The organism is Sphingopyxis fribergensis (genome assembly GCF_000803645.1).
GTDB classification, from domain to species: domain Bacteria; phylum Pseudomonadota; class Alphaproteobacteria; order Sphingomonadales; family Sphingomonadaceae; genus Sphingopyxis; species Sphingopyxis fribergensis.
The window spans coordinates 3,951,324-4,060,342 of the sequence record NZ_CP009122.1; the positions used below are offsets into that span (position 1 = coordinate 3,951,324).

At 65.0% G+C, this 109,019-nt stretch carries 119 protein-coding genes, 1 tRNA gene and 1 riboswitch (2 of these 121 cut by a window edge); of the genes, 62 read left to right on the forward strand and 58 right to left on the reverse strand.

Annotation, left to right across the window (positions count from 1 at the left end; translation table 11 throughout):
• Window positions 1–527, reverse strand: the 5' portion of a protein-coding gene (locus tag SKP52_RS18410) for a helix-turn-helix domain-containing protein (protein ID WP_039577226.1). Its footprint begins 334 nt before the window's first position; the window shows 527 of its 861 coding nt (coding positions 1–527); its start codon is at window positions 525–527; its stop codon lies beyond the left edge, outside the window.
• Between the two features lie 122 nt (window positions 528–649).
• Between SKP52_RS18410 and SKP52_RS18415 the strand changes: the two genes are divergently transcribed.
• From SKP52_RS18415 to SKP52_RS18425, 3 genes are all read left to right on the forward strand, one after another.
• Window positions 650–1,423, forward strand: coding sequence for an SDR family oxidoreductase (locus tag SKP52_RS18415; protein ID WP_039577230.1), 774 nt, complete (start codon window positions 650–652; stop codon window positions 1,421–1,423).
• 138 nt (window positions 1,424–1,561) lie between these two features.
• Complete coding sequence (locus SKP52_RS18420) at window positions 1,562–2,755, forward strand: low temperature requirement protein A (RefSeq protein WP_039577232.1); 1,194 nt, start codon at window positions 1,562–1,564, stop codon at window positions 2,753–2,755.
• A gap of 115 nt (window positions 2,756–2,870) precedes the next feature.
• On the forward strand, window positions 2,871–4,622 hold the full coding sequence (locus SKP52_RS18425; protein ID WP_039577235.1) for a chloride channel protein: 1,752 nt from the start codon (window positions 2,871–2,873) through the stop codon (window positions 4,620–4,622).
• A 16-nt stretch (window positions 4,623–4,638) separates the two neighbouring features.
• Here the strand turns inward: SKP52_RS18425 and SKP52_RS18430 are convergent, their stop codons facing one another.
• From SKP52_RS18430 to SKP52_RS18455, 6 genes are all read right to left on the reverse strand, one after another.
• Entirely contained in the window at window positions 4,639–5,133 is a 495-nt protein-coding gene (locus SKP52_RS18430) for a pseudouridine synthase (RefSeq protein ID WP_267128066.1), read from the reverse strand.
• A gap of 56 nt (window positions 5,134–5,189) precedes the next feature.
• Window positions 5,190–6,803: an NAD(P)/FAD-dependent oxidoreductase gene (locus SKP52_RS18435; RefSeq protein WP_039577242.1), complete on the reverse strand. Its 1,614-nt coding sequence runs from the start codon at window positions 6,801–6,803 to the stop codon at window positions 5,190–5,192.
• Between the two features lie 89 nt (window positions 6,804–6,892).
• The gene (typA, locus tag SKP52_RS18440; protein ID WP_039577244.1) at window positions 6,893–8,725 is read right to left on the reverse strand and encodes a translational GTPase TypA; all 1,833 of its coding nucleotides are present in this window, start codon (window positions 8,723–8,725) and stop codon (window positions 6,893–6,895) included.
• 104 nt (window positions 8,726–8,829) lie between these two features.
• Window positions 8,830–9,615, reverse strand: a complete 786-nt coding sequence (locus tag SKP52_RS24775; protein WP_148309187.1) for a hypothetical protein — start codon at window positions 9,613–9,615, stop codon at window positions 8,830–8,832.
• A gap of 104 nt (window positions 9,616–9,719) precedes the next feature.
• Window positions 9,720–10,640 (reverse strand): tetratricopeptide repeat protein, encoded by a 921-nt coding sequence (locus SKP52_RS24780; protein WP_052208526.1) that lies wholly within the window; start codon window positions 10,638–10,640, stop codon window positions 9,720–9,722.
• Between the two features lie 75 nt (window positions 10,641–10,715).
• On the reverse strand, window positions 10,716–11,366 hold the full coding sequence (locus SKP52_RS18455) for a 5'-methylthioadenosine/S-adenosylhomocysteine nucleosidase family protein (RefSeq protein ID WP_039577247.1): 651 nt from the start codon (window positions 11,364–11,366) through the stop codon (window positions 10,716–10,718).
• Between the two features lie 209 nt (window positions 11,367–11,575).
• Here SKP52_RS18455 and SKP52_RS18460 point away from each other — a divergent pair, with 209 nt between their 5' ends.
• The 5 genes from SKP52_RS18460 to SKP52_RS18480 all read left to right on the forward strand — a co-directional run bounded on the left by SKP52_RS18460 (window position 11,576) and on the right by SKP52_RS18480 (window position 17,021).
• Complete coding sequence (locus SKP52_RS18460; protein ID WP_039577251.1) at window positions 11,576–12,544, forward strand: bile acid:sodium symporter family protein; 969 nt, start codon at window positions 11,576–11,578, stop codon at window positions 12,542–12,544.
• A gap of 64 nt (window positions 12,545–12,608) precedes the next feature.
• Window positions 12,609–13,820, forward strand: coding sequence for a toxic anion resistance protein (locus tag SKP52_RS18465; RefSeq protein WP_039577254.1), 1,212 nt, complete (start codon window positions 12,609–12,611; stop codon window positions 13,818–13,820).
• 14 nt (window positions 13,821–13,834) lie between these two features.
• On the forward strand, window positions 13,835–14,548 hold the full coding sequence (locus SKP52_RS18470; RefSeq protein WP_228383699.1) for a hypothetical protein: 714 nt from the start codon (window positions 13,835–13,837) through the stop codon (window positions 14,546–14,548).
• A gap of 55 nt (window positions 14,549–14,603) precedes the next feature.
• Window positions 14,604–15,230, forward strand: coding sequence for a YqiJ family protein (locus SKP52_RS18475; protein WP_039577259.1), 627 nt, complete (start codon window positions 14,604–14,606; stop codon window positions 15,228–15,230).
• Between the two features lie 63 nt (window positions 15,231–15,293).
• Window positions 15,294–17,021, forward strand: coding sequence for a flotillin family protein (locus SKP52_RS18480; RefSeq protein WP_081997430.1), 1,728 nt, complete (start codon window positions 15,294–15,296; stop codon window positions 17,019–17,021).
• A 23-nt stretch (window positions 17,022–17,044) separates the two neighbouring features.
• Here the strand turns inward: SKP52_RS18480 and SKP52_RS18485 are convergent, their stop codons facing one another.
• The 5 genes from SKP52_RS18485 to SKP52_RS18505 all read right to left on the reverse strand — a co-directional run bounded on the left by SKP52_RS18485 (window position 17,045) and on the right by SKP52_RS18505 (window position 20,115).
• Window positions 17,045–17,368, reverse strand: coding sequence for a hypothetical protein (locus tag SKP52_RS18485; RefSeq protein WP_039577261.1), 324 nt, complete (start codon window positions 17,366–17,368; stop codon window positions 17,045–17,047).
• Window positions 17,365–17,820 (reverse strand): RNA polymerase sigma factor, encoded by a 456-nt coding sequence (locus SKP52_RS18490; protein ID WP_052208527.1) that lies wholly within the window; start codon window positions 17,818–17,820, stop codon window positions 17,365–17,367. Before SKP52_RS18490 ends, SKP52_RS18485 begins: the two co-directional genes overlap by 4 nt.
• 76 nt (window positions 17,821–17,896) lie before the next feature.
• On the reverse strand, window positions 17,897–18,487 hold the full coding sequence (locus SKP52_RS18495; protein WP_148309188.1) for a hypothetical protein: 591 nt from the start codon (window positions 18,485–18,487) through the stop codon (window positions 17,897–17,899).
• Between the two features lie 425 nt (window positions 18,488–18,912).
• Window positions 18,913–19,104: a hypothetical protein gene (locus SKP52_RS18500; RefSeq protein ID WP_039577270.1), complete on the reverse strand. Its 192-nt coding sequence runs from the start codon at window positions 19,102–19,104 to the stop codon at window positions 18,913–18,915.
• Window positions 19,105–19,221: 117 nt separating this feature from the next.
• On the reverse strand, window positions 19,222–20,115 hold the full coding sequence (locus SKP52_RS18505; protein WP_052208529.1) for a MurR/RpiR family transcriptional regulator: 894 nt from the start codon (window positions 20,113–20,115) through the stop codon (window positions 19,222–19,224).
• A 282-nt stretch (window positions 20,116–20,397) separates the two neighbouring features.
• Between SKP52_RS18505 and SKP52_RS18510 the strand changes: the two genes are divergently transcribed.
• From SKP52_RS18510 to SKP52_RS18530, 5 genes are all read left to right on the forward strand, one after another.
• Window positions 20,398–22,545: a TonB-dependent receptor plug domain-containing protein gene (locus SKP52_RS18510; protein ID WP_081997432.1), complete on the forward strand. Its 2,148-nt coding sequence runs from the start codon at window positions 20,398–20,400 to the stop codon at window positions 22,543–22,545.
• 87 nt (window positions 22,546–22,632) lie between these two features.
• Window positions 22,633–23,568: a phosphate/phosphite/phosphonate ABC transporter substrate-binding protein gene (locus tag SKP52_RS18515; protein WP_039577275.1), complete on the forward strand. Its 936-nt coding sequence runs from the start codon at window positions 22,633–22,635 to the stop codon at window positions 23,566–23,568.
• Window positions 23,568–24,290: a phosphonate ABC transporter ATP-binding protein gene (locus SKP52_RS18520; protein WP_052208531.1), complete on the forward strand. Its 723-nt coding sequence runs from the start codon at window positions 23,568–23,570 to the stop codon at window positions 24,288–24,290. The genes SKP52_RS18515 and SKP52_RS18520 overlap by 1 nt, the downstream gene beginning before the upstream one ends.
• On the forward strand, window positions 24,287–25,282 hold the full coding sequence (phnE, locus tag SKP52_RS18525) for a phosphonate ABC transporter, permease protein PhnE (RefSeq protein ID WP_039577279.1): 996 nt from the start codon (window positions 24,287–24,289) through the stop codon (window positions 25,280–25,282). Before SKP52_RS18520 ends, phnE begins: the two co-directional genes overlap by 4 nt.
• 34 nt (window positions 25,283–25,316) lie before the next feature.
• On the forward strand, window positions 25,317–27,425 hold the full coding sequence (locus tag SKP52_RS18530; protein WP_039577282.1) for a phosphocholine-specific phospholipase C: 2,109 nt from the start codon (window positions 25,317–25,319) through the stop codon (window positions 27,423–27,425).
• 77 nt (window positions 27,426–27,502) lie between these two features.
• Here SKP52_RS18530 and SKP52_RS18535 read toward each other — a convergent pair.
• A tRNA-Gln gene (locus SKP52_RS18535) sits at window positions 27,503–27,576 on the reverse strand.
• A gap of 154 nt (window positions 27,577–27,730) precedes the next feature.
• Here SKP52_RS18535 and SKP52_RS18540 point away from each other — a divergent pair.
• Both SKP52_RS18540 and SKP52_RS18545 read left to right on the forward strand, forming a co-directional pair.
• On the forward strand, window positions 27,731–29,026 hold the full coding sequence (locus SKP52_RS18540) for an FAD-dependent oxidoreductase (RefSeq protein ID WP_039577285.1): 1,296 nt from the start codon (window positions 27,731–27,733) through the stop codon (window positions 29,024–29,026).
• On the forward strand, window positions 29,023–29,436 hold the full coding sequence (locus SKP52_RS18545; protein ID WP_081997433.1) for a DoxX family protein: 414 nt from the start codon (window positions 29,023–29,025) through the stop codon (window positions 29,434–29,436). Before SKP52_RS18540 ends, SKP52_RS18545 begins: the two co-directional genes overlap by 4 nt.
• Before the next feature lie 92 nt (window positions 29,437–29,528).
• Here the strand turns inward: SKP52_RS18545 and SKP52_RS18550 are convergent, their stop codons facing one another.
• Window positions 29,529–30,785 carry a dipeptidase gene (locus SKP52_RS18550; RefSeq protein WP_039581635.1) on the reverse strand — a complete coding sequence of 419 codons (1,257 nt, stop codon included), beginning with the start codon at window positions 30,783–30,785 and terminating at the stop codon, window positions 29,529–29,531.
• 78 nt (window positions 30,786–30,863) lie between these two features.
• Here SKP52_RS18550 and SKP52_RS18555 point away from each other — a divergent pair, with 78 nt between their 5' ends.
• The 4 genes from SKP52_RS18555 to SKP52_RS18570 are packed head-to-tail and all read left to right on the forward strand — an operon-like array spanning window position 30,864 to window position 34,764.
• Window positions 30,864–32,039, forward strand: a complete 1,176-nt coding sequence (locus tag SKP52_RS18555; RefSeq protein ID WP_039577288.1) for an acyl-CoA dehydrogenase family protein — start codon at window positions 30,864–30,866, stop codon at window positions 32,037–32,039.
• The gene (locus SKP52_RS18560) at window positions 32,036–33,265 is read left to right on the forward strand and encodes a hypothetical protein (protein WP_052208534.1); all 1,230 of its coding nucleotides are present in this window, start codon (window positions 32,036–32,038) and stop codon (window positions 33,263–33,265) included. Before SKP52_RS18555 ends, SKP52_RS18560 begins: the two co-directional genes overlap by 4 nt.
• A gap of 51 nt (window positions 33,266–33,316) precedes the next feature.
• On the forward strand, window positions 33,317–34,522 hold the full coding sequence (locus SKP52_RS18565) for a M20 metallopeptidase family protein (protein WP_039577291.1): 1,206 nt from the start codon (window positions 33,317–33,319) through the stop codon (window positions 34,520–34,522).
• The gene (locus SKP52_RS18570) at window positions 34,519–34,764 is read left to right on the forward strand and encodes a GlsB/YeaQ/YmgE family stress response membrane protein (RefSeq protein ID WP_039577294.1); all 246 of its coding nucleotides are present in this window, start codon (window positions 34,519–34,521) and stop codon (window positions 34,762–34,764) included. Before SKP52_RS18565 ends, SKP52_RS18570 begins: the two co-directional genes overlap by 4 nt.
• Here the strand turns inward: SKP52_RS18570 and nadB are convergent.
• Complete coding sequence (gene nadB / locus SKP52_RS18575; RefSeq protein WP_039577298.1) at window positions 34,761–36,335, reverse strand: L-aspartate oxidase; 1,575 nt, start codon at window positions 36,333–36,335, stop codon at window positions 34,761–34,763. The genes SKP52_RS18570 and nadB overlap by 4 nt on opposite strands.
• Window positions 36,336–36,608: 273 nt before the next feature.
• Here nadB and SKP52_RS18580 point away from each other — a divergent pair, with 273 nt between their 5' ends.
• Window positions 36,609–37,379 (forward strand): alpha/beta hydrolase family esterase, encoded by a 771-nt coding sequence (locus tag SKP52_RS18580; protein ID WP_148309189.1) that lies wholly within the window; start codon window positions 36,609–36,611, stop codon window positions 37,377–37,379.
• 3 nt (window positions 37,380–37,382) lie between these two features.
• On the opposite strand, the gene SKP52_RS18585 is transcribed toward SKP52_RS18580, so the two are convergent.
• Complete coding sequence (locus tag SKP52_RS18585) at window positions 37,383–38,303, reverse strand: ABC transporter ATP-binding protein (RefSeq protein ID WP_039581639.1); 921 nt, start codon at window positions 38,301–38,303, stop codon at window positions 37,383–37,385.
• Window positions 38,304–38,405: 102 nt separating this feature from the next.
• Here SKP52_RS18585 and SKP52_RS18590 point away from each other — a divergent pair, with 102 nt between their 5' ends.
• From SKP52_RS18590 to SKP52_RS18650, 13 genes are all read left to right on the forward strand, one after another.
• The gene (locus SKP52_RS18590) at window positions 38,406–38,966 is read left to right on the forward strand and encodes a DUF4402 domain-containing protein (protein WP_228383700.1); all 561 of its coding nucleotides are present in this window, start codon (window positions 38,406–38,408) and stop codon (window positions 38,964–38,966) included.
• A 135-nt stretch (window positions 38,967–39,101) separates the two neighbouring features.
• Window positions 39,102–39,299 (forward strand): zinc-finger domain-containing protein, encoded by a 198-nt coding sequence (locus SKP52_RS18595; RefSeq protein WP_039577308.1) that lies wholly within the window; start codon window positions 39,102–39,104, stop codon window positions 39,297–39,299.
• A gap of 129 nt (window positions 39,300–39,428) precedes the next feature.
• Window positions 39,429–39,947, forward strand: a complete 519-nt coding sequence (locus SKP52_RS18600) for a DUF4402 domain-containing protein (protein WP_052208536.1) — start codon at window positions 39,429–39,431, stop codon at window positions 39,945–39,947.
• 234 nt (window positions 39,948–40,181) lie between these two features.
• Window positions 40,182–41,624, forward strand: coding sequence for a metalloprotease TldD (gene tldD, locus SKP52_RS18605; protein ID WP_039577311.1), 1,443 nt, complete (start codon window positions 40,182–40,184; stop codon window positions 41,622–41,624).
• Window positions 41,625–41,847: 223 nt separating this feature from the next.
• Window positions 41,848–43,065, forward strand: a complete 1,218-nt coding sequence (locus SKP52_RS18610; RefSeq protein ID WP_039577314.1) for a hypothetical protein — start codon at window positions 41,848–41,850, stop codon at window positions 43,063–43,065.
• An 80-nt stretch (window positions 43,066–43,145) separates the two neighbouring features.
• On the forward strand, window positions 43,146–43,547 hold the full coding sequence (locus SKP52_RS18615; RefSeq protein ID WP_039577317.1) for a hypothetical protein: 402 nt from the start codon (window positions 43,146–43,148) through the stop codon (window positions 43,545–43,547).
• Window positions 43,548–43,685: 138 nt separating this feature from the next.
• Complete coding sequence (locus tag SKP52_RS18620) at window positions 43,686–44,255, forward strand: DUF924 family protein (protein WP_039577319.1); 570 nt, start codon at window positions 43,686–43,688, stop codon at window positions 44,253–44,255.
• Window positions 44,256–44,283: 28 nt separating this feature from the next.
• Window positions 44,284–44,847 carry a pyridoxamine 5'-phosphate oxidase family protein gene (locus tag SKP52_RS18625; protein WP_039577321.1) on the forward strand — a complete coding sequence of 188 codons (564 nt, stop codon included), beginning with the start codon at window positions 44,284–44,286 and terminating at the stop codon, window positions 44,845–44,847.
• Window positions 44,847–45,077: a putative signal transducing protein gene (locus tag SKP52_RS18630; RefSeq protein ID WP_039577324.1), complete on the forward strand. Its 231-nt coding sequence runs from the start codon at window positions 44,847–44,849 to the stop codon at window positions 45,075–45,077. Before SKP52_RS18625 ends, SKP52_RS18630 begins: the two co-directional genes overlap by 1 nt.
• Before the next feature lie 18 nt (window positions 45,078–45,095).
• Window positions 45,096–45,794, forward strand: coding sequence for an endonuclease/exonuclease/phosphatase family protein (locus SKP52_RS18635; RefSeq protein ID WP_039577328.1), 699 nt, complete (start codon window positions 45,096–45,098; stop codon window positions 45,792–45,794).
• A 164-nt stretch (window positions 45,795–45,958) separates the two neighbouring features.
• On the forward strand, window positions 45,959–46,297 hold the full coding sequence (locus SKP52_RS18640) for a P-II family nitrogen regulator (protein WP_037513494.1): 339 nt from the start codon (window positions 45,959–45,961) through the stop codon (window positions 46,295–46,297).
• 17 nt (window positions 46,298–46,314) lie between these two features.
• Window positions 46,315–47,679 (forward strand): ammonium transporter, encoded by a 1,365-nt coding sequence (locus SKP52_RS18645; protein WP_039577333.1) that lies wholly within the window; start codon window positions 46,315–46,317, stop codon window positions 47,677–47,679.
• A gap of 249 nt (window positions 47,680–47,928) precedes the next feature.
• On the forward strand, window positions 47,929–50,319 hold the full coding sequence (locus SKP52_RS18650; protein WP_039577338.1) for a TonB-dependent receptor: 2,391 nt from the start codon (window positions 47,929–47,931) through the stop codon (window positions 50,317–50,319).
• Window positions 50,320–50,548: 229 nt separating this feature from the next.
• Here the strand turns inward: SKP52_RS18650 and SKP52_RS18655 are convergent, their stop codons facing one another.
• Both SKP52_RS18655 and SKP52_RS18660 read right to left on the reverse strand, forming a co-directional pair.
• A complete protein-coding gene (locus SKP52_RS18655) occupies window positions 50,549–51,028 on the reverse strand; it encodes a hypothetical protein (protein WP_039577340.1) in 480 nt (159 codons plus the stop codon).
• Complete coding sequence (locus SKP52_RS18660; RefSeq protein ID WP_039581642.1) at window positions 51,025–51,399, reverse strand: VOC family protein; 375 nt, start codon at window positions 51,397–51,399, stop codon at window positions 51,025–51,027. The genes SKP52_RS18655 and SKP52_RS18660 overlap by 4 nt, the downstream gene beginning before the upstream one ends.
• Before the next feature lie 95 nt (window positions 51,400–51,494).
• Here SKP52_RS18660 and SKP52_RS24785 point away from each other — a divergent pair, with 95 nt between their 5' ends.
• A complete protein-coding gene (locus SKP52_RS24785; protein WP_052208540.1) occupies window positions 51,495–52,037 on the forward strand; it encodes a winged helix-turn-helix transcriptional regulator in 543 nt (180 codons plus the stop codon).
• Here SKP52_RS24785 and SKP52_RS18670 read toward each other — a convergent pair.
• The 7 genes from SKP52_RS18670 to SKP52_RS18700 form a co-directional block, all read right to left on the reverse strand.
• Window positions 52,034–53,620 (reverse strand): GMC family oxidoreductase, encoded by a 1,587-nt coding sequence (locus SKP52_RS18670; protein ID WP_039577342.1) that lies wholly within the window; start codon window positions 53,618–53,620, stop codon window positions 52,034–52,036. The two genes, SKP52_RS24785 and SKP52_RS18670, sit on opposite strands and share 4 nt — an antisense overlap.
• 184 nt (window positions 53,621–53,804) lie before the next feature.
• Entirely contained in the window at window positions 53,805–54,719 is a 915-nt protein-coding gene (locus SKP52_RS18675; protein WP_039577345.1) for a sterol desaturase family protein, read from the reverse strand.
• Window positions 54,712–55,116, reverse strand: a complete 405-nt coding sequence (locus tag SKP52_RS18680) for a hypothetical protein (RefSeq protein ID WP_039577348.1) — start codon at window positions 55,114–55,116, stop codon at window positions 54,712–54,714. Before SKP52_RS18680 ends, SKP52_RS18675 begins: the two co-directional genes overlap by 8 nt.
• Window positions 55,113–55,547, reverse strand: a complete 435-nt coding sequence (locus SKP52_RS18685; protein WP_039577351.1) for a TIGR01244 family sulfur transferase — start codon at window positions 55,545–55,547, stop codon at window positions 55,113–55,115. The genes SKP52_RS18680 and SKP52_RS18685 overlap by 4 nt, the downstream gene beginning before the upstream one ends.
• A gap of 235 nt (window positions 55,548–55,782) precedes the next feature.
• Window positions 55,783–57,561, reverse strand: a complete 1,779-nt coding sequence (recQ, locus tag SKP52_RS18690; RefSeq protein ID WP_039577353.1) for a DNA helicase RecQ — start codon at window positions 57,559–57,561, stop codon at window positions 55,783–55,785.
• A gap of 128 nt (window positions 57,562–57,689) precedes the next feature.
• Entirely contained in the window at window positions 57,690–59,327 is a 1,638-nt protein-coding gene (ybaL, locus tag SKP52_RS18695; protein ID WP_039577356.1) for a YbaL family putative K(+) efflux transporter, read from the reverse strand.
• 158 nt (window positions 59,328–59,485) lie between these two features.
• Window positions 59,486–60,250 carry an SDR family oxidoreductase gene (locus SKP52_RS18700; protein ID WP_039577359.1) on the reverse strand — a complete coding sequence of 255 codons (765 nt, stop codon included), beginning with the start codon at window positions 60,248–60,250 and terminating at the stop codon, window positions 59,486–59,488.
• A 118-nt stretch (window positions 60,251–60,368) separates the two neighbouring features.
• On the opposite strand from SKP52_RS18700, the gene SKP52_RS18705 reads away from it, so the two are divergent.
• The 4 genes from SKP52_RS18705 to SKP52_RS26265 are packed head-to-tail and all read left to right on the forward strand — an operon-like array spanning window position 60,369 to window position 63,154.
• Window positions 60,369–61,325, forward strand: a complete 957-nt coding sequence (locus tag SKP52_RS18705; protein WP_052208544.1) for a LysR family transcriptional regulator — start codon at window positions 60,369–60,371, stop codon at window positions 61,323–61,325.
• Between the two features lie 25 nt (window positions 61,326–61,350).
• Window positions 61,351–62,208 carry a TIGR04255 family protein gene (locus tag SKP52_RS18710; RefSeq protein WP_039577361.1) on the forward strand — a complete coding sequence of 286 codons (858 nt, stop codon included), beginning with the start codon at window positions 61,351–61,353 and terminating at the stop codon, window positions 62,206–62,208.
• A 7-nt stretch (window positions 62,209–62,215) separates the two neighbouring features.
• Window positions 62,216–62,719 (forward strand): hypothetical protein, encoded by a 504-nt coding sequence (locus SKP52_RS18715; RefSeq protein ID WP_148309190.1) that lies wholly within the window; start codon window positions 62,216–62,218, stop codon window positions 62,717–62,719.
• 15 nt (window positions 62,720–62,734) lie between these two features.
• A complete protein-coding gene (locus SKP52_RS26265) occupies window positions 62,735–63,154 on the forward strand; it encodes a hypothetical protein (protein ID WP_148309191.1) in 420 nt (139 codons plus the stop codon).
• Between the two features lie 5 nt (window positions 63,155–63,159).
• Here the strand turns inward: SKP52_RS26265 and SKP52_RS18720 are convergent, their stop codons facing one another.
• The 4 genes from SKP52_RS18720 to SKP52_RS18735 form a co-directional block, all read right to left on the reverse strand.
• Entirely contained in the window at window positions 63,160–64,974 is a 1,815-nt protein-coding gene (locus SKP52_RS18720; protein ID WP_039577367.1) for an ABCB family ABC transporter ATP-binding protein/permease, read from the reverse strand.
• Between the two features lie 294 nt (window positions 64,975–65,268).
• On the reverse strand, window positions 65,269–65,820 hold the full coding sequence (locus SKP52_RS18725) for an LptA/OstA family protein (RefSeq protein WP_148309280.1): 552 nt from the start codon (window positions 65,818–65,820) through the stop codon (window positions 65,269–65,271).
• A 23-nt stretch (window positions 65,821–65,843) separates the two neighbouring features.
• Complete coding sequence (gene lptC, locus SKP52_RS18730) at window positions 65,844–66,482, reverse strand: LPS export ABC transporter periplasmic protein LptC (protein ID WP_039577370.1); 639 nt, start codon at window positions 66,480–66,482, stop codon at window positions 65,844–65,846.
• Window positions 66,483–66,499: 17 nt separating this feature from the next.
• Window positions 66,500–67,117: a ribonuclease D gene (locus tag SKP52_RS18735; protein WP_039577373.1), complete on the reverse strand. Its 618-nt coding sequence runs from the start codon at window positions 67,115–67,117 to the stop codon at window positions 66,500–66,502.
• A gap of 261 nt (window positions 67,118–67,378) precedes the next feature.
• Here SKP52_RS18735 and SKP52_RS27380 point away from each other — a divergent pair, with 261 nt between their 5' ends.
• A complete protein-coding gene (locus SKP52_RS27380) occupies window positions 67,379–68,167 on the forward strand; it encodes a cold-shock protein (protein ID WP_039577375.1) in 789 nt (262 codons plus the stop codon).
• Between the two features lie 222 nt (window positions 68,168–68,389).
• Here SKP52_RS27380 and SKP52_RS18745 read toward each other — a convergent pair whose 3' ends face one another.
• From SKP52_RS18745 to SKP52_RS18760, 4 genes are all read right to left on the reverse strand, one after another.
• A complete protein-coding gene (locus tag SKP52_RS18745; protein WP_039577378.1) occupies window positions 68,390–68,851 on the reverse strand; it encodes a Dps family protein in 462 nt (153 codons plus the stop codon).
• A 114-nt stretch (window positions 68,852–68,965) separates the two neighbouring features.
• Window positions 68,966–69,532 (reverse strand): TMEM165/GDT1 family protein, encoded by a 567-nt coding sequence (locus SKP52_RS18750; RefSeq protein WP_039577380.1) that lies wholly within the window; start codon window positions 69,530–69,532, stop codon window positions 68,966–68,968.
• 31 nt (window positions 69,533–69,563) lie between these two features.
• Window positions 69,564–69,893 (reverse strand): hypothetical protein, encoded by a 330-nt coding sequence (locus tag SKP52_RS18755; protein ID WP_039577383.1) that lies wholly within the window; start codon window positions 69,891–69,893, stop codon window positions 69,564–69,566.
• An 89-nt stretch (window positions 69,894–69,982) separates the two neighbouring features.
• A complete protein-coding gene (locus SKP52_RS18760; RefSeq protein ID WP_039577385.1) occupies window positions 69,983–70,627 on the reverse strand; it encodes a GGDEF domain-containing protein in 645 nt (214 codons plus the stop codon).
• Window positions 70,628–70,824: 197 nt separating this feature from the next.
• Here SKP52_RS18760 and purE point away from each other — a divergent pair, with 197 nt between their 5' ends.
• From purE to SKP52_RS18800, 8 genes are all read left to right on the forward strand, one after another.
• On the forward strand, window positions 70,825–71,322 hold the full coding sequence (gene purE / locus SKP52_RS18765) for a 5-(carboxyamino)imidazole ribonucleotide mutase (protein ID WP_039577388.1): 498 nt from the start codon (window positions 70,825–70,827) through the stop codon (window positions 71,320–71,322).
• Between the two features lie 4 nt (window positions 71,323–71,326).
• Window positions 71,327–72,400 (forward strand): 5-(carboxyamino)imidazole ribonucleotide synthase, encoded by a 1,074-nt coding sequence (locus SKP52_RS18770; RefSeq protein WP_039577392.1) that lies wholly within the window; start codon window positions 71,327–71,329, stop codon window positions 72,398–72,400.
• The gene (locus SKP52_RS18775) at window positions 72,397–72,888 is read left to right on the forward strand and encodes a dihydrofolate reductase (RefSeq protein WP_039577395.1); all 492 of its coding nucleotides are present in this window, start codon (window positions 72,397–72,399) and stop codon (window positions 72,886–72,888) included. The genes SKP52_RS18770 and SKP52_RS18775 overlap by 4 nt, the downstream gene beginning before the upstream one ends.
• Window positions 72,889–72,891: 3 nt before the next feature.
• Window positions 72,892–74,088 (forward strand): dipeptidase, encoded by a 1,197-nt coding sequence (locus SKP52_RS18780; RefSeq protein WP_039577397.1) that lies wholly within the window; start codon window positions 72,892–72,894, stop codon window positions 74,086–74,088.
• Window positions 74,085–75,026 (forward strand): bifunctional riboflavin kinase/FAD synthetase, encoded by a 942-nt coding sequence (locus SKP52_RS18785; RefSeq protein ID WP_052208549.1) that lies wholly within the window; start codon window positions 74,085–74,087, stop codon window positions 75,024–75,026. The genes SKP52_RS18780 and SKP52_RS18785 overlap by 4 nt, the downstream gene beginning before the upstream one ends.
• Window positions 75,027–75,219: 193 nt before the next feature.
• Entirely contained in the window at window positions 75,220–78,345 is a 3,126-nt protein-coding gene (locus SKP52_RS18790) for an isoleucine--tRNA ligase (RefSeq protein WP_039577400.1), read from the forward strand.
• Window positions 78,342–78,863, forward strand: coding sequence for a signal peptidase II (gene lspA / locus SKP52_RS18795; protein ID WP_039577403.1), 522 nt, complete (start codon window positions 78,342–78,344; stop codon window positions 78,861–78,863). Before SKP52_RS18790 ends, lspA begins: the two co-directional genes overlap by 4 nt.
• A 26-nt stretch (window positions 78,864–78,889) precedes the next feature.
• Complete coding sequence (locus SKP52_RS18800; RefSeq protein ID WP_039581651.1) at window positions 78,890–79,309, forward strand: DUF3035 domain-containing protein; 420 nt, start codon at window positions 78,890–78,892, stop codon at window positions 79,307–79,309.
• Between the two features lie 56 nt (window positions 79,310–79,365).
• On the opposite strand, the gene SKP52_RS18805 is transcribed toward SKP52_RS18800, so the two are convergent.
• From SKP52_RS18805 to SKP52_RS18815, 3 genes are all read right to left on the reverse strand, one after another.
• The gene (locus SKP52_RS18805; protein ID WP_039577407.1) at window positions 79,366–80,034 is read right to left on the reverse strand and encodes a hypothetical protein; all 669 of its coding nucleotides are present in this window, start codon (window positions 80,032–80,034) and stop codon (window positions 79,366–79,368) included.
• Window positions 80,035–80,164: 130 nt separating this feature from the next.
• Entirely contained in the window at window positions 80,165–82,093 is a 1,929-nt protein-coding gene (gene dxs / locus SKP52_RS18810; RefSeq protein ID WP_039577410.1) for a 1-deoxy-D-xylulose-5-phosphate synthase, read from the reverse strand.
• 46 nt (window positions 82,094–82,139) lie between these two features.
• Window positions 82,140–82,370, reverse strand: a complete 231-nt coding sequence (locus SKP52_RS18815; protein ID WP_039577414.1) for a hypothetical protein — start codon at window positions 82,368–82,370, stop codon at window positions 82,140–82,142.
• A 182-nt stretch (window positions 82,371–82,552) separates the two neighbouring features.
• Here SKP52_RS18815 and SKP52_RS18820 point away from each other — a divergent pair, with 182 nt between their 5' ends.
• From SKP52_RS18820 to SKP52_RS18835, 4 genes are all read left to right on the forward strand, one after another.
• Complete coding sequence (locus SKP52_RS18820; protein ID WP_052208551.1) at window positions 82,553–83,578, forward strand: MipA/OmpV family protein; 1,026 nt, start codon at window positions 82,553–82,555, stop codon at window positions 83,576–83,578.
• A 235-nt stretch (window positions 83,579–83,813) separates the two neighbouring features.
• On the forward strand, window positions 83,814–84,146 hold the full coding sequence (locus SKP52_RS18825) for a DUF962 domain-containing protein (protein ID WP_039577417.1): 333 nt from the start codon (window positions 83,814–83,816) through the stop codon (window positions 84,144–84,146).
• A gap of 195 nt (window positions 84,147–84,341) precedes the next feature.
• Window positions 84,342–84,545 (forward strand): DUF2061 domain-containing protein, encoded by a 204-nt coding sequence (locus SKP52_RS18830; RefSeq protein ID WP_039577420.1) that lies wholly within the window; start codon window positions 84,342–84,344, stop codon window positions 84,543–84,545.
• 60 nt (window positions 84,546–84,605) lie between these two features.
• Window positions 84,606–85,034, forward strand: coding sequence for an OsmC family protein (locus tag SKP52_RS18835; RefSeq protein ID WP_039577424.1), 429 nt, complete (start codon window positions 84,606–84,608; stop codon window positions 85,032–85,034).
• Here SKP52_RS18835 and SKP52_RS18840 read toward each other — a convergent pair.
• From SKP52_RS18840 to SKP52_RS18850, 3 genes are all read right to left on the reverse strand, one after another.
• Window positions 85,031–85,615: a hypothetical protein gene (locus SKP52_RS18840; RefSeq protein ID WP_039577427.1), complete on the reverse strand. Its 585-nt coding sequence runs from the start codon at window positions 85,613–85,615 to the stop codon at window positions 85,031–85,033. The genes SKP52_RS18835 and SKP52_RS18840 overlap by 4 nt on opposite strands.
• Window positions 85,616–85,678: 63 nt before the next feature.
• Window positions 85,679–86,137: a nuclear transport factor 2 family protein gene (locus SKP52_RS18845; RefSeq protein WP_081997439.1), complete on the reverse strand. Its 459-nt coding sequence runs from the start codon at window positions 86,135–86,137 to the stop codon at window positions 85,679–85,681.
• 31 nt (window positions 86,138–86,168) lie between these two features.
• Window positions 86,169–87,023, reverse strand: coding sequence for a hypothetical protein (locus SKP52_RS18850; protein ID WP_052208553.1), 855 nt, complete (start codon window positions 87,021–87,023; stop codon window positions 86,169–86,171).
• A 203-nt stretch (window positions 87,024–87,226) separates the two neighbouring features.
• On the opposite strand from SKP52_RS18850, the gene SKP52_RS18855 reads away from it, so the two are divergent.
• The 3 genes from SKP52_RS18855 to SKP52_RS18865 are packed head-to-tail and all read left to right on the forward strand — an operon-like array spanning window position 87,227 to window position 88,997.
• Window positions 87,227–88,105 (forward strand): arylamine N-acetyltransferase family protein, encoded by an 879-nt coding sequence (locus SKP52_RS18855; protein WP_081997440.1) that lies wholly within the window; start codon window positions 87,227–87,229, stop codon window positions 88,103–88,105.
• Window positions 88,106–88,162: 57 nt separating this feature from the next.
• Entirely contained in the window at window positions 88,163–88,588 is a 426-nt protein-coding gene (locus SKP52_RS18860; protein ID WP_039577432.1) for a DUF1801 domain-containing protein, read from the forward strand.
• A gap of 10 nt (window positions 88,589–88,598) precedes the next feature.
• A complete protein-coding gene (locus SKP52_RS18865) occupies window positions 88,599–88,997 on the forward strand; it encodes a DUF1801 domain-containing protein (protein ID WP_039577435.1) in 399 nt (132 codons plus the stop codon).
• Here SKP52_RS18865 and SKP52_RS18870 read toward each other — a convergent pair.
• The 5 genes from SKP52_RS18870 to SKP52_RS18890 all read right to left on the reverse strand — a co-directional run bounded on the left by SKP52_RS18870 (window position 88,994) and on the right by SKP52_RS18890 (window position 92,000).
• Window positions 88,994–89,815 (reverse strand): ThuA domain-containing protein, encoded by an 822-nt coding sequence (locus SKP52_RS18870; RefSeq protein ID WP_039577438.1) that lies wholly within the window; start codon window positions 89,813–89,815, stop codon window positions 88,994–88,996. The two genes, SKP52_RS18865 and SKP52_RS18870, sit on opposite strands and share 4 nt — an antisense overlap.
• 28 nt (window positions 89,816–89,843) lie before the next feature.
• Window positions 89,844–90,266, reverse strand: coding sequence for an NAD(+)--rifampin ADP-ribosyltransferase (gene arr, locus SKP52_RS18875; RefSeq protein WP_052208555.1), 423 nt, complete (start codon window positions 90,264–90,266; stop codon window positions 89,844–89,846).
• The gene (locus SKP52_RS18880; RefSeq protein ID WP_039577440.1) at window positions 90,263–90,571 is read right to left on the reverse strand and encodes a hypothetical protein; all 309 of its coding nucleotides are present in this window, start codon (window positions 90,569–90,571) and stop codon (window positions 90,263–90,265) included. Before SKP52_RS18880 ends, arr begins: the two co-directional genes overlap by 4 nt.
• A 79-nt stretch (window positions 90,572–90,650) precedes the next feature.
• Complete coding sequence (locus SKP52_RS18885; RefSeq protein WP_407695036.1) at window positions 90,651–91,130, reverse strand: glycine zipper 2TM domain-containing protein; 480 nt, start codon at window positions 91,128–91,130, stop codon at window positions 90,651–90,653.
• Window positions 91,131–91,475: 345 nt separating this feature from the next.
• A complete protein-coding gene (locus SKP52_RS18890; RefSeq protein ID WP_160292443.1) occupies window positions 91,476–92,000 on the reverse strand; it encodes a 2'-5' RNA ligase family protein in 525 nt (174 codons plus the stop codon).
• 171 nt (window positions 92,001–92,171) lie between these two features.
• Here SKP52_RS18890 and SKP52_RS18895 point away from each other — a divergent pair, with 171 nt between their 5' ends.
• On the forward strand, window positions 92,172–93,323 hold the full coding sequence (locus SKP52_RS18895) for a Fic family protein (protein WP_039577446.1): 1,152 nt from the start codon (window positions 92,172–92,174) through the stop codon (window positions 93,321–93,323).
• A 30-nt stretch (window positions 93,324–93,353) separates the two neighbouring features.
• Here SKP52_RS18895 and SKP52_RS25590 read toward each other — a convergent pair whose 3' ends face one another.
• The 3 genes from SKP52_RS25590 to thiC all read right to left on the reverse strand — a co-directional run bounded on the left by SKP52_RS25590 (window position 93,354) and on the right by thiC (window position 97,022).
• Window positions 93,354–94,106, reverse strand: a complete 753-nt coding sequence (locus SKP52_RS25590; protein ID WP_081997442.1) for a DNA-processing protein DprA — start codon at window positions 94,104–94,106, stop codon at window positions 93,354–93,356.
• A complete protein-coding gene (locus SKP52_RS18905; RefSeq protein ID WP_148309192.1) occupies window positions 94,103–94,936 on the reverse strand; it encodes a hypothetical protein in 834 nt (277 codons plus the stop codon). Before SKP52_RS18905 ends, SKP52_RS25590 begins: the two co-directional genes overlap by 4 nt.
• A 175-nt stretch (window positions 94,937–95,111) precedes the next feature.
• A complete protein-coding gene (gene thiC / locus SKP52_RS18910) occupies window positions 95,112–97,022 on the reverse strand; it encodes a phosphomethylpyrimidine synthase ThiC (RefSeq protein ID WP_039577452.1) in 1,911 nt (636 codons plus the stop codon).
• Between the two features lie 55 nt (window positions 97,023–97,077).
• A riboswitch (TPP riboswitch) is annotated at window positions 97,078–97,189 on the reverse strand.
• Window positions 97,190–97,267: 78 nt separating this feature from the next.
• Between thiC and SKP52_RS18915 the strand changes: the two genes are divergently transcribed.
• From SKP52_RS18915 to SKP52_RS18925, 3 genes are all read left to right on the forward strand, one after another.
• Window positions 97,268–97,708, forward strand: a complete 441-nt coding sequence (locus SKP52_RS18915) for a DUF6265 family protein (RefSeq protein WP_052208561.1) — start codon at window positions 97,268–97,270, stop codon at window positions 97,706–97,708.
• On the forward strand, window positions 97,708–98,400 hold the full coding sequence (locus SKP52_RS18920; protein WP_039581665.1) for a helix-turn-helix transcriptional regulator: 693 nt from the start codon (window positions 97,708–97,710) through the stop codon (window positions 98,398–98,400). Before SKP52_RS18915 ends, SKP52_RS18920 begins: the two co-directional genes overlap by 1 nt.
• Before the next feature lie 72 nt (window positions 98,401–98,472).
• The gene (locus tag SKP52_RS18925) at window positions 98,473–98,877 is read left to right on the forward strand and encodes a GFA family protein (RefSeq protein WP_039577455.1); all 405 of its coding nucleotides are present in this window, start codon (window positions 98,473–98,475) and stop codon (window positions 98,875–98,877) included.
• On the opposite strand, the gene SKP52_RS18930 is transcribed toward SKP52_RS18925, so the two are convergent.
• From SKP52_RS18930 to SKP52_RS18945, 4 genes are read right to left on the reverse strand one after another with little or no spacing between them, the layout of a single operon-like run.
• Window positions 98,878–99,330, reverse strand: coding sequence for a DMT family transporter (locus SKP52_RS18930; protein WP_039577458.1), 453 nt, complete (start codon window positions 99,328–99,330; stop codon window positions 98,878–98,880).
• Window positions 99,327–99,548 carry a 2-hydroxymuconate tautomerase family protein gene (locus SKP52_RS18935; RefSeq protein ID WP_039577461.1) on the reverse strand — a complete coding sequence of 74 codons (222 nt, stop codon included), beginning with the start codon at window positions 99,546–99,548 and terminating at the stop codon, window positions 99,327–99,329. Before SKP52_RS18935 ends, SKP52_RS18930 begins: the two co-directional genes overlap by 4 nt.
• Window positions 99,549–99,558: 10 nt before the next feature.
• Window positions 99,559–99,984: a VOC family protein gene (locus SKP52_RS18940; RefSeq protein ID WP_039577464.1), complete on the reverse strand. Its 426-nt coding sequence runs from the start codon at window positions 99,982–99,984 to the stop codon at window positions 99,559–99,561.
• Window positions 99,981–100,607, reverse strand: coding sequence for a pyridoxamine 5'-phosphate oxidase family protein (locus SKP52_RS18945; protein ID WP_052208563.1), 627 nt, complete (start codon window positions 100,605–100,607; stop codon window positions 99,981–99,983). Before SKP52_RS18945 ends, SKP52_RS18940 begins: the two co-directional genes overlap by 4 nt.
• A 143-nt stretch (window positions 100,608–100,750) precedes the next feature.
• Here SKP52_RS18945 and SKP52_RS18950 point away from each other — a divergent pair, with 143 nt between their 5' ends.
• A complete protein-coding gene (locus SKP52_RS18950; protein WP_039577470.1) occupies window positions 100,751–101,641 on the forward strand; it encodes a LysR family transcriptional regulator in 891 nt (296 codons plus the stop codon).
• A 163-nt stretch (window positions 101,642–101,804) separates the two neighbouring features.
• Window positions 101,805–102,026 (forward strand): hypothetical protein, encoded by a 222-nt coding sequence (locus SKP52_RS18955; protein ID WP_039577473.1) that lies wholly within the window; start codon window positions 101,805–101,807, stop codon window positions 102,024–102,026.
• Between the two features lie 253 nt (window positions 102,027–102,279).
• Here SKP52_RS18955 and SKP52_RS18960 read toward each other — a convergent pair whose 3' ends face one another.
• The 7 genes from SKP52_RS18960 to SKP52_RS18985 form a co-directional block, all read right to left on the reverse strand.
• A complete protein-coding gene (locus tag SKP52_RS18960) occupies window positions 102,280–102,465 on the reverse strand; it encodes a hypothetical protein (protein ID WP_039577475.1) in 186 nt (61 codons plus the stop codon).
• Window positions 102,466–102,617: 152 nt separating this feature from the next.
• Window positions 102,618–103,082: a YaiI/YqxD family protein gene (locus SKP52_RS18965; protein ID WP_039577477.1), complete on the reverse strand. Its 465-nt coding sequence runs from the start codon at window positions 103,080–103,082 to the stop codon at window positions 102,618–102,620.
• A gap of 13 nt (window positions 103,083–103,095) precedes the next feature.
• Window positions 103,096–103,377 (reverse strand): DUF427 domain-containing protein, encoded by a 282-nt coding sequence (locus SKP52_RS18970; RefSeq protein ID WP_039577479.1) that lies wholly within the window; start codon window positions 103,375–103,377, stop codon window positions 103,096–103,098.
• A 21-nt stretch (window positions 103,378–103,398) separates the two neighbouring features.
• Window positions 103,399–103,530, reverse strand: coding sequence for a hypothetical protein (locus SKP52_RS27280; protein WP_267127974.1), 132 nt, complete (start codon window positions 103,528–103,530; stop codon window positions 103,399–103,401).
• 78 nt (window positions 103,531–103,608) lie between these two features.
• On the reverse strand, window positions 103,609–104,367 hold the full coding sequence (locus SKP52_RS18975) for a sulfite exporter TauE/SafE family protein (protein WP_052208565.1): 759 nt from the start codon (window positions 104,365–104,367) through the stop codon (window positions 103,609–103,611).
• Complete coding sequence (gene ung / locus SKP52_RS18980) at window positions 104,364–105,092, reverse strand: uracil-DNA glycosylase (RefSeq protein ID WP_039577481.1); 729 nt, start codon at window positions 105,090–105,092, stop codon at window positions 104,364–104,366. Before ung ends, SKP52_RS18975 begins: the two co-directional genes overlap by 4 nt.
• Before the next feature lie 204 nt (window positions 105,093–105,296).
• Complete coding sequence (locus tag SKP52_RS18985) at window positions 105,297–108,368, reverse strand: TonB-dependent receptor plug domain-containing protein (protein WP_052208567.1); 3,072 nt, start codon at window positions 108,366–108,368, stop codon at window positions 105,297–105,299.
• 160 nt (window positions 108,369–108,528) lie between these two features.
• Between SKP52_RS18985 and SKP52_RS18990 the strand changes: the two genes are divergently transcribed.
• Window positions 108,529–108,858 (forward strand): phosphoribosyl-ATP diphosphatase, encoded by a 330-nt coding sequence (locus SKP52_RS18990; protein WP_039577483.1) that lies wholly within the window; start codon window positions 108,529–108,531, stop codon window positions 108,856–108,858.
• Window positions 108,859–108,869: 11 nt separating this feature from the next.
• A protein-coding gene (locus SKP52_RS18995) for a histidine triad nucleotide-binding protein (protein WP_039577485.1) crosses the window boundary here: on the forward strand, window positions 108,870–109,019 show its 5' portion. The gene runs 228 nt beyond the window's last position; only the first 150 of its 378 coding nucleotides appear in the window; the start codon lies at window positions 108,870–108,872; its stop codon lies off the right edge, out of view.

Sequence of the window (109,019 nt, forward strand, 5' to 3'; positions counted from 1 at the left end):
ATGGGCCTCGGGTCGCGACGCCCATATTGATGGAATAAATGCCGTTCGAGCGCGTCGCCCACCTCGTGCGATGCCATCCGCGCCAGATCGTCGTCGACGAGCGGCATCAGGTCGAAAAGCCGCGCCGCCGCACCAAAGAGAAATTCGTCGCGATGGCAAACCCGCGCGGCGAGCGGCGCGTCGGCCAGCAGCGCGGTGGGCACGGCGAACTCGACGAACTCCGCCCGCTCCCCCTGCGCGAGCGCGGCATAGCGGCAGGCAGCGGGGACTATCCACACGTCGCCGCGCGACGGCAGCACCGGCCCCGACGGCCCGACCGAAAATTCGCACTCCATCCGGTCGAGCCGGCCGCCGAGATGGACGACGATGACATGATGATCTTCCTCGAACGCCCAATCGGTCGGCGCGTCCAGATTTTCGGTGGCCGCGAGCACGCCGAGCTGGCCGATCCGCGCCTGATGCCGCGCGACGACGTCGCGCCCCGATCGCGGCCTGATGCCATCCCAGACGGTTGCGGCTTCGGTCAATCACCCACCTTGCGAGCCCCCACGACTCGCCCAAGACAATATTCGAAAATTGCGCCGGAATTTGAAAGCGGACAAGGCGAAAGCGCCTTAGCCTTGGATAATCAACGACCAAGGAGACCAATATGACCGATCACAGCATCAAGGGTAAGACCGTCCTCATCGCCGGGGGCGGCAAGAATCTCGGCGGGCTGATCGCACGCGACCTCGCCGCGCAGGGCGCCAGGGCGATCGCGATCCACTACAACAGCGCCGCCGCGGCCGCCGAAACCGCGGAAACGCTCGCCGCGATCCGCGCCGCGGGCGCCGAAGCCGTCGCCTTCCAGGCCGACCTCACCACGGCCGGCGCGATGGAGAAGCTCTTCGCCGACACGATCGCCGCGATCGGTCGTCCCGACATCGCGATCAACACCGTCGGCAAGGTACTGAAAAAGCCCTTCACCGACATCAGCGAAGCCGAATATGACGAGATGACCGCGGTCAATTCGAAGACCGCCTTCTTCTTCCTGAAAGAGGCGGGCAAACATGTGAACGACAATGGCAAGGTGTGCACGCTCGTCACCTCCTTGCTCGGCGCCTACACACCCTTCTACGCCGCTTATGCAGGCACCAAGGCGCCGGTCGAACATTTCACCCGCGCCGCGTCAAAGGAGTTCGGAGAACGCGGAATCTCGGTGACCGCGATCGGCCCCGGCCCGATGGACACCCCCTTCTTCTATCCCGCCGAAGGCGATGATGCGCAGGCCTATCACAAATCCGCCGCCGCGCTCTCCGCCTTCACCAAGACCGGGCTCACCGACATCGCCGACATCGTCCCGTGGATCCGGATGCTGGTGTCGGACGGCTGGTGGATGACCGGCCAGACGATCCTCGTCAACGGCGGCTACACAACCAAATGACCCCTCCCCCGGCGGCCGTCCCTCCGGCCGCCGGACCTATCCCATGGGCCATCTTCCCCTGCCGCCGGGGCAGGGATATTCAGGCCGCAATCCATTCTTGAAGGGGAATTTCATGCACGCCAGGCCGGTCACCGCGCAATGACGGCGAAGCACCCCGGCGCCGCGCGCCGCCCGATGCTCCGCGACCGCGACGGCCATCATGCGCGCGTCACCTTCGAAGAGCTGTTCTTCGATCTTGTCTATGTCTTCGCGGTCACCCAGCTCAGCCACACGTTGCTCCACCACCTCAGCCTTGTCGGCGCGCTCGAAACGCTGATCCTCTGGTTCGCGGTCTGGCTCGGCTGGCAATATACCTGCTGGGTCACCAACTGGTTCGACCCCGAAAACCCCCGCCTGCGCAGTTTCCTGTTCGTGCTGATGCTGCTCGCGCTCGTGATGTCCGCCGCGATCCCCGACGCATTCGGCGACAAGGCGCTCGTCTTCGCCGGATGCTATGTGGCGATCCAGCTCGGGCGCACGCTGTTCGTGATCTTTGCGCTCGACCCCACCACGGCGCTTGCTGCCAATTATCGGCGCATGGCGGCGTGGTTCACCGTCTCGGGTTGCTTCTGGATCGGCGGCGCCCTCGTCGGGCACGAGATGCGGCTCGCGCTCTGGGGGATCGCGGTTCTCCTCGAATATATCGCGCCGATGACCGGCTTCGCCTTTCCCGGGCTCGGACGATCGCTCACAAGCGAATGGACGATCGAAGGCGGTCACTTGGCCGAGCGCTGCCAACTCTTCGTCATTCTCGCGCTCGGCGAGACGTTGATCGCGACCGGCGCGACGCTGGCGAAGGGTGAGGCATGGAGCAGTCCGATCCTCTCGGCACTCGGCGCGACCTTCCTCGGCACGCTTGCGCTCTGGTGGCTCTATTTCGGCACCTCGAGCAAGGATGCGACGACAAAGATCAGCGCGTCCGACGACCCCGGCCGCATCGGCGCCTGGTTCAACTATGTCCACGCGATCCTCGTCGCGGGAATCATCGTCTGCGCGGTCGGCAACGATCTCGCGATGGCGCATCCGGCCGGCCATGCCAGCCTGCCGCAGGTGCTCGTCATCGCCGCCGGTCCGATCCTCTATCTAGCGGGCAGCGCCATCTATCGCCGCGTCGTCTATGGGCGCATCCCGGTGTCACACCTCGCCGGGATCGTCGCGGCGCTGGCGCTCGCTCCGATCGGCCTCAATGCAAACCTGCTCACCATGGGCTGGCTCACAACGCTGCTCCTCGCCACGGTCGCGATCTGGGAAAGCCGGACGCCGCGTGCGGTGCCGGCGATCGAGAGGCACTGATCCCCCCGCCGCGCGCAGATGCCTATAGCAATTGCCCTGTTGCGGTGCGTCAGATGTTCCCGGTCAGTCGCCTAAAGGCTTGACCCGGCACGCGCACGGGTCTTGGGAAGCGCGCATGTCGCGCTCGCGCAAATCGCTCGTCCTCTTCGCCGCGCGCGCACGGCGGCGGCTGCGCGAGAGCGAGGCGGCGTTCATCCTGCTCGCGGCGCTCGCCGGGGTTGGCGCGGGGCTGCTCACCAATGTTCAGCAATATCTCGCGCATGGCATCCAGCGCCTGCTCTATGGCGTCTCGCTCAACCGGCTGAGCGCGCTCGGGTCGATCCACCATCCGTGGAAGCTGCTCGCGCTGCCGCTCGGCGGCTTGCTGCTCGTTGCGCTCGCGCGCTGGCAGCGCAGCCGCCGCCGCATGCCGGTCGACGTCGTCGAGGCGAACGCGCTCCACGGCGGCCGCATCCCTGCCGCCGACAATCTGATCATCGCGGCGCAGACGATCGTCTCGAACGGCGCGGGCGCCTCGGTCGGGCTCGAGGCCGCTTATGCCCAGATGGGCGGCGGGCTCGCCTCGCAGATCGGCCAGTGGCTCGCGCTGCGCCGCAACGATTTGCGCACGCTGGTCGGCGCGGGCGCGGGCGGCGCGATCGGCGCGGCATTCGGAGCGCCGCTGACGGGCGCTTTCTATGCCTTCGAGATCGTGCTCGGCAATTACACCCCCGCCGCGGTCGCCCCGGTGATCGCCGCCGCGCTTGCCGCGGTGTCGGTCAGCCGCCTGCTCGGCGCCGATCCCTATCTGATCGCGACGAGCGCCGATCGCGGCTTCGACCTCGCCGCCTATCTGCTCTTCGCGCTGCTTGGGGTCGCGGCGGCGCTGCTCGGCATCTTCATCATGCGGCTCGTGACCTATGCCGAGCGGCGGGTACAGGCCTGGCGCACGGTCAGCGACTGGGGGCCGCTGATCGGCGGGCTCCTGCTGATCCCGCTTGCGCTCCTCTCGCCGCAGACGCTCTCGGCGGGGCACGGCGCGCTCCATCTCAACCTCATCCTCCACCCGGCCCTGCTCTTCCTCGTCACCGTGCTGCTGCTCAAGATTGCCGCGTCAGTGATCTCCCTGAGCTTCGGCTTTCGCGGCGGCCTCTTCTTCGCCTCGCTGTTCCTCGGCTCGCTCGCGGGGCAGATTTTCGCCGCGCTCGTCAATATGAGCCCGCTCGGCGTGACGCTCGATCCCAATGACGCCGCGCTGGTCGGCATGGCCGCGCTCAGCGTTTCGATCGTCGGCGGGCCGATGACGCTCGCGATCCTGATGCTCGAGACGACGCATGATTTCGCGCTGATGGGGGTGGTGCTCACCGCAACGCTGATTTCGAGCGCGGTGACGCGCGAGCTTTTCGGCTACAGCTTCTCGACCTGGCGCCTGCACCTCCGCGGTTCGACGATCCGCAGCCCGCGCGATATCGGGCGCATCGTTACGCTCACAGCGGGGCGGATCATGCGCACCGACTGGACCAGCGTTCCTGCGGCGATGACCGTCGGCGACTTCCGAACGCGCATCGCACTCGGTTCGACGAGCAAGGCGATCCTCACCGACGGCGAGGGCCATTATGGCGGCATCGTCGCGACCGCCGCCGCCTATCATCCCGACCTCGACCTCGCCGCCCCGGTCGCCAGCCTGGCAACGCAGCAGGACACGCACCTCCAGACCGCGACGGGGATCGAGCCGATGCTGCGCCACTTCGACACCGCCTCGGCCGATGAGCTCGCGGTCGTCGACGACAGGGGCCGGGTCGTCGGCGTCGTCAGCGAACGCCACGCCCGCCGCCGCTATTTCGAGGAGCTCGAGGCCGCGCAGCGCGAGATGTTCGGAGAGCGGTGAGCCCAGCAGGCGTTGCTCACTTCGCCGCGCGCCATTCCCCCGGCGCCAGATCGCCCAATTCCCAACTGCCGATCCGCCGGCGCACCAGCCGCAACGTCGGATAGCCGACCGCGGCGGTCATGCGGCGGACCTGGCGGTTGCGGCCTTCGGTGATCGTCAGTTCGAGCCATGAGTCGGGGACGCTCTTGCGGTAGCGCACCGGCGGGTCACGGTCCCAGAGCTGGGGCGGGTCGATTAGGCACACGGTCGCGGGGCGCGTCATGCCGTCGTTCAGCATCACCCCGGCGCGGAGGCGATCGAGGCTCGCGGCATCGGGCTCGCCCTCGACCTGCGCCAGATAGGTTTTGGGCGTCTTGTGCTTCGGCGACGAAATCCGCGCCTGCAACGCGCCGTCGTCGGTCAGGATCAGCAGCCCCTCGCTATCGCGGTCGAGCCGCCCGGCGGGATAGATGCCGGGGACGTCGATATAGTCGGACAGCGTCGCGCGCGGACCGTCGGCGGGCGCCGTCATGCCTTTGTCGGTGAACTGGCTGAGCACGCCCCACGGCTTGTTGAACAGGATCAGCGTCACGGCATCAGGCTCCGCGCGACCGCCTCGGCGACCTTGATGCCGTCGACCGCCGCCGAAAGGATTCCACCGGCATAGCCCGCACCCTCGCCCGCCGGAAAAAGCCCCGCGGTGTTCAGGCTCTGAAAATCGTCGCCGCGGGTAAAGCGCACGGGCGAGGATGTGCGCGTCTCGACCCCCGTCATCACTACATCGGGATGGTCGTATCCCGCGATCTGGCGCCCGAACACCGGGATCGCCTCACGCATCGCCTCGACCGCGAAATCGGGCAGGCACGCCGCGAGGTCGGTCGGGGTGACGCCGGGGCGATAGGAGGGGACGACGCTGCCCAGCGCGGTCGACGGGCGCCCCGCGAGGAAATCGCCGACACGCTGCGCGGGCGCTTTATAGTTCGATCCGCCCGCGACAAAGGCGAGCGATTCCCAGTGGCGCTGGAAGGCGAGGCCCGCGAGCGGATCGCCGGGATAGTCGCGTTCGGGGTCGATCGCGACGACGAACCCCGAATTGGCGTTGCGCTCGTTGCGCGAATATTGGCTCATGCCGTTCGTGGCGACGCGCCCTTCCTCCGACGTTGCGGCGACGACGGTGCCGCCGGGGCACATGCAGAAGCTATAGACCGTCCGCCCATTCTTGCAGTGGTGCGAGATATGATATTCGGCGGCGCCGAGGATCGGGTTGCCCGCGTTGGCGCCAAAGCGCGAGGTGTCGATCCACGATTGCGGATGCTCGATGCGCACGCCGATCGAAAAGGGCTTCGCCTCGACATGCACCCCCGCCGCGTGGAGCATCGCAAAGGTGTCGCGTGCGCTGTGGCCGACAGCCAGTACGACGCGGTCGGCCTCGATATACTCGCCATTGGCAAGGTGCACGCCCTGGACGCGGCGCTCTCCTGCGCCGTCGACACTGATATCGAGCCCGTCAACCTTGTGCTGCCAGCGATATTCGCCGCCCAGCCCCTCGATCGTCGCGCGCAGGCTTTCGACCATCGTCACCAGCCGGAAGGTGCCGATATGCGGATGCGCCTCGGTCAGGATTTCGGGCGGTGCGCCCGCCTTGACGAATTCGGTCAGCACCTTGCGGTCGAGGTGCCGCGGGTCCTTGATCCGGCTGTAGAGCTTGCCGTCGGAAAAGGTGCCCGCGCCGCCCTCGCCGAACTGGACGTTCGATTCGGGGTGGAGCACGCCGCGCCGCCACAGGTCCCACGTGTCCTTGGTACGCTCGCGGACGACCTTGCCGCGGTCGAGGATGATCGGACGGAAGCCCATCTGCGCGAGGATCAGCCCGACGAACAGCCCGCACGGCCCCGCGCCGACGACCACCGGCCGTTTAATTCCCGTGGGCGCCTGCGTGATGAATTTATAGGCGGTGTTCGGGGTCGGCTGGACGTTGCGGTCCTTGCGAAAGCGCGCCAGCACCGTGCCCTCGTCCTTCACATTGACGTCGACCGAATAGATCAGCTTGATGTTGCTCTTGTCGCGCGCATCGTGCGCGCGCCGCGCGACGACATGGCGGATCAGCTCGCGTGGGCTGATGCGCAGCCGCTTGCAGATCGCGGCAGGCAATTCCTCGTCCGCATGGTGCAGCGACAATGTGAGTTCGGTCAGGCGAAGCATCGCCCGCCTGTAGGGCGCATCCCATCATGAGGAAACGCCAATCGCAAAGAAAAAGGGGACGGTCATCGCTGACCGCCCCCTCTTGATCCTTATGCCGCTTCCTTCTTGCGCGACGCTTTCTTGCGCTCGTGCGGGTCGAGCAGCGCCTTGCGGATGCGGATATTCTTCGGGGTCACCTCGACCATCTCGTCATCGTCGATATAGGCGATCGCCTGTTCCAGCGTCATGCGCTTCGGCGGGGTCAGGCGGATCGCGTCGTCCTTGCCCGTCGAACGGAAGTTCGTGAGCTGCTTCGACTTCATCGGGTTGACTTCGAGGTCGTCGGGCTTCGCATTTTCGCCGATGATCATGCCCTCGTACAGCGCCTCGCCCGGCGAGACGAAGAGAATGCCGCGCTCTTCGAGCGGGCCCAGGGCATAAGCGACGGCTTCGCCATTGCCGTTCGAGATCAGGACGCCGTTCTGGCGGCCCGCGATCTGGCCCTTATGCGGGCCGTATTTTTCGAACAGGCGGTTCATGATCCCGGTGCCGCGCGTGTCGGACAGGAATTCGCCATGATAGCCGATCAGGCCGCGCGACGGGCCGCTGAAGGTGATGCGCGTCTTGCCGCCACCCGACGGACGCATGTCGGTGAGGTCGGCCTTGCGGATCTGCATCTTCTCGACAACCGTGCCGCTATGTTCGTCGTCGACGTCGATGACGACGGTTTCATAGGGTTCGGTGCGCTTGCCGGCTTCATCCTCACCGTAGAGAACGCGCGGGCGGCTGATGCCGAGTTCGAAACCTTCGCGGCGCATCGTTTCGATGAGCACGCCGAGCTGAAGCTCGCCGCGGCCTGCGACTTCGAAGCTGTCCTTGTCGGCGCTTTCGGTGATGCGGATCGCGACGTTCGTTTCGGCTTCGCGGAACAGGCGGTCGCGGATCATACGGCTCGTGACCTTGCTGCCTTCGCGGCCGGCCATCGGCGAATCGTTCACCGCAAAGCGCATCGACAGCGTCGGCGGATCGATCGGCTGCGCGGCGATCGGCTCGCTGACGCTGGTGTCGGCGATGGTGTTCGCGACGGTCGCCTGCGCGAGGCCCGCGATCGCCACGATGTCGCCCGCGCGCGCTTCCTCGACGGGAACGCGCTCGAGCCCGCGGAATGCGAGCAGCTTCGACGCACGGCCGGTTTCGATGATCTTGCCGTCCATGTCGATCGCGTGGATCGGCTGGTTCACCTTGATCGTGCCCGACTGGACGCGGCCGGTCAAAATGCGGCCGATGAAGTTATCACGGTCGAGCAGGGTCGCGAGGAAGGTGAAGGGGCCGTCCTCGGGCAGGCCGGGCGTGGGCACATGGCTGACGATCGTCTGGAACAGCGGCTCGAGCGTGCCCTCGCGCGCTTCGGGGTCGGGCGAGGCATAGCCGCCGCGGCCCGAGGCGTAGAGGATCGGGAAGTCGAGCTGTTCGTCATTGGCTTCGAGCGTCAGGAACAGTTCGAACACCTCGTCGAGCACTTCGGCGGCGCGCGCGTCGCTGCGGTCGATCTTGTTGACGACGACGATCGGCTTCAGGCCCAGCGCAAGCGCCTTGCCGGTCACGAACTTGGTCTGCGGCATCGGGCCTTCGGCGGCATCGACGAGCAGAATGACGCCGTCGACCATCGACAGGATACGCTCGACCTCACCGCCGAAATCGGCGTGGCCCGGAGTGTCGACGATGTTGATGCGCGTCAGGTCGGCGCCTTCGCCCCACTCGACGCTGGTGCACTTCGCAAGGATCGTGATCCCGCGTTCCTTTTCGAGATCGTTCGAATCCATCGCGCGTTCTTCGACGCGCTGGTTGTCGCGAAAGGTGCCCGACTGGCGGAAGAGCTGGTCGACGAGGGTGGTTTTGCCATGATCGACGTGGGCGATGATCGCAATATTGCGCAAAGACATGCGGAAGAGCCTTGATGGAAGGGGGCAGCGCCCGGAGCGCCGCGAAACGCCGCGCCCCTAACAGAAGTAGTGCTGCGGCGCAACATGATTGCCGATGGCGCGAACTAGCGCAGCGATTTGGCCAGACGCTTTCTATCGTAGAGTGAACGGCCCTCTGCGCCCCGCAACCGTTTTGCAAGCCCCGCGCCGAATTGGTCTTTCCAGCGCGCGAGCGCCGGTCCGGTCCGCGCAAGGTCGCCCTCGCCGATCGTCTGCAACGCGCGCGACGCGGCGAGAAGCCCTTCGCGCTCGCGCGCCAATCCCGGCCCTGTATAGCGTTCGGCGATCAGCCCGAGTTGATGGCGCATCGCGGCGATCGACAGCTGCGCGCCTTGCAAGTCGGCGCGGTCGATCATCAGCTGCGCGCCCGCGACGCCGTCGTCGACAGCCGAAAGCTGATCGGCGAGACGCCGCCCGACGCTCTGCCCCTCTGGACAGGCGCGCACCGCGCGAACATAGGCGGCGAGCGCGGCGAGCATCGCGGGGGTCGGCTCCCGTCCGCCGAATTCCTCGACGATCAGATTGCGGACAAAGGCTTCGAGCGCGCGCGTATCGGTGCCGCGCGCGATCTTTCCCGGCATCGCGAGGTCGGGAATGACAACCGGGTCGAAGCGACCGTTTCCGCGTGCCGCGCTGAAGAAACTGTTCGTGACATCGGCCGTCCCCGGCGCGACCGACACGCCCGCGAGCAGGAAATGCGGATTGCCGCGCCCGTTGATGTGACAGCTTGCGCAGCTCAGCCCCGCCTTCGCCGCTTGGCCGCCGAGCAAGGTCGGCACCGCGAACAGCGCGCGGCCGCTGCGAACGAGCGGCGCGTCGCTGGCCACGCAGGTCGCAGGCTGCTCCGACAAGAGTGCCTGTTCGGAACCCGGCGCGGTCCAGCGCAACTGCTCGAACGCCGGCGGCGGATCGGCGCGCGTTGCCGCGACGCCGAGGGACAGCGCCGCGAACGCGATCAGCTTGCGGATGAGCGCCCCGCCGCAATCCAGCGCTTGAGTTCGTCGACCTCATGACAGCCGAAGCCGCAAATTGCCTCGAGCTTGGCCAGATGCGCCTTCGCCCCCGCGACGTCGCCGCGCTCGAGTTTCAACTCACCATAATATTCGAGCGCACCCCGATGTTCCGGCGCGATGGCGAGCGCCTCGCGATAATAGGCTTCGGCCGCGCCGTAACGTTTGAGCTTGCGGTTCGCGAAGCCCAGATAGGTGAGTATATCGGGGTGCGGCCCCGCCGCCCACAAGGCCTGATCGAGCTTGGCGATTGCCGCCTCATAGCGATGTTCGTTGATCAGTCCGACCGCCGCCACATAAGTGGCATCGAGGGTCTCGGCGGCGGCCAGCCGCACCGCAGGCTCGACCGCGCTTTGCGCCTGCCGACCTGCGGCGATCGCCGCTTCGACCTTCGCAACCGCATCGGCGAGCTTCGCCGCATCGGTGCAGGTGCCCGCGCATCCCTCCTGCATCGCCTTCAGCGCCGCCGCCTGCTCGGTCGCCTTCTCGGCCTTGCCGAGCTTCGCCTGCGCGATGCCCAGGTCGCGGCGCGCGTCGACCATCTTTTCGTCATAGAGCACCGCGGCTTCGAGCGGTTTTACCGCGCGCGAGAAATCGCCCTGCGCCATATAGCTCGCGCCGAGCAGATAATTGGCTTGCGGGTTTTTCGGCACCGCCGACACGACCTTTTTGAACGCCTTTGCCGCCTCGTCATATTTGCCCGAGGCAAAGGCATCGGCGCCCTTCTGATAATCGACCGTCGGGTCATAAGCGCTCTGGCTCGGCGGCGCGCTGCTTCCACCTCCGCCGCCTCCCGCCGCGAAGGCAAGCGGCGCGACGAAGACCGCGCAGGCCGCAAGGACGGATAGTGATGAACGGTGCCGCATGACGAGTCTCTCCCTCGGTCGATACCGGCGCCAGCGTATCACAAGCGCGGGCGCAGCGGAACGGCGAAGCGACGGTCAGATCATCGCGATCAGCCGCTCGGTCGCTTGCCCGGCAACCCGCGCAGCGCGGACGAGATTGGCATGAAAATCGCCTGCGCTATCGTCGTTCGCGTCGTCGGTGACCGCCTTGATCGCCCCCCAGGATTTGCCCAGCCGCGCCGAGACCTGCGCCACCGCGCCAACCTCCATATCGACCAAAGTCGCGCCGAGACTGGCGAGATCGGCGGCGGCATCGGGGCATGATACGAAAGAGTCGCCGCTGGCGATGCGCGCGTGCGGCAGGCCGAGCCCCGGATCGGCCATCGCCGAAAAATGCGCCTCGCCCGCCTCGCCGATCGGCCATTCGCCCGCGCGGTAGCGGCGAAACAGGCCGGGCTGATTGGCGCCATAATCATGCTGCAACGCCTCGGCGATCCAATAAGCGCCGGACGCCGCACCGAGCGACCCGCAGGTGCCGGTCATCAACAACAGGTCGGCATTACCTGCCAAGGCGCCCGCACACAGCGCCGCGTTCACCTTGCCAAGCCCGCAGGTCGCGATGCCGAGGCGGTGGCCGGCGACCGTCAGCCGCCGTTCGGCAAACAGTCCGCCGACGCGTTCTCCGCTGCCCGGAAACAGCGCGTCGGCCTCTTCGGGCAGCGCGGCGAGAATCAGGATGTGGGCCATGGCGCGTGTGTAGCCAAGTTCACGACATATCCAATCCTCCCTGTCGCGAAGCGATGGGGAGGTGGCAGCGCGAAGCGCTGACGGAGGGGCTATGACGCCCCCGTTACCGCCCCTCCACCATCCTTGGGATGGTCCCCCTCCCCACCGCTTCGCGGCAGGGAGGATCATATGCTTGCCATTCCCTTCTCACACCGTCATCGCTCGCACTAATGCTGTCCCGCATCTTCCCCGACCGCTTCGTCCCCGTGCTGTTCGCGACGGTCCTGCTCGCGAGCCTGCTTCCGGTGCGCGGCGCCGCGGTGCCAATCGCGCAGGGGGTGTCGACCGCGGCGATCATCTTCCTCTTCTTCCTCAATGGCGTGCGCCTACCGCGCCACGAAGTTCTGCACGGCATCCGTCACTGGAAGCTGCAGGGGAGCGCGCTCGCTTTCTGTTTCGGCTTCATGGCGCTGCTCGGGCTCGCGGCGCAGGCGGCGACCGCGCCGCTGCTCCCCGCGACGCTTGCGCTTGGCTTTCTCTTCCTCGGCATCCTGCCCTCGACCGTCCAGTCGGCGACCGCAGCGAGCAGTCTCGCGGGCGGCAATGTCGCAGCAAGCGTCGTCGCGGCAGCGCTGCTCAACCTCAGCGGCGTCGCGCTCTCACCTCTGCTCTTCGCGCTGCTCGCGGGCAGCGCGGGCGATATCCATGGCGAGGCGGTACTGCGCATCGTCTCGATCCTGCTCGTTCCTTTCTTCGCGGGCCAGCTCGTCCAGCGCTGGCTGCGGCCGTGGGTGCTCGCGCATCGCGGTCTCGCGACCTTCATGGACCGCACCGCTATCGCGATTGCGGTCTATGTCGCTTTCTCCGCCGCCGTCGTCGCGGGGATATGGGGCCTGCTCGACGGGCGCGAGATTGCCATCGTGTTTGCAGCGGTCGCGTCGCTGCTCTCGCTGTCCTTCGGCGGCGCCTGGGCGCTTGGCGGGCTGCTGAAGCTCGCACGCCCCGACCGCATCACACTGCTCTTTTCGGGCGCGCAAAAGAGCATCGCGGTCGGCGCACCGCTCGCCGCGACGCTTTTCCCACCCGCCATCGCCGGCATGGTGCTCGTTCCGATCCTCGTCTATCATATGGCGCAACTGATCCTGTCCGCGTGGATCGCGCCGGCGTTGCGATCGCGACAGGGTGTGGTGCTTGAATAACACAGATGCGCGTGCCATATGGGCATGGGCCAGATTTTCTATTGGGTGGCTGGAAGGAAGACGAATGAGCGAACTGACTGCGACGGCGACCGCAACCGACGAGCTGAAACTGACGCCGCCCGATCCCGTGCCCGCGGTTTCCCCCGAAAAGGCCGCCGGCCTGGTGCCACTGTCGACCGAGCAGAAGTCGAAGCTGGAAGAACGCGTCGACGGCTTTATCGACGATCTGGTCGCGCAGGACGTCAATTCGCCCGCCTTTGGGCAGAAGGTCGACCAGATCACCAACATGGGCCGCAAGGAAATGCTGGAGGCGGCGAACCAGTCGAACCGCTTCCTCGACCGCCCGATCAAGGCGATGGACCGCGACACCGACATCGGGATGAATCTGATCGAGCTGCGCAACACCGTCGAGCGGCTCGACCCGTCGGCGAATGGCAAGCTGCTGTCGAAGCGCGGTTTCTTCGACAAGATTCTCGGCAACAAGGTCGGCAATTATTTCGCGCAATACCGCAGCGCGCAGACGCATATCGGCGGCATCCTGACCGCCTTGTCGAACGGCAAGGACGAGCTGCTCATGGACAATGCCGCCATCGACGTCGAGCGCCGCAAGCTGTGGGAAGCGATGGGCAAGCTCGAACAGATGGTCCATATCGCGGGCACCCTCGACGCCAAGCTCGAAGCGAAAGCAACCGAACTCGACGGCGTCGATCCGGCGAAGGCCAAGGTGCTGCGTGAAAACGCGCTTTTCTATGCACGCCAGCGCACGCAGGATTTGCTCACCCAGATGGCGGTGACGGTGCAGGGCTATCTCGCGCTCGACCTCGTCAAAAAGAATAATGTCGAGCTGGTGAAGGGCGTCGACCGCGCCTCGACCACCACCGTCGGCGCATTGAAGACCGCGATCACCGTCGCGCAGGCAATGACGAACCAGAAGCTGGTGCTCGAACAGATCACCGCGCTGAATACCACGACCGCAAACATCATCGACGGCACCTCGAAGATGCTGAAGGACAACACCGCGCGCATCCACGAGCAAGCGGCGTCGAGCACGATCCCGATGGAGACGCTCCAGCGCGCGTTCCAGAATATCTATGACACGATGGACGCGATCGACACCTTCAAGCTGAAGGCGCTCGACAGCATGAAGACGACGGTGACGACGCTCGAGGGCGAGGTCGCGAAGTCGAAAGGCTATATCGCGCGCGCCGAGGGCGCGAGCCAGGCGCAGGCGAGCGTCGGCGGCGCCGACAGCCCGCTCGCATCGCTCGAAGGCTAAGGCAAAAGATGAGCATGAGCGAAGTCGACAAGATTCGGGTCTCGGCGGCATCGGCGATCGAACGGTCGCGCGAGCGCCGCCGCCCGATCGGCACCAAGAGCGTCGCGCTGCGCCGCCAGCATCTCTATAAAAAGCTCGGCCGCGTACTGATCGCGGGCGGCATCGTGCTGATCGGTGCCGCGGTCTTCGGCGCGCTGATCCAGCCGCTCGGCTTCACCGGGCTGCTTGCGCTGTTCATCCTGCTGATCGGCGTCGCCGTGCTCTTCGGCCGTTCGCCCTTCCCCGAACCGCGTCAGGCCGATTTGCCCAAGGCCGATTTGAAACAGCTAGCCGGCCGCACCGAAATCTGGCTCGAGGCGCAGCGCCCCGCGCTCCCTGCCCCGGCGCGCCAACTCGTCGACGGCATCGGCGTCCAGCTCGACCTGCTCGCCCCGCAGCTCCAGACGCTCGACGCATCGAGCCCCGCGGCCGCAAACATCCGCAAGCTGGTCGGCGAGGATCTTCCCGAACTCGTCGCCGGCTATCAGCGTATCCCGGCGGGGCTGCGCACCGAAGCCCACGCCGGCCGCACCCCCGACGAGACACTCGTCGGCGGCCTCAAGATGCTCGAAAGCGAAATCGGCAATGCGGCGCGCAGCCTCGCGGCGGGCGAACTCGACAAGCTCGCGACGCGCGAACGCTATCTCCAGCTCAAATATCAGGGGCTTGAGGACGAAGACCAAGCATAGGGCCCATTCGCGGCACCGCTTGCCAAGCGCCCAACGCGCGGTCACATAGACGTCGATGCTCGACCTGCTCCTCGCCCCCGAAAATGTCATTTTCAGCGCGGCCCTGCTGCTGATGCTGCTGATCGGCGCGGTGCAGGCGATCGGGCTCGCGGGCGATATCGATGCGGACGTTCACGGCGATACCGACGGCGACATTGGCTTTGCCGATACACTGCTCGCCTGGGCCGGGATCGGCCGCGTTCCTTTCCTGATGTGGCTCGTGATCTTTCTCGCACTGTTCGGTGCGCTCGGGCTCGGGCTACAGCAGCTGATGACGGCGCTGACCGGGGGCGCCGGTACGAACCTGCTGATGGTACCGCTGACCGCCGTGGCCGCACTCCCGGTGACGGGCGGCGCCGCGCGCCTCGTCGCGCGCGTCCTTCCGGGCCTCGAAACCACCGCGATCGAACGCGACGATCTGGTCGGGCGCTTTGCAGAGATCAGCATCGGCACCGCCAGCGTCGGCAATCCGGCGCGGGCGTGCGTTACCGATTTGCACGGCCAGCCGCACCAGATCATGGTCGAACCCGACAGCGCCGATCAGATTTTCCAGACCGGCGAGAGCGTGCTGCTCGTAAAACGCGAAGGCGACATCTTCAAAGCCTTCACCCGCGGCGATTTTTATTTACCGCGGCTCGACTGACCCTAATATCGGTTCGGGGGCTTCCAATCACGGAAGCGCGAATCGACAGCAACGGGTAGGTTCATGATTGAAATCGCTATTTACGCCGGCATCGGGCTTGCCGCGCTCCTGATCCTGGGATTGATTGTCACGCGGCTTTATCATCGCGCGACCAAGGAAATTGCCTTCGTCCGCACGGGATTTCGCGGCGAACGCGTCATCATGAACGGCGGCGCGCTGGTTCTGCCGGTCCTGCACGAAACGATGCCGGTGAACATGAACACCGTCAGGCTCGCGGTCGAGCGCAAGAATGTCGACGCGCTGATCACGCTCGATCGGCTCCGCATCGACGTAAAGGCCGAATTCTACGTCCGCGTCCGCCCCGATGCGGGCGCGATCGGGATGGCGGCCCAGACGCTTGGCCTGCGCACGATGAACCCCGAAGCCTTGAAGGATCTGGTCGAGGGCAAGTTCGTCGACGCGCTGCGCTCGGTCGCCGCGGGCATGACGATGAACCAGCTCCACGAACAGCGTGCCGACTTCGTCCAGAAGGTGCAGCAAGTCAGCTCGAACGATCTGTCGATGAACGGGCTCGAGCTCGAATCGGTGTCGCTGACCGGGCTCGATCAGACGTCGATCGAACATTTCAATGCCAACAACGCCTTCGACGCCGAGGGTCTGACCAAGCTCACCGAACAGATCGAGCTGCGCAAAAAGGCGCGCAACGACATCGAGCAGGACACGCGCGTCCAGATCGAGACCAAGAATCTGGAAGCGGACAAGCGCAGCTTCGAAATTTCGCGCGACAATGAATTCGCCCGGCTGGAGCAGGAGCGCGAGGTCGAGATGCGGCGCGCCGTACAGGCCGCTGAAATCGCGCGCGAGCAGGCGCAGCGCAATCAGGAAGCCGACAACGCGCGCATTCAGGCGAAGCAACTCGTCGATGCCAAGCAGATCGAGGCCGACCGCGCGATCGAGGAAGCGCGAATCGCGCAGGAACAGGCGATCGAGCTCGCGCGGCAGGAACAGCAGATCCTGATCCAAAACAAGAGCCGCGAGGAAAGCCAGGCGCGCGGCGAAGCCGATGCGGCTCGCGCGATCGCCGTCGCCGCCGAGGAACAGGTCGCCACCGCGCGCGAAACCGAGGTTGCCGAACGATCAAAGCGCATCGAGCTGATCGAAGCCGCCAAGGAAGCCGAACGACAGGCGATTTCGGTCAAGGTCGAGGCCGAGGCCGAAAAGGAAGCCGCAGCAAACCGCGCCGCCGCATTGCGGCTCGAAGCCGAGGGCGAGGCCGAGGCCGAAAAGCTGCGCGCCGAAGCCGCGCGCATCCGCTTCGAGGTCGAAGCGGCAGGTCAGCGGGCAATCAACGAGGCGGCCAACCTGCTATCATCCGACCAGATTTCGCTTCAGACCAAGATGGCCCTACTCAAGGTGCTGCCCGAGGTCGTGCGCGAAGCCGCGAAGCCGATGGAAGCGATCGATTCGATCAAGATCATCCAGGTCGACGGGATTAACCAGACGGGTGGCGGTACCTCGAACGGCGGCGGAAATGGCGACGCAAATGGCAACGGGGGCAACCTCGCCAGCAACGCCGTGTCGGCGGCGCTCGCCTACCGCGCGCAGGCGCCGGTGATCGACAGCCTGATGAAGGAACTCGGCTTCGACGGCGGTTCGCTCGATGCACTCGTCAAGGGCGCCGCCGCGATCGAGCCAGCGGGACAACCCGCGATTCCGGCCGCTCCGCGTGGGCGCAAGCCGCGTCCCAACGCCGTCGTCGCGGACACCAAAGACAGCGACGAAGACGCCTGATCCGGACACAGCGCCAGCGTCGGCTAAGCCTGGCGCCAGCGCTGCGTCCCGAACCACAATAGCAGGACGAGCAGCAGCGGCGGCGCGAGCCCCCAATGCGTCGCCCCCGCGAGCGGCGCGAGCAAGGGCGCCGACGACAAGAGCCACAGCGCCGCGAGCAGCGCGCCGATCGCCAGCGCCTCGAACGCGAAGCTGCGCCAGAAGCGCGACCGCGCACGGGCATAGGCTGCCTGCGCATCGATCGCGCGTTCGACGCCGACTGCAAAGCCGCGGTCGCCCGGCCGCTCGGGCGGTGCCAGCATCGCGGCCAGCATCGCATCGATGTCGCGTTCGTCCGGCGCCGTCATGCGTCCGCTCCTTCGCCGATCAACTTCTGCGCCTTGGCGCGGCCGCGCAAGACGAGCGATTTGAGCGTGCCGAGCGGCACCCCCATGATCTCGGCCGCCTCGCCATGCGACCAGCCATGGCCAAAGCATAAAGTGAGCGCAGCGCGCTCCTGCGGCGACAAGGCGCCAAGCAGTCGGCCGGCGTCGATCGCGGCGTCGCTTGCCGGGCGCGGATCGGTCGATGTCGCGGCCTCTTCACCTGCCGCAAGCCCCTCGCGCCGCCGCGCCGTACGCCGCTGGTCGAGGAACAACCGCCAGCCGATCCCCATGATCCACGCCGCATAACTCCCCTGCCCCCGATATTCGCCAGCGCGCTGCCACGCGCGAACAAAGGCTTCCTGCGCCAGATCGTCGGCGTCGCATCCGGCGGCGCGGGACAGGAAGGCGCGCAATCGTCCCTCGTGCCGCAGCACGAGAAGTTGGAAAGCGGCGCGATCTCCCCCCGCGACACGCTGGTTGAGGGCCCAATCTTCATCGGCGCATGCCTCATCACGCAGCGGCGCGCTCCTCGGCAGCCGCAGCGCGCGCGAGGCGGCGGCGGACGAGCAGCGCGATGCCCACGAATATGGGGAAAAGCGCAGCGCCGACCGCGGTGCGGATCAGCTGCTCATGTCCCTGGATCAGCCCGAAACCGGCCATTGCGAGGCCGATTGCGAGCAACACCAGCGCGTTGCGGTCGTCGCCCGGCGCATCGGGGATTTGGCCGCCGATATGCTCATATGGCTTGTTGAGCTTGTCGATCAGCGGGCTGACAGCGTCGGACTTGGCCTCGAGCGCACGGCGGATCGAGCGATGAAGCATCCACGCATGGAGCAGTCGTGCGAGAAGGAAAAAGCCCACGACGAACAGCGCGACCATCGTGATATTTTCGAGCAGGTTGAAAAAACTGTCGCTCACCGCGACCAGTTCGGTGGTCGGCGGCGGCGCGGGCATGAACGAGGCGATGTCGCGCGGGTCGATATAGGCGGCGACGTCCGCCGGGCTGATCGACTGCGCGGACAGAGCCACCGGCGCCGCGGCAACGGCCGGCGCAGCCGGTGCGGTGGCAGCGGCCGCCGCGGCAATCAGAAAATCCATCATCTCTCTCCTTCATGCCGCTTCGGCACGGTGAAACCACAGGCGGCGGCCTCCGGCAAGGCGGGGATGATCTGCACCGGGGAGCACATACCAACCGCCGCGCAAAGCCGCCGCCCGGACCGGCGCAGCGGCCGATCAGGAACTGGACGGTCCGAGGCGCGGCAGTGGATGCAACCTAGTGAATTATTTTCGACGTCCGGGGCGGGCCATGGCGCGGTGCGCCCAAAAAGACGGCGGGGATTGCGCCGACGCTTCCCCTCGATGCCGCCAACGCAATCCCACCGATCCACACATCCGCCCCCGTCTGCGGTCATTTCCGCCGTGGCGAGCCTTGCCCGAAGAAGGAAGCCACTCAGGACCGATAGCATCGCCGGAATACGCCCCCGACAGCGCCATCGCGCGCGCCGGTCAAAATGGGGGAGAGCCCGTCATTCGTCTCGACCAGTGCCGAATGACAATATCAGCTTGTTTGCCGACTTGGCGGCGGCGGGAGCCGCACGGCCGTCGTGTGCGGCGGCATCGGTTTGCGCGGCAGCGGGCGCCGCCGCCAGGAGCGTTCCGGCGAGAAACGAGCCGGCTACGAGCGCGGACAGAACGCAAGCGGCGATCATGGTCATCATTTTCGGTTTCCTTGGGTTCGTATCAATTCGCAAACCATAAGGATGCCACACACCCGCTTGGAGCACCGACTCGCAATGAAGCGCCTGTACCATCCGCCGATCGCGGATCACGGGGGATCAGAAGCGTTTGATCGAGAGAACTTCGAAAGTCTGGCGCAGCGTCTCGGTCGAGCGGTCGTAATCGCCGAGGGCGAGCGCGGCGATCAGCGCGTCGACGACGCAAAGCTGCGCGATCCGACTCGTCATCGCCTCGGTGCGAAACCGCGTCTCGCGCGCCATGGTGAAGAGCACGACATCGGCATAAGCCTGGATCGGCGAGCGCGCGAAATTGGTGATGACGATCGTCCGCGCCCCCGCTTCCTTCGCCAGCCGCGTCGCCGCGACCGTCTCGTGCGTCGCGCCGCTGTGCGAAATCGTCAGCACGGCGACGTCGGGGTCGCAGCGCGAGGCGCTGATCGCCTGGATGTGGCTGTCGGTCACGACGCGCGCGTCGAGCCCGATGCGCAGCATCCGGTAATGCGTATCTTCGGCGATCGGCGCCGACGAGCCGATGCCATAGATTTCGACGCGCTTCGCCGTATGGATCGCACCCACCGCGCGCGTCAGCGCCTGCGGATCGAGGACCGAGAGCGAGTCGCGCAGTGCCTGGATTCCCGAATGGAAAACCTTGCGGCAGATCGTATCCATATCGTCGTCGCGTGCGACATCCTCATGGATGAACTGCACCGACTGCACGGTCTCGCGCGCAAGGCTCAGCTTTAGATGCTGGAAGCCCGACAGGCCGATGCCGCGACAGAAATTGACGACGCTGCCCTCGCTCACGCCGACCGCTTCGGCGAGTTCGGTGATCGACAGGCCAACGATTTCATCGGGCTGCGCGAGGATATAATCGGCGATGCGCTGCGCACCCTTGGCCATCTTGCCATGAGCCATTCTCATTCGCTCGAGCGCATTTTCGATCGGGACTCGATCGTCACCCGCCGCTTTCGTCACCCCGCCCTTGTCACTCATTTTACGCAATTCTCCATCAGAATCCGCATACCTCACCCCCGCGGGACAGAGAAAGCTAGCCGAGATCGCGACAATCTGAAAGTATAATTTGCTCATTTTGATGTAAATCTAAAATTGAGCCTATTTCACTCAACTGTCACACGCCGCACTTAGCGGAGGCCCCGCACATTGATGCGGTGCAGTATCGAGTCGTGAACACGACCGCCCCTGCGCCGCCGAATGTGATCGGGATTCTTCAAAAGGGGCATGATTGTGCACATCTCTTCCAAAACGCGTGCGGCCATGGTTTTCGGCCTGTTGCTCTCCGCCAGCGCGCTGCCGTCGGCAGCCTTCGCCGCCGTCGACGAGGCGGGTACAGACAGCGCCGATGCCGGTTCGGGCGCGGGCGACGAGATCATCGTCAACGGCACCGCGACCGTCGAGGCGACCCCGCTCGCCGCCGCGGCGGTCGAACATGGCAATGCCGTCCAGATCGTGACCGCCCAGGAAATCGCCGCGACCGGCGCGACCAACTTCGCCGAAATCGCACAGTTCCTGATCAAGGGCGCGAACATCGGCTATTCGCCCGACGAAGGCGAATATACGATCCGCCTCGACGGCGGCAGCGACCGCGATACGCTCGTCGTGCTCGACGGCGTGCCGCTCTACGATCGCGGCCCGGCGCTCGAAGATATCTGGGGCTCGACGACGATCGACCCGCACATGATCGAGCGCGCCGAGGTGTTCCGCGGCGGCAACAGCCTCTTCTTCGGCAGCAACGGCGGCATCGGCGTGATCAGCCTCGTCACCAAACGCCCCGACGGCAGCAGCAAGTTCGAACTCGGCGCGCAGTACGGCGCGTTCAACACGCGCGAAATCTGGGGCAACGCCAGCTTCCCGATCGATCCCGACGGGCGCCACAGCCTGATGGTCTATGGCGGCACGATCCAGACCGACGGACCGCGCATCTTTGCCCCCGAGTCCTATGTCGACAATGTCGCCAAGGCCGGCGGCATCCAGGACTATCCGCTCAACCGCAGCAACATCGGCGTCAAATATCTGTGGAAGCTCGACGACAAGAGCGAGTTCCGCGTGAACGGCCAATATACCCAGATCGAATTCCACGACCCCTTCCCCGACGCCGAAACCTATTCGCCGAACCGCGTCCGCTACCCGATCGTCGATTTCTCGCTCGACCGCCGCTGGTCGGAAAATTTCTACACTGAGGTCGCCGGCTATTGGAGCAACCCGCGGCTCAACAACACCGAAACCTTTGCCGAAATCTGCAAGACCCCCGCAGGCTGTATCGATCCGACGACGGGCAAGACCACGCCGTTCGGCGATGCGACGGGCAAGTCGGTGCCCTTCCCCAACAAGGGATTCGGCAAGGATTCAAAGGTCGGCGGTTTCCGCGAAATGGGGCTCAACCTCCGCAACACACTGTCGCTCCCCAACATCCTCGAGGTCGTCGCGGGCGTGCAGGTCGTGTCGTACAAGAATGACTCGGACCCCGTCTTCCCGATCTCGAACAAGGCGAACACGATCACCGGCGTCTATGCCGACTTCCGCCCGGTGATCCCGTTCAGCCCCGACACCAAATTGTCGCTCGCGCTGCGCACCGATTTCGCCGACAGCTTCGGGTCGCGCACGATCTGGAAATTCGGTTTCCGCCAGCCGATCGGCGTTTTCTATATCCGCGGCAACGGCGGCACCTCGTACAGCCTGCCCCGCACCAACGAACTTTACGCCGACAGCCCGACCCTGATCGGCAATCCCAACCTCAAGACCGAGGAAACCGAAACCTATAATGGCGGCATCGGCTTCTCGCAGAGCTTCGGCAATGTGCAGATGAATGCCGAGGTCGGGGCGTTCCACACCGACGTCACCAATCGCATCCAGACCACCTCGGGCCTGACCCCCAACACCTATTTCAACAACGACCGCATCACCGAGATCCGCGGGCTCACCGCCGAACTCGATGTCCGCGTCGGCAAGGGCTTCGCGTTCAACGTCAACTACACCAAACAGAAAGCGCGGCTCGACGGCACCGATCTGCAAATCAACGAGACCCCCGAATATATGATCGGCGGCAACCTGCGCTGGACCAGTCCCGACGACCGTTTCTCGGTCACGCTCTTCCCGCGTTATCAGGGCCCCGAATATGCGACCGGCGGCGTCAATAGTTCGCTACGCCACAATTTCGGCAATTATTTCCTGCTCAACGGGTCGATCGGATACCGTCTGGGGGAAGAGCGCCAGCACCAGATCCAGCTGCGCGTCGTCAACATCTTCGACAAGAAATATGCCGAACGCTATGGCTACGGCAATATGCGCTACAGCTCGGCGTTCATCCGCGGCGAGATAGCGCTCAACAGCCCCGAATATTTCTATGGTTACGAGTTCGAGGGCAAGCCGCGCGCGGTCTATGTCTCCTTCTCGACCCAGTTCTGATCGAGCTGGTTCAGGGTTCCCGGTTCATGCCGCTGTCACAGCCCCGTCGTAAGCGCCCCCCGTTTCTCGGGTCGACGGAGGTTGGTTATGCGGCAGTGGATCATTGCGGGCGTGCTGGCGGCGCTATGCGTCGCCGGCACGGCCTGGCTGGCCCTGTCCCCGCGGCCCACTCCACCGCCGCCGCTCCGCGTGCTGCTGATCCCCGCCGACGGCGGGACCGAGAGCGGCACGCTCGCCGACTATCGGCCGATCTTCGACGCGGTCGCGCGCCGCACCGGCCTCAGCTTCGACCTCAAGGTCGCGCAATCCTATGGCGGGGTCGTTGAGGCGATGTGCAACAATGCCGCCGATATCGCCTTTGTCGGTTCGGTCACCTATCTTCAGGCGCAAAAGCGCGGCTGCGCCGAACTGCTCGCGGTCGCGGTCAAGTCGGGCCGCTCGGTCTATTACTCGGGACTCTTCGTCCGCGGCGACTCCCCCGTCCGGTCGATCGACGACCTTCGCGGCAAGCGCATCGCGTTTGGCGACGTCAATTCGACCTCGGCCTTCATCTTCCCCGTCGCGATGTTGCTCGACGCCGGGATCGACCCCGTCCGCGACCTGTCGGCGGTGCGCATGACCGGTACCCACGCGAACAGCCTTGCCGCGCTGATCAATGGCCAGGTCGACGCCGCCGCGCTCTCCTTCGACAGCTACGACAAGGCGGTGCGCGCCAATGTCCCCCGCGCGCGCGACCTGCGCGTGATCGCACGCAGCGAACCGATCCCCTACCCGCCGCTGGCCGCGAATATGCGCCTCGCGCCCGCGCTGCGCAGCCGGCTGCGCGATGCCTTCGAGAAGATCGACCGCACCCCGGGCATCACGCCCGAGATGATCCGCGGCTATGGCGGCGCGCGCGTCGACGGCTATGTCGGGCATGTTCCCGCCGATCACTTCTTCCCCGCGACACGCAAAATGGCGCAGGTCACCCCGGCGCTGAAGGGCGAGATGCTGCGCAAGTCGGCCGAAAGGGCGGTGCGGTGATGGATATCGGTATCGCCAACCTCTGCGTTCGCCATGCGGGCGGCGCCGACGCGCTCACAGACATGACGCTCTTCATTCCCGCCGGCCAGGTCTGCGCCGTGCTGGGCGCATCGGGCGCGGGGAAATCGACGCTGCTGCGCGCGGTCGCCGGATTGGTGACGCCGAGCGCGGGACGCATCCTGTTCGACGGCGCCCCCGCAAGCCGGACGCAGCGCCGCCGCATCGGTTTGATCCCGCAGGACTTCGCGCTGAGCGGACGCGCCAGCGTCGCGCGCAATGTCATGGCGGTCGCCGATATCGGCATCGCGCGTTCGTTCGCCGGCCTTTACCCGTCCCCCGTCCGCGCACGCGCCGCGCATCTTCTTGCCGGCCTCGGGCTTGAGGAAAACCAGCTCGCGCGGCGTGCCGACAGCCTGTCGGGCGGGCAGCAACAGCGCGTCGCGATCGCGCGGGCGCTGCTCCATCGTCCCGCGCTCATTCTCGCCGACGAACCGATCGCGAGCCTCGATCCGGCGACCGGCGAAGCGACCTTGGCGCTGATCCGCGACGAATCGCGAAGCCTCGGCGCGACATTGCTCTGCAGCCTGCACCAGCCCGACCTTGCGCACCGCTTCGCCGATCGCATCATCCAGCTCGATGGCGGGCGCGTGGTCTTCGATGGCCCGCCCACGGCGCTCGGCGACAACCGGCTCCTGCCGCGAATCCGGGCGGTGGCGCGGTGAACGGCGCGTTGGCCTGGCGCTTCCCGGCGTTGCTGGGCGCGCGCGCCGTCGCGCTGCTCGCCGTCGCATTGCTGCTGCTCTGGTACACGGGGCAGCGCGTCGAGATCGACCGGATGCTCGCGCTCTGCGGCGAGGCAGTGCTGGCGCAGGCGGGGATGGCCGACCGGTCGCAAGTCGCCGACGGGCTCGGCTCGACGCTGGCAGAGCTCGTGCCGATCCAATTATCGTCGCGGCGCGAGGTCAGCCGCATTGAGGGGTACGACCCCGATCACCTGCCCCCCTTCGCGCATATCGAAACCGCCGAGACGCGCGTTTCCGAACTCAACCCCGACACGCTGCGCCGCGAAGAACGCATGGTGCGCACCGCCTGGCTGGTCGAACCGTTCGGCTATGCCTTCCATGTCGCGGCCAAGATGCTCGAGACGCTCGAGATTGCGCTGTGGGGCAGCGTGATCGCGGTGCTCATCGGGCTACCTCTCGCGCTGCTCGGCGCACGAAACGTCACACCGCACCCCGCCTTGCGCGCGGGTTCGCGCGCGGCATCGGGCTTCCTCCGCGCTATCCCCGAACTGATCGCAGCACTTTTCCTCGTCATCGCCTTCGGCTTCGGACCGATCGCGGGCGTGCTCGCGCTCGGCCTCCATTCGGCGGGATTTCTCGGGAAATTCTACGCCGACGATATCGAGGACGCCGACCCGCGCCCGCAACAGGCGCTCGCCGCGATGGGCGCGGGGCGCCTGACGATCTGGGGCAGCGCGATCATGCCGCAAGTGCTGCCGCAGCATATCGCCTGCACGCTCTACACCTTCGATCGCAACGTTCGCATGGGGTCGGTGATCGGCCTCGTCGGCGCGGGCGGCATTGGGCAGGAGCTCAAGGGCCGCTTCGACCTTTACGAATATGGCCATGTCGGCACGATCCTGATCGCCATCTTCTTCGTCATCCTGACGCTCGACTTCGCCGCATCGCGCGCGCGTCAGGCGTGGCGATGACGCCCCTCTTCCCCTTCAGTCCGGAGTAGTTTGGATGAGCAATTCGAGACGTGATTTCCTGAAGGCCGCCGGCGTTGCCGGCTCGGCCGCCGCCTTTCACGCCAGCATCGGCCGTGCGCTCGCCATCCCGGCGAAACGCACGACGGGCACGATCAAGGATGTGCGCCACATCGTCATCCTGATGCAGGAGAACCGCTCGTTCGACCATTATTTCGGGACGATGAAGGGCGTGCGCGGTTTCGGCGATCGCCACCCGATCCCGATGGCCGGCGAAAAGAATGTCTGGTTCCAGAGCAACGGCGCGCGCGACCTGCTGCCCTTCCACCTCGACACCGCGCGCACCAACGGCCTGAAGGTTCCTGGCACTCCGCACAGTTTCGCCGACGCGCAGGCGGCGTGGAACCAGGGCAAGTTCGGCTTATGGCCCAAGTATAAGACCGATTATTCGATGGGCTATTACAAGCGCGAGGACATCCCTTTCCAGTTCGCGCTCGCCGAAGCCTTCACCATCTGCGACGCCTATCATTGTTCGATCACCACCGGCACCGACCCCAACCGGATCGTCTTCTGGTCGGGGTCCAATTTCGATCCCGACGTTGCCGCCACCGGCACCAACTGCCGCGACGACAAATCCGAACCCAATAACCTGCGCTGCTGGATCAAGGGCGCTCTACCCGAACCCGGCTACACCTATGCCGGCAATGCGCTCGAATGGGCGACGATTCCCGAAGTGCTCGAGGCCGCCGGGGTCGACTGGCGCATCTATCAGGACCCCAACGACAATTGGACCGGCGCAATGCACGGGGGCCTCGCCTTCAAGGGCTTTCGCGACGCGAAGCCAGGCTCGCCGATCTACGAACGCGGCATGTCGCATCATTCGCTCGAAAGGCTCGCAGAAGATGCAAAGAACGGCACGCTGCCCGCGGTGTCATGGGTGCTGCCGCCCAAGCAATGGTCCGAACATCCCTCGGCGTCGACCCCGATCGAGGGCGCCGAATTCACCGCATCGGTGCTCGATGCGCTGACTGCCAATCCCGACACATGGGCGGGCACCGTCTTCTTCCAGACCTTCGACGAGAATGACGGGCTGTTCGACCATTTCCCGCCGGCCGCGCCGCCGTCGTACAATGCCGACGGCACCCTCGCGGGCGAGGCGACTCTCGCGCTGCCGGGCCATTATTTCGACGATCATGAGGATAAATATCTGTCGCGGGACGACAATATCTCGGGAACAACACGCCCGTTCGGCCTCGGCCCGCGCGTGCCGATGTATGTCGTCTCGCCGTGGAGCAAGGGCGGCTGGGTCAGCAGCGAGGTCTTCGATCACACTTCGGTCGGCCAATTCCTCGAACGGCGTTTCGGCGTCACCATCCCCGCGATCAGCCCGTGGCACCGCTCGGTCTGCGGCGACATGACCTCCTGCTTCGATTTCTCGAAGGGCGCCGATGCGGCCTTTCCCGCACTGCCCGACGTCAGCGGCTCGGCCGCGATCCTCGACACGCACCTCCAGCGCCCGAAAGCGCTGCCGCCGCGCGTGCCGCAGGACCTGTTCCAGGAAAAGGGCATCCGCCGCTCGCGCGCGCTGCCTTATATCCTCCACGTCGACGCACGGATCGACGCGGGCGGCCGAGCGGTCATCCTCGACTTCATCAACGAGGGCGCAGCGGGCGCGGTCTTCCACGTCTATGACAAAAGGAACCTCGACCGCATCCCGCGGCGCTATACGGTCGAGGCGGGCAAGCGCATCGACGATCGCTGGAGCGTCGGCGCCGATGGAGACTTCTACCTCTGGGTCCTCGGCCCCAACGGCTTCCACCGCGCCTTCCGCGGCACGCTCGCTGAAGCCGCGCGCGCACCGACGATGACCGCGCGCTACAACGTCAAACAGCGCGCCCTCGCCCTCGGCTTCGTCAACGACGGCAGCGGTGCGCAGCAAGCGAAGATCCTCCGCGACGCCTATGCCCCGTCGGCGGGCAAGACGGTGACGATCGCGAGCCGTGGCAAGGCGGTCGAGGCATGGCCGACTCCGAAAGACCATGACTGGTACGATGTCACCGTCGCGCTGCCGGGAATCGAAGTCCGCCTCGCGGGCCGCATCGAGTGCGGCACCCATGGCATCAGCGATCCGCTGACATTGGCCTAGGAAATCCGACGCCGGGCGCGCAATCGGGCCGCCCGGCGTTTGGCCGGAGTTCACTTCAACCATTTAAGGGAAAGCTCTGGATGCCCCGCGAGGATTCGAACCTCGATAGGCGGTATCAGAAACCGCAGTCTTACCATTAGACGACAGGGCAGCAGAGGCGGGCGCAATATGATTGCACGGCGGCGCTGTCAAGGCCGGTTCGCCCACCCGAACAAGTCCGCTTGCCCTGACGCATTTCGCCGCTAGCATCGCCCCATAACAAGATAGGGGCCGCGCGCTCGCGCGGAACCCGAAGGAGTGGGTTGATGCGTCATGTCGCGATCATCGGGTCGGGCCCCGCGGGTTATTATACCGCCGAAACACTGCAGAAAGCCGACGATATTGCCGTCGACGTCATCGACAGGCTTCCCGTCCCCTACGGCCTGATCCGCACCGGGGTCGCGCCCGACCACCAGTCGATCAAGGCGGTGTCGCGCCGCTACGAAGGCACTGCGCTCACCGACAATGTTCGCTTCGTCGGCCATGTCGCGGTCGGCACCGACGTGACGATCGACGAACTTCTTGCCCTTTACGACGCGGTCATCCTCGCGACCGGCGCCCCCAACGACCGGCCGCTCGACATCCCCGGCGCCAACCTGTCGGGGGTGATCGGCAGTGCCGCCTTCGTCGGGTGGTACAATGGCCACCCCGATTTCGCCGGGCTGAACCCGCCGCTCGATGCCTCCGGGGTCGCGGTGATCGGCAACGGCAATGTCGCGCTCGACGTCGCGCGCATCCTTGCCAAGACGCGGCAGGAATTTGCCGGCAGCGATATCGTCGCCCACGCGCGCGATGCGCTGGAGGGCAGCGCGGTGCGCCATATCCAAATCCTCGGCCGCCGCGGCCCGCACCAGATCGCGATGACGCCGAAGGAGCTGGGCGAACTCGGCCATCTCGAACGCGCCAGCCCGCGCGTCGACCCCGCCGACCTGCCGCCCGAGGGCGACGATGCGATGCTCGAACCCGGGATGCGCAAGTCGGTGACGCATTTGCGCAGCTTTGCCGCGAACCCCGTCGCCAAGCCGGTGACGATCGATTTCGATTTCTTCGCGATGCCCGTCGCGCTCGAAGGCGAAGACGGCCGCGTCCAGCGCGTGATCGTCGAGCGCACGACGCTCGACGCCGACCTCACCAGCCACGGCACCGGCGAAACCTATGCGATCGATGCGGGCCTCGTCATCAGCTGCATCGGCTATCAGACCCCGCCGATCCCCGGCGTGCCGTACGAACATGGCCGCGGCCGCTTCGCCAACGACGACGGCCGGATATTACCCGGTCTTTACGCGGTCGGCTGGGCACGGCGCGGGCCGTCGGGGACGATCGGCACCAACAAGCCCGACGGCGCGCGGATCGCCGAAATGGTGCTGGAGGATATCGGCCGCGGCGGGGGCAAGGCGGGGCGCCCCGCACTCGATGCGCTGCTCGCCAGCCGCGGGGTGACCCCCGTCACCTTCCGCGACTGGCGCAAGATCGAGGAGGCCGAGGTCGCCGCCGCGCTCGACGGCAACCCGCGCGAGAAATTCACCAGCATCGAGGCGATGCTCGCCGCAATCGGGCGGTGAAGGAGTCGGTCCGCACGGCGCTGCGCTGGCTGCTCGCGCTCGCCTATGGCTATGCAGGCTGGGCGCATCTGGCGCGCCCCACGCCCTTCCTTGCAATCATGCCGCCATGGGTGCCGGCGCCCGAGATGGTGGTCGCCGCGACCGGCGTCGCCGAGATCGCGGGCGCGATCGGGCTGATGATGCCTGCCACGCGCAAGGCCGCCGGCTGGGGCCTCGCGCTCTATGCGCTCTGCGTCTGGCCCGCCAACTTCCATCACGCGCTCGCCAATGTCGCGATCGGCGGTGAGACGTTGAGCTGGTGGTACCACGGCCCGCGACTCGCCGCGCAGCCGCTGATCATCTGGTGGGCGCTGTGGGCGAGCGGTGCAACCGACTGGCCGTTGGGAGGAGGGCGCCGAGCGGTAGCATAGATCCGTGTCCCCGCGAAGGCGGGGACCCATCTCCTGCCGGTTCGATTTTGCTCCACCCGGTGATGGGCTCCTGCCTTCGCAGGAGCACAGGCCTATTTCGCGACCGGCGTCTCGATCGGCGGCTGGTCCTTCTGGCTCGCCGCATAGGCTTCGACCGCCTTCAGCACGCGCAGCATATTGCCGCTCGAAATCTTCTCGAGCTCGGCCTGCGTATAACCGCGCCGCGCCAGTTCGGTAAACAGCCGCGGATAGCCCGTGACATCCTCCAGCCCCACGGGGGTCGCATCCATCCCGTCATAATCGCCGCCGATCCCGATATGGTCGACGCCGATCGTCTCCTTGATATGGTCGATATGGTCCGCCGCGATCCCGATCGGCGTTTGCGGCGCCGGGTTCGCCGCGTCCCATGCCTTCATCGCCGGCGCGACAGCATCGGGATTGCCGACGTACAGCGCATCGAGCCGCGCCTTTTCCGCCGTCCGCGACAGCCCATGCGCGCGCAGCTTGGGGTCGAGGAAGGCGGCGTAGAGCACCACCATGATGACGCCGCCATTGGCCTTCACCGCGGGCAGCACGCTGTCGGGCACATTGCGCGGATGGTCGTTGACCGCGCGCACCCCCGAGTGGCTGAACATGACCGGCGCCTTCGATACCTCGAGCGCATCCTTCATCGTCGCTTCGCTGACGTGGCTCAGGTCGACGATCATGCCGATGCGGTTCATTTCCCGCACGACCTGGCGCCCGAAATCGGTGAGCCCGTCATGTTGCGGCGCGTCGGTCGCGCTATCGGCCCATGGCGTGGTCTTGCCGTGGGTCAGCGTCATGTAGCGCGCACCCATGCCGTACATTTCGCGCAGCACGGCAAGCGACGAGCCGATCGACTGGCCGCCCTCCATCCCGAGCATCCCGGCGACCTTGCCCGCCTTCATCTGCGCTTCGAGTTCGGCCGAGGTCCGCGCAAAGCCGAGGTCGTTCGGATAGCGGGCGATCAGCCGCTTTGCGACGTCGATCTGCTCGATCGTCTGCTGCACCGCCTGCTGCTCGTTCGTGTTGGACGGCACATAGACCGACCAGAATTGCGCCCCGACATGCCCCTTGCGCAGGCGCTGGATGTCGGTGTGCATCACGCTTCCGTCGGGCTTGGGCTTGGTGGTGTCGCGAAAATCGAAATCGTTGATCACATTGCCGACGCTGCCCCGCAGTTCCCACGGCACGTCGTTATGCCCGTCGAACACCGGCGCCTTTTTGAGCGCGGCCTCGGCGACCGCCTCGGGCGACTTTTGCGCCATGGCGGGGGTGGCGATCAGGGCGAATGCGGCGAGGCCGGCGAGCAGGGTGGACTTGTTCATGGCGCGCGACCTTAAGTGGTTGAGCGGAGGGCGCAAGCCCCGCTTGACGTTCCCGTCAACGCCGCGCAGCATCGGTCCATGACAGCCTTCGACGACTGGCGCGCAAGATCGCCCTATTATGACGAAACCCACGAAGCGCTGGCGCAGAGCGTCCGCCGTTTCGTCACCCGCGAGATCGCACCGCACATCGACCGTTGGGAAGCCGAGGGCGAATTGCCGCGCGACCTCCACAAGAAGGCTGCAGACGCGGGCATCCTCGGCCTCCGCTATCCCGAAGTATATGGCGGGCACAGCGAAGGCTTCGACAATTTCCACGGCCTCGTGCTGACCGAGGAACTCGCCGCGGTCGGCGCGGGCGGGCTCGGCGCGTCGCTGATGACGCACGGCATCGGACTGCCCCCGATCCTCGCGCTCGGTTCCGAAGAACTGAAACAGCGCGTCGCCCCGCCGGTGCTCGCGGGCGACAAGATCATCGCGCTCGGCATCACCGAGGCGAGCGGCGGCAGCGACGTCGCGAACCTCAAGACGACAGCCATCAGGGATGGCGACAGCTACATCGTCAATGGCGGCAAGATGTTCATCACCAGCGGCATGCGCGCCGACTGGCTAACCTGCGCCGTCCGCACCGGCGGGCCGGGCGCAGCGGGCGTCTCGCTGCTGCTGATCGACATGGACGCGCCCGAGGTCGAACGCACAAGGCTCGACAAGATGGGCTGGCGGTGCAGCGACACCGCCGCGATCCACTTCAGCGATGTTCGCGTCCCCGCCGAAAACCTGATCGGCCAGGAGAATGCCGGCTTCATCGGCATCATGCGCAATTTCAATTCGGAGCGGCTCGGCATGGCGATGGGCTGCTGCGCCTACGCCCGCGTCGCGATGGCCGAGGCGGCGGAGTGGGCCCAAAATCGCGAGACGTTCGGCAAGCCGCTCGTCGGCCACCAGTCGATCCGCATCAAGCTCGCCGACATGGAACGCCAGATCGAGGCGACGCAGGCGTGGGTCGACCTGTGCGCCTGGCAGGTCAAAGAGGGCAAGGACCGCCCCGCCGACTTCGCCATGCTGAAGGTGCAGGCGACGCGAATGCTGGAATCGGTGGCGCGCGAGGCAGCGCAGATCCTCGGCGGCGCGAGCTACATCACCGGCAGCAAGGTCGAGCGCATCTACCGCGAGGTGCGCGTCAACGCGATCGGCGGCGGCAGCGAGGAAATCATGCTCGATCTCGCTGGACGGCAACTCTTCGGCGGCAAGCGTTGAACGCCGCCGACATCGCGATGCTCGTCGTGGCGGTCGGCGCGGCGGCATTCATGCTGTCGCCCCATGTCCTGCGCTCGAACAATTGGCGCGCGACGGTAACGCCGCTTGCGTCGATCATCGGGTCGGGTTTCCTTGTCGCCGGACCAATCCTCGGCCATGCTGCGGGCCATTATGCGGTGTTCGCGATGGCGGCTCTGTGCGGCATTTCCTATCTCTTCGGGCTCGCGGTGCGCGACAATATCAGCCGCCTCGAACCGATGCTCGCGGCCGACGATCCGCGGCCGGTGCTCGTCTGGCTCGACCGCGCCGCCGACCTCGCGCTGATCCTCGCCTACTTCGTGTCGATCGCCTATTATCTCAGCCTGCTCTCCGATTTCGCGCTCAAAGGGCTGGGGATCGTCGACCCGGCGCTTGCCCACATGATGACGACGGGCATTCTCGCGGTGCTCGCGCTGCTCGGCTATATGGGCGGGCTGCGCTGGCTCGAGCATGTTGAACTCGGCTCGGTGGGGCTCAAGCTCGCGCTGATCGCCGCGCTGATCGCCGCGCTCGCATGGAGCATGGGGGCCCAGCTCGTCACCGACGGTGCCGTCGCGGTCAAGCCGCTCGCCGAAACGGCCGAAGGATGGGATTCGCTGCGCATATTGCTCGGGCTGATCATCCTCGTGCAGGGGTTCGAAACTTCGCGCTATCTTGGACACAGCTATGATGCGTCGACCCGCGTGCTGACGATGCGCCACGCGCAGTGGATTGCCTTCATCGTCTATATTCTCTTCATCGGGCTGCTTACCCCCTGGCTCGACGGCCGGTTGCCGCCCGAAGGCGGCGACACCCAAATCGTCGAACTGCTCCGCCCGGTCGGCATGCTGATCGCTCCGTGCGTGATCGTCGCGGCGCTGATGTCGCAGCTGTCGGCGGCGGTCGCCGACATGAATGGCGCGAGCGGGCTGGTGAGCACGGCGTCGCAAGACAAAATCTCGGTCGGCATCGGTTATGTCGTCGCCGCGGGTGCCTCGACCGTGGTCGTCTGGTCGGGAAGTATCTTCACCGTCATCGCCTGGGCGTCGAAGGCGTTTGTACTTTATTACGGCATTCAGTCACTGACCGCCTTGGTGGTCGAATGGGTCGACCCCGCGCCAACCCGCTGGAAACGCATCGCGCTTCACAGCGTCGCGATCCTGATCGCGCTCGCGGTGCTGCTGTTCGGGAAATCGGCCGAGGGCTGACAAGCCGGGAGCAGCGGTCTAGCCTTTGACGCCCCACATAAGGATTAACCCATGACGCTGACCGAACCGAGCTGGCCCGCCGAGGCCGAAACCCTCCTCCCCGACCTCGTCGAGCTGCGCCGCGCAATCCACCGCGAACCCGAACTAGGCCTGCAAAACCCCAAGACGCTTGCGAAGATCAAGGATGCGCTCGCCGGACTGCCGCTCGAATTGCGCGAGGGGCCTTCGACGACCGGGCTCGTCGCGATCCTGCGCGGGCCGGCGAACGGGCGCACGGTGCTGCTGCGCGGCGATATGGACGCGCTGCCGCTGCTCGAGGAGACGGGACTCAACTTCAGTTCGGAGATCAGCGGCGCGATGCACGCGTGCGGGCATGACACGCATGTCGCAATGCTCGTCGGTGCGGTGAAGCTGCTCTGCGCGGCGCGCGATCGGTTGCCGGGCACGGTGATGTTCATGTTCCAGCCGGGCGAGGAAGGCCATCATGGCGCGCGCTTCATGCTGAATGACGGAATTATCGACCCGCTGCCCGACGCGGCCTTTGCGCTCCATATCATGCCCAACGCGCCGCACGGCATTTTCGCGGGCCGCGCGGGGCCGCTGCTCGCCTCATCCGATGTTCTCTCGATCACTGTCAAGGGTGCCGGAGGGCACGCTTCCATGCCACAGGACGCGATCGACCCGATCCCCGTCGCCTGCGCCATCGTCACCGCGATCCAGACGATGGTGACGCGCCGCATCTCGGTCTTCGATCCCGCCGTGGTGACCATCGCAAAGATCGCCGCAGGGACGACGAACAATATCATCCCCGAAAGTGCCGAGATGCTGGGCACGATCCGCACGCTTTCGCCCGAACGTCGCGGACACGTTGCGCGCGAACTCAAACGCCTCGCCCCCGCGATTGCCGAAGCGCATGGCTGCACCGCCGAGGTGACGATCGAGGAGGGCTTCCCCGTCACCATCTGCGACAGTCGCGCGGTGAGCTTCGGCCAGTCGGTTGTCGAAGAAACCTTCGGCGAGCAAGCCTGGCTGACGATGGACAACCCGGTAATGGGCGCTGAGGATTTCTCCTATGTGCTCGAAAAAGTCCCCGGCGCGATGTTCTGGCTCGGCGCGAGCGAAGCGGGCAGCGACTGGCGCCAGTGCTGCGGGCTGCACAGCAACCATATGGTACTCGACGAAAAGGTGATGGCGCGCGGCGCCGCGCTGCACGCGGCGCTCGCCGAGCGGTTTTTGAACGAAGGCTTCAACGCATGATCAACATCCTCGGCGCGATTCTCTCGGGCCTGATCATCGGCGCGCTCGCGCGGTTCTTCTATCCCGGCGCGGTCGAGATGGGCTGGATCGCGACGATCCTGCTCGGCATTGGCGGGTCGCTCCTCGCCGGCCTGGCCACCTCGCGCGGCCGCGGCGACTTCCATCGCGCGGGTTGCCTCGCCTCGGTGATCGGCGCGATCGTGCTGATTTTGGTTGGGCGGCTTGTGGGGGTCGGCGGCTAGGGCACCAGCACCGTATCGACCGCCTCCGGCAACAGGTCGGGATAATCGAGCGTATAGTGCAGCCCGCGACTTTCCTTGCGGTGGAGCGCGCTGCGCACAATCAGTTCGGCGCATTGCAGCAGGTTGCGCAGTTCGATCAGGTCGGTTGTGACACGGAAGTGGCCGTAATAATCCTCGACCTCGTGCGTCATCATGTCGATGCGATGCCGCGCGCGCTCCAGCCTTTTGGTCGTGCGGACGATGCCGACATAATTCCACATGAAGCGGCGAATCTCGGTCCAGTTCTGCTTGATCACCACCTCTTCGTCGGAGTCGGTCACGCGGCTCGCGTCCCACGGCCGGATCGCGGGCGGCGTGTCGAGCTGGTCCCAGCTCTCGATAATATGCTTCGCTGCCGCCTCGCCGAACACGAAGCATTCGAGCAGCGAGTTCGATGCCAGACGGTTCGCGCCGTGCAGTCCGCTCTCGGTGCACTCGCCCGCGGCATAAAGCCCCGGCAGGTCGGTGCGCCCGTCGAGGTCGATCAGCACCCCGCCGCACGTATAATGCTGCGCGGGCACCACCGGGATCGGCTGCTTCGTCATATCGATGCCCAGCGTCAGCAGCTTTTCATAGATGTTCGGGAAATGCCCCGCGACGAAATCGGGGTCGAGATGGCTGATGTCGAGATGGACATAATCGAGTCCCGACCTTTTGATCTGGTCGTCGTTCGCACGCGCTACGACGTCACGCGGCGCGAGTTCGCCGCGCGCGTCATAATCGGGCATGTAACGATGGCCGGTGACGGGATGCTTCAATAATCCGCCCTCACCGCGCACCGCTTCGGTGATCAGGAAATTCTTGACGTCGAGATTATAGAGGCAGGTCGGGTGGAACTGCATCATTTCCATGTTCGAGACACGGCAGCCCGCGCGCCACGCCATCGCGATGCCGTCGCCCGTCGCGCCTCTTGGCGCCGTGGAGAATTGATACACGCGCCCCGCGCCGCCGCTCGCGAGGATCGTCGCGCGGCCGACATGCGCGTGGACCTTCCCCGTCTTTTCATCAAGGGCATAGACACCCCACACGCGCCCGGACCCCGAATAGCGTTCCTCGTGGCGACCGGTAATCAGGTCGATGCACGCCTGCCCCGGCAGCAGCGTGATGTTCGGATGCGCTTCGGCGGTCTTGAGCAAAGCGGCCTGCACCGCCCACCCCGTCGCGTCGTCGACATGGACGATGCGGCGGTGCGAATGACCGCCTTCGCGCGTCAGGTGCAGCGCCTCGGCCTGCTTGTTGAACGGCACGCCCATTTCGACGAGCCGCTCGATCGCGTGCGGGGCGTTTTCGACGACGAATTCGACCGTCTCGCGCCGATTCAATCCGCCGCCCGCGATCATCGTGTCTTCGATATGATTTTCGAACGTATCGCCCGCGTCGAGCACCGCAGCGATCCCGCCCTGCGCCCAGGCGGTCGACCCGCCGGTCAGTTCGCCCTTCGCGAGGACCAGCACGCGGCAATGATCGGCGAGCGCGATCGCCGCGGTGAGCCCGGCAGCGCCGGAGCCGACGATGATGACGTCATACTGCATTTCGGTGGACAAGGCAGGCTCCTCTCGGCCGTCGGTGCGCGCACCTATACGCGAAAGCGGCGGCGGTTCAATTCGATGCGCGCGCTTGCCGTTACCGCCCTCGCCGCCTAGCAAAGCCGCGAAGGAGAAGCCCCCCTGTCCCTGTTTCGCGTCCTCGCCGTCGCCATCATCGCCATTCTCGGTTTCGGCACGCCCGCACTGGCCGCACCCGGTTGCGCCCTCGGCGCACCGGGAACGACGCAGCGCGTCGCGGTCGGCGACACCGGGCGTTCGATGCTGATTCATATTCCCGTCGGGGTACGCCGCATCCGCGATCTTCCGCTCGTCTTCCTTCTCCACGGCAGCACCGGCAATGGGCAGGAAATGCTCCGCCATTCGGGACTCGCCGCGACCTCCGACCATCACGGCTTCCTGCTCGCGGCTCCCGACGCCGGCATTCCCGCTGGCAAGGGCTTCGTCTGGAACATCCCCGGCGTGCCGACCGTCACCGGTGCGGTACCGACCGCCGACGATCCCGACGACGTCGCCTATCTGACGGCCGCGATCGACTGGCTTGCCGCGCAGACTTGCATCGATGAAGAGCGTGTCTACGCGACGGGCCTGTCGGGCGGCGGACGCATGACCTCGTGGCTCGGCTGCGTCGCGTCGGATCGCTTCGCGGCGATCGCACCCGTCGTCGGGCTTCGCGCCGGCAATCCTTCACCCGGCGATCCGCAGCGACCCGACCCCGCCACCTGCCAGCCGAAGAAGGCGGTTCCGGTTTATGCCTTTGCGGGCAGCGACGACACGACCAACCCCGTCGCGGGCGGCGGTGCAGGCTATTGGCAATATTCGATGGCGACCGCGCTCGCGCGCTGGGCCCAGCTCGATGGCTGCCGCACCGGCCCCGAAACCGTCCCCGTGTCCGAGACCACCGAAGAGCAAATCTATTCGAACTGCCTCGGCAACGCGCGCGTCGCGGGCCGCATCGTCCAGGGTCGCGGCCACGAATGGGTCGCCGACAATGAGGCGATGTGGGCCTTTTTCGCGCGCTACCGGCGCTGAGCCTCAGGCCGCGCTGCGCGTCAGGTTCAGGAAGACGTCCTCAAGGTCGGCCTCGCGGGTCGAAACATCGACGATGCCATGCCCCATCGCGTTCACCGCCGCGAGCACTTCCCCCGCGTTCATCCGATCCTTGTTATAGCTGATCGCGAGCCCGCGCGTCCCCTCGCGCTCGATCTTTTCAAAGGCGGGGTGCGTCGGCAGGTTGGTAATATCGGCGTCGAGCGTGACGACGACGATCTTCTCGCGCGCCATGTCCACCAGCTCGCGCGTCGGCTTGTTCGCGATCAGCTTGCCATGGTTGATGATCGCGATCCGGTCGCACAGCTCCTCGGCTTCCTCCAGATAATGCGTCGTCAGCACCACGGTGACGCCGCGATCGTTGAGCGACTGCACATATTCCCAGAGCTGCTGCCGCAGTTCGATATCGACCCCCGCAGTCGGCTCGTCGAGCACGATGATCGGCGGCGAATGGACCATCGCCTTCGCCACCAGCAGCCGCCGCTTCATGCCCCCCGACAGCGTGCGCGCATAGGCATCGCGCTTGTCCGACAGATGCACCGCGGCGAGCAGTTCGTCCGAAATGCGCTTGTCCTTGGGCACGCCGTAAAGCCCCGCCTGATTCTCGAGCGTCTCATAGGGCGTGAAAAAGGGATCGAAGACGATTTCCTGCGGCACGATGCCGATCGAATATTTGGCGTTGCGCGGATCGGCGTCGATGTCGAAGCCCCAGATGCTCGCATGGCCCGCCGTCTTGTTGACCAGCCCGGCAAGGATGTTGATCAGCGTCGACTTGCCCGCACCGTTCGGCCCCAAGAGCCCGAAGATCTGGCCGCGCGGCACGTCGAAACTGACATTGTCGAGCGCCTGCTTGCCGCCGGCATAAAGTTTGGAGACGGCGTCGATGCGGATAGCGGCTTCACTCATGGCCGCCTCCATAGCCGCGCGCCTTCCCATGCGAAAGCCCGCTAATTTTCCGTCAGCGACGCGTTAACGCTATATTCGAAACTCGCCGCTAGGACGAAATCCGTGAGGACCAGCCACATCATTTGCCCGCGGCCGATGCAGCGCGGCCTAGCCATATTTGCGCTCCTGATCGCGCCCACCGCCGCTTCGCCGGCGCTGGCGCAGAACAGCGCGCAAGGCGCGGCCGAAGCCATCGTGCTTCGCCCGCTCAGCTTCTTCAAGGTCAACGACCTCGATTTCGGGGACATCATCCCGTCGGCGGCCGCGGGGACCGTCACGATCGAACCCGACGGCTCGCGCAGCCGCACCGGCGGCGTGACGCTGGCCGGCAATGCCGGCGAACCCGCACGCTTCGCCGGCCTCGGCAGCTTCAATCGCCAGGTCAACATATCTTTGGGATCGAACACGATCTGGATCACTGGCCCGGGTACGCGGATGCGCGTGCGCAATTTCGAAATCGGAAGCACCCCGACCGCGATCCTGTCGACCTCGCCGACACGCTTCCGAATCACCTCGCCACTGGGCAATTATAATTTTCCCGTCGGCGGAACGCTCGAAGTCGGTGCGAACCAGGCACCGGGCGATTACAGCGGCACATTCACGATCACGCTCAACTATCTTTAGACCTTCTGTGGGGGAAGGACGGCACCGGGGACCACTTGCGCCCGAAAGGATGCCTGCGCCGGTGCCGTCAAAGCCCCACAATCGCTACGCAGACCCGATTGCCGAGCCTTCGCTCGCTTGCTATGGGCGCGGTCGATGACCCAGCCTGCACCCGAAACCATCCGCACGCCCAAAACCCGCATCGCCTGCGACGGCACCGGCGACGGCCTCGCCGATGCGGCGCTCGGCCATCCCCGCGTATGGCTCGAAATCGACCCCGATGAAGGCTTCGCCGACTGCGGCTATTGCGACCGACGCTTTATTTTGATCGGCGGCGTTGCCGACAAGGCCTGATCCGCAGCCGGAAGTAAACGGTCGATTCACCAACCCCGTGCATCAGTGATGAAGGTCCCGCTGGCATAGATGTGCCAGACAGGAGCAGAATCTGTGGGGATTCAAGGGACCAGAAACTGTCCGGGAGCCGTGCGCGCCCTGACCATCGCCGTGGCAGCGGCGGGCGCGGCGCTGTGCGGACCGGCCTTTGCCGCCGACATGCCCGGCACCGCCAATGCGGCGGTGATCCGCCCCAATACGCTGATCAAGACCGACGACCTCGATTTCGGCACGCTGATCAGCGGTGCGACTGGCGGCACGGTGACGATCAACCCCGTCACCAATGCGCGCACGAGCGGCGGCGGGGTCACCCCGGTGGGCTCGGCGGCGCAGCGCGCGGTATTTCAGGGGACCGGCGGCATATTGTTCATCAGCGTATCCGGCAGCACCTCGGTCACCTTGACGCGCGCGGGCGGCGGCGCAGCGCCGATGACCGCGAGCCTCGTCCGCGCGGCGAGCACCAGCGGCGGCGGCATCGCCCTGCTCGGCGGCACCCTCCTGCCGAGCGGCGTCCAGACCTATTATATCGGCGGCACGCTCACCGTTCCAGCGAACCAGCCCGCGGGCGACTACAGCGGCACCTTCACGCTGACGGTGAACTATCTTTAGTTCGATGCCCGCATTAGACCGGTAGCTGCCACGCCCCTTCCTCGTCACCCCGGACTTGATCCGGGGTCCATGACTTCGGCGCTGTGATGGGTCCCGGATCAAGTCCGGGATGACGAAATGGGATGAATCCGGGTCCGCTCACAACCCAAAGCCGATGTTCGGACACGGGCCTTGCGATCTGTGCCCGCGACGAACGGCCTTTGCGTCGATCCCCTTCGTCCCTATATCGCTCCAATGACAAGCCCCACCGATCCCCGCCGCTTCCTCTATCGCGCCGACGCGCTCGATCCCGATCTGGCGCAGGCGCTCGCGCGCGAAGCGCTCGCCAAGGCCGACGACGGCGAGCTCTACCTGCAATATCGCGCGACCGAGAGCTTCGGCTTCGACGACGGGCGCCTCAAGACCGCTGACTATTCGACCGACGCCGGCTTTGGCCTGCGCGCCGTGTCGGGCGAGATGACGGGCTTTGCCCACGCCAGCGACATCAGCGCCGGCGCGATCCGCCGCGCCGCCGAGACGCTCGCGCTGCTCGATCCGTCGAATCAGGCGCACGCCGCGCCGCCGCCGCGCACCAACCGCCACCTCTATGACGAGGCGAACCCGCTCGACCTCATCCCCTTCGCGAAGAAGGTCGCGCTCTGCCAGGAAATCGACGCCGCCGCTCGGACACGCGATCCGCGCATTGTCCAGGTGTCGGTCGCACTCGCGGGCAGCTGGTCGGTGGTCGAGATCGTCCGCGCCGACGGCTTCCTCGCGACCGACATCCGCCCGCTCGTCCGGCTTAACGTCTCGATCGTGGTCGAGGAAAATGGCCGCCGTGAAACGGGCTATTTCGGCCTTGGCGGCCGCTATATGTACGATCATCTGTTCGAACCCGCACAGTGGAACCGCGCGATCGACGAGGCGCTGGCACAGGCGCTCGTCAATCTGCGCGCGGTCGACGCCCCCGCGAGCGAATTCACCGTGCTGCTCGGCCCCGGCTGGCCGGGCGTGCTGCTCCACGAAGCCGTCGGCCACGGACTCGAAGGCGATTTCAACCGCAAAGGCACCAGCGCCTTTTCGGGTCGCATCGGCGAACGCGTCGCGGCGCCCGGCGTAACGGTGGTCGACGACGGCGCGATGGACAGCCCGGTCGGCGGCGGTCGCCGCGGTTCGCTCAGCATCGACGACGAAGGCACACCCACCGGCGAGACAGTGCTGATCGAGGACGGAATCCTCAAAGGCTATATGCAGGACCGCCTCAACGCGCGCCTGATGGGCGTCGAGCCGACCGGCAACGGGCGGCGTGAGAGTTTTGCGCACGCGCCGATGCCGCGCATGACAAATACCTTCATGAAGGGTGGTAACGACGATCCAGCCGAACTTCTGAGCCGCGTGAAGAACGGTATTTTTGCCAAGAGCTTCGGCGGCGGACAGGTCGACATCGTGTCGGGCAAGTTCGTCTTCAGCTGCACCGAGGCGTACAAGATCGAGAATGGCAAGCTCGGCGATTCGATCAAGGGCGCGACCCTGATCGGCGACGGCCCGAGCGTGCTGACCAAGGTGATGGGCATCGGCAACGACATGGCGATCGACGAAGGCATCGGCATCTGCGGCAAAGGCGGCCAGAGCGTCCCCGCAGGTGTCGGCCAGCCGACCTTGCTCGTCAGCGGACTGACCGTGGGCGGGACGGCGTAACAACAAAGAGACCGTCATTGCGAGGAGCGTAGCGACGAAATCTCCAGCTATCGGCTTTAGCTAAGGTCGATAGCTGGAGATTGCTTCGCTCCGCTCGCAATGACGATAGAGTGTGATCGCCCTCACTTGGCGTTCGCTCCTCCCGCGCATATAGAAATCTCAAACAGAAAAAGAATCGGGTCGCATCATCCGCGGGGGCACTCCCTGCAACAGGGAGGGTAATATGCGTTCGAGTCTGCGTTTCGTTTCCGTGGCGGCCGTCGCCGCGATGCTCGCCGCCGTTCCCGGCTCGGCGCAAAAATCGACCGGGCCCAAGGAACGGTATGAAATGGACGTCGCGACGATGTCGGGCTTCGCCGCAATGGCTGGGGGCAAGGGCGGCATCGGCGGCGCGATGGGGATGATGTTCGGCGGCGATCCGTCGAGCCGCGTCGCTTATCAGCTCATGCTTCGCCTCGGATCGAACGACGCCGCCACCGCGCCGCCGCCCAAGGGAGACCATTTCTTTCAGCCGCAGGCGAAGCTCGGCAAATCGGTGCCGCTGATCAGCGTCGAGCGCAAGGAAGGCACCTATCCCACCGAATTCGAACGCCCGAAGGGCCGCCTGCTCCTTTATTGGGGCTGCGGCGCCAAGGCTGGCCCCGGCCAGCCCGTAATCATCGACTTTGCCAAGGTCGCCGCGGGACAGGTTCCGCCGGGCCTCTTCTCAAGCGCGGTTCCGGTGATCCGCGAAGTCAGCCAGGCGAACAGCCGCTCCTACACCGACTGGCCGAACAGCAAGAATGGCAAGCAGCCTGGCGGCGGATCGTCGCTGCTCGGCGCACACCGCGTCGCGAGCAACTATGGTCCCGACATCAATTTCACCCTCGCGCAGGATTATATGCAGGGCCTCTCCGCCTCGACCGCGATCCAGGGCGACCAGTCGGTGATGCTACGCTGGAACCAGGTGCCGACCGCCACGGGTTACGCCGCGTGGACGATCGGCGGCATGGGCAATGGCGGCGGCAAGGATGATATGGGCGACATCGTCTGGTGGACCAGCAGCGCGTCGAAGGAATTCGGCGGCGGCCTCTGGGACTGGCTGCCCCCGTCGGTGGTCGCGAACCTCATCACCAAGAAGATCGTGATGCCGCCCAGCCAGACGAGCTGCCAGATCCCCGCCGAGGTCAAGAAGGCGTCGGGCGAGATGATGATCGGCAATTTGAACGCCTTCGGACCCGAGGCGAATTTCTCCTATCCGCCCAAGCCCGCGGGCAATGCGGTGTGGAACATCGACTGGACCGCGAAAGTCCGCTTCCGGTCGCACACGATGCTGATGATCGGCGCCGACTTCGGCGGCATGGGGGGATCGAGTACGGGGGGCAGCACCCCCGCCACGCCCGCGAAGAAGAAGAAATGCAAAGGCCCGCTCGGCATCCCGCTCCCCGACGGGGCGTGCTGAATCGGCGGCGAGTCAGCCCCTGTTCACGCGCATTGGCGCAGAAAGGCGCCGGGTAGGGTATGAAAGACAGGAGTCGAACCATGCGTCACCTCATCCCGGCGCTTCTCGCCGCCGCCGCGCTCGCGGCCGCCCCCGCCGCCACCGCGCGCGAAAAGCTCGCGCCCGAAGACCAGCTCGCGAAATTGCTCGAAGGCCGCGTCGCAGGCGAGCCGCAGGATTGCATCTCGCTCTCGACCGCGCGCAGTTCGCAGATCATCGAGAAGACCGCGATCGTCTACAAGGTCGGCAGCACCTATTGGGTCAACCGGCCCAGGGGCGGCGCCGAATCGCTCGACGATGACGATATCCTCGTGACCAAGACGACCGGCAGCCAGCTGTGCAGCATCGACGCCGTCGAGCTGCGCGACCGCACGAGCCATTTCTACGCCGGCTTCGTGTCGCTCGGCAAATTCGTGCCTTACAAACGCGTCAAGGCCGAGTGAGCATGGGCGCGGTTGCGCCCCAGTCGATCACCATTAAGGTCGTCATCTCGGCGAAGGCCGGGATCTTCATGTTGCGTCAAACCGTTACGTCGAGATCCCGGCTTTCGCCGGGATGACGCATGATGGGAAACACAGACTTTGGCCGAAAACGAAAACGCCCCGCCGCCCGCCGACTGGGCGCAGCAATTGCTCGCCTTCTGGTTCGACGCGCACGGCATGGACGACTGGTACGGCGGCGGCACCGAATTCGACGACGCCGTTCGCGATCTGGCGGAGGGCTGGCACGAAGTGTTGCGATCCCAGCCCGCCGAAACCTTCCTGACCGATCCCGACACCGCGCTTGCGGCGACGATCCTGTTCGACCAGGTACCGCGCAACATCTATCGCGGCCACGCCGACGCCTTCGCGACCGACGATCTTGCCCGGGCGATCGCGCACGGCATCGTCGCGCGCGGATGGCACGAAAACTGGCCCGACGAACGGCGCCAATTCGCCTGCCTGCCTTTTCAGCACAGCGAGAATATGGACGACCAGCGCGAATCGTTGCGCCTGTTCGCGCAGTTCGACGACCCGATGTTCCAGGATTATGCCCAAAAGCATTTCGACGTCGTTGATCGCTTCGGCCGCTTCCCGCACCGCAACGAGGCGCTCGGCCGCACCACCCGCGCCCACGAGGAAGCGGCGATAGAAGAGGGCAGGAATTGGTGATAGGGCAAGCGCAGCACGGAGAACCGCCATGGCCGAATTCACCAATACACTGACCGACAAGCATGTCGCCTTCATCGAAAGGCAGCCGGTCTTTTTCATCGCGACCGCCGCCGCCGACGCGCGCATCAACCTGTCGCCCAAGGGCTATGCCGAAAGCTTCAGGATATTGTCGGACAGCAAGGTCGCCTATCTCGACCTCGGCGGTTCGGGCAACGAGACGCACGCGCATCTCGCCGCCGACGGACGCATCACGATCATGTTCTGTGCCTTCGACCGTAGCGCGCTGATCCTGCGCATCTATGGCCGCGGCCGCCCGGTGCTGCCGCAGGACGCCGAGTGGGACGCGCTCGCCGCGCATTTCACCCTGATCCCCGGCACGCGCCAGATTTTCGTGATCGACATCGACAGCGTGCAGACAAGCTGCGGCTGGGGCGTGCCGATGATGGAATTGCAGCACGAGCGAGACACGCTGCAGAAATATCACCGTCAGGCCGACCGCGACCTGTGGGTCGAAAAATTCCAGGGCCGCACCAAAAGCATCGACGGCCTGCCGACACGCCCGACCGACCGCTTCATCGCGGGCGACGGCTGATGCCGCTCGTCGAACTGGTGCGTCTGCCCAATGGCGCCGAGGCCGAATTGCTGCGCGGCCGGCTCGAAAGCGCGGGCGTCCATGCCGTCTGCTTCGACGCGGGCATGAACATCGCCGAAAGCGTCGGGTTGCTCATCCCCGTCCGCATCATGGTGCTCGACGAGGATCTGGACGAAGCGCGGGCGCTGATCGCCGAATTCGAAGCCGGCGGGAACGGAAACGCGGCCTGAGCGCTTGAAAAACACGTTATGATCAAGGTCGCCAGTTACAATATGCGCAAGGGCATCGGGCTCGACCGCCGCCGCGACCCCGGGCGGGTGCTCTCGGTGCTCAGCGAACTCGACGCCGACATCGTCGCGCTGCAGGAAGCCGACCGCCGCTTCGGCACACGCGCGAGCGCCATCCCGCCGCATATGTTCGAAGACCATAGCGACTATGTCCCGGTCGACCTACTCAGCGGGCGCCCCTATGCGATCGGCTGGCACGGCAATGCGCTGCTTGTGCGCAAGGGCGCCGAGGTCGAAGAAAGCCACGCGCTCCATCTGCCGACGCTCGAACCGCGCGGCGCCGTCGCGGCGACGATTCGTATCGGCGACACGCGGCTGCGCGTCGTCGGCATGCACCTCGACATCTCAGGGCTACGGCGGCGACAACAGGCGCGCGCGATCCTGTCGCATCTCGCCGAGGGTGAGGATCTTCCGACGATCCTGATGGGCGACTGCAACGAATGGCGCAACCGCGGCGGCTGCCTCGCCGATTTCGGCGAGCGTCATCATATGGTCGATACCGGCCACAGCTTTCACAGCCGGCGGCCCGTGGCCAAGCTCGACCGCATCTTCGCGACCCCCGACCTCCAGCCGGTCGACGCGGGCGTGCACCAGAGCGCGCTTGCGGCGCGCGCATCGGATCATCTGCCGATCTGGGCGCGGTTCAAGGCAGCGGACTGATCTGCCCAAAATTTAGGCAAACCCCTGCTTGCCCTGCCCACCGAACGACCGATTGTTCGCCGCTCCAGCTCTAAACCGTCACAAAATGTTAACTTTCGCGCCGCCCGCGCAATTTGGCACGGCTGTTGCACCGCAACATCGTGCCATTAGCAAAAGGGGGCGTCATGAAGCTGATTTTGGCCATCATCAAACCATTCAAGCTCGACGAGGTGCGCGAGGCGCTCACCGGACTCGGCATCGCCGGCATGACCGTGACCGAGGTCAAGGGGTTCGGCCGGCAAAAGGGGCAGACCGAAATCTATCGCGGCGCCGAATATGCCACCAACATGGTGCCGAAGGTGAAGATCGAGCTCGTCTGCGACGACGCGCTTGCACCGCGCGTCGTCGAAACGCTGCAGCAGACCGCCGGCACCGGCTCGATCGGCGACGGCAAGATTTTCGTCCTCGATGTCGGTCAGGCCGTGCGCATCCGCACCGGCGAGACCGGCGAGGCGGCACTGTAATGACGAAGGGGGAAATTATGACGTTCGCAAACAAATTTGCGGCGAGCGCCGGGGCCGTCGGCCTCTCGCTGTTCGCCGCTTTGCCCGCCTGGGCACAGGAGGCGGCGCCCGCCGTCGCCGAAGCCGCCGCGCCGACGCCCGACAAGGGTGACACGGCCTGGATGATGATCTCGACCGTGCTCGTCATGGCGATGATCGTCCCCGGCCTCGCGCTGTTCTATGGCGGCCTCGTCCGCACCAAGAATATGGCGTCGGTCCTGACGCAGATTCTCGCGGTTGCGGCGCTAGCGATGATCATGTGGGTGATGTTCGGCTACAGCCTCGCCTTTGGCGGCGACGGCAACCAGTTCATCTCGATGGGCAAGACGTTCCTTGCTGGCGTCACCGCCGATTCGACCGTCGCGACCTTCACCGACGGCGTCGTGATCCCCGAATTCGTGTTCATCGCCTTCCAGATGACCTTCTCGGCGATCACCGTCGCGCTGGTGCTCGGCGGCCTCGTCGAGCGCATGAAATTCTCGGCGGTCATGGTCTTCGCGATCGTCTGGCTGACCATCGTCTATTATCCGATCGCGCATATGGTCTGGTATCTGGGCGGTGACGATGCTTCGACCGGCCTGATCTTCGGCTGGGGCGCGCTCGACTTCGCGGGCGGCACCGTCGTCCACATCAACGCGGGTGTCGCGGCGCTCGTCGGCTGCCTGATCATCGGCAAGCGGAGCGGCTATCAGAAGGACATCATGGCGCCGCACTCGCTGACCATGACCTTGATCGGTACCGGGCTCCTGTGGGTGGGCTGGTTCGGCTTCAACGCCGGCTCGGCGCTCGAAGCCAATGGCTCGGCCGGCCTTGCGCTGATCAACACCTTCACCGCCACCGCCGCCGGCGTCCTCTTCTGGATGCTCACCGAACGCGCGCTCGGCCACAAGGGTTCGCTGCTCGGCGCCTGTTCGGGTGCGATCGCCGGCCTCGTTGCCGTCACGCCTGCGGCCGGCAACTCGGGGCCGTTCGGCGCGATCCTGCTCGGGGCCGTTGCCGGTATCGTCTGCTGCTGGTTCGTGATGAAGCTGAAAGCCAAGCTCGGTTTCGACGACTCGCTCGACGTGTTCGGCATCCACGGCATCGGCGGCCTGATCGGTTCGATCCTGACTGCGGTCACCATGCTGCCCGCGCTCGGCGGTCCGGCCGGTGACGATTACGTCCTGGGCTCGCAGCTCTGGATCCAGATCAAATCGGTCGGCGTCGCCGTCCTCTGGTCGGCGGTCGGTTCGGCGATCGCCTTCTACATCGCCAAGGCGGTCACCGGCGGGCGCGTCTCCGAAGAGGTGGAACGCGAAGGCCTCGACCTCGGCGAGCATGGAGAGCGCGCCTACAATTATTGACGAGACAGGATACCCGTCGCCGTTCGCTCTCTCTCCTTTCAAACGGCGGCGGCGGGATCCTACCGAGGTTCCTCCTGCGAACCACTGGCCGGCCATTCATTGGCCGGCCATTTTTTTTAACTGTGGCCGCCGCGCAACAACCCGCAGCAATTTTCTTGCGCGCGATTCGGGCTCCATTGCGAATTGATGACAAGAAGCGCACCATCCTGTCCGGACCAGCGAAGATTGGCCATCAGGAGGAGGATTAAAATGAATGCACGAGCTTCCATGCTCGCGGGCTTGTCGTGCCTCGCGCTCGCAAGCACCCCGGCAGTGGCGCAGGATGCGCCCGAAAACAGCTATGATGGCAACGAGATTATCGTCACCGCGACCAAGCGCGACGCGAGTCTTCAGGATGTTCCCTTCTCGATCAACGCGCAGACCGAACGCGCGATCGAACGCGCCAATGCCAGCACGGTCGAGGATCTGTCGCGCAACGTCGCCGGCCTGACGGTCCAGAATCTCGGGCCCGGCCAGAGCCAGGTGTCGGTGCGCGGCGTGTCGGCGGGCCAGATCGCCCGCGACCAGCCCGGCGTGAAGGAACAGGTGGGCGTCTATCTCGACGAATCGGTCGTCTCGCTGTCGCTCTTCACCCCCGATCTGGACCTGTTCGATTTGAACCGCGTCGAAACGCTGCGCGGGCCGCAGGGCACGCTGTTCGGTTCGGGATCGGTCGGCGGCACGCTCCGCTACATCACCAACCAGCCCAATCTCGATCGCATCGAGGGCAAGGTCGAAGGCAATGTGAACCTTGTCGACGGCGACGATTTCGGCGGCCATTTGAAGGGCGCGATCAACCTGCCATTGAACCCGAACCTCGCGATGCGCGCGGTCGGCTATTACACGCGCTACGCCGGCTTCATCGATGCACTGCGCGAAGGCGGCGGGACAAGCGAGGACGTCAACAGCGGCGAACGCTATGGCGGGCGCTTCTCGTTGCTTTGGAAACCCGCCGAAAATCTGTCGATCACCCCGCGCTTCGTCTACCAAAAGGTCAAGACCGACGGCTTCAACCGGCAGGAGGTCTATAACCTCTATGCCAACCAGTTCACGACGACGCGCCCGCAGGTGACCTTCAAGGAACGCCAGCAATATCTGCTGCTCGACGAAGCGTTCGAAGATGAGGTCAAGCTCTTCGACCTCACGATGAACTATGACGGCGACACGATCGGCGTGACCTCGGTGACGACCTATACCGACCGCGACATCCTCGTCAGCCGCGACGCGAGCGCGCTCACGGGCAGTGTGTCGGCTGACCTCGGCTTTCCCGACGCAGGAATTTTGCTGCCCTCGAACCTCGTCGATACGACCGGGGTCAAGCAGTTCACGCAGGAAGTGCGCGTCAATTCGGCGGGGACCGGCCCCTTCCAATGGCTCGTCGGCGGCTATTATGCGAATGTCAAACGCGACTATACCCAGCGCCTCCCGACGCCGGGCTATGATGCCTTTACCGATGCGACGCTCGGGGCGGGCACGTCGGCGGCGGTGGCCAACGGCTTTGGCCCCGATTCGCCATATAACGCGGACATTCCCTACGACCTGTCGCAGATCGCGATCTTTGGCGAGCTGAGCTACGACTTCACCGAAGCCCTCACCGCGACGCTCGGCGGGCGTTATTATGCCTTCGACGAAAGTCGGCGCTTCGTTTCAGGCGGCCTGTTCCCGAACGGCGACAACGCGCGCGACAAGACCTCGTCGACCGGTTTCTCGCCGCGCCTGCTGCTCAGCTACGATGTCACCGACGGCATCACGCTCAACGCACAGGCGTCGAAAGGCTTCCGCCTCGGCGGGGTCAACGACCCGCTTAACCTGCCGCTCTGCGACGGCGGCGCCCCCAACGGACCCGATGCGGAGACCTTCAGCGGACGGCCGCGCTACGACGACGAAACGCTGTGGAATTACGAAGGCGGGGTGAAGGCGCAGTTCGGCGGCATCACCTTCAACGCCGCGGGCTTCTATACCAAGATCAACAATCTGCAGGTCACTGCCGATGCTGGCAGCTGCTCGTCGCGCATCGTGTTCAACGCCGACGCGCACACGATGGGGCTCGAGTTCGAGTTGTCGGCAAGCCCCTTCACCGGGCTCGATCTCGGGCTGTCGGGCAGTTATGTCGAGGCCGAATTCGATTCGACGCTGACTCGCCCGAACGGGACGGTGATCGAGGGGATCCGCAACGGCAACCGCCTGCCCTCGGTGCCAAAGTTCCAGATGGCGGCGAACGCGACCTACAGCTTCCCGATCGATCCGTCGTCGGACACCAACGCCTTCGTCACCGCATCCTTCCAGCACGTCGGCAGCCGCTTTACCCAGCCGGGCGACCAGGAAAACAACCCGCGGACGTTCCAACATGGTTTCACCTTTGGCGGCGCACCGATCGGTTCGGCGACGACGCTCGACCTCAAGCTGCCCGATTATCAGCTGGTGAACCTCGGCGCTGGGATCGAGTTTCCGAACGAGCTCGAAATCTCGGTCTATGTGAACAATCTGCTCGACGAAAATGCCCTGCTCGCGTTCGACCGCGAACGCGGCGGGCGCGCGCGGCTCGGCTTTGCGACGAACCAGCCGCGCACCTTCGGCGTCACCGTACGCAAGGGCTTCTGACGGAAAACGGGCCGGGCGCAGACGCGATCCGGCCCGTTTCTAGACGCTGAAATATTGCACAAAATTTACGCACCCCTGCCGCAATTTTAGTCTTCCCAACATGACATTAATATGGCATTCATTGCGTCAACAGTTTCAGGAGGGGAGAGCCTGAAAGGCTGGGCCGGGATGCAAATCCCGGCCCTCTTTTTTTGTGCGCAACATGGATGCTGCCCGAAACCGTCAGTTTTCAGCCATTTGTGCGCGTGTAGCGCAGCATGGCAAAGACGCGCCAGCTGCCGTCGTCCTGCAGAATCGAATCGCTGACGACGAGTCTTCCGCCCTCTTCAAGCACATAGGTCGATCGGCCGATCTCGACATCGGCGCTGCCCCAATGCGTCCACCATGCCGCCGCATCGACTCCGCCGAGGACGACGCGCGTGCGGCCAGTGCTGTCCGTCCATTTCCCGCGCACGCGCCCCTTCGCATCGAAGACGTAACTCGCCGTGGCCGAATAGGCGACCTGCGACGTCCCCGCGATACGCAGACGATAGGCGAGCCTCGTCGACCCGTCTTCGCCGGGCGCGATGTCGATGGTCGCCGTCGCAGGCTTGCCGAACGCCTTGCCCTCACCCGACCAGCTCCCATGCCACGCGGTGAGCGACGGGGCTTCGGCGGCGGGCACAGCCGGCGCAACCATCACCGCGACCGCCCACCCGAGCGGCGTCATGCGGCGATCTCGGACTGCGAAAACATGAAAGCATTGCCGTCGGGATCGTAGAAGGTGATGAGCTTCACCAGCCCCGGAATATGCTGGATATCGCCATCCTGCCGCACAGCCTCGGCATCGAGATGCGCCTTCGCCGCGTCGATGTCGGCGACCTCGAACACATTGGTAGCCCCGCCCCCCTGCACCACATTCTCGACCTGACTCAGCCCGATGTTCACCCCCGCGATCGGCGTCGCCAGCTCGCACCAGCCGATCTCGTCGGCGCGGTAGAGCAGCTTGCAGTGCATCACCCGCTCATACCATGTGATCGACGCGGTCATATCCTTGACCCCCATCGAACAGGTGAGCTCGGATCCGATCTGAAGCGCCATATATTCCTCCCTTTTCGCGAGGCGATCAGCGGGGGCAAGAATCGCCAGGCCCATATCGCTTGCCCTCAAGGTCTGGTTTGTATATTTAGTTGCAAATGCGGTCAACCACGCCCGATCCACTGCTTGTGCAGCTGGGCAGCCATCGCTGGCTGGTGCCGCTGCTCGCCGATCTTGCCGCGCACAAGGGCGCACGCTTCGTCGAGCTGATTCACCGGCTCGGCGTTTCGCGCGACAGCTGCGTGCGCACGCTGGAGGCCGCGGCGACGATCGGCTGGGTGCAGCGTAATCCTGGGCACGGCCATCCGCTGCGTCCCGAATATATATTGACCGAAGGGGGCGCTGCCGCCGCCACTCGCGCTGCAACAATCGCCGACGCGCAGCAGCAAATCGGCTTGCCACCCGGCGCGGCGACGCGTTGGGGCTTGCCGCTCGTCGCCGGGATCGGCGCGGGCCACGACCGCTTCAACGCGCTCTCGCGCCTGCTCACTCCCGCCACGCCGCGCGCGCTGTCGCAGGGACTGACCGCGCTCGGCAGACACGGGCTGGTGACGCGCGAGGTCCTCGACATGCGCCCACCGGCCAGCCGTTATGATTTGACCAAAAGCGGCGCGCGGCTCGCCGCTGCCTGCGGGATTTAGGCCAAGGCCGCGTTCACGAAATCGGCAGCGCGCTCGCCGATCATGATGCTCGGCGCATTGGTGTTGCCCGACACCAGCCGCGGCATGATGCTCGCGTCGGCTACCCACAGGCCGTCGATGCCATTGAGCTTCAGCGTCGGGTCGACCACCGCGCCCGCATCACTCCCCATCCGGCACGTCCCGACGGGGTGATAAACGGTGTCCGCGCGGCTGCGGATCAGCACGTCGAGCGCTGCATCGTCGTCAATATTCACCGGATGCCGGTCGGCCCCTGCATAGTCCGCGAGCGGCGGGGCGGCCGCGATGCGGTGCATCATCCGCACGCCCGCGCGGAGCGTCGCCATGTCGCGATCGTCGGTCAGGAAGCCCGGATCGATCGCCGGCGCCGCGGCGGCATCGCCCGACGCCAGCCGCACCGTCCCGCGACTCTCGGGCCGCAGCACGCACGCATGGCACGAAAAGCCATGCCCCTTCACCTTGCTCCGCCCATGATCCTCGAGCATCGCGGGCACGAAATGATATTGGATATCGGGCGCAGGCAGATCGGGGCGCGATTTCCAGAAGCCGCCGGCTTCGGCGAAGCAGGTCGTCATGATCCCGCTGCGCTGGGTCCGATGCTCGAAGATCGCCTTCACCATCCGCCATGTGCCACCAAGGCTGTCGCCAAACGGCTCGGTCGAACGCGTCTCCCAGCTCGACACATAATCGATATGGTCCTGCAGATCGGCGCCGACGCCGGCGCGATCCGCCACGACGTCGATCCCCTTGTCCTTCAGATGCGCGCCCGGCCCGATTCCCGACAGCATCAGGATCTGCGGGCTGTTGAAGGCGCCCGCCGACAATATCACCCCGCCGCGCGCGCGCAGCGTCTCGCGCCTTGACCCGCGCCGGATCACCACCCCCGTCGCGCGCCCGCTCTCGACGAGTATTTTCTCGACCAGCGCGCCGGTGCGCACCGTGAAATTGCCATGCTCGCGCAGCGGCTCGACATAGGCGCGCGCCGCCGACCAGCGCTCTCCGCCCTTTTGCGTCACCTGATAGAGACCGAAGCCTTCATTGTTGGGTTGATTGAAATCGGCGGTGCGCGGCAATTGCAGCGACGCCGCGCTCTCGATGAAGCGCTTGCTCGTCACATTGGGCCAGCGCTGGTCCATGACATTGAGCGGCCCGCCGCTCCCGTGAAATTCATCGCCGCCGCGCTCATTGCCCTCGCTGCGTTTGAAGAAGGGCAGCACGTCGGCATAGCTCCAGCCGGTCGCGCCGAGCGCCGCCCACTGGTCGTAGTCAAACTGGTGCCCGCGGATATAGACCATCGCGTTGATCGCGCTCGACCCGCCGAGCCCACGCCCGCGCGGCTGATAGCCGATACGGCCGTTCAGCCCCGCCTGCGGCACCGTCTCATAGCGATAGTTCGACGATTTGGGGATGAAGGGCATGAAGCCCGGCGTCTTGACCCGCACGCTATCGTTGCGCCCGCCCGCCTCGACCAGACAGACGGTGCGCTTGCCGTCCTCGGCCAGCCGCCCCGCCGCCGCACTCCCCGCGCTGCCCCCGCCAATGACGATGATGTCGAACTGATCCATGCTTGCGACTCCCTCACGCCGCCTGCTGGCGGTCGCCCCAAGTGCTTACATGAATGTCATTAGGGGGTGAGGCAAGGGGGCTGATACTCTCCCCGTTCGCATCGAGCGAAGTCGAGATGCCCATCCGCCGCGCGCGCCTTGGAGTGTCTCAACTTCGCTCGACTCGAACGGATTTAAGGCATTCCTACTCCGCCGGCTCTTCCACCGGCCGCCCTGCCGCCCAGCGCTGCTTGATCATCGCGCTCGTCTGCCGGCTGCCGTCGTGGCTCCAACCGGGCTCGCGCCAGATATAATCGAGCTTGTGCCGCCACGGCGCGCTCCACACATCCTTCGCGATCCCGACCCACTCATGCACCGCCGCCCACAATATGTTGAAGCTGCCGAGCTGCTTGACGATGCCATAGCGCACCGGCTCGTCGTCGCGTTCGGCGACGAAGCTGCCGAACATCTTGTCCCAGATGATGAAGACCCCCGCATAATTGGCGTCCAGATAGCGCGGATTCACCCCATGATGGACGCGGTGGTGCGACGGGGTGTTCATCACCGCCTCGAACCATTTGGGCAGCCGCCTGATCGCCTCGGTATGAATCCAGAATTGGTAGATCAGGTTCAGCCCGGCGCAGAAGAACACCATCGCAGGCGGAAAGCCGATCAGGAACAAGGGCAGGCGGAACAGGAAGGTCAGGCTGAAAAAGCCCGTCCATGTCTGCCGCAGCGCGGTCGACAGATTATAATGCTGGCTGCTGTGGTGGATGACATGGCTCGCCCAGAACCACCGCACACGATGCGCGCTGCGGTGAAAGGCATAATAGGCGAGGTCGTCGAGGAAAAAGCAGAGGATCCACGCCCACCACCAGCTCTTGAATTCCAGGCCGATGTCGAACAGGCGCAACTGATAGACCCACACCGCCATGCCGATCACCGCCGCGCCGACGAACGCTCCGGCGATCTGACTGCCGGTACCGAGCAATAGCGAGGTCAGCGTGTCGCGCGCCTCGTAACGGCTCTTGTCGCGCCTGAGCGACACGACCATCTCTACGATCAGCAGCAGGATAAAGGCCGGCACCGCGTAGACGACGGGATCGGGTAATTCAGCCACGGACGATATCCCGCATACGCGATGCCCACATCCCCGCATCCCTCCCCAATTGCAGCGTGACCGCGCCGAATGTCCTCTCCGGTGTCGTCAGCGTCAGGAAATCCTTGTCGAGCCTTCCAATGACGCTCGCATCGACCGGCCGCGCCGCGAAATGATTACCGTGCGCGCGCACCAGCATCATCCGCCCTTCGGCATTGCGAACGATCGCGGCGAAGCCCGCGCGATCGCGCGCGACTTCGACCCCGCGAAATCCTGCTTCGGCCTCTTCGGCGAGGCGGATCGCATGGGCTTCGTCCGCAACCCGCGGGTCGGCGCCGAGGCCCATCTTGCCGACCAGCCAGGCGATGAACAGCACCGCCACCAGCGACGCGCCCGTCTGGATCGCAACCGCCGTCATTTTTCCCCCGAAAGCGCGTCCAGCATCGGCCGCAACGGCGAAAGATCATAGCCCGCATTCGCCGCTGCATCGACGATGCCGCCCACATCGTCGCCTCGGCGCGCGCGCGTCAACGCCCAAAGATGCGTCGAGCGCGTGCCCGACCGGCAATAAGCGAGGATCGGCCCTGTCGCATCGCCGAGCAACTTGTCGAGCGCATCGATTTGCGCATGGCTGAAGCCCGCATGGCCGATCGGGATCGCGGCATAGGCCAGCCCCTCGGCGGCCGCGGCATGCGCAATATCTTCGCCCTGCGGCGCCTCGGGCTCCTCGCCGTCGGGGCGATTGTTGACGAGCATCGCAAAGCCCGCGGCCTTCGCCTCGGCCACATCCTCAATGCTGATTTGCGGGGCGACGCTATAGTCGGCGGACAGGGTTCGAAAATCGCTCATGCCAGCGATCTACTCCCGCCGCCCGCTTGCTGACAAGCGTGAAGGTGAGACTGCAGTCCAGGGATGTCGGCTTTGGGTTGGAGAGCGGTCATTCCCCTCCCTTTTAGGGAGGGGTTAGGGTGGGTGCGAGCGAAGCGAGTTGCTGTAGAGCGCCGCCTTTGGCGACTACCCAACCCCGGCTCCTCCCTAAAAGGGAGGGGAGAAGAAACGTCCGCTTCCGGTCGAAACCAGACAATCAAAACTGCCGGATCACATTCAAAAACGCATCGCCCCACGCCTCGAGCTTCTTGCCGCCGACGCCGGGGATATCCGCGAGCGCGCTCCGCGTCGCGGGCCGCTCGCTCGCCATCGTGCGCAGCACCGCGTCGTGAAAGATCACATAGGGCGGCACCCCGGCCTCGGCCGCCAGCTCGCGCCGCATCGCGCGCAGCGCATCGAACAGCGGATCGCCGACGGGATTGGGCGTGGCGCTGGCGCCGCCGCGCCCGGCGCGCTGCGTCCGCTTCACCGGCGGCTCGGCCATCAGCACCGCAGTCTCGCCCTTCATCATCGCGCGCGCCGCGGGGCCGAGCATCAGCCCGCCATGCTCGGTCGTATCGAGCGCCTCGCGCGCCATCAGGCTGCGCACCAGCGGCTTGATCAGCCGCGCCTCCTCGCCCGCGACGATCCCGAATACCGACAATTTGTCATGCCCGCGGCTCGCGATCCGCTCGTCGCTGCGCCCCGTCAGCACCGCCTCGATATGCCCGGCGCCAAAGCTCTGCCCGGTTCGATACACCGCGCTCAGCAGCTTCTGCGCGAGCACCGTCGCGTCGACCTGTGCCGCAGGCTCAAGGCAATTGTCGCAATTGCCGCAGCGCTCGGGTGGGTTCTCGCCAAAGTGCCGCAGCAGCAGCGCGCGGCGGCACTCGACCGTCTCGACCAGCGCCGCCAAGGCATTGAGCCGCACGCGCTCACCCGCGACCCGCACTTCGGGCAGCTCCGAAAGCCGCATCCGCGCGCGCGCAAAATCGTCGGCGCCCCACAGCATCATCGCTTCGGCCGGATCGCCATCGCGCCCCGCGCGGCCGGTTTCCTGATAATAGCTTTCGATCGATTTCGGCAGGCCGGCGTGCGCGACGAAGCGCACGTCGGGCTTGTCGATCCCCATGCCGAACGCGACCGTCGCGGTGACGATGCCGTCCTCCGATGCGACGAAATCATGCTGGACGCGCGCGCGCAGTTCGGGGTCGAGCCCAGCATGATAGGCCGCGACCCGGCGACCTGTCGCCGCCGCGATCTGCTCGGCGAGCCGTTCGGTGCCATTGCGCGTCGGCGCATAGACGATCCCCGGCCCCGGATTGGCAGCGATAAATTCGACGAGCTGCTTCGCCGGACTCACGCGCGGGCGGACCGCATAGCGGATGTTTGGCCGGTCGAACCCCGCAAGAATCAACCCGTCGGCGGGTATCCCGAGCTGGACGAGGATATCCTCACGCGTATGCTTGTCCGCCGTCGCCGTGAGCGCGAGCCGCGGCACCGCCGGAAAGGCGTCGAGCAGCGGCCGCAGCAGGCGGTAATTGGGGCGGAAATCATGCCCCCATTCGCTGACGCAATGCGCCTCGTCGATCGCGAACAGCGCCGGTGTCTGCGCCTCGAGCAAATTGCGAAACCCCTCGCCCGTCGCGCGTTCGGGTGCCACGTACAAAAGGTCGAGCTGACCGTCGCGATACGCCTGCCGCGTCTCGGCCCAGTCGGCATCGACGCTGGTCAGCGACGCCGCGCGTATCCCCGCCGCACGCGCGCCGCGCAGCTGGTCGTGCATCAGCGCGATCAGCGGCGACACGACGACGACACAGCCGTTCAGCGCGACCGCAGGTAGCTGATAGGTCAGCGACTTGCCCGCCCCCGTCGGCATCACCGCGAGCGTCCGCGCGCCCGCCATCACGCGATCGACGACCTCGCCCTGACGCCCGCGAAAGGCGTCGAAACCGAAGGTGGATTTGAGGAGCGGGAGGAGGGCGTCGGCGGACATTGTCGAGGGCGATAGGAAGTTTATGCGATGGGGGAAACCCCCACATCGTCATTCCCGCGAAAGCGGGAACTTAGTGGCAACATCAGCTCGCTGGGTTCCCGCTTTCGCGGGAATGACGAAAATTGGATTTACGCCAAAGTCAGCATCGCACGCTCGGCCATCCGCGACGCGGTTTCGCGCTCGGCCATCACGACATGGTCGGCGCCGCGGCGCACCAGATCGTCGACCTCTTCGTCCGAATGCGCGCGCGCGACAATGACCAGCTTGGGGTTGATCGCCCGCGCGCGCCGCACGATCGCGCCTGCCTCGACCCCCTCGGGGATCGCGATCAGCAGGGTCGAGGCGGTGTCGAGCCCCGCCTGCCGCAAGATACTTTCCTTCGTTGCGTCGCCGACGATCACCGTCGCCCCCGCCGCACGCGCTGCGGCGGCCATATCCTTCTCGTCCTCGATCACCGTCAGCCCCTCGCCGCGCCCGCAGATCAAGCTGCCGATATGGCTGCCGACGCGGCCATAGCCGATCAGCACGACGCCCGCATTGCACGGCGCAGGCAATTCCTCTTCCTCCGCCGGCGCATCCTCGACCGGGGTCTTGCGAACCTGCTTCATCACCAGCGTAAAGAGGATCGGGTTGCACAGGATCGACAGCATCGACCCCGCAAGGATCAGGTCGCGCCCCGTTTCGGGCAGCACCTTGAGCCCGACGCCCAGCCCCGCAAGGATGAACGAGAATTCGCCGATCTGCGCCAGGCTGACCGACACCGTCAGCGCCGTTCCCGAACCATGCCCGAACGCCCGGACGAGCGCATAGGCGGCCAGCGACTTGCCGAACAGGATGATCGCGACCGTCGCCAGCACGGGCCCCGGCTGCTCGATCAGCACCTTGGGATCGAACAGCATCCCCACCGACACAAAGAACAGCACCGCAAACGCGTCGCGCAGCGGCAACGTCTCTTCCGCCGCACGCCGCGAAAGCTGCGTCTCGCCAAGGATCATCCCCGCGAAAAATGCGCCGAGCGCAAAGCTCACATCGAAAATGACTGCCGCGCCGAACGCAACCCCCAGCGCGATCGCCAGCACCGCCAGCCGGAACAGCTCGCGCGACCCCGAATGCGCGACCCAGTGCAGCACCCACGGCAGCACCCGCCGCGCGATGACGAACATGAAGGCGACGAAGCCGACGATCTTCACCAGCACAATGCCCGCCGATTGCAGCAGCCCCGCACCGGCCCCCTCATCGCCGCGGTCGCCGAACATCGCGGGCAACAGCACGAGCGCGAGCACCATGACGAGATCCTCGACGATCAGCCAGCCGACCGCGATCCGTCCCTTCTCGGTCTCTACCATATCGCGCGCCTGCAATGCGCGCAGCAGCACGACGGTCGACGCGACCGAGAGCGCCAGCCCGAATACCGCGCTGCCCTCGATCGACCAGCCGAGCCACAGTCCAAGCATCATGCCGAGTGCCGTCGCGACCGCGATCTGCGCGATTGCCCCCGGCACCGCAATCCTGCGGACCGACATCAGATCTTTCAGCGAAAAATGCAGACCCACCCCGAACATCAGCAGGATCACGCCGATCTCGGCGAGCTGGAGCGCGAGCCCGGTGTCGGCGACAAAGCCGGGCGTGAACGGCCCGACCAAAATCCCTGCGAGCAGATAACCCGCGATCGGCGATATCTTGAGCCGGTGCGCGAGCGCGCCCATCAGGAACGCCACGCCGAGACCGGCGACGATGGTTCCGATCAGGCTGGTGTCATGCGGCATGATCCATGCCTAGGGGGCGGGGGCGCGCGAGGTCAAGTTTGTGCCGCGCAAAAAGGGTCCTACATCCCCCACGTCGTCATTCCCGCGAAAGCGGGAACCCAGCGAGCCACCGTTGCTGCTGGGTTGCCGCCTTCGCGGGGAATGACGGAAGGATTATATCAGCTGCGCGTGATCGACGCGCCGCCGTCGAGCAATGACGCCGTGCCGGTGACAAAGCTCGCATCGTCCGAGGCGAGATAAAGCACCGACTTCGCAATCTCGATCGGCTGCGCGACGCGCTTCAGCGCGTGCAGGTTGGTGACGAAATCCTGCTTTTCGGCGCTGTCGTTGACCGCCTCGAACATGTCGGTCGCCACGCCGCCGGGGAGCACCGCATTGACGCGCACATTCTGCGCGCCATATTCGGCGGCGAGCGCCTGCGTCAGGCCGATCAGCCCCGACTTGCTCGCCGAATAGGCCGCGCTGCCGGGGAAGGCGAAGCTGTAACCGACAAAGGTCGACGTGAAGATCACCGACCCGCCGCCATGCTTCACCATCTCGGCGATCTGGTGCTTTGCGCCGAGGAACGAGCCGGTGAGGTTGACCGCGAGCGCGTCGGCGAACCCCGCGCCCGACACCTCGGTGCTCGGCCCCGCTTCGCCGAATACCCCGGCATTGTTGAACGCAATGTCGAGCCGGCCGTAATTGTCGACTGCGGCGCGGACGAGCGCTTCGTGAAACGCTTCGTCGCGGACATCGCCCGCGACCGCGACGGCCTTGCCGCCCGCGGCGGCGATTTCACCCACCAGCGCGTCGAGTTCGGCCTCGCGGCGTGCGCCCACAACGACGGACGCACCCTCGGCGGCAAAGAGTTTCGCGGTTTCGCGGCCGATGCCCGAGCTGACGCCGGCGACGATCGCAACCTTGTTGAGCAAACGATCCATGATCTTTCTCCTGTTCGGTGGCGGGCCCGATGCCCGTCTCGATGAAAGGAAGATGGACCCGAGGCTATGTTCGGAATAGACAGCAACTCTTGACTCTATAATTCGGGAAGTCCGAACAATGATCCGCATCGAAGGCATCGCCGCATTTGTCGCCACGGTCGAGCAAGGCTCGATCAGCGGCGCCGCGCGCCAGCTCCGCCTGTCCAAATCGGTGGTCAGCGAACGCCTGGCCGAACTCGAACGCTCGCTCGGCAGCGCCTTGCTCCATCGCACCACGCGCAAACTCAGCCTGACCGAGGACGGCACCGCCTTCCTGCCGCGCGCGCAGCGGATTACGCGCGACATAGCCGAAGCCGCCGCCGACATCGCCGAGCGCCGCGGCACCTTGTCGGGCCCGCTGCGCATCGCCGCCCCGGTGACCTTCGCGCGCCTCCACCTCGGCCCCGCGCTTTACCCGTTCCTGAAGGAGCATCCCGAGATCCAGCTGACGCTCGACCTCGACGACCGCCGCATCGACGTCGCGTCGAGCGGTCACGACGCAATCATCCGCCACGGCATCATCGACGACACCCGCCTCGTCGCCTGGACCCTCGCCAAAAGCCACCGCCTGCTCACCGCGTCCGCGGCCTATCTGTCGGAGCATGGCACGCCCCAAACGCTCGAAGACCTCCGCCACCATCGCGGCATCTTCTACACCAACCGCGGCGCCGCCGACTGGCGTTTTCGCACGAGCAGCGGCCCGGTATCGATACAGGCGCGCGCGATGTTCGGGGTCAACAACGGCGACATGATGCGCGACGCCGCCATATCCGGGCTGGGCCTCGCGATGCTCCCCGCGTTTATCGCGGGGCCGGCGGTGAAGACGGGCGAGTTGGTGGCGGTACCGCTCGACGTCGAACCCGACGAAGAATTTCTCTACATGGCGCACGCGCAGGGGCGGAACCCGTCAGCGAAATTGCGGGCGCTGCGGGAGCATTTGCAAAGGGCTTTCGGCAACCCTCCCTATTGGGATCCAATCTTCGCCGCCGCGGTCGGAGATAAGTTGACTTTGGCTGGCGTTCGATTCAGAGATTAGAAACGAGCGCACGGCTAGAGATTCCGTGCGCTCGCTGATTCTGTGCGCCCTAAAACTGAAGCTGCGGAACGCGTTGAAAAAAGTACGTCCCACATTCGAACGACCGCCCCTTGTTGAACAGGCGATTACGGTCATTTTTGAGCAGTTGCCTGATTTTTCGATCGGCGACTTCGGTTTGTTTTGGACTAAAATCCAGAGCGAGTTTCCGTATTCCGAAGCTCAAACTCCGATCGACGGGAAAATTGAAGGGGAGGCGTTTCGTCCTCAGCAGTTTCAACTCCGATTGCTGCAAGCCAGCACTCTGCCACGCTGCTTTTACCGCTCGGATAATGGCAGCGAGCTGGTCCAGCTTCAGCCAAACAGGTTTTCTTTCAACTGGCTCGGCACAGATGATACGCATTATCCCCGGTCCGAAGCCACCATGGCAAGATTCCATGCGCTTTTCGCCCGCTTTAAGGAATTCGTCGCAGAACGAGATCTTGGGACAATCAAAATCACACAGTGCGAATTGGTGAACGTCAACATCATTGCGGTTGCTGACTTTGGCGAAAGCTTTGCCGTTGCTCCGCTCATATTCGAAGCTGCAAATTTCGGTCGAAGGGTAGAATTTCTGCAGCCGGAGTCTTACATGAGCAACACGCAACAAGCGATCATGGGAAGCGATGGATTTGTCGGTCGACTTTACGCCGAAATTTCTCCCGTCACTAAAATTGAAGACGGAGCGCCTGCTTATCGTTTTGAAATCACGGCTAGGGGCGCTCCGGCCGAAGACAACAACGGTGTGCAAACCTTTTTCGATTACGCGAGAAACGCATTGAATGGGTCTTTTCTTGCGACGACGACAGAGCACGCCCAGAAACTATGGGGATTGAAAAATGGCTAGCGCAGCTATGCTTGTGGACAAGAACTACACTGACGCTCATCCAGAACACAGGATTCTGGATCGTCATCGCATGCAGGGGACGCCAAAGTTTGTTGGCGAAGCACCCGTTGTGAAGAGCATTGCGACCGGCTTGGCTCCGGGTCTGAACTTGGAAACCACTATCCCGGCAAACCCTAAAATTGTCGCGGCGATCACGCGTCTCCACGAAATCAAAGAGCTCCATGCGAACTGGGACAGTTACGGTTCCCAAGCGGTATCAGCGACGTCCTTCCGGCCCGCGCTGGAATTGATCATTGAAGCCGTTCACCGCTGCAAAGAGCCCTCAATTGTCCCATTAGCCGAAGGGGGTATTGGTCTGCGTTGGGAAGAAGCTGGAAAAGCTTTGGAACTCGACGTGCAGGTCGATGAGGCAGTCGAAGCATATGCCGAAGGCGTCGAAATTGACGAGCCCGTCAATCCAATGTCGATCAAAGAAGCTATGGAGCTGCTTGTTCGATACTGCCGTACTTGAGGCGGACGCTCCCGCGTGGCGACGGCGCCGGATGAACCCATCGACGATCCAACCATCCCGGATGAAGTGTGGGCGTTGCGCCGCGTCCACATTTCCCAATTCCAAAATGGCCGACCGGACTCCTCAGTTTATAAAGCAGGCAACGAGGGAATCGGAACTTCGGTGACACTGTTCCGCGGACCCGAGGATTTGACAAACATCCGGGCTGGTTACCCTTCTCACGGTGTGGTCACAAACCCGGTTCAAGCTTTTCGAGCAGTGGATTTAGGAATTATGTACACGCCCGAGGAGGGCAATCCAAACCATTGCGAAGTTTTCGGGCAGCGAGGAAAATCCGTCATGCGAAATCTGGCGACACAAGCTCGTTGGGTCGTGAGACCTGAAGGGATTGGAGAAGATCAGATTCCAGAGCTATTCATTCCCCCTGCTCACTGACCCCCTCAAACCGTCCCCTCTTCCTTCTCCGCCTGCTGCCGCGCCCACATATCGGCATAAAGCCCGCGCATCCGCAGCAACTGCTCGTGCGTCCCCGTCTCGGCGACGCGCCCCTTGTCGAGCACGATAATCCGGTCCGCCCCCGTCACCGTCGACAGCCGGTGCGCAATCACCAGCGTCGTGCGCCGCGCGGCAATGCGTTCGAGCGTATCCTGGATCGCCGCCTCGGTGCGGCTGTCGAGCGCGCTCGTCGCTTCGTCGAGGATCAGCACCGGCGGGTTTTTGAGCAGGGTGCGCGCGATCGCGACGCGCTGTTTCTCGCCGCCCGACAGCTTCAGCCCGCGCTCGCCGACCTCGGTGTCATAACCCTGCGGCAGGATGCCGATGAAGCCGTCGATCGCCGCGCCCTCGGCCGCCGCCGCGATGTCATCGGCGCTCGCGCCTTCGCGGCCATAGGCGATATTATAGCCGATGCTGTCGTTGAACAGCACCGTGTCCTGCGGGACGATGCCGATCTCGGCGCGCAGGCTCTTCTGCGTCACCTGCGAAATATCCTGACCGTCGATCAGCACGCGCCCGCCCTGCGGATCATAGAAACGGAACAGCAGCCGCGCGATCGTCGACTTGCCCGCGCCCGAAGGCCCGACGATCGCCAGCGTCTCGCCCGCGCCGACCGCAAAGCTGACGCCGTTCAAAATCGTTCGGTCGGGCTCATAGCCGAAGACGACATTCTCGAACGCCACCGCGCCGCCGTTCACCACCAGCGGTCCCGCGCCCGGCGCATCGCTGATCTCGCTCGGCGTGTCGATCAGGCGGAACATCGCCTCCATGTCGATCAGCCCCTGGCGGATGACGCGATAGACCATGCCGAGCATGTCGAGCGGGCGGAAAAGCTGCGCGAGCAAGGTGTTCACCAGCACCACGTCGCCGACCTGGAACTGCCCCTTCGACCAGCCCCACACCGTATAGGCCATCGCCCCCGCAAGCGCGAAATTGGTGATCAGGCTTTGCCCCATGTTCAGCCACGCAAGGCTGTTCTCGCTCTTCACCGCGGCGCGCGCATATTGATCGGCGACGTCGCGATACCGCGCTTCCTCGCGCGCCTCGGCGCCGAAATATTTGACCGTTTCGTAATTGAGCAGGCTGTCGACGCTGCGCCCGATCGTCAGCGTGTCGAGGTCGTTCATCCGCGTGCGCAGCGCATTGCGCCAGTCGGTCACCTTGCGCGTGAAGATGATATAGACGACGACCATCAACGCGGTCGCGCTGGCGAGGCCGAAGCTGAACTTGGTCCAGAAGATGATGAGCACCGCGGCGAGCTCGATGATCGTCGGCGCGATGTTGAACAGCAGGAAATAGAGCATCGTGTCGATGCTCTTGGTGCCGCGCTCGATCACCTTGGTGACCTCGCCCGTCCGCCGCGCGAGGTGGAAGCGCAGGCTCAGTGCGTGAAGATGGCTGAAAGTCGCGATCGCCAGCTCGCGCGTCGCATCCTGCCCGACCCGCTCGAACACGACGTTGCGCAGATTGTCGAACAGCACCCCGGCAAAGCGCGCGCCGGCATAAGCGAGCACCAGCCCGATCGCGAGCGCGACGCCTTCCTCCATCCCCGGCGCCATCTTGTCGATCGCGGCGCCATAGAGGAAGCCCATCGACAGCTGGACGCCCTTCGAGACGAGCACGATAAGCCCCGCGAGGACGATGCGGACCTTGTGCTCGCGCTGCCCCGCAGGCCACAGATAGGGCAGGAAACGCCTGAGTGTATCGAGGACGGGCGGCTCGCTCGCCGCGTCGGCGGAAGTGGAGGTGTCAGGCGGCATGCGCGCCCCATGTAGGGGCGATAGGCCGCGCTAACAACGCTTACCGCGACTGACCATATCCGGCATGACGGATGATCCGGTCGATCAGGCGCCGTTCTTCGGATGTCGGGGTCGGCACGATCGCGGCAGGGGGTTCCTGGCGGCGACCAAATAACGGACGTCGGGGCGGGACGATGGGGGAAAAGCGCATGGGGGCTGCTTTCACGCTGTGCGGCGTCGCCCCCCGGCTCCGCGATGATCTGGTCCCGCACCCATGGTGCAGGAGCGTGGTTGCAACCCGGTTAAAGGCGTTGGTTACTGCTTTCTTTCCGGTACCGTGAAGGTGCCCGTGACGCGCCCGCCGCTGCCGCCCTGCACCGGATTGCCGTCGGGACCGCGCGCCGCGCCGCGCCCGTCGACCGTCGCGCGGCCGGTGCTGAGGTCGATCACCATGCGCCCGCCGTTCAGCCGGTTGCCGCGCTGGGTCAGCTGGACATTGCCGACCATCGTGATCAGCCGCCGGTCGAGGTCATAGATGGCGACATTGCCCGATGCGCGCTCGTCGCCCTTAGTCACCACGACCCCGCCGGTCGCGTCGAGCCGGTTGACTTCGGTGCCGCCCTGGCGGCTGTAGGCGACGGTCATCCGCGCCGCAGTCAGCGTCATTCCCGCCTGCGTCACGCGGACATTGCCCTCGAGCACGACGCGGTCGGCGCGGTCCTGCACCTCGATGCTGCCCGCGTCGAAATCGACCGGGGCGGCGCTGTTGTGGTTGGCGAGCGCCTGCGCGTGCGCACTGTCGCCGCCGGCACCGGCCGACAGCAGCGCGAAGCTGGTCAGCGCAAAGCCCGCGCCGGCCAGCAGCATGCTCTTTATCGGCGATACGCGGTTCATTTGATCACTCCCTGATTGATCCGCAGCCGCGCATTGCCCTGCAGGCGCACGATCCGTTTGTCGAGGTCGGCGGTCAGCTGGTTGGCCGAAAATGTGCCGATGTTCAACGTGCCATTGACGCCATTCTGCCCGATCAGGCTGCGCGTCTTGAGGTCGACCGCGACATTGCTCGCGTCGATCCGGTATCCGCCCGCGCTCTTGACACGAAGCAGCCCCGGCACGTCCACCTTTTCGGTGTCCATATTATAGGCGCTGTCCTTCGCGACGATCGTCGCCGGACCGTCGGCGAGCTTGATCGCGCCCGACAGGTCGGTCATCCGCACGATCGGTTCGGCCGAGCTTTTCTGGACCGCGCTACCCGCGAGCAGCGCGAAGGGCTGCCCCTTCGCATCCTGGCCGCGATATTCGGCGCGCGTTACCTTCATCCGCTCGCTCGCCATATCGACCTTGTCCTTCGACAAGAGGAAGCTGATCTCGGCGCGCTGGGTGAAGGGCGAAAAGACGAGCACCGCCGCGACGACGCCGATGACGAGCGGCAGGCCGTAGCGCAGGATACGCACGACCTTGTCGTGGCTCGACCCGCTCGTCGCCCACATGCGGCGCATCGTGCGGTCAAGATCGGCGCGTTCGGACATGCTTGCGAATCGCCTCTTCAGGTGTGCGCGAAGATGTCGACCTCGGGCCAACCGGCCAGGTCGAGCGCCGCGCGCGTCGGCAGGAAATCGAAACAGGCCTGCGCCAATTCAGTGCGCCCTTCGCGCGCCAACCGCATATCGAGGATATCCTTCATCGCGTGCAGGAAGCGCACGTCGCTCGCGGCATAGTCGCGCTGCGCATCGGAAAGTTCGGCGGCGCCCCAGTCGCTCGACTGCTGCTGCTTCGACACTTCCTGGCCCAGCAATTCGCGCACCAATTCCTTGAGCCCGTGGCGGTCGGTGTAGGTGCGGATCAGCTTCGAGGCGATCTTGGTGCAATAGACGGGCGCCGTCACGACGCCGAGCGCCTGCTGCAGCGCGGCGATGTCGAAGCGCGCAAAATGGAACAGTTTCAACCGGTTGGGGTCGGTCAATATCGCCTTTAGCACCGGCGCGTCATACGTACTGCCGGGTTTGAAACGGACGAGATGTTCGTCGCCCGACCCGTCGCTGATCTGGACGAGGCATAGCCGGTCACGCAGCGGGTTCAGGCCCATGGTCTCGGTATCGATCGCGACCGCGCCCGAACCCAGCACGCCCTCGGGCAAATCTTCTTCGTGAAAATAGACAGTCATGCGCCCGCCTTAGGCCAAGCGGCCGTGCCGCTCAATGGCTGGTTTTCGCGGGTGCAGACCGCCCGCCACGGGGCTGCGGCAAAGCGCAGGATATTCGCAACGGGTCGTTGAATTTTCCGTTCGCAGATGGCGTTCATTTAAGCTATATATTACGCCGTTAGAGGCACGGGGCGAGTCTGTGCCCATGGTGAACTGCGTCCCCGTCCGACGCAAGGCGCTGATCGAATGGGGTATGGACGAACCGAAAGCGACTATTAGACAATGAGTTTCAACAAGGATCGCCGCGGCCAGCGGGGACGCGGCAAGCGCGATGATTTCGGCAATTTCGACAGCTTCGAACCTGCACCCTATGGCGGCGATAGCTATGGCGGCGGCAATCGCGGTGGCGGTTTCGGCGACCGCGGCGGCTTCGGTGGCGGCGATCGTGGCGGCGGCTTCGGTGGCGGCGATCGTGGCGGCGGCTTCGGCGGCGGCGATCGTGGCGGCGGCTTCGGCGGCGGACGTGGCGGCGGTATGCCCGCGCAGGTCGTCGGCGAAGGCAATGGCACGGTAAAATTCTTCAACGCGGCAAAGGGCTTCGGTTTCGTCGCACGCGACGATGGCGGCGAAGATGTGTTCGTGCACATCAGCGCGGTCGAACAGGCCGGGCTTGCCGGTCTCGCTTCGGGCCAGCCGCTCGGCTTCACGCTCGTCGAACGCAACGGCAAGGTGTCGGCCATCGATCTGAAGATCGAAGGCGAACCGATGCCGATCGAGGACAATGGTCCGCGCCGCGACGATCGCGGCCCCGGCGCCGCCCCGGGCGGCGCCCGCGGCCGTCGTCAGCTGACCGGTGAACGCACCTCGGGCACCGTCAAATTCTTCAACACGACGAAGGGCTTCGGCTTTATCGCGCGCGACGACGGACAGGCCGATGCCTTCGTCCACATCAGCGCGGTGCAGCGCGCCGGTATGGCGGGCCTCGACGAAGGCGATCGCGTCGCGTTCGACATCGAGGTCGACGACCGCGGCAAGTTCGCCGCGGTGAACATCCAGCCGCATCAGGACTGATCGGTCGGACAGAAAACGAAAAGGGCGGCTCTGGGGCCGCCCTTTTTGTTTGGGGAGAAAGGCATCGACTAGCGATCGAAAGCCGCTTTTCTCCTCCCCTCCCGCGGGCGGGAGGGGTCGGGGGTGGGCAGCGGAGGTGCGTTCATGCCCACCCCGCTGCGACTAAAGAGCAAAGCTCGCCAGTCTCGCTGCCCCTCCCGCTTGCAGGAGAGGAGTCCTCGCTCAATATCCCAGCGTCGCTTCCAGAAACCAGATCCGCTGCTGCGCCTCGTCGGCCCATCCGTCGACCAGCCCGCTCGTCGCAATGTCGCCATCGGCTTCGGCCGCGGCCTTCACCTCCTTGAGCTGACCGAGCAGAATCTTGTTGTCGCCCGCCAGCGTGCGGATCATCGCCTCGGCGTCGACGCCTGCGGCATCGTCGTCGCGGATCGACGCGCGGCGGCTCACATCACCGATCGAGCGCAATGTCGGCGCGCCATTTTTGCGCACTCGTTCGGCAATCAGGTCGGTCGTCGCAAAAATCTGCGCCGCCTGCTCGTCGAACAGCAGGTGCAGCTCGCGAAAGCGCGGGCCCTGGACATGCCAGTGGTAATTCTTCGTCTTGAGATAGAGCGCGAAACTGTCGGCGAGCAGCGCGTTCAGCGCATCGGCGACCGCGGGTGCATTGTTGTTTTTCTCGGACATGGGAACATCCTTTCTGTTGCTCCGCCTATATAGCGATTCCTGCCCGCCTCTTCCTATTGAACCTTTGGGTGAGTTTCATCGACGAAAACGATTAAACAGCATCAATTGAGCGCATCAACCGATCATTCCGAACGCGCCGAGCGCATTACGCAGCCCCCAGAAGATCAGGATTGCGGCGGCGGCCCAGCGCAGGTTCCGCGCCCCGCGCCGCTCCGCCAACCTTGGGCCAAAGGCGAGGAAAGGCAGCATCGCCAGCGTCCAGCCGACCAGCCCGCCCGCCGCGGCCCATTGCCCGGCGCCGCTCGTCGCAGCGAGCGCGCCGATCAGGAAGTGGCTGCGATCGCCGAACTGGTTCGCGAGCATCCGGCCCGCCAACATCACGGGCGGACCATCGTTAGCGCCTGCATCCGACGCCGGTTTCATCGGACACAACAAAGCGACCGCGGCCGAGAGCATCGCAAGCGTAACAAGCAGAGCAGCGACGCCCTGCCCGATCATCGCGTTGGCAATCGCGCCCGCGGTCGCGGCGATGACCGCGTTGACGATGAAAGCCGAAAAAGCGATGCCGACCGTAACACGCCGATCGCTACGCGCGCTCACCAGTCGCGACAGCAGGGTCCCGCTGCGCCCGTCGGCATTGGCGAGCAACACTGCCACCAGCGCAAGCATGATTGCATCCATCGATTACGTCTGAATCGTCAGGCGCTTGGCGTCAATGCCCCAGCCGAACCGCGACCGACGCCAGCCACGCCTCTTGTGCGGCGGACGACAACGGCCCGCGCGGCACGCTTGCGGCATCGCTCATCGCGTCGAGATAGGTCAGGATCGCGGCGCGATAGCCGCCCCCGGCAACTGCCGATTCGAGCCGGCTCGCCAGCGTTTCGACCGCTGCAAAGCCATTGTCGCGCGCGAGGCACCGAATGTCGTCGACTCCCCGCACGATCTGCGCCAGCGCGCGATGCGGCAGCGCTTCGGCCAGCGCACCGATCTGGTCGGTTATCCGGTTCTGGATGTCGAGATATGGGTCGGTCTGGTTTCGCATCTTACCCCCCTGTCGTGATGGGGACGATGCGCTATTTTGGTTAACGCACAGTTAGCGCGGGGGGGGGGGGGGGCGAATGGCCGCTGGTCCTAGCGGTGGCCCGGAAGGCCCGCGAGCCCCTGCTTGCTGCGATACATGTCGCGGTCGGCGGCGGCCAAAATGTCGGACTCGGTCATCCCGGTTTGCAACATCGCGACGCCGAAGCATGCGGACAGCCCAATCTCGTGCCCGTCATAATCGGCGGGCGCGGCGCTGAGCACGTCGCACAGCCGCTCGACCTGCGCGCGCGCGCCGGCCTCGCTCGACTGGTCGAGGATCAGCCCGAATTCGTCGCCGCCGATGCGCGCTGCGACGTCGGTCGCACGGATCGAACTCGCGAGCCGTTTGGCGATTTCCATCAGCGCAAAGTCGCCCGCGGCATGGCCAAAGCTGTCGTTGATATATTTGAGCTGGTTGACGTCGATAAAGACGACCGCGGCGCGTTCGGCGTGACGCTCGAACCGCGCCATGCGGTGATGGATCGCGGTCAGGAAATAACGGCGGTTGAACAAAGGGGTCAGCGTATCGCGCTCGGACACACGTTCCAGCTCGGCGACGGCGATCTTGAGCACGCGGTTTTCGCGGCGCAATGCGTCGCGTTCGCGGCGTATTTCACGCAGCTGGTCTTCGATGGAGTCCAGGGCGACGGTGCCGAACTGGTCAACCGCGATCCGTGCCCCCCCTACGCTATCCATTCAACGTCCCCGAAACCTACCCACGATCCCCGGCCGAATGCCGACGGCTATTGAGCGGCGACCCTAGTCCCGACTTGATACCAATCGGTAAACGCACCCGACATCAATTGCGCGGCGTTGCCCGAAGGTGGCACAGCCGCTAGGGGGAAGGCGGCGGCGATTCACAAGGGATGAAGGCCGGGGCAGGAGGGATTGGAATGGGCGATACAGCCCCGTTAGTCGGTGTCGTGATGGGCAGCCAGTCGGACTGGCCGACGATGGCGCACGCCGTCCAGATCCTCGAAGAGTTCGGCATCGCGCACGAGGTGCAGATCGTATCGGCGCACCGCACCCCCGACCGCCTTGTAAACTATGCGAAAAGCGCCGCGGACCGCGGGCTGAAGGCGATCATCGCGGGCGCCGGCGGCGCCGCGCACCTGCCCGGCATGGTCGCGTCGATGACGCGCGTCCCGGTGCTCGGCGTCCCCGTCCAGTCGGCGGCACTCAGCGGCGTCGACAGCCTCTATTCGATCGTCCAGATGCCCGGCGGCGTGCCGGTGGCGACCTTTGCGATTGGCAAGGCGGGCGCGACCAACGCCGGCCTGTTCGCCGCCGCGCTGCTCGCGAATAACGATGCCAATCTGGCACAAAAACTCGACGCCTGGCGCGACGCGCAGACGAACGCCGTCGCCCCTACCCCCGTGCGCGAGGGCTGATCTTTTGCTGCCACCCGGTTCTACGATCGGCATTCTCGGCGGCGGCCAGCTGGGCCGGATGCTTGCAGTCGCCGCGGCGCAGCTCGGCTACCGCGTTCATATCTATGCTCCCGACCGGGAGAGCGTTGCCGCGGACGTCGCCGCGCAGCACACACAGGCAGCGTGGGACGACGAGCCCCGCCTCGCCGCCTTTGCCGCGCATTGCGACGTCGTCACCTATGAATTTGAAAATGTGCCCGTCGAAACCGTCCGCTTCCTCTCGGGCCATGTCGCGGTGCGCCCCGGCGGCGCCGGGCTCGAAATCGCGCAGGACCGGCTGACCGAAAAGAATTTCGTCGCCGGACTCGGCGGCCGCCCCGCGCCCTTCGCCCCCGTGCCCGACCGCGCCGCTCTCGACGCCGCGCTCGAACAGATCGGCGCTCCCGCAATCCTCAAGACCGTCCGCATGGGCTATGATGGCAAGGGGCAGGCACGCCTCGCCACCGCAGCCGATGCCGACGCTGCGTGGGACGGCATCGACCGCCACGCCGCGGTGCTCGAAGGCTTTGTGACCTTCGACCATGAATTTTCGGTGCTGCTCGTGCGCGGCATCGACGGCGAGGTCCGCTTCTGGGACTCACCGGTCAATGTCCATGAAGGCGGCATCCTCGCGACCTCGACCCTGCCGCCGCCGCGGATCGTACTCGACCAGCAGGACGAAGCGCGCGCGCTGATGGCGCGCATCGCCGAGGAGCTCGATTATGTCGGCGTCCTCACCGGCGAATTTTTCACCACCACCGACGGCCCCGTCTTCAACGAGATGGCCCCGCGCGTCCACAACAGCGGGCACTGGACGATCGAGGGCGCGGTGACGAGCCAGTTCGAAAACCATATCCGCGCCGTCGCCGGCCTGCCGCTCGGCAGCACCGACACCGCGGCGCTACCCGTGACGATGCACAACCTCATCGGCGGCGGGATCGAGACGGTGCCGGACCTGCTCGCCGACCCCGCCTGCCACGTTCACCACTATGGAAAAGCCGAGGTCCGCGACGGCCGCAAACTCGGACACGCAACTTGGGTGGGAACCGAACCCGCATGAACCATCCCGAAATCACGCTTGTCCTCGCGCGTGCCGCCAATGGCGTGATCGGCGCCGACGGCAAGATGCCGTGGCACCTGCCCGCCGACCTCCGCCGCTTCAAGCAGATCACGATGGGGCGCCCGATGATCATGGGGCGCAAAACCTTCGACAGCCTGCCCGCGATCCTCGAAGGCCGCCGCCACATCGTCCTCACCCGCGATCCCGAATGGCAGGACGAGGGCGCCGAGCCCGTGGCGACTATCGAGCAAGCCCTCAAACTCGCCAACGCCCCGCACGTCATGGTGATCGGCGGCGCCGAAATCTATCGCCTGTTCCTGCCTCTCGCCGACCGCATCGAGCTGACCGAGGTCGCGCTCGAACCCAAGGGTGACGCGGTCATCGATTATCCCGCCGCCGCCGACTGGCACGAGGCGGCGCGCGAGGATCATCCCGCCGACGACGCCGGCCGCCCGGCGTACAGCTTCGTCACGCTGACAAGGAAATAGCCGATGCGTCGTTGGCTGATCGGCATCTTGCTTCTTATCGCGGTTGCCGCGCTCGCCTTCTTCGCCCTCGCGCCCGGCATGCTCGAGCGCGGGATGAACAAGATCGACGGCAAACCATTGCCGCAGGTCAGCGAGCGCGCCAAGGCGCTGCACAAAACGCTGACGATCGTCGACCTCCACAGCGACACCTTGCTCTGGAAGCGCAACCTCCTCGATCGCGCCGACCGCGGCCATATGGACCTGCCGCGACTCGAAGACGGCAACGTCGCGCTGCAGATCCTCGCGAGCACGACCAAATCGCCCAAGGGCCAAAATTACGACGCCAATAGCGGCGACACCGACAATATCACCGGCCTCGTGATCGCGCAGCTCCAGCCGGTGCGGACGTGGAACTCGCTGCTCGAACGCTCGCTCTGGCACGCCGAAAAGCTGCACCGCGCGGTCGCCGAATCGGCGGGCAAGCTGCGTGCGGTCGCCGCGCCCGAGGATATCGACGCACTGCTCGCCGAACGCCGCGGCAAGGTGCCGCCCGTCGGCGCGATGCTCAGCATCGAAGGGCTGCACGGCCTCGAAGGCAGGCTGACCAACCTCGACAAGCTCTACGCCGCGGGCTTCCGCATGGCGGGGCTCACCCATTTCTTCGACAATGATCTCGCAGGATCGATGCACGGCCTCAACAAGGGCGGGCTTACCGCGACGGGCCGGCAGGTTGTCGAGGCGATGGAAGCGAAGGGCATGATCGTCGACATCGCGCATTGCTCGAACGCCTGCGTCGCCGACATTTTGAAGATCGCGCGCCGCCCCGTCGTCTCCAGCCACGGCGGCGTGCAGGCGACGTGCAAGGTCAACCGCAACCTCAGCGACGAACAGATCCGCGGCGTCGCCGCAACGGGCGGGCTCGTCGGCATCGGATACTGGGACGCCGCGGTCTGCGACACTTCGCCTGCGAGCGTCGCGAAAGCCATGAAGCATGTCCGCGACCTTGTCGGTATCGGTCATGTCGCGCTCGGCAGCGATTATGACGGCGCAACCACGGTGCGCTTCGACACGTCGAAGCTCGTGCAGGTGACGCAGGCGTTGATCGACGCAGGCTTTTCCGACGACGAGATCCGCGCCGCGATGGGCGGCAACGCGATCCGCGTGCTCAAGGCGGGGCTCGTCCCGCTCACACCCCCCCTTTCCATTACAGCGGCGCCATGATCCGACTCGACGGCCACCGACGCATCGAAGGCGATTTGCGCGGCGGGGTGATCGCGCTCGGCAATTTCGACGGCTTCCACGCCGGCCATCAGGCGGTCGTCGGCCGCGCCGTGCGCCATGCGCAGGACGAAGGCCGCCCCGCGATCGTCGCGACCTTCGACCCGCATCCGGTGCGCTTCTTCAAGCCCGACGTGCCGCCCTTCCGCCTCACCACGCTCGATCAAAGGCAGGAGCTGTTCGCCGCCGCGGGCGCCGACGCGATGCTTGTGCTGCCGTTCGACGCGGCGCTCGCGGGCACCACGGCCGAGGATTTCATCACCGGACTATTGCTCGATCGCTACGGTGCGGCGGGCGTCGTCACCGGCGCGGACTTCGTCTTCGGCAAGGGCCGCGGCGGCAATGTCGTCACCCTCGCCGACCACGCCCGCCGCCTCGGCTTCTTCACCGAGATGGTCGCGCCCGTCGACGACGCCGCCGAGGTCATCTCGTCGAGCCGCATTCGCGAAGCGCTGCAGGTCGGCGACTGCCCCGCCGCGACGCGCCTGCTCACCCGCCCCTTCACCGTGCGCAATATCGTCCAGCACGGCGACAAGAACGGCCGCCTCTTGGGCTTCCCGACCGCGAACCTCGAAATGGGCCAATATCTCCGCCCGCGCTACGGCATCTACGCCGTCACCGGTCGCCTGCTGCGCGAAGGACCCGGGGGCCGCACCCTGAAAGGCGCCGCCAACCTCGGCATCCGCCCGAGTTTCGACCCGCCGAAGGAACTGCTCGAACCCCATTTCTTCGACTTCGCGGAGGATCTTTACGGCCAGGAAATCGACGTCGCCTTCCACGCCTTCATCCGGCCCGAGGCGAAATATGAGGGCATGGACGCGCTGATGGCGCAGATTGCGGTGGATTGCGATGAAGCGAAGGCGTTGCTGGCGCACCTCTAACCCTCTCCCCTTGGGGGAGAGGGATGTGGAGGCTTGGCAGCTTGCTGCCTAGCTGGAGCTGGGTGAGGGTATGCGGCGTTGCCGAGCCCTCACCCGCTGCGACTAGCGAGCAAGCTCGCAAGTCTCGCTGCCCTCTCCCCCAAGGGGAGAGGAAGGTTTGCGCGCACGCGAATCTGCGCTAAGCGCCGCGACCATGACCGACACGCCCTCCGCCGCCGAACAGCGCGACTATCGCGACACCGTCTTCCTGCCCAAGACCGACTTCCCGATGAAGGCCGGCCTGCCGCAGAAGGAGCCGCTGATTCTCGCCAAATGGCTCGAAGGCAATCTGGAGGGGCAGATTCGCGCCGCGCGCGCCGGCCGCGACCAGTTCATCCTCCACGACGGCCCGCCCTACGCCAATGGCGACATGCACATCGGCCATGCGCTCAACCATATCCTCAAGGACATGGTCGTCCGCACCCAGACGCTGAAGGGCAAGGACGCGCCCTACGTGCCCGGCTGGGACTGCCACGGCCTGCCGATCGAGTGGAAGGTCGAGGAGCAATATCGCAAGAAAAAGCTGAACAAGGACGAGGTTCCGGTCGAGGAATTTCGCGCCGAATGCCGCGCCTATGCCCAGCATTGGGTCGACACCCAGCGCGAGCAGCTGAAGCGCCTCGGCATCGGCGGCGACTGGGACCATCCGTACCTCACGATGGATTATGAGGCCGAAGCCACCATCGTCCGCGAACTGCTCAAATTCGCCGCCAACGACATGCTCTATCGCGGCGCCAAGCCGGTGATGTGGTCGCCGGTCGAAAAGACCGCGCTCGCCGAGGCCGAGATCGAATATGAGGATATCGTCTCGACGCAGATCGATGTCGCGTTCGAGATCGTCGAAAGCCCGATCGCCGAACTGGTCGGCGCGCATGCGGTGATCTGGACCACGACCCCGTGGACAATCCCGGTCAACCAGGCGATCGCCTATGGGCCGGAGGTGGAGTATGCTCTCTGCCACGTGTACCAAGAAATCCCGACGCCACAGTCGCCGGAAATCGGTATGCCTGTCGTTGGCGCAGAAATCGAATCATACCCAGTCCAGCGTGTCCTAGTCGCACTGCATCCCGACGAGGAGAAACGCTACTCTTTGATCGCGGAGCTACGTCGCAGGTCGGGGTTCCACATTCCATTTCACAACCAAACTCCAACCTTCAAAGGCGCCGACCTCGCCGGCACCATTGCCCGCCACCCGATGCACGCGCTCGGTGGCTTCTTCGCGCGCCCGCGTCCCTTCCTCGCCGGCGATTTCGTCACCACCGACAGCGGCACCGGGCTTGTCCATATGTCGCCCGACCATGGCGAGGATGATTTCGACCTCTGCAAGGCGAATGGCATCGACCCCGTGTTCGCGGTGGAGGGCGACGGCAAATATCGCGAAGACTGGGGCTGGCTCGGCGGCCAGGGCAGCGTCATCAACCCGAAATTCAACGCCCCCGACGGCCCGATCTGCACCGATCTTCGCGAATCCGGCGGCCTCCTCGCCGCCAGTGCCGACTACAAGCACAGCTATCCGCACAGCTGGCGCTCCAAAGCCAAGGTCATCTATCGCTGCACCCCGCAATGGTTCGTGCCGATGGACCGGGTGATGACCCATATCGAGCCCAAGGCGCCGCGCGAGCAGCGCTGGGAAAGCGAAGGCGGCGCGATCAATCCCGCCGAAGAGGATCTGTGCGCCGCGCCGACCTTGCGCCAGGCCGCGATGCACGCGATCGACCGCACCCGCTTCGTCCCCGAAAAGGGCCGCAACCGCATCGGGTCGATGGTCAAGGACCGCCCCGACTGGGTGCTGAGCCGCCAGCGCGCGTGGGGCGTGCCGATCACTTTGTTCGTCGACCGCAAGACCGGCGTTTATCTGAACGACCCCGCCGTCAATGACCGCATCGTCGCAGCGGTGAAGGCGGGCGGCGTCGACGCATGGAGCGACGCGCGCGCGCAGGAATATCTGGGCGATCAATATGACGCCGCCGATTACGAACGCATCGTCGACATCCTCGACGTCTGGTTCGATTCGGGCTGCACCCACGCCTTTGTCCTCGAAAGCGGCCGCTGGCCTGCGCTCCTCCGCCACGACGGCGGCACCCACAGCGCCGACCTCTATCTCGAAGGCAGCGACCAGCATCGCGGCTGGTTCCAGTCGTCGCTGCTCGAATCCTGCGGCACGCGCGGACAGGCGCCGTACAAGGCGGTGCTGACCCACGGCTTCACGATGGACGCCAAGGGCCTCAAACAATCCAAGTCGGTCGGCAACACGACCGATCCGGTCAAGGTGATGCAGACCAACGGCGCCGACATCATCCGCCTGTGGGCGCTGAGCGTCGACTTCACCGAGGATCACCGCATCGGCGACGAAATCCTGAAGGGCGTCGCCGACCAGTATCGCAAGCTGCGCAACACCTTCCGCTACCTGCTCGGCGCGCTCGACGGCTTTAGCGAGGAAGAGCGCATCACCGACGTCGCGGCGATGCCCGAGCTCGAACGCTATATGCTCTCGCTGCTCGCCGACCTCGACGCGAAGATGGCGCAGGCGGTCGATGACTTCGACTTCAACAGCTACACGCGCCTGCTCGCCGATTTCTGCAACGAGGATCTGTCGGCCTTCTATTTCGATATCCGCAAGGACGTCCTCTATTGTGACCTCGGCCCCGCCGCCCCGCTCGGCACCGACACGCGCCGCGCGTATCGCAGTGTCCTGGACACGCTGTTCCACGCGCTCGTGCGTTATGCGGCGCCGGTGCTGGTGTTCACCAGCGAAGAGGTTTGGGGCACGCGCTATCCCGACGCGGGTTCGGTCCACCTCCTCGAATGGCCCACTTTCCCCACGCTCCCCACCCTTGATCGTCATCCCCGCGAAAGCGGGGACCCAGAGCAGGCGTCAGCGGAGGCCGCACTGGGTTCCCGCCTTCGCGGTAATGACGAGTTGATGAAACGCTGGGACCGTCTGCGCGAAGTCCGCTCGCAAGTCACCGAAGCAATCGAACCCTATCGTCGTGAAAAGACTGTCCGCTCGTCGCTGGAGGCCGAAGTGTCGGTTCGCACGAAAGACGCGGCACTTGCCGACATTCTCGCTGACATGGGCACCGAAGAACTGGCCGAACTGCTTATCGTATCGGCGGCAAGAACGATCGGGTTCACCGACGATACAGTTGCCGACATCACAATGGTGGACGTGACCCCGACCCAGAAACACAAATGCGGCCGCTGCTGGCGCCACCTGCCCGAAGTCACCGAGGACGGCGCCTTGTGCAATCGCTGCGACACGGTATTGGACGCAGCATGAGCAGCACACGTTCGCCGCACCTGCGCTTCGGCCTGATTTTCGCGGCCCTCGCCTTCATCCTCGACCAGATCACCAAATGGGTCGTCACCGTTCCGCTGTCGCTCGAGCCCAAGGGGCAGATCGAGCTGACGAGCTTCTTCAACCTGACCTGGGCCGAAAATTGCGGCATTTCGCTGTCGATGTTCGCCAGCTGCACCGACACGACGCGCTGGACGCTCGTTGCGGTGACCGGGATCGTCGCCGCCGCGGTCGCCTTCTGGATGACGCGCGAACAGGCGAAGGGCGACGTGATCGCGCTCGCGATGATCCTCGGCGGCGCGCTCGGCAATATCGTCGATCGCGTGCGCTTCGGCTATGTCGTCGATTTCGCCGACCTGCATATCGGCGATTTTCGCCCCTTCATGATCTTCAACGTCGCCGATGCGTGCATCACGCTCGGCGTGCTTTTGCTGGTTGCGCGCGCGCTGCTCTTCGGCGAAAAGGCGGCAACCACGGACGGCAAGCCGTCCGCCGATTAACGGGGCGCATTGGGAGTATGATTAAAGTGAACCGGACCACCGCCATCCTGGCAGCCTCGATCCTTGCCACCACGCTCTCGGCCTGCGGGTCGAACAGCCTGTTCAGCCGCGACCGCCCCGACGAGATGATGGTGTCGCGTCAGGCGCCGCTCGTCGTGCCGCCCGATTTCGCGCTGACCCCGCCCGCCCCCGGCACCGCACGGCCCGGCGGCGAAACGACCGCCGAACAGACGCTGCGCGCGCTCTTCGGCGGCGCGTCGCAGCGCAGCGCGAGCGAAACGCAGATCATCGGCAGCGCCGACGGCGCGCGCGCCGACCCCGGCATCCGCAGCCAGGTCGGCAGCCCCGACACGCAGGTCGTCGACAAGGGCCTCGTCGTCCGCGACATCCTCGCCGCCCCCGAAGGCGACGGCCGCGACGCATCGGCGGCGATCCCGACCGCATAACAATATTGTGAATTCAGGATGACGGCCCGGCTTTCCGGGCCGTTTTCTTGTCGGGCTTAGCTGAACAGGTTCGACATGACGAACATCGCGATCAGGCTCTCGACCATCGCGCGCGACGCGTGGCCAAAGGCGCGAAGCCGCCCGCATTTCAGATGCTGGTTGAACCAGGCGGTTTGCAGGAAGCCGAACCACAAAAGCCCGAAGAATGTGAGCGCCACGCCCGCGAGCGCCGACCAGTCATGCCCCAGCTTGATCAGGATCACCCCGCCGCCCAGCAGCATCGCGAGCACCGCGGCGGTGTAGCATTGGCTGTAAAAAGGTGCGCGCAGCGTGTCGCGGTTGACCTGCAAGCCCTGCGCGCGAACCATCCGCGCCGCCATCATCACCGGAAACAGGCTGTACATCACGATGCGCAGGATGATCAGGTCGGTGTTGTTACTGACCAGCGCCGCCAGCCCGACCTTGCTCGTGACCACCGCATTATTGCCGACCAGCGCGATCTCGGCAGCGTGGACGATGATCAGCGACAAGAGCAGGAACAGCGGCGGGCTCAGCGTGTCGGTATATTGCTGGTCGGCGGCATCGCCCTGCTCGACGTCCGAATAATCCATCATCTGCAGCGGACGGACGAGCGTGCGCCAAAGCGTGATCGGATAAAAGACCAGCCACGACATGACCTCGTACAAAAGCTCGTCGAGCGATTTCAGGAGGTTGAAGAAGTTCATCGCGCTTAACGCTGCCCCATTATCCGTTCGCCCTGAGCTTGTCGAAGGGCTGTTCTTCTTTCAACCATCGAATGAAGAAGGACGGTGCTTCGACAAGCTCAGCACGAACGGGAGTGGGCCCAAACGATGGCTAAGCCCGCGCGCCCGCTTCCTCGACGCCCGCGCTGTTGTGGCGCAGCGCCTTCAGCACCGTGTCGACGATCTGCGGCGCGTTGAGCCCCGCCGCGTCATATTGCAGTTCGGGCTTGTCCTGGTCCTGGAACATATCGGGCAGGCGCATCGTGCGCAGCTTCAGCCCCGCGTCGATCAGCCCCTCGTCGCTCGCGAGCGTCAGCACATGCGCGCCCAGCCCGCCGACGCTGTTTTCCTCGATCGTCACGCAAACCTCGTGGCTCGCCAGCGTCTTGCGGATCAGCTCCTCGTCGAGCGGTTTCGCGAAACGCAGGTCGATCACGCTCGTCGGCAACCCGCGCGCGTCAAGCGTATCGGCCGCCTTCAGCGCCTCGGAGAGCCGCGTGCCGAGCGAGAAGATCGCGACGGTCTTGCCGCTGCGCACGACGCGCCCCTTGCCGATCTCCAGCCTTTGCGGAACCTCGGGCAACGCCACGCCGGTCCCATTGCCGCGCGGATATCGGAACGCAATCGGCCCATCGTCATATTCAGCGGCGGTATAGGTCATATGCACCAGTTCGGCTTCGTCGGCCGCCGCCATCACGACGAAATTGGGCAGGGTCGCGAGGTACGTCACATCGAACGACCCCGCGTGCGTCGACCCGTCGGCGCCGACCAGCCCCGCACGGTCGATCGCAAAGCGCACCGGCAGATTCTGGATCGCGACATCATGCACGACCTGATCGTAGGCGCGCTGGAGGAAGGTCGAATAAATCGCCGCGAACGGCCGCATCCCCTGCGCTGCCAATCCCGCCGCGAACGTTACCGCATGTTGCTCGGCAATGCCGACGTCGAAGGTCCGCGTCGGATGCACTTTGGCAAATTTGTCGACCCCGGTTCCCGACGGCATCGCCGCGGTGATCGCGACGATCCTTTTGTCGGTCTCGGCCAGCTTCGCCAGCGTTTCGCCGAACACATTCTGATATTGCGGCGGTCCCGGCGGCGCTTTCGCCTGCTCGCCGGTGATGACGTCGAATTTCTGCACGCCATGATATTTGTCGGCGGCCGCCTCGGCGGGGCCATAGCCCTTGCCCTTCACCGTCACCGCATGGATCAGGACCGGGCCATGCTCGCTGTCGCGCACATTCTCCAGCACCGGAATCAGATGCTCCAGATTATGCCCGTCGATCGGCCCGACATAATAAAAGCCCAGCTCCTCGAACAGCGTTCCGCCCATCGCCATGCCGCGTGCATATTCGTCGGTCTTTTTCGCCGCCTTGTGCAGCGGCTCGGGCAGCTTGCGCGCAAAGCGCCGCGCAATTTCGCGCAGCTCGATAAACGGCCGCGACGACACCAGCTTCGCCAGATAGGCCGATAGTCCGCCGACCGGCGGCGCGATCGACATGTCATTGTCGTTGAGGATGACGATCAGCCTATTGCCCGCCGCGGCGGCATTGTTCATCGCCTCATAGGCCATGCCCGCCGACATCGACCCGTCGCCGATCACCGCGATCGCGCGCCCGGGCTGATCCTTCAGCTTGTTGGCGATCGCGAAGCCGAGCGCCGCGCTGATCGAGGTCGAGCTGTGCGCCGCCCCGAACGGATCATATTCGCTCTCGCTGCGCTTCGTGAAGCCCGACAGGCCGCCGCCGGTGCGCAAGGTGCGGATGCGGTCGCGCCGCCCGGTGATGATCTTGTGCGGATAGCATTGATGCCCGACGTCCCACACGATCTTGTCGCGCGGGGTATCGAACACATAATGCAGCGCGGTGGTAAGCTCGACGACCCCCAACCCCGATCCCAGATGCCCGCCGGTGGTGCCGACCGCCGAAATCATCTCGGCGCGCAGCTCATCGGCGAACTGGCGGAGGTCTTCGGGCTTCAGCTTGCGGAGGTCGGCGGGGACATCCACCGTGTCGAGCAGCGGCGTATGCGGACGATCAGTCATCGCGCCGTCATACTGCCAAGCGCCGATAGTGTCGAACGAAAAGGGATCAGTCGCCCTCGCGCTCGTCGCGCTCCTTCGCGGCATCGACCTGCGCATAAAGCCCGCGCACCATCAGATCGGTAAACACTAGCATTACCCCGACCATGCCCAGGAACAGCAGGGCCGCGACCGCGGGAAGCGGGCCGACCATGTCCACGCCTTCCTTCTTCATCACCGCGGCGAGCACCGCCGCTGCCGCCATGAAGGCATAGCCGATGAAGCGCGGAATGCGGCTCATGTCATGTCACCGGTCGCGGAACCATTGGCGCCGCGGGGGAATATGAAAGCGGTGAAGGCGCCTCGATGCATGAAAGGCACATGCGGCCAAATGCATCCTTCGGCAAGACGAAGCCGTTGCAAGGACGGATTGTTTACTTACACTCCCGAAAAAGGGGGCACGACCACAGGATATTAGAGCGGATGACCATGCCCGATTTAAGACTGTTTTCCCGCATCGGTCCGCCCGCGCGTATCATCCCGCTTCTTGCCGCCTTCGCATTCGCCGCACCCGCCGCTGCCGAAGAATCGACTTTGCCCTATGAACTGACCGCCGCGATCCCCGACAGTCCGCTGGCGCCCGGGATCGACGACGAACCGGCGCGCTATCTCCAGAACACCGATATCGACGACAATATCCTGCTGCCGGGCCGGCGCGACGATGACGATGAGGAATCCGAACGCAAATGGTCGCGCGACTATATCGCCGTCGCGGCCGGGGTAATGAACACACCCGATTACAATGGTTCGGACGACCGCCGCTTCCTGCCGTCCTTCTATGTCCGCGGCCGGTACGAGGGTTTTTCCTTTTCGACCCGCGGCACCAATTTTCAGGTCGACCTGATCCGCCATCGCCGCGGGCAAAAGATCGACTGGAAGTTCGGCCCGATCATCAGCCTGCGCGCCGACCGCACCGGCAGCGTCAAGGATCCGCAAGTCGACCTGCTCCCCGACCGCAAGATGGCGGTCGAAATGGGCTTCTTCACCGGGGTCACCAAAACCGGCGTGATCACCAGCGCTTACGACCAGCTCGGCTTCCGCATGGTGGCACTCAAGGATATTTCGGGCAGCCACGGCAGTTGGACTGCCTCGCCGACGATCGATTATGGCACCCCGCTGTCGAAACGCGCCTTTGTCGGCATCTCGGCGTCGATCAACATTTATGGCAAGGGGTTCGGCCGCTATTATTTCGACGTCGATCCCATGGGCAGCGCGGCGAGCGGGCTGCCCGTGTATAGCGGCGCGGGGCAGAAGGCGACGATCGGCAAATATACGCTGGGCATGGCGGGCGCCTATGCCCTGTCGGGCGACTTGCGAAAGGGCTTCGTGCTGATCGGCGGCGCGCAATATGGCCGAATGGGCGATCGCTATGCCGATTCGCCGATCGTCGCGGACGCCGGCAGCAAGGACCAGTGGCTGTTCGGCGCGGGTCTGGCGTACCAGTTCTGACCGTTTACGACCGGGAGCTGCCCTTGATCCTCCCTGTGCCAAGGCATGGGGAGGTGGCAGCGCGAAGCGCTGACGGGGGGGCTAATGGCCGAGGTCGCGGCCCCTCCACCGCCGCCTGCGGTCCCCCTCTCCATCGCTTCGCGACAGGGAGGATTCAATTGTCCGATCGCCAGCCCAAAGCCGCCATTTCCGGTGTCAGCTTGACCCTGCCGTCCAACCGCTGCATCCTCATGCCGTGGCGCGTCTATACACGACCTTTGCCGAATTCTGGCCCTTTTACCTGCGTGAGCATAGCAAGGCGTCTACGCGGGCGTTGCATTATGTTGGGACCAGTCTGGTCGTGCTGATCGCGATGGCGGCGGTGCTGAGTGGGCGGTGGGCTTGGTTGATCGTGCTGCCGCTCGCGGGCTATTTCTTTGCGTGGGTCGCGCATTTCGGGGTTGAGAAGAACCGACCGGCGACCTTTACCTATCCGCTGTGGAGCCTTGCTGCCGACTTCAAGATGTGGGGGCTGTGGTTGACCGGGCGGTTGGGGCGCGAACTCGACAAGGCGGGGGTGCAGCGTTGATCCCATCTTTCGTCATCCCCGCGAAAGCGGGGATCCAGCCCAGGCGTTTGCTCGCTGGGTCCCCGCTTTCGCGGGGATGACGAAGTAAGAGGATGGGCGTCGCGCGGGAAAATCGATCAGACTGACCTAAAGGTCTATCTGGCGATTGTTGCGAATCATTCTTAATTTGGTGCCTCGTTCCGCTGGAGATGTGCCATGCCCCTCGATCTGATCAAGACCTTCACCTATCTCTCGATCCACCTGACCATCGGGTTCAGCGTCGCTTATGTGATGACCGGGTCGGTCGCGCTCGCGGGCGGAATCGCGATCATCGAGCCCTGTATCAATGCTGTCGCATTCTTCTTCCATGAAAAGGCGTGGAAGCGCGTCGGTGCGCGGCCTAAGCTGCTGTCCGCCTGAGGCTCCGAGTCCCGGGCCGCTTTTCCGCTTACTCCCCGAACCAACCAAGGAGATACGACCATGACCGTCAATCGCGCATCCGCCCGCTACGAAGGTTTCGGCAAGGAAGGCAAGGGGTCGATCACGACCAAGTCGGGCGTGCTCGACAAGCAGCCCTATGGTTTCGGAACGCGTTTCGAAGGGCTGCCGGGGACGAACCCCGAGGAGCTGATCGCCGCAGCGCATGCTGCGTGTTTCACCATGGCGCTATCGTTCGGCCTCGCGCGGGCGGGTTATAATGGCGATACGCTCGAGACGAGCGCCGCGGTGACGCTTGAACAGCAGGACGGCGGCTTCACGATCACCAAATCGGCGCTGACGCTGACCGGCAAGGTGCCGGGAATCAGCGCCGACGAATTCGCCAAGATCGCCGAGGAAGCCGAGAAGAATTGCCCGGTATCGAAGCTGCTCAACTGCGAAATCACATTGGAGCATAATCTCGAGGCTTAAGCGGCCCGGAGCAGCGGCGCGGGCAGGTCTTCGGCCATGAAGCCGAAGCTGCCTTGCGCCGGTGGTTCCAACGTCCAGCTTTGCAGGACGCGGTGGCGGCGATGGCCGATATGGCTTTCGATGAGCACGAGGTCGCGCGGGGTCCAGTTCCATGCGACCGGAACGGGATCGAATTCGCATGTCCCATAACCGAGCGTGATATGCGGGTGGAGGCCCGATTTGCGGTGCATCGGCTCGATGCCCTGCGCCGCGAGACGGGCGACGATTGCGTCATAGGTCTGGCGGATCGTGCCGATGCTTCCCGCAGTGATCAGCTCGGCCCCCGCGCCGCGCGATACGATGCGGCCGAAGGGTATCGGACTCGCGGCCGGGACACCCACGCCGAACGCCTTGGCGACCTGCCCGCGCAGGAACGGCTGCGGCTCCATCGTTTCGGCGATCGTGCAGAGCGTCAGATGGTATAGCTGGGGCTTGAGCCCCGCAAACAGGTCGCCCGATACGGGCGGCAATTGGCGCGCCAGCCAGCCGGCGCGATCGGCGGCAACCTGAAACCCCAGGAAATAGCGAAACATCGGGTCCATCGTCCTTCCTCCGAATCGGATAATGTTCCTATTATGTTCTCATTCGCTGCGAGAGTCGAATCGTTAGGGCGCCGGTGCGTCGAGCGCCATCCGCGTCACATGGATATAGGTCGCCTGCCAGCTGTCGCCGTGGCGCCTGAAAATGTCGGTGAAGCGGATGCGGACGCGGAAGGGCTTGCCCGCCGAGCGACCCGACAGGATCGTCTCGGCGCTCGCAAGACCGGCGTCGGGGCCGACCGGGAGGATGACGCGATCGCTGAGCGTCACGGGGTCGTAATCATGGTCGGCGCCGGTCCAGCCGTCGATGAAAAACGCCTTGCCATACCGCTTGCCGCTGCCGTCGATGAAGACGAGATCGTCGGCGACCATGCGCTCCAGCGCGGCGCGATCCTGCGCGATCTGGGCCGCGTCGAACGCATCGGCAAAAGCGCGCAGGTCGGCAATTTCGCTGGCGGGTGCGTCGGCGGCTATCGCGGGCGCCGCTACGCAGAACGCCAGTGCCGCCGCTATCATTATGCGCATGGCGTCCCTTCCCGTCGCTATGCCAGCCCGGTTACAGCGCCGGCCGGCAATCCTTCAGCCAGATGACATGCTTATATTCATCGAAATCGTCGACGGTGCCGGTCAATTTGATGCTCTTGTTCGGCTTGAGTTGAAGCGAATAGGCCGCCTGACCGGGCGCCATATAACAGACGATGTCGGTCTTGAACGGCGCCTGGTTCGGCAGGCGGATCGCCTGTTCATAAGGCTGGGGGATTTTATAGCCGACGCGGAAATCCTTGCCGTCCTTGGTCACATAATCGACAAGCCCGTCGATCGTGAACTGCTTGCCCTTGTAGCGCGTGAGGATGCCCGCGGCGTTGCGTTCGGTGTCCTTCGACACCTGCTGCGAGAATCCGAGCGCGCTGATCTTGACTGGCGCGGCGGCGATGGTTGTCGCGGTCGCGCCCTTCTTTGCCGCCGCGGCGCCCGCCTTGCCGCCCTTGATCTGGTTCAGCATGCCGCACATTTCGGCCATTGCGGCATCGGCCTTGGTCGCCTGGCCGGCGCGCAGCTTGGCCTCCATCACCACCGTGCCGATCCCGCCGGTCTGCGTCGCGCTGATCTGGATCGGAAAGGCGCGCGCGCCGCCCGTCATCGGTTGTTCGATCAGCATCGATCCATATTCGGCCTCGTCGGCCATGATGTCATAGCCCTTGGCAGCGACGAGCCCGCGCATCTGGCCGATCGCGACCGCGGGGGGCAGGTCGGCGACGGTCACCGCGGCGGTAAAGCGAAGCCCGGTGATCGGATTGCCTTTTTTGACGAAGGCTTCCTCGCAGGTCGCGGCATTGGCGGTGCCGGCAGTGAGGAGAATGAAGACTGGCGCGAGCGCGGCGGCGAGACGCGAATAAGTCGTGGTGCGCATGAGGGGCTCCCTGAAATGTTTCTGTTATGCGACTTATGTTGTGGGATGCGTCTGCCGCAGTGTGGGATTGGCCGCAATGGCCAAGTTACCAAGATGATGGTGTTTTGCGGGACAGAAAAGCCGATACCAATCGGCGCTTGACCTCAACCGGGCTTGAGATTTCATAAGGGCGGGACAGATGATTCGATAACGGAGCCTTGTCCATGCTGCACTATCCAGCTGCCACGCCTTCAGGTCCCGTCGATTCCGATCGCGCCGCGCCCGCCGCGGCCTTTCTGCCGCGCTATCTCGCGCGGATCGGCTATCGCGGGCCGGTGGCGCCGACGATGGACGTGCTCGCGGCGTTGCAAGCGGCGCATATCGCCGCCATTCCTTTTGAGGCGATCGACGCGCTGACCGGTGCGGGGATCGATATCGGGGCCGACGCCGTCGACGCGAAGTTAATCGGCCAGCGACGCGGGGGATATTGTTTCGAACAAAATGGCCTGTTCCTGCGCGTGCTCAAGGCAATCGGGTTCGACGCCGAGGGGCTTATCGGGCGGGTGCGCTGGATGCTGCCCGACGATGCGCCGCCGAGCGCGCGCACGCATATGGTCGTGCGCGTGCGGCTGGATGGCCGGCCGTGGCTGACCGACGTCGGTTTCGGCGCGACAGTGCCGCCCGCGCCGCTCGCGATGGACCGCGAGGAGCCCCAACCGACGCGGCACGAAACCTATCGCATCGTGCGCCCCGGCGATGTGTGGCAGGTCGCGGCGTCGATCGAGGGCGAATGGCGGACGCTGTACCGGATCGAGGACACGCCCCCGCCCGCGATCGATTATGAGATCGGCAATTGGTACACGTCGGCACATCCCGACTCGCATTTCCGCCGCCAGTTGATCGCGGCGCGCACCACCGCCGAGGCGCGTTATGGTCTGCGCGACAACCGGCTGACGACACGGCTCGTCGACGGGCGCATCGACCGGCGCTATCTGACCGCCGACGAGATCGATCGCGCGCTGGCCGAGATTTTCCTGCTGCCGGTGCGACCGCACTGGCGCGCGGCGATCGAGCGCGCGGCGACGGCGGAGGTGGTCGGCTAGCTTGACTCGCCGCGGCTATCGCGTTCTTTTGCCGGCGAAAGAAGGGAGCGCGTTTCCATGGCCGAGAAGGTCGTGCTGCTGTCGGGCGGCAATCCGCAGATACCGAAAGCCTATGGCGACGCGCCGGTGCAGGCCTATATCGCGGCGATGCCGGGCTGGAAGTCGGGCGTGTGGGCGCGGCTCGACACGCTGATCGAAAAGGCCGTTCCGGGGGTCGCGAAGGCGGTCAAATGGAACTCGCCGCTCTATGGCCCGCCGGGGCAGGGCGACGAGCCGACGCACTGGTTCCTGAGCATTCATTGCTTCGACAAATATATCAAGGTCGCCTTCTTTCGCGGCCAGTCGCTCGATCCGGTGCCGCCGGTCGCGTCGAAGAGCGGCGACACGCGCTATTTCCATATTCATGAAGGCGACACGGTCGACGAGGTGGCTTTTGCAGACTGGGTGAAACAGGCGGCGACATTGCCCGGCGAGAAGATGTGAGGAGGATGGAATGTCAGCGGATCTGATCGACGCGAAGATCGCGGGGCTGGGCGACTGGCGAGGCGGCATGCTGGCGAAGCTGCGCGCGCTGATCCATGCCGCCGACCCGGAGGTCGAGGAGACGGTGAAGTGGCAGAAGCCGTCGAACCCGGCGGGGGTCCCGGTGTGGGAGCATGCCGGAATCCTCTGCACGGGCGAGACCTACAAGGACAAGGTCAAGCTGACCTTTGCCAAGGGCGCGGCGCTTGCCGATCCGAAGAAATTGTTCAATTCGAGCCTCGACGGCAACACGCGGCGTGCGATCGACCTGTTCGAGGGCGACGTTGTCGACGAGGCGGCGTTCAAGGCGCTGGTCCGCGCCGCGGTCGAGGCCAATCTGGAAAAGCCGGCACGAGCGAAGAAGGCCTAGCCGCAGCCCGTCCCTTCCTTGCGCGCTGCCCAGCCGATCGCGCCGCTCAGCATCTGAAGGTGGGCGGGGTCGCTCCATGCCTCTGCCTTGTGGCCGAGCGCCGAAAAGAAGATGCGCGCGCGGCCTTCGCAGCGCCACCAGATGAGGGCATGACCCTCGCCCATGCGAAATTTGCGATCGAGCCGCAGACTGCTTTCGTCAAGCGTCGCGATGACATGCGCGTCGCCTGCGGGCGGGGCGTCCCAGCTGTAATATTCGTCGGTCCAGCGCCAGCGCTGCGGCAGATGCTGGCTCGCCGGATGGCCGCGCCCCTCGACGATCAGCTCGGCGGGCTGGAACTGGTCGGCGCCGCCGGGGTGGCCGATGAATTTGCCATTGCCGCGCATCTGCACCACCCAGTCGGGGTGGCTGCCGTCGCCGGCGCTGTGAACACCGACCCAGCCGCCGCCTTTGGCAATCCACGCCTGGAAGGCGGCGCGCTGCGGCGCGGTGTAGATATCGCCGCTTGCGCTCGCGAAGACAATGACGTCGAACTTGGCGAGTTGGGACGGATTGAACACCGCGGCATTTTCGGTAGCAAAGCTGCTCCAGCCGCGTGCCTCCACCAGCGCCGCGATCGCGGGCACCGCCTGCGCAATGCTGTCGTGGCGATAACCGTTTGTCTTGCTGATAATCAGCACCGCGGGGCGGGTGAGCGCGGGCAGCTCGGGCGGCACGCTGTCAAAGGTCGGGGTCGGGCGGCGCGGGTCGGGGGTCGCGGCGGGCGCCGCCTGCACAGCGAGCAGCAGCGCGGCGGCAAGCATGGCGGCGATGGTCATGGACGGCTTTCCCCTTTTTCTTTCGCGGTCAGTCGATGATCGGCGCGCCCTCGGCCTGAAGCCGCGCCAGATTGTCCTTCATCGCCTGCAGCACTTCGGGCGCATGCGGGGTCCAGCTTTCGACCTCGCCGACGATGCGCAGCGGCCACCGGCTGCGATAGCTGCGCGTCGGGTTGCCGGGGAATTTCTTGTCGGTGAGGTTGGGGTCGTCGAACCAGTCGCCGGTCGGCCGAACGATATAGATGCGCTCGCGCCCCGAACCCGCCGCCAGCTCGCAGCCCCATATCGCGGACTCGAGCGCGGCGGAGAAATAGATCCACGACATCGGCGCGGCCTGGTAATTGCTGCCCCAGCCGACGCCAAGCAGGTCGCCGGGTTTCAGGTCGGCGCGGGTGCCGTGGTAGAAGGTCGCGCCCGCGTCCGGGCCCACGGGGGCGGGGCTGTCGGTCATTCCACATCGTCGGAGGGATCGAGCCGCACCACCCACATCGGATGCCCGCCCGGCGACATCGCGATGTCGTGGCTGGGGACCATATCGGCGCCGGTCTCGATCCAGCCGCGTCCGTCGCATTTAGGGCAAGGCACGCGGATCGAGCGGTGGCTGATCAGGTCGATCTGGCTGTTCCACTGCCCATGGCCGCTGCAGAGCGGGCAGCGCAGGTCGAGATCGCCGCTGCGGTGGCGCCGCGAAATGCCGTCGAACGCATGCGGGTCGCCGGGGCCGGTGCAATAGACGATGTTCGATGGGTGCGACATGCGGGCAGTTTATCATCGAAGGCCGGCAAGGAAAGGGGCCGCCAACCGCGCGGGCTGGCGACCCTCATCCGGTCAGGCTTTAGCGGCAGCGCACATCATCCTTGTTGCCGCTGCGTTCGATCGCGCGGCCGGCGACCGCGCCGCCGATCGCGCCAATGATGGTGCCGAGCGTTTTCGAATCGCCGGGCGCGATGACATTGCCCGCGACGCCGCCGGCGAGGCCGCCGACGATCAGCCCGGTCGAGCCGTCGTTGCGGCGGCAGTAAAATTTGCCGTCGCGGCCGCGATAGACGCGGTCGTTCGACGACAGGCGGCGTTCCTTGTAACGGCGGTCGCTGCGATAATATTGGTCGGCATAATAGCCGCCGTGGCGCGGGTCGGGGCGGTCATAATCATAATTGCCATAGCGGCTGTAGGTATCACGGTCATAATAGCCATAGCCGCCATCGTCATAACCGGCACCGGCGCCGATACCGCCATACGCGCCGTTCGAGGCGCAGCCGCCCGCGAGCGCGGTAACGGCGGCAAGGGGCAGGATCATCAGCTTGTTCATCGACATCACTCCATCTGGATCGCGTGCCGCGCCAAGCGGGCGTAGGCATGCTCTGTTTTTGCCCCTCGCATTAGGTAAAGCCTTGAGAGGGGTGGGAGTTCCGCCGGGTTCGCGGCGTTCGATGTCTGGTTGCCAGCCAAAGTTCAGGAAAGTTCAGCCCCTTGGCGATGCGGTGGCGGCGGTATCAGGCGGGATGCGAGAGGCAAAACACAGGGGTATGGCGGAGACGGAGCGGAAGCGGCGCTGCCCCGGCGTCGGATAGGGTGAAGCAGACGCGCGGATTGTAGGAAAGGACTTTCTGACCCGCGCGGTGCGAAATAGGATCGGGCCATCATGTCCCCCATAGGCCGATCAGGAAGTGCCCCCGCTCAGCGGCCAGCGGCCGTGTTCGACATGGGTGGTCTTGCCGACGATGCTTTCGGTGAGGATGATCTCATCGACCGTCCAGCCGATCGGCGGCATCTTTTTGCCCAGAGTTTGCGTGCCCAGGCGGTCGCCGCGATAGTTGATCGTGATATGCGGTTCGGGCGTGGTGCCGTCCATGATCGGCGCTTTCTCGCGCAGCAGATGGTCCACCAGCGCCTTCTGAAACGCCCGCGCCTCGGCCAGCGGGTCGCGCGTGCGCAGCGTCACCGCCTTGCGGTTCTCGATCCGGTCGAAGGCGAGCGGGAAGGGCGCCGCGACGAAGCTGTCCAGCGCGGCGACGGTCGCGGGCAGCCACTCGGGCGGCACATGGTGCAGGTCGTAGAGCGAGATGAGCGTGACATGGAGCAGGTCGGGGCCGCGCGAAGGATCGTTGCGCGGCAGCGCGGCGATCTGCGCCTGCACCTCCGGCGGCGGCTTGGCCATGACGTAGAGGGGGTTTCGGGCGCGCATGGGTGGGAGTGTAGCATGGCGTGGGGGCGGGGCCGACTGCTTGCTGGCGCCGTGCGGGCTGAAAGGAGAATGCTCCATTTCGGTTTTCAACGCTCATGGAACTTAAGATAGTAGTTTTCAACGAAACAAAGATTTTGTAGAAAACTATTCCATATCTTCAAGGAAGCGAGAATGGAGCAAAACGGGTTTGGCGAAGCGGCAACGGGCACGCTCGTTCCGACGATCGGTGGGCGCAAGGCGTTTGTGCCGCAGAAATTGCCGCCCGCGCTGGATTTGAATCCGGTGGCAGAGCAGCTTTCGGCCGCCTCGCAAGCTATCGGCGAATTGCGCGGGATCGGTCGGGGGATGGCGAACCCGATGCTGCTCATTCGCCCCTTGCAGCGGCGCGAGGCGGTTTCTTCGTCGGGTATGGAGGGCACCTATACCACGCTGTCCGATCTCTTCCTGTTCGAGGCCGGGGCAGGCGATGCCGGAAAGCGCGAGGATAACCGTGAGGTCTTTAATTATGTGATGGGGCTGGAGACAGCGATCGGTCAGCTCGACGAGCTGCCGATTTCCAGTCGGCTGCTGCGCAATGCGCACCGCATGCTGTTGGAGGGCGTCGCCAAGCATCGCGGCGCGGCGGTCGATGCGGGCGAGTTGAAGCGCGACCAGAACTGGATCGGCGGGACGGGGCGGATCGAAACGGCGCGCTTCATTCCGCCGCCGCCGCGCGAAGCCGCCGATGCGCTGGACGATCTGGCCAAATTCATCAATCGGCCGGATCGCGGCGGCATCCCGCCGCTGATCGACGCGGCGCTGGCGCATTATCAGTTCGAGACGATCCATCCCTTTGCCGATGGCAATGGGCGCGTGGGGCGGATGCTGATCACGCTGATCCTGATCCAGAGCGACATCTTGCGGCAGCCGTTGCTCTATATGTCGCCGTGGCTGGAGCGGCATAAGGATCGCTATATCGACCTGATGTACGAGGTGTCGCGCAAGGGCGAATGGCTGGCGTGGATAAGCTTTTTTCTGGAGGCGGTGACCGAATCGGCGCTCGGCACGATCCGCGTTGTCGAACGGCTCCAGGATTTGCAGACGCGCTATCGCGAGCGGTTCCAGAAGGCGCGCCAATCGGCACTGTTGCCACGCATCATCGATCTGGCGTTCGAGCAGCCCGCAATGACGATCACCGACATCGCGGCGAAGATCGGCGTGACCTATCAGGCGGCGGCGAACAATGTGGCGGTGCTGGTGGGAGCGGGCGTCGCGAGCGAGATCGGGAGCCATCCGAAGGTGATCGTCTTTGACGAGATATTGGAGGCGCTCAGGGTGGAGTGAATTTGGGGGTTATTGCACCTGTCACCGCAATTAAAGAAACTTGGGCTGCACCTCTTGCGCGTTCACGAATTTGCGTGATCGGACATCTGCGCAAAAAACTTCAGCATCATAAAGAAGACGGTTCAAGTTAGGTTCACCCGTCTCCTTTGATCGCTTCAGCGGTTTAGCACCCTTCTTGATAAGTTCGCGATTGCCGGGGGCAACAGTCTCATCGAAACCATAGTCCACCGCAAATAGAGGGATATGCAGGCGGAGCGCGTCTTCTCCCGCTGCTCTCGTGCCGCCCTTTTCGCCCGCTTCCACCACTATCATTGCGCACGACAGCGCCATAATAGTCTTATTACGATCCATCGCATGATATGCACGCCAGATTGCGTTAGAATCGAATTGGCTGATAACAAGCACTCGGTGCCAATCCCAAACGTCCCTAAGTTCCGGGGCAATCCGAAAATGATCCATGCCTTCGGGTATTACGAGGATTGTCGCGCCGCCTTCTGCGAGTGCTTCGCGGTGAGTTGCTCGGTCTACACCTCTCGCATTCCCGGACGTGACGACGAAGTGGTTTTTAGTCGCGGTGCGGGCGCAAAGCGTCGCAGCCTCGATGCCTTTTTCCGACACGTTCCGAGCACCGCAGAAGCTTATCGCGTGTTCGTCGAGCAAGTTGATATTTCCACGAAAAAAAAGGCGCTTGGGTGCGTTCTTGCCGAGCACGATTTTCAATCGTTCGGGATAGTGTCGATCATCAAGGTTGATTTCGACTAGCGGAGGCAAGTCTTGCTTCATTTGTTATCCGTATCGCGGCGGCCCTTTGATACTGCCAAAAGGTGTAGTGCGTTTGCGCCGGCAGTTCTCAACCTCGAAGCGACAAAATGCGCCGTCGCACCTGATTGATACATGTCATCGATCAGAAGAAGGTCTTTGCCGTCTATGCCGTCGCCAACATTTATGCCGACCCCTTCGAGTGCTGCCCACTTCTCATCAATAGCTAACGTTTTGATGGACCCCTTGGCTCCATTCCAACCAATTTCGCCAGTCAAATCCGGTACGCCGACTTTAGCTGCGAGATGCATCGCAAGGTAGTTAGGAAGGCTCTGGCTTCCTGCTGTCGACGACGGAACGGAAACGATCCCATCGATATTTCGCTTCCCGTGCATGCGCCCATATATCTCGGTCAGTATGTCAACCAATCTATCTTTAGCATCAGCGTTCCCTTCATACTTGGCGCTATACTCCAGCTGGCCAATTTTTGATCTGCTCTCACCGATATAATGCTCACAGGCTGAAACCGCCGTATCGAAAAGCGATCTTATAAATACGACGTCAGAATTCTCCGACATCCATTCCTTTATCTCGCTAAACTCGTCGTCATCAGTTACGGTTCTATAATACCCGCCATATTTTCCTTTGGTGTTCTCAAAGAGGCGCCAAGGGAAAAGATCGCCCACAGATTCAATGAATGGGACATTGAAAAATCCGGCGGCCTTGCCCGAAGGGTTGTCCTTGAGGGCATTCTTATGAATCGACCCAAAGCAAATCCGCTTCGGCTCTTTCGCCCGTAGAGCCTGAAACCGAGCGAGTGTGATTGGCGGGTGCATAAGGTCACGCAAAGACACCAACATAACCTCCCGATATGTTCCCTATATGTTCTTATAGAGCCAGCGTCAAGGATCCTGCCTCCCCGGCAGTTCGCACTTTGGAAAGCTCTTCGGACTTCTTAACCCGATCTGCAATATCTACCACCCAATTCTTTATCGTTGGGCTGCGCGATACTAATTGCCAGCGTGGCGCTCAATCATGCTCCCTGCCACCAGCCCCCATATAAAGCTCGCTCCCCGTTTCCTTAAACAGCTCGCTCATCTCGGCCATGCCTGCCTCGACTTCGCTCGGCACAAGCTTTTCGGCTTCCTCGGCGGCGATGAAGTTTTCGGCGGGCTGGTTCTGCTTCGCCGCGAACTCGCGCACTTCCTGACTGATCTTCATCGAGCAGAATTTGGGGCCGCACATGCTGCAGAAATGGGCGGTCTTGGCGCCTTCGGCCGGCAAGGTCTGGTCGTGATATTGCTCCGCCGTGTCGGGGTCGAGCGACAGGTTGAACTGGTCGCGCCAGCGGAATTCGAAGCGGGCTTTCGATAGCGCGTCGTCGCGGACCTGCGCGGCGGGGTGGCCCTTGGCGAGGTCGGCGGCGTGGGCGGCGAGCTTGTAGGTGACGACGCCGACCTTCACATCGTCGCGGTCGGGCAGGCCCAGATGCTCCTTGGGCGTGACGTAGCAAAGCATCGCGGTGCCGTACCAGCCGATCTGCGCAGCGCCGATGCCGCTGGTGATATGGTCGTAGCCGGGCGCGATGTCGGTGGTGAGCGGCCCGAGGGTGTAGAAGGGCGCTTCGCCGCACGCCTCGAGCTGCTTTTCCATATTCTCCTTGATCTTGTGCATCGGGACGTGGCCCGGACCCTCGATCATCACCTGCACATCCTGCGCCCAGGCGCGCTTGGTGAGCTCGCCCAGCGTGTAGAGCTCGGCGAACTGCGCCTCGTCGTTCGCGTCGTAGATGCTGCCGGGGCGGAGGCCATCGCCAAGGCTGTAGGCGACGTCATAGGCCTTCATGATCTCGGTAATCTCGTCGAAGCGTTCGTAGAGGAAGCTTTCCTTGTGATGCGCGAGGCACCATTTCGCCATGATGCTGCCGCCGCGCGACACGATGCCGGTCATGCGCTTGGCCGCGAGGGGGACGTAGGGCAGGCGGACCCCGGCGTGGATGGTGAAATAGTCGACGCCCTGTTCGGCTTGCTCGATCAGCGTGTCGGCGAAGATTTCCCAGGTCAGATCCTCGGCGACGCCGCCGACCTTTTCGAGCGCCTGATAGATGGGGACGGTGCCGATCGGGACGGGCGAATTGCGGATGATCCATTCGCGCGTGTCGTGGATGTTGCGGCCGGTCGACAGGTCCATGACGGTGTCGGCGCCCCAGCGGATCGACCAGACCATCTTGTCGACCTCGGCCGCGACGTCGCTGGCGACCGCGCTGTTGCCGATATTGGCGTTGATCTTGACGAGGAAGTTGCGGCCGATCGCCATCGGCTCGCTTTCAGGGTGGTTGATGTTGCTGGGGATGATCGCGCGGCCGCGGGCGACCTCGTCGCGGACGAATTCGGGGGTGACATAATCGGGGATGCTGGCGCCGAAGCTTTCGCCGTCGCGCTTGTACTCGGACAGGCGGGCGCGGCCGAGATTTTCGCGCTCGGCGACATATTCCATCTCGGGCGTGATGATGCCGCGGCGGGCGTAGTGCATCTGGCTGACGTTCGCGCCGGGTTTGGCGCGGAGGACCTGGCGGCGGACGTTGGGGAAGGCGGGGACGCCGCCGCTGCGGTCCGGGCCGAGCTGGCCGTTATCCTCGGGCTTTACTTCGCGCTGGGTGACCTCCTGAACGTCGCCGCGATTGCGGATCCAGTCGGCGCGGATCTCGGGGAGGCCGGCGTTGATGTCGATCGTCGCATTGGCGTCGGTGTAGGGGCCGCTGGTGTCATAGACGCGGACGGGAGGCTCGCCCGAATGCGGGTCGAGGTCGATCTCGCGCATCGCGACGCGGATGCCGCTGCCGGTCTGCGTCGCGACATGGATCTTGCGGCTGCCGCGGATCGGGCCGGTGGTGACGCCGATTGGGGTTGCGGATTCGAACTTCGAGTCGATGTCGGCCATGTGCAGTCGCTCCATTTGTTCGGAGCGAGAAACGGATTTCCCCCATTTGGCTTTCGGGTGGAATACCGGCCCTCCCTCCGCCGGTATTAGCCGGATCAGGTTCAACGGGTCGCGGTTTATTCCGCTCTCAACCGGCCATCACAGACGCGGCTCCCCGGGGATGGGCGGACTATAGGGGGCGGTGGGTGCACTGTCCATTGATGATGGGGATGGGGCGGTGGTAAAAGGCGGCGAGGGAGAGATTTATGCGGATGATCGCGGCAACTTTGGCGCTCCTGCTCGTCGCGGCGAGCCCGGCGGCGACGGTCGACGATCTCGGCTGGCTCGCGGGCGATTGGGTGAGCGAGGCCGACGGGCGCTGGACCGACGAGGGCTGGGCGGCGCCGCGCGGCGGCATGATGATCGGGTATAGCCGGTCGGGGCGCGGCGATGTGCTGCGCGAGTTCGAGTTTTTGCGGATCGCGGCGGGGGAGGATGGCGGGCTCGCTTATCTGGCGCAACCGCAGGGGCGGGCGCCGGTGGCGTTTCCGCTGGTGCGGCATGACAAGGCCAGCGCGACCTTCGAGAATGCGGCGCATGATTATCCGCAGCGTATCGCCTATGCCCGCAGCGGCGACACGCTGACCGCGACGATCTCGGCGATCGATGGGTCGAAGCCGCGGACGTGGACCTATCGGCGGCGCTGATGGACAAGACGGGGCGATTGTTCGCGATCATCGACGGTCTGCGCCGGCGGCGGCGGCCGGTGACGGCGGAGGTGCTGGCCGAGGAGCAGGGCGTGTCGGTGCGCACGCTCTATCGCGACATCCAGGCGCTGATCGCGCTGGGCGCGCCGATCGAGGGGGCGGCGGGGGTCGGCTATATGCTGCGCCCCGGATTCTTCCTGCCGCCGCTGATGTTCACCGCCGACGAGCTGGAGGCGCTGGTGCTCGGCGCGCGCTGGGTCGAAGGGCGGCAGGACGGAGCACTGTCGCGCGCCGCGGGGGTGGCGCTCGCCAAGATCGCGGCGGCGAGCCCCGATCCGCTCAAGCAAAGGATCGACGAGGCGGGGCTGTGGCCGGTGAACAGCCGGTGGCGCGAGAGCAATGCGCCGTTGCTGGCAACGGTGCGCGATGCGATGCGCGCCGAAAAGACGCTGCACATCGACTATGCCGATGAGAGGGGCGCGGCGAGCGAACGCGCGATCTGGCCCGCGGCGCTCGCCTATTATGAGGAAAAGCAGATCATCGCGGCCTGGTGCCTGTTGCGCCAGGATTTCCGCAGCTTTCGCATCGACCGGATCGCGGCGGCGCGGATCGGCGACGAAGGCTTCGGGCGGCGGCGCGCGGTGCTGATGGCCGATTGGTGGCGGCATAGCGGACTGGACGCCGCCTCCTGACATGATCTGTCAGGAGGGTGGGCTAACCCGGGGTGAGGGCGCAGCGAGCGCCGCCAGACCGGAGAACAGAATATGCTCAAGACCTATCACGGCTCATGCCACTGCGGCGCCGTCAAGTTCGAGGCCGATATCGATCTCGATGCGGGGACGGGCAAATGCAATTGCTCGATCTGCACCAAGAAGCGCGGCTGGAACGCGCAGATCAAGCCCGAGGCGTTTCGCCTGCTGACCGATCCTGCGGCGCTGTCCGATTATCAATTCGGGTCGAACAGCGCGCATCATGTCTTTTGCAAGACGTGCGGGGTAGCGCCCTTCGGCCATGGCTATGTCGAAGAGATCGGCGGCGCTTATTATTCGGTTTCGGTCGCGAGCCTCGACGATCTGACGCCCGCCGAGATGACAGCATTGCCGGTGACGTACATGGACGGACGGAATGACAATTGGTGGAACCCGCCCGAGGTCACGTCTCACATGTGATCAGGCGCGGCGCGCGAGCCAGACGCCCGCGACCATCAGCGCGATACCGGCGATGCGCTTGGCGTCGACGGGAAAGCGCATCGCGCCGAACAGGCCGAAATGGTCGATCGTCGCGGCGCTGATCAGCTGGCCGACGAGCACGAAGAAGATCGCGTTGCCGACCCCGAAGCGCGGCGCGATGAAGGTCACTGCGATGACGTAGAAAGCGACGAACAATCCGCCAAGGTAGAATTGGGCCGGGATATCCGAGGTGAAGCGGATCTGCCCCACCGAGCCGGTCATCAGAGCACCCGCGGTGGCGATGAGGAATGCGAGGCCGAAGAGGATCATCGACGCCGCCATCGGGGCACCCAGCCGCGTGCCGAGCCCGCCGTTCAATGCGGCGAGGATCGGAATGCCGACCCCGGTCATGAGCATGATCGTCGCGAAAGTCGGGGCGTTGCTGGCGGTCATCGGTCGGGCTCCTTGGCAGCTTGCGCGGCACGATAGTCGAGGACAGGCAGCCCGCCGATCCCCCAATTTTCGAAATCGAGCTCGTCGATGTTGACGACGGTGGTCGCCGGATTCTTGGCGAGGACGCGCTGGAGCAATTCGGTTACGCCGGCGATCAGCTCGGCCTTTTGCTCGGGCGTCGCGCCTTCGCGGGTGATGCGGATATTGACGTAGGGCACGGGTTTCTCCTCAGGCGAAGGGGGTGGCGAATTCGATCCGGATACCACCGGGCATCGCACAGATGAAATGATGTGTCGTCGCGCCTTCGCGGATCGGCTCGGGGTCGAATTCGATGACGGCGCCGGGGTGCTGCTGCACGCGCGCGAAGACGGTGCGCAGCGTGTCCAGATCTGCGACGGCGAGCGCGAGATGGTGGAGGCCGATGTTGGCGCGGCGGTCGAACGGGGTCGCGCTCGCGGGATCGGCGACCTGCCATAGCGTCAGCAAGGTCGTGCCGTCGGAGACGAATATCGCAGGATAGTCGGGGCGTTCGGCGGCGACGGTGAAACCGAGGGCTTCGACGAAAAAGTCGCGCGCTTCGGCCACGTCGCGGACGGCGAGCCCGACGTGATGGGCGCCCCCAGTCAGGGATTTAGGGGTCAAAGCTGTCGTCATCGGTCTTCCTTATCTGCACGAAGCGCGGCGATTTCGGCGCGCAACTGGCCCAGTTCGTCCGCCATCGGGCGGATCGCGGCGGAAATTTCGGCCTCGGTGAAGCGCGGGGTGATATGCTGCGAGCAATTCCACTCCCAGCCGATGACATCGATGAAGAAGGCGCGCTCGGGCGTCGCGCGATAACCCTCGGGCATCAGCGCGGTGACCGCGGCGGGATCGTCGGCGAGTTCGACGCTTTGCGCATGACCGACGAGTTTCAGCCGCTCCTTGTTCGGATAGTCCATCAGGAACAAAGAGACGCGGTCGTTGCCCGCGAGGTTGGCGGTGCTGATATATTGCTTGTTGCCGCGAAAGTCGGCGAAGCCGATGCGGTTGCCGGCGATGTGCTTGAGGAACCCGGCGGGGCCGCCGCGATGCTGCACATAGGGCCAGCCCTCGGGATTGACGCTCGCCATATAGAAGCTGTCGCGTTCCTCGATGAAGGCGATTTCCTTCGGCGTCAGCGTGTCAGGGGTGCCGTCGGCGCCCGCGTCCATTTTGGCATAGGAGGCGCGCGAGCCATGCTGTTCCTGCAGCGCCTTCACCGCGTCGTCGAACAATGTGTGCCGATAATTTTGTGCCATCGGTCCGGTCCTCTTGCGAAAGGAAGCGAACGAAGGCCGCGAGGAGGGGCTGACCTTCGTTCGCCGGACCGGATGTAGGCCATTGCGCAGCTCGTGATAATGATGAAAGATCGAACAAGTTAATTCCGTCAAGTGGAATAATCATGGATCGGTTGCTCACGCTGGAAATGTTCGTCGCGGTGGCGAGCGAGGGCGGGTTCGCCGCGGCGGCGCGCAAGCTCGGCAGCTCGCCGCCCGCGGTAACGCGCGGGATTGCGGCGCTCGAGGCGCGACTGGGGACGAGCCTGTTCCACCGTTCGACGCGCGCGGTCGCGCTCACCGATGCGGGGGCGGCGTTTCTGGAGCAGGCGCGGCGGATCCTTGCCGACCTTGCGGGTGCCGAGCGTGCGCTGCGCGGCGCCGAGGCCGAGCCGCGCGGGCAGCTGTACCTGACCGCGCCGGTGATGTTCGGGCGGCTGCATGTGCTGCCGGTGGTGGGCGCGCTGATGGCGCAGCACCGCGATCTGGCGGTGCGCATGATGCTGATCGACCGCGATGTGCGCATCGTCGAGGAGGGGATCGACGTCGCGGTTCGCATCGGGCCGCTCGCCGATTCGGGATTGAAGGCGGTGCGGATCGGCTGGGTGCGGCAGATGCTGGTCGCGAGCCCCGCCTATCTGGCGCGGCGCGGGGCGCCGGTGCGCGTGGCCGATCTGGCGGGGCACGACCTGATCGCGGCGATGGGGCCGCGCGCGGCGGGCGAGTGGCAGTTCGTGTCGGGTCGCTGGCGGGTGGATCCGCGGCCGCGGCTGGTGCTCAACACGGTCGACGGCCTGCTCGCAGCGGCCGAGGCGGGATTGGGGATCGCCAATTTGCTGAGTTATCAGGTCATCAAGGCGGTCGATGCAGGGCGGCTGATTTCCTTGCTTGCCGCAGAACAACCGGCCGCGCTGCCGGTCCATCTGCTGTTCGAACCGTCGCGCGCGGGGTTGCCCGCGGTGCGGCTGTTTATTGCGGAAATGAAGGCGCGGATGCGGATGGCGGGGCTGGTTTGAGGGTTCGGGCATCGGCTTTGCGGTGGGAAGCGACATCCCCACATTGGAATGGAGCGACCGCTTTCGGTCGCCAGGATCAGGACGCCGCCGTGCGATTTTGCGCGTCGGCTTGTCGCGTGTCGTGTTAGGGTGGGGCCAAATTGGACAGAGGGGGAATTGATCCATGAAAAAATCGACGCGCGCGCTGCTTGGGCTGGTCCTGCTCGACCTGATCGTCGTCGCCGGCGCATGGTGGATGATCGACCGGACGCAAAGCGGCGCGTGGAACTCGAACGATCCGGCGGGCTCGATCACGATGGTGACGACGACCGCGGGCATGCTGGTCGGCGTTATCTCGGTCGTCCTGCTGTTCGCCTTCGTCACGCACCGCCGCGCGGGGAACTGATCGGTCCGCGGCTATTCGCTGCGATCGACGATCACGTCGCAATGCTCCTCGACCAGCGCGAAACGCTTGGCCTTCTCCGCCGCGGCGTCATAGCCGGTCGCATTGCCAACGCTTCATCTCGTCGAGGATCGGCTGGTGGTTCTTGACATAAAGCGCCCGAAAATAATCAGCCCTCCCGCCTGGGTCGCAGGGGCGGGAGGGCTGTGGTTCCGCCCCGGCGTGGTGGGCCGGAGCGGAGACGAAAATCCGGAAACTAACGCGCCGCGGCTTCGCGAACCTTCTGAACCGCGGGGAGCAACAGGCCGATCAGTATCTGCACCGGGTTCGAAGCGATGGTCATGCTGCCCTGCGCGGGCTGCGCCGACTGTGCCATCGCGGGGGTCGCCGACAAGGCGATGGTGAGGGCAAGCATGGGGGCAAGGATCGTCTTCTTGGTCATCGTCTTTTCCTTTTACATATGTTGATCTGGTTCGAATTGGGTTCGGGCCGTTCCCGATGACCTGCTTATGCCGCACGGTCGCACGGCCGGCCGTGATCGCCATCACTCGCGCGAAGAAATTTCACAAATCACGGAAAAGAAAAGAAAGAAGCTTACACTTGGCGCTTGAGCCGGACCAGCGCGCTATCGAGCGCCTGCAGGAATGAAGAGCGATCGGCCTTCGAAAAGGGCGGCGGCCCGCCCATCCCGTCACTCATTCCCGAACGCAGGTCGGCCATGATCGCGCGCGTCGCGATCGCGGGGCCGATCGACGCCATGGTAAAGGGTTTGCCGTTGGGGCCGAGCACAGTCGCGCCCGCCTTCAGCGCGCGGTCGGCGAGCAATATGTCGGCGGTGACGACGACGCTCCGCGCCGTTGCCGCCTCGGCGATCCAGTCGTCAGCCGCGTCGAAGCCGTCCGAAACGACGATTCTGTCGATCAACGGATGCTCGGGCACGCGCAGCCGGCTGTTGCTCACGACCTTCACCGCCACCTCGTGCCGCCACGCGACGCGGTAAATCTCGTCCTTCACCGGGCAGGCGTCGGCATCGACAAGGATCTGGACAGGCGTGGACATAGACGAAAAAGGGTCAGCCGACCTCGACGCCTTTCCAGAATGCGATGCGATCCTTGATCGCCGCCGCCGCGTCCTTGGGGTCGGGGTAATACCAGGCGGCGTCCTGGTTCACCTGCTCACCGACGGCGACATGATGATAATGCGCAATGCCCTTCCACGGGCACAGGCTCGTCGTCATGCTGTCGGAAAGGACGGCCGGGTCAACGGCATCGCGCGGAAAATAATGATTGCCCTCGACGACCACCGTGTCTTCGCTGTCGGCGATCACCGCGCCGTTCCAACGTGCCTGCACCATCTTCGCTCCTGCCTTTCGCGCTTATTTCTTCATATTGTCGAGCCCGGCGACAACGCCGACCTTGGTCGACGGATTGCTCGCATTGGGCTTCTTGGGCTTTTCGGCCTTGGGTTTGCGGACTTCGCGGCTCGATTTCTTCTGGCTCTTGGCCATGGTCAATACCTTGAAAGGGCGGCGAACGCCTGTGTCCGCCGGGGACAGCCTACGCGCTTTGCCGCTCCGCGTCGCCTGTTATCCCGCCAGCCCGTCCCACACCAGCTTGGCGCCGAGCAGCACCATCAACAAATAGATAAGGACATAGAAGCGCGCGCCGTCGATCCGTTTGAGCCAGCGTACGGTGAGCAAGGTCGAGACGATCGCCAGCGGCATCAGCAGCAGCGCGGCGACGAGCACCTCGTGCGGGAAGGCGCCGAGCGCGATATAGGCAGGAACCTTCATCCAATTGATCGCCGCGAACAGGATCGAGCTTGTGCCGACGAAGACGAGATGCGGCAGGCGGCGCGGCGTCACCCACATCTGGAACGGCGGCCCGCCGGCGTGCGCGATCTGGCTGGTGAACCCCGTCGCCACGCCAAACAGGCTGCCGACCCAGCCCGGCGAAGTCGACGCCGCGACGACGCGCCCGCCGCGTTCGACCCATAGGCGATAGAGGCCGAACGCCAGCGTAATCGCCCCCAGCGCCGCCATCAGCTTCGCCTCGTCAACGCGCTCGGCATAAAAATAACCCGCCGCAATCCCGACCGCCGCGCCGGGGAGCATCCAGGCAATCACCCAGCCGTCCCACGTCTTGCGGAACGACCAGACGCTGACGACGTCCTGCACGATCAATATCGGGAGCAGCAGCGCGGCCGCGATCGTCGGCGGCAGCACGAGCGCGACGAGCGGGGTCGCGAGCGCCCCGACCCCCGACAAGCCGCCCTTGGCCAGCCCGAGCAGGACCACCGCGATGGCGAGCACGAGCAAGGTCAGCGGATCGGCGAGCAGACTCATTCGGCGGCAGCGCCGGGCGTTTCGGGCAACCGCCAGTCGATCGCGCCGCGCCCATGCGCCTCGAGAAACGCATTCGCCTGACTGAACGGCCGCGAGCCGAAGAATCCGTTATGCGCCGACAAGGGCGAGGGATGCGGCGCACGCAGGATCAGGTGCGGGCTGCCGACCCCCAGCCCGCCCTCTTTCAGCCCCGCGACATTCGCCGCCTTCTTCTGCGCATGACTGCCCCACAGGATGAAGACCTTTGGCGCCGGATCGGCGGCGACCGCCGCGACGACCGCGTCGGTGAACTTCTCCCACCCCTTGCCCTGATGCGACGCTGCCTGCCCCGCCTCGACGGTCAGGCAATTGTTGAGCAAGAGCACGCCCTGCTCGGCCCAGGATTTGAGATATCCGTGCGACGCGCGCGATATGCCCAGGTCGCTCTGCATTTCCTTGTAGATATTGACGAGGCTTGGCGGCGTGCGAACCCCCGGCTGGACCGAAAAACACAGCCCATGCGCCTGCCCTGGTCCATGATAAGGATCCTGTCCCAAAATCACCACGCGCACATCTTGCGGCGGCGTCGCGTCGAGCGCAGCAAACCAGTCGCGCGCGCGCGGATAGATTGCCTTGCCCTTGTCGCGCTCGGCGCCAAGAAACGCCTTCAGCGCGGCCATATAGGGCTGCTCGAACTCGCCGCCGACGCGTGCGAGCCAGTCGGGATGCAATTTGACCTCGGCCATGCTGCGCGCTTCACCAGAGGCGCGCGGGCTTGTCCAGAGCTGTCGCCCGGCGAATGGCAGTTGGTAGTCGGCAATTTGCGCCGCACTTCCTACTTCGTCATCCCCGCGAAAGCGGGGACCCAGTAGCAACGTCAGCTCGCTGGGTCCCCGCTTTCGCGGGGATGACGATTATTAAGAACAGCAGCTCAACAACAACCGCATCTACTAAATCTTACCCCGCACGCTCAAAAAGAACCGACGCCCCAGATAATCATATTGCGTCCCGAACGCGGGCGCCTGGCCGATCACCGGCGGCGTCGCCGTCACCACCGTCGACACGCGCGGCGGCGGGGTATCGAACAGGTTCGCGACCCCCAAAGTGATCCGGAACCGCTCGGCGACATCGCGGCTCAGCGACAGCGAGTGATAGAAGGTGGCGGGCACGCTGACGTCGGGGCAGAACCGCCCGCCCGGCCGGAAGCTCGAGGTGCGGCACGCATCGCCGCCCTGCGCGCGGAGCAGGTCTTCCGCGTTCGACGCGGCGCCGGTGACGTCGAGCCCATAGAAAAGCGTCCAGCCGTCCTTCATCCAGCCGAGGCTGAAATCGCCGACCCATTTCGGATTGCCGATCTTGCCATTGTCGTCGACCTCGGTGCCGGGGAAGAGCGAAACCTTGTCCTTCACCTGCCACGTCATCTGCGCGCGGAACGCCAGCGACCCAAGATTGCCGAGGTCCTGATCGACCGCGATCGACAGGTCGACGCCGCGGTTACGCTGGCGGCTGATGTTGACATAACGGTCGGTCACCGTCGCAACGCTCTGCGCATCGGGCCCCGCGGCGGTGCGCATGAACAGGCCGCACAGCGGCTCGTCGGCGACCTCCGAATCATAACAGCCGCGCAGGATGTTGCCCGCGCCGAGCAGGGTGATCTCGTCCTTCACCTTGATGTCGAAATAATCGACCGCGAGCCGCGTCTTGAGCCCGCCCCACAGCGCGCCCGACAGGTCGGGGGTCAAGATCAGCGACACCGTCCTGGCGGTCGAGGTTTCGGGCTTGAGCTCGCCCAGGCCGCCGCCCGACACGATCGTCGCCGGACCGATGCCGCCCACGAAATTGGGCCCGATTCCGTCGGCGGCACAAGTGTCGAAGATGCGCTGGCTGATCGCCCCCGCCGCCAGACGTGCCGCGGTCTGGATGCACGGGTCGATCGCCGTCTGGCCGAGGAAACCCGTCTGGTCCTGCAGGAAGAGTTCGAACAGCGCGGGCGCCCGGAACGAAGTGCCCCAGGTGCCACGGAAACGCAGCCAGTCGGTCACCGCCCAGTCGGCGCCGACCTTCCACGTCGTGTCGCTGAACTTGTCCTGCACGCCATCGCGGCGCGTCGCCTCGACATGTGTGTAGCGCGCCGCGCCCGACAGCGTCAGCCGCTCGATCATCGGCACGCCTTCGAGCAAAGGCACTTCGAGCTCGCCGAAAAGCTCCTTCGACGCGGTGCGCCCCGCGGTGATGCCCGAGGTCGTGAAATTGGAAACATTGCCCGCCAGCGTCGCTTCGCCCGGCGTGTCGTTGATTTCGTCGCGGCGGATATTGGCGCCGAATGCCGCGCCCACCGGCCCCGCGGGCAGGGTAAACAATTTGCCTGTCAGCAACGCCTCGGCCGAGGTCTGTTTGAACAAGGTGCGGCCCGTCTCGCGGCCCATCAGGAAGGCGCGCTCTTGCGCCGTGAAGTCGCCGCTGAGGACGCGCGGGTCGGTGAAGTCGATGTCGATGCACTCCGCGCCGCGGATCGCGGTCGTCGTGCCGACGCACGAGCGCGTGCGCAAAGTCTGCGACGCGATCGCATCCTGATAGATGATATCCTGCGTATAGCTGGCGTCCGAGCGGCTGTGCTGGCCGCTCACATCCCATTTCCACCCGCCGCCAAATTCGCCGCGCAGTCCGAACAGGCCGCGATAATAATCGACGTCGGCTTCGCTTTCGGATTTCACCAGCACGCGCGGACGCAGGATCAGATTGCCGCCGAACTCGGTGTTGAGCGGATCGCCCATATCGTTGGGGTCGCAATTATACGCCGTCGGATCGCAGAGGAAAAAGGGCAGGAATGATGCGCCGGTGAATTGCTGAAGCTCGATCCGCTGGAAACCATTGTTATGCGACTTGCGGTTGCTGAACAGAAATTCGCCGTAAGCGGTGATGCCGCCCGTCACGTCATAGGCGCCCTCGACGAAGGCGCTGATCCGGCTGACGCCCGAGAAAACGTCCGAATCCTGTTCGACGGGTTCGAACTGGTTGAGCGCGCCGGTCGACGGACCGTCGAAATTGACCCCGAAGAAATCGTCGGGGCCGAACACGCCGATCGGGTTGTAGGCGTTGATCGGGATGCCCACGCCCGCAAATTCACTGCCATATTGGCCGGCGAAGATCGCCTGCCCGTTCGGCGCGATCAGCCCGGGGCCAAAGGTCGGAAAACCGTCCTGATCGACCCCCGAAAAATCGCTGAAGACGATCATGTTCGCCTGCGTGCTGCTGCACGCCGGGCGCCCGGTGCGGAAATCGACGATATCGGCGCGGCTGCCGTCGGCCTCGCGCTTCAGATATTCTTCGGAGCAGAAGAGGAAACCGCGGTCGCGGCGAGCAAGGTTCTGCTGGCGAAAATAATCGACCGTCGCGAAAAAGTGACCACGGTCGAATTTTTTGCCGAAGCTCGCATCGACGCCATAGCTCTCGCCGCCGCCATGTTCGGTGATCGACGAGAAGCCGCCGCCCTCGAACCCGTCGAGGTCGTCGCGGGTCAATATGTTGACCACGCCCGCGACCGCGTCGGAACCATAGATCGACGAGGCGCCGGTCTTGAGTATCTCGACCTGGCGCACCACCGACAGCGGCAAGACGTTGAGGTCGAACGGCGCAACCGCGCCGCGGATGCCCGCCGGCCCCGCGCGGCGGCCGTTGATCAGCACCAGCGTCCGCTCGGCGCCGAGCCCGCGCAGCGACACGCTTTGCACATCGTTGCCGCCACCCACGACAAAGCGGTTCGAAATCACCGAAGTGATCTGGATCGATCCCTGTGCTGCGGGCGTCGATTGCAATATGTCGGCGAGCTGGACCTGCCCCTGCAGCTTGGCCGTTTCGGGGTCGATGACCTGGATCGGGTCGGCGCTGGTAAATTCGCTCTTGGCGATGCGCGATCCGGTGACGATGATTTCGTCGCCGCTCTGCGCCGTCGCCGGAGTCGCCACCAGCGCAATCGCCGAGGCCGTTGTTGCCAGAAACACCTGGGTGCCCATTTTCATCATCTTTGTCCGATTTAGAAAGTTGATCTCGCCCCCCGGCGGGGCGGAAACTACGCGAAAAGGCGTTTCGATATGGTTTACGTTGCAGTAAGTTTTTGCGCCGCGTCACCCGCTTGTCGGGACGACACGCCGCGGCTAGGCACGCTTGTGAAAGGATCGAGCGATGAGCAAGGCGATTGGCGATACGTTGGGGCGGCTGGAGGCAGTCATCCACGACCGGCTCGCGGCGGGCGAAAGCGACACCTCCTACGTCGCCAGCCTAGCGGCGAAGGGCCGTGGTAAGATCGCGCAGAAGCTCGGCGAAGAAGCGGTCGAAGCCGTAATCGCCGCGGTCAGCGAGGATGATCCCGAACTGATCGGCGAGGCAAGCGACCTGATCTTCCACCTCTCGATCCTGATCGCCGAGCGCGGGCTGACGTGGGACATGATCGCCGCCGAACTCGACCGCCGCGACGGCACCTCGGGCCACGTCGAAAAAGCCAGCCGCCAGTAAGGACCTCTCCGATGCCGATCGACGCCACCCTCCCCTATGACGACAGCAACATCTTCGCGCGCATCCTGCGCGGCGAGCTGCCTTCGAAGACGGTCTATGAGGACGAATTCGCGCTCGCCTTCCACGATATCAACCCGCAAGCGCCGCTCCACATCCTCGTC

What these genes read in the sequence shown, in the direction of transcription:
- SKP52_RS18415 (WP_039577230.1), top strand. Translation starts at nt 650, where the DNA reads ATGACCGATCACAGCATCAAGGGTAAGACCGTCCTCATCGCCGGGGGC.
- SKP52_RS18420 (WP_039577232.1), top strand. Translation starts at nt 1,562, where the DNA reads ATGACGGCGAAGCACCCCGGCGCCGCGCGCCGCCCGATGCTCCGCGAC.
- SKP52_RS18425 (WP_039577235.1), top strand. Translation starts at nt 2,871, where the DNA reads ATGTCGCGCTCGCGCAAATCGCTCGTCCTCTTCGCCGCGCGCGCACGG.
- SKP52_RS18430 (WP_267128066.1), bottom strand. Translation starts at nt 5,133, where the DNA reads ATGACGGCGCCCGCCGACGGTCCGCGCGCGACGCTGTCCGACTATATC.
- SKP52_RS18435 (WP_039577242.1), bottom strand. Translation starts at nt 6,803, where the DNA reads ATGCTTCGCCTGACCGAACTCACATTGTCGCTGCACCATGCGGACGAG.
- typA (WP_039577244.1), bottom strand. Translation starts at nt 8,725, where the DNA reads ATGTCTTTGCGCAATATTGCGATCATCGCCCACGTCGATCATGGCAAA.
- SKP52_RS24780 (WP_052208526.1), bottom strand. Translation starts at nt 10,640, where the DNA reads ATGCGGCACCGTTCATCACTATCCGTCCTTGCGGCCTGCGCGGTCTTC.
- SKP52_RS18455 (WP_039577247.1), bottom strand. Translation starts at nt 11,366, where the DNA reads ATGGCCCACATCCTGATTCTCGCCGCGCTGCCCGAAGAGGCCGACGCG.
- SKP52_RS18460 (WP_039577251.1), top strand. Translation starts at nt 11,576, where the DNA reads ATGCTGTCCCGCATCTTCCCCGACCGCTTCGTCCCCGTGCTGTTCGCG.
- SKP52_RS18465 (WP_039577254.1), top strand. Translation starts at nt 12,609, where the DNA reads ATGAGCGAACTGACTGCGACGGCGACCGCAACCGACGAGCTGAAACTG.
- SKP52_RS18470 (WP_228383699.1), top strand. Translation starts at nt 13,835, where the DNA reads ATGAGCGAAGTCGACAAGATTCGGGTCTCGGCGGCATCGGCGATCGAA.
- SKP52_RS18475 (WP_039577259.1), top strand. Translation starts at nt 14,604, where the DNA reads ATGCTCGACCTGCTCCTCGCCCCCGAAAATGTCATTTTCAGCGCGGCC.
- SKP52_RS18480 (WP_081997430.1), top strand. Translation starts at nt 15,294, where the DNA reads ATGATTGAAATCGCTATTTACGCCGGCATCGGGCTTGCCGCGCTCCTG.
- SKP52_RS18485 (WP_039577261.1), bottom strand. Translation starts at nt 17,368, where the DNA reads ATGACGGCGCCGGACGAACGCGACATCGATGCGATGCTGGCCGCGATG.
- SKP52_RS18495 (WP_148309188.1), bottom strand. Translation starts at nt 18,487, where the DNA reads ATGATGGATTTTCTGATTGCCGCGGCGGCCGCTGCCACCGCACCGGCT.
- SKP52_RS18500 (WP_039577270.1), bottom strand. Translation starts at nt 19,104, where the DNA reads ATGATGACCATGATCGCCGCTTGCGTTCTGTCCGCGCTCGTAGCCGGC.
- SKP52_RS18505 (WP_052208529.1), bottom strand. Translation starts at nt 20,115, where the DNA reads ATGAGTGACAAGGGCGGGGTGACGAAAGCGGCGGGTGACGATCGAGTC.
- SKP52_RS18510 (WP_081997432.1), top strand. Translation starts at nt 20,398, where the DNA reads ATGGTTTTCGGCCTGTTGCTCTCCGCCAGCGCGCTGCCGTCGGCAGCC.
- SKP52_RS18515 (WP_039577275.1), top strand. Translation starts at nt 22,633, where the DNA reads ATGCGGCAGTGGATCATTGCGGGCGTGCTGGCGGCGCTATGCGTCGCC.
- SKP52_RS18520 (WP_052208531.1), top strand. Translation starts at nt 23,568, where the DNA reads ATGGATATCGGTATCGCCAACCTCTGCGTTCGCCATGCGGGCGGCGCC.
- SKP52_RS18530 (WP_039577282.1), top strand. Translation starts at nt 25,317, where the DNA reads ATGAGCAATTCGAGACGTGATTTCCTGAAGGCCGCCGGCGTTGCCGGC.
- SKP52_RS18540 (WP_039577285.1), top strand. Translation starts at nt 27,731, where the DNA reads ATGCGTCATGTCGCGATCATCGGGTCGGGCCCCGCGGGTTATTATACC.
- SKP52_RS18550 (WP_039581635.1), bottom strand. Translation starts at nt 30,785, where the DNA reads ATGAACAAGTCCACCCTGCTCGCCGGCCTCGCCGCATTCGCCCTGATC.
- SKP52_RS18555 (WP_039577288.1), top strand. Translation starts at nt 30,864, where the DNA reads ATGACAGCCTTCGACGACTGGCGCGCAAGATCGCCCTATTATGACGAA.
- SKP52_RS18565 (WP_039577291.1), top strand. Translation starts at nt 33,317, where the DNA reads ATGACGCTGACCGAACCGAGCTGGCCCGCCGAGGCCGAAACCCTCCTC.
- SKP52_RS18570 (WP_039577294.1), top strand. Translation starts at nt 34,519, where the DNA reads ATGATCAACATCCTCGGCGCGATTCTCTCGGGCCTGATCATCGGCGCG.
- nadB (WP_039577298.1), bottom strand. Translation starts at nt 36,335, where the DNA reads ATGCAGTATGACGTCATCATCGTCGGCTCCGGCGCTGCCGGGCTCACC.
- SKP52_RS18580 (WP_148309189.1), top strand. Translation starts at nt 36,609, where the DNA reads ATGCTGATTCATATTCCCGTCGGGGTACGCCGCATCCGCGATCTTCCG.
- SKP52_RS18585 (WP_039581639.1), bottom strand. Translation starts at nt 38,303, where the DNA reads ATGAGTGAAGCCGCTATCCGCATCGACGCCGTCTCCAAACTTTATGCC.
- SKP52_RS18595 (WP_039577308.1), top strand. Translation starts at nt 39,102, where the DNA reads ATGACCCAGCCTGCACCCGAAACCATCCGCACGCCCAAAACCCGCATC.
- tldD (WP_039577311.1), top strand. Translation starts at nt 40,182, where the DNA reads ATGACAAGCCCCACCGATCCCCGCCGCTTCCTCTATCGCGCCGACGCG.
- SKP52_RS18610 (WP_039577314.1), top strand. Translation starts at nt 41,848, where the DNA reads ATGCGTTCGAGTCTGCGTTTCGTTTCCGTGGCGGCCGTCGCCGCGATG.
- SKP52_RS18615 (WP_039577317.1), top strand. Translation starts at nt 43,146, where the DNA reads ATGCGTCACCTCATCCCGGCGCTTCTCGCCGCCGCCGCGCTCGCGGCC.
- SKP52_RS18625 (WP_039577321.1), top strand. Translation starts at nt 44,284, where the DNA reads ATGGCCGAATTCACCAATACACTGACCGACAAGCATGTCGCCTTCATC.
- SKP52_RS18630 (WP_039577324.1), top strand. Translation starts at nt 44,847, where the DNA reads ATGCCGCTCGTCGAACTGGTGCGTCTGCCCAATGGCGCCGAGGCCGAA.
- SKP52_RS18635 (WP_039577328.1), top strand. Translation starts at nt 45,096, where the DNA reads ATGATCAAGGTCGCCAGTTACAATATGCGCAAGGGCATCGGGCTCGAC.
- SKP52_RS18640 (WP_037513494.1), top strand. Translation starts at nt 45,959, where the DNA reads ATGAAGCTGATTTTGGCCATCATCAAACCATTCAAGCTCGACGAGGTG.
- SKP52_RS18645 (WP_039577333.1), top strand. Translation starts at nt 46,315, where the DNA reads ATGACGTTCGCAAACAAATTTGCGGCGAGCGCCGGGGCCGTCGGCCTC.
- SKP52_RS18650 (WP_039577338.1), top strand. Translation starts at nt 47,929, where the DNA reads ATGAATGCACGAGCTTCCATGCTCGCGGGCTTGTCGTGCCTCGCGCTC.
- SKP52_RS18655 (WP_039577340.1), bottom strand. Translation starts at nt 51,028, where the DNA reads ATGACGCCGCTCGGGTGGGCGGTCGCGGTGATGGTTGCGCCGGCTGTG.
- SKP52_RS18660 (WP_039581642.1), bottom strand. Translation starts at nt 51,399, where the DNA reads ATGGCGCTTCAGATCGGATCCGAGCTCACCTGTTCGATGGGGGTCAAG.
- SKP52_RS24785 (WP_052208540.1), top strand. Translation starts at nt 51,495, where the DNA reads ATGCGGTCAACCACGCCCGATCCACTGCTTGTGCAGCTGGGCAGCCAT.
- SKP52_RS18670 (WP_039577342.1), bottom strand. Translation starts at nt 53,620, where the DNA reads ATGGATCAGTTCGACATCATCGTCATTGGCGGGGGCAGCGCGGGGAGT.
- SKP52_RS18680 (WP_039577348.1), bottom strand. Translation starts at nt 55,116, where the DNA reads ATGACGGCGGTTGCGATCCAGACGGGCGCGTCGCTGGTGGCGGTGCTG.
- SKP52_RS18685 (WP_039577351.1), bottom strand. Translation starts at nt 55,547, where the DNA reads ATGAGCGATTTTCGAACCCTGTCCGCCGACTATAGCGTCGCCCCGCAA.
- recQ (WP_039577353.1), bottom strand. Translation starts at nt 57,561, where the DNA reads ATGTCCGCCGACGCCCTCCTCCCGCTCCTCAAATCCACCTTCGGTTTC.
- ybaL (WP_039577356.1), bottom strand. Translation starts at nt 59,327, where the DNA reads ATGCCGCATGACACCAGCCTGATCGGAACCATCGTCGCCGGTCTCGGC.
- SKP52_RS18700 (WP_039577359.1), bottom strand. Translation starts at nt 60,250, where the DNA reads ATGGATCGTTTGCTCAACAAGGTTGCGATCGTCGCCGGCGTCAGCTCG.
- SKP52_RS18705 (WP_052208544.1), top strand. Translation starts at nt 60,369, where the DNA reads ATGATCCGCATCGAAGGCATCGCCGCATTTGTCGCCACGGTCGAGCAA.
- SKP52_RS18715 (WP_148309190.1), top strand. Translation starts at nt 62,216, where the DNA reads ATGCTTGTGGACAAGAACTACACTGACGCTCATCCAGAACACAGGATT.
- SKP52_RS18720 (WP_039577367.1), bottom strand. Translation starts at nt 64,974, where the DNA reads ATGCCGCCTGACACCTCCACTTCCGCCGACGCGGCGAGCGAGCCGCCC.
- SKP52_RS18725 (WP_148309280.1), bottom strand. Translation starts at nt 65,820, where the DNA reads ATGCTGCTGGCCGGCGCGGGCTTTGCGCTGACCAGCTTCGCGCTGCTG.
- lptC (WP_039577370.1), bottom strand. Translation starts at nt 66,482, where the DNA reads ATGTCCGAACGCGCCGATCTTGACCGCACGATGCGCCGCATGTGGGCG.
- SKP52_RS18735 (WP_039577373.1), bottom strand. Translation starts at nt 67,117, where the DNA reads ATGACTGTCTATTTTCACGAAGAAGATTTGCCCGAGGGCGTGCTGGGT.
- SKP52_RS27380 (WP_039577375.1), top strand. Translation starts at nt 67,379, where the DNA reads ATGAGTTTCAACAAGGATCGCCGCGGCCAGCGGGGACGCGGCAAGCGC.
- SKP52_RS18745 (WP_039577378.1), bottom strand. Translation starts at nt 68,851, where the DNA reads ATGTCCGAGAAAAACAACAATGCACCCGCGGTCGCCGATGCGCTGAAC.
- SKP52_RS18750 (WP_039577380.1), bottom strand. Translation starts at nt 69,532, where the DNA reads ATGGATGCAATCATGCTTGCGCTGGTGGCAGTGTTGCTCGCCAATGCC.
- SKP52_RS18755 (WP_039577383.1), bottom strand. Translation starts at nt 69,893, where the DNA reads ATGCGAAACCAGACCGACCCATATCTCGACATCCAGAACCGGATAACC.
- SKP52_RS18760 (WP_039577385.1), bottom strand. Translation starts at nt 70,627, where the DNA reads ATGGATAGCGTAGGGGGGGCACGGATCGCGGTTGACCAGTTCGGCACC.
- purE (WP_039577388.1), top strand. Translation starts at nt 70,825, where the DNA reads ATGGGCGATACAGCCCCGTTAGTCGGTGTCGTGATGGGCAGCCAGTCG.
- SKP52_RS18775 (WP_039577395.1), top strand. Translation starts at nt 72,397, where the DNA reads ATGAACCATCCCGAAATCACGCTTGTCCTCGCGCGTGCCGCCAATGGC.
- SKP52_RS18780 (WP_039577397.1), top strand. Translation starts at nt 72,892, where the DNA reads ATGCGTCGTTGGCTGATCGGCATCTTGCTTCTTATCGCGGTTGCCGCG.
- SKP52_RS18785 (WP_052208549.1), top strand. Translation starts at nt 74,085, where the DNA reads ATGATCCGACTCGACGGCCACCGACGCATCGAAGGCGATTTGCGCGGC.
- SKP52_RS18790 (WP_039577400.1), top strand. Translation starts at nt 75,220, where the DNA reads ATGACCGACACGCCCTCCGCCGCCGAACAGCGCGACTATCGCGACACC.
- lspA (WP_039577403.1), top strand. Translation starts at nt 78,342, where the DNA reads ATGAGCAGCACACGTTCGCCGCACCTGCGCTTCGGCCTGATTTTCGCG.
- SKP52_RS18805 (WP_039577407.1), bottom strand. Translation starts at nt 80,034, where the DNA reads ATGAACTTCTTCAACCTCCTGAAATCGCTCGACGAGCTTTTGTACGAG.
- dxs (WP_039577410.1), bottom strand. Translation starts at nt 82,093, where the DNA reads ATGACTGATCGTCCGCATACGCCGCTGCTCGACACGGTGGATGTCCCC.
- SKP52_RS18815 (WP_039577414.1), bottom strand. Translation starts at nt 82,370, where the DNA reads ATGAGCCGCATTCCGCGCTTCATCGGCTATGCCTTCATGGCGGCAGCG.
- SKP52_RS18820 (WP_052208551.1), top strand. Translation starts at nt 82,553, where the DNA reads ATGACCATGCCCGATTTAAGACTGTTTTCCCGCATCGGTCCGCCCGCG.
- SKP52_RS18830 (WP_039577420.1), top strand. Translation starts at nt 84,342, where the DNA reads ATGCCCCTCGATCTGATCAAGACCTTCACCTATCTCTCGATCCACCTG.
- SKP52_RS18835 (WP_039577424.1), top strand. Translation starts at nt 84,606, where the DNA reads ATGACCGTCAATCGCGCATCCGCCCGCTACGAAGGTTTCGGCAAGGAA.
- SKP52_RS18840 (WP_039577427.1), bottom strand. Translation starts at nt 85,615, where the DNA reads ATGGACCCGATGTTTCGCTATTTCCTGGGGTTTCAGGTTGCCGCCGAT.
- SKP52_RS18845 (WP_081997439.1), bottom strand. Translation starts at nt 86,137, where the DNA reads ATGCGCATAATGATAGCGGCGGCACTGGCGTTCTGCGTAGCGGCGCCC.
- SKP52_RS18850 (WP_052208553.1), bottom strand. Translation starts at nt 87,023, where the DNA reads ATGCGCACCACGACTTATTCGCGTCTCGCCGCCGCGCTCGCGCCAGTC.
- SKP52_RS18855 (WP_081997440.1), top strand. Translation starts at nt 87,227, where the DNA reads ATGCTGCACTATCCAGCTGCCACGCCTTCAGGTCCCGTCGATTCCGAT.
- SKP52_RS18860 (WP_039577432.1), top strand. Translation starts at nt 88,163, where the DNA reads ATGGCCGAGAAGGTCGTGCTGCTGTCGGGCGGCAATCCGCAGATACCG.
- SKP52_RS18865 (WP_039577435.1), top strand. Translation starts at nt 88,599, where the DNA reads ATGTCAGCGGATCTGATCGACGCGAAGATCGCGGGGCTGGGCGACTGG.
- SKP52_RS18870 (WP_039577438.1), bottom strand. Translation starts at nt 89,815, where the DNA reads ATGACCATCGCCGCCATGCTTGCCGCCGCGCTGCTGCTCGCTGTGCAG.
- arr (WP_052208555.1), bottom strand. Translation starts at nt 90,266, where the DNA reads ATGACCGACAGCCCCGCCCCCGTGGGCCCGGACGCGGGCGCGACCTTC.
- SKP52_RS18880 (WP_039577440.1), bottom strand. Translation starts at nt 90,571, where the DNA reads ATGTCGCACCCATCGAACATCGTCTATTGCACCGGCCCCGGCGACCCG.
- SKP52_RS18885 (WP_407695036.1), bottom strand. Translation starts at nt 91,130, where the DNA reads ATGTCGATGAACAAGCTGATGATCCTGCCCCTTGCCGCCGTTACCGCG.
- SKP52_RS18890 (WP_160292443.1), bottom strand. Translation starts at nt 92,000, where the DNA reads ATGCGCGCCCGAAACCCCCTCTACGTCATGGCCAAGCCGCCGCCGGAG.
- SKP52_RS18895 (WP_039577446.1), top strand. Translation starts at nt 92,172, where the DNA reads ATGGAGCAAAACGGGTTTGGCGAAGCGGCAACGGGCACGCTCGTTCCG.
- SKP52_RS25590 (WP_081997442.1), bottom strand. Translation starts at nt 94,106, where the DNA reads ATGAAGCAAGACTTGCCTCCGCTAGTCGAAATCAACCTTGATGATCGA.
- thiC (WP_039577452.1), bottom strand. Translation starts at nt 97,022, where the DNA reads ATGGCCGACATCGACTCGAAGTTCGAATCCGCAACCCCAATCGGCGTC.
- SKP52_RS18915 (WP_052208561.1), top strand. Translation starts at nt 97,268, where the DNA reads ATGCGGATGATCGCGGCAACTTTGGCGCTCCTGCTCGTCGCGGCGAGC.
- SKP52_RS18920 (WP_039581665.1), top strand. Translation starts at nt 97,708, where the DNA reads ATGGACAAGACGGGGCGATTGTTCGCGATCATCGACGGTCTGCGCCGG.
- SKP52_RS18925 (WP_039577455.1), top strand. Translation starts at nt 98,473, where the DNA reads ATGCTCAAGACCTATCACGGCTCATGCCACTGCGGCGCCGTCAAGTTC.
- SKP52_RS18930 (WP_039577458.1), bottom strand. Translation starts at nt 99,330, where the DNA reads ATGACCGCCAGCAACGCCCCGACTTTCGCGACGATCATGCTCATGACC.
- SKP52_RS18940 (WP_039577464.1), bottom strand. Translation starts at nt 99,984, where the DNA reads ATGACGACAGCTTTGACCCCTAAATCCCTGACTGGGGGCGCCCATCAC.
- SKP52_RS18945 (WP_052208563.1), bottom strand. Translation starts at nt 100,607, where the DNA reads ATGGCACAAAATTATCGGCACACATTGTTCGACGACGCGGTGAAGGCG.
- SKP52_RS18950 (WP_039577470.1), top strand. Translation starts at nt 100,751, where the DNA reads ATGGATCGGTTGCTCACGCTGGAAATGTTCGTCGCGGTGGCGAGCGAG.
- SKP52_RS18955 (WP_039577473.1), top strand. Translation starts at nt 101,805, where the DNA reads ATGAAAAAATCGACGCGCGCGCTGCTTGGGCTGGTCCTGCTCGACCTG.
- SKP52_RS18960 (WP_039577475.1), bottom strand. Translation starts at nt 102,465, where the DNA reads ATGACCAAGAAGACGATCCTTGCCCCCATGCTTGCCCTCACCATCGCC.
- SKP52_RS18965 (WP_039577477.1), bottom strand. Translation starts at nt 103,082, where the DNA reads ATGTCCACGCCTGTCCAGATCCTTGTCGATGCCGACGCCTGCCCGGTG.
- SKP52_RS18970 (WP_039577479.1), bottom strand. Translation starts at nt 103,377, where the DNA reads ATGGTGCAGGCACGTTGGAACGGCGCGGTGATCGCCGACAGCGAAGAC.
- SKP52_RS27280 (WP_267127974.1), bottom strand. Translation starts at nt 103,530, where the DNA reads ATGGCCAAGAGCCAGAAGAAATCGAGCCGCGAAGTCCGCAAACCCAAG.
- SKP52_RS18975 (WP_052208565.1), bottom strand. Translation starts at nt 104,367, where the DNA reads ATGAGTCTGCTCGCCGATCCGCTGACCTTGCTCGTGCTCGCCATCGCG.
- ung (WP_039577481.1), bottom strand. Translation starts at nt 105,092, where the DNA reads ATGGCCGAGGTCAAATTGCATCCCGACTGGCTCGCACGCGTCGGCGGC.
- SKP52_RS18985 (WP_052208567.1), bottom strand. Translation starts at nt 108,368, where the DNA reads ATGATGAAAATGGGCACCCAGGTGTTTCTGGCAACAACGGCCTCGGCG.
- SKP52_RS18990 (WP_039577483.1), top strand. Translation starts at nt 108,529, where the DNA reads ATGAGCAAGGCGATTGGCGATACGTTGGGGCGGCTGGAGGCAGTCATC.